The organism is Flavobacterium sp. (assembly GCF_036782315.1).
Lineage (GTDB): Bacteria > Bacteroidota > Bacteroidia > Flavobacteriales > Flavobacteriaceae > Flavobacterium.
This window is the reverse complement of sequence record NZ_DAIPZK010000003.1, coordinates 1-115343: the sequence shown is the minus strand read 5'-3', so window position 1 is coordinate 115343 and position 115343 is coordinate 1. Positions and strand designations below refer to the sequence as shown.

Genomic DNA, 115343 nt, shown 5'->3' with positions numbered 1-115343 from the left:
AGAGTGGTTTTTTTGTTTTATATTAGTTTGTAAAACAGCTTTATAAAATCATTTCTTCATACGAAAGTACTACTGTGTAGCCTTTGTCTTTAAAATAGTCTTTAGGATTGTCTTTAGAAATTGCCATTACAAAATCGCCTCCCCAAGCGCCTAAACTTTTGATTACACCTTTAAAATCAGGAAAAAGTTTTTCTTGAATTGTTTCAATTTCTAATACATCACTCATAATAACTTCATGTTTTTCCATTTGTTTGGCAAATGCTGCACCTTCTTTACAGTCGATGGCTTCGTAAGTAACGGTGTTAATTTTTGAAATTACTGTATTTACATGATGGTGTTTCGACATATAATTAGCAATCGCCAATTTGCTACTTTGTTTTTGATTCAAGTATACAAAATGAATGTTTTCTTTGAATGAAGGGTTAAAGTGAATCGGCTTAAAATGTGGTTTTTCATTTTCTAAATGATAAACTATGGGCGAATTTGATTTTGCACAAGCAATATCATAGCCACTTCCTCCAAAACTTTTTTGTAATAATTCAAATGCATCAATATCAAGCCAATCGCCAATACTATTTATAAGAGTAGAAGAAGTTCCTAATCCCCAAAGTCTTGGAAATGTCAAGTGAGTTTCAATTTCATAACCTTCTTTTTCTAAAAATGTGGGGTTTTGAATAAAAGCTTGATGTAAAATTTCAATCAAAGTGTTTTTTATAGCGGAATTTTTATCACTATTGATTTTATTTCTTATTTCTTCAAATGAAATTACAGCTTCAAACCAAATACTTTTATCAGCATCAAAACTCGTCCATTTGATTTGATGATTTATGCCTGATTTCACTACTAAACTTTGCCCAAATTTTGTAGGTAAAGCCAATGCTTTCGCACCGTCTAAAACAACGTATTCTCCTGTAATGAGTAATTTTCCGTTACTGTAAAAGGTGAGGGTTTCCATTAACTTCTAATTTTTTCCAAATAATCTACCACTAAACTATGCGAAACGGTTGTGTCTTTGAAATATTCTAAAACTTTTTGTTTTTCTTCTTTGTTAGCATGATGTTGGTTCAAAATATTCATTAAGTGCATTTTCATATGTCCTTGTTGAATTCCAGTTGTCGTAAGCGAACGAAGTGCTGCGAAGTTTTGCGCTAAACCAGCTGCGGCTACAATTTGCATTAATTCTTCTGCCGATGGTTTTCCTAATAATTCCATAGAGAATTTTACTAATGGATGTAATGAAGTCAATCCGCCAACAGTTCCTAGAGCTAACGGAATTTCCATCCAAAAAGTGAAAATATTGTTTTCAATTTTTACATGTGATAAACTCGAATACTGTCCTGATTTACTTGCATATGCATGAATTCCTGCTTCAACAGCTCTAAAGTCGTTTCCAGTTGCTAATACCACAGCGTCAATTCCGTTCATGATGCCTTTGTTGTGTGTTACGGCACGATAAGGTTCAACTTCAGCAATGCGAACTGCGGTTGCAAATTTTTGAGCAAATTCATTTGAGTCGATATTTTTATCATCTGAAAGTTGGTCTATCGGACAAGAAACTTCAACTTTTACAAGGCAATTTGGTACATAATTACTCAAAATACTCATTATAATTTGAATATTTTTTTCTTCCGAAGTAAAATTGGTATAATCTTGAGCTTGATTTTCTAAAGTTTTAGCAAATTGCTCTAAACACGTGTTGATGAAATTCGCACCCATACTATCTTTAGTGTTGAAAGTAGCATGTAGTTGATAGTAATTTGGAATTTCATTGGATTTGTTTCTTAACTCGATGTCCAAAATTCCGCCACCACGCTTTTGCATGTTTTTGGTAATTTCTTGTGTATCTTCAAAGAAAATGGGTTTTATCTTATTAAAAAAAGTAGTTAGTTTCTCTGTGCTTCCATTGAAAAGAAAGTGAACTTGTCCAATTTTTTCGGTATTGATAATTGTAGTTTTAAAACCACCACGTTCGCCCCAAAATTTTGCTGCTTTTGACGCGGCTGCCACAACTGAACTTTCTTCAATTGCCATAGGAACTGTATAGCTTTTTCCGTTAATGGTAAAATTAGGTGCAACACCATAAGGAAGATAAAAATTAGTTAAAGTATTCTCGATGAATTCGTCGTGTAATTTTTGTAAGTTTTCGTCCGAATTCCAATATTTTTTTAAATTGATTTTCGCTTCTTCTGAATCAGAAAAGTAAGTTGAAGTTATCCAATCTATTTTTTCTTCTTTTGAAAGTTTTGAGAAACCTTTTACATTTTGTGTCATAGCAAATCTTAAAATTTAAAACAAAGATACAAAAAGCAAGTTGATAGTTTTTTGTAAATTATTGGTTAAAAATTGCTTTAATTGTAAAAAAATCACTAAAATTGGAGGTTTTTTAAGAACATAAAATTATGAAAAAATACAGTTTAGCAGTATTGCTTTTTGTAGTGAGCTCATTATCAGTTGTAGCTCAACAAAAAATTACTTTAGAAGAAATTTGGGGCGGAGCCTTCAGAACAAAAGGAATGGATGCCTTGAGCGCCATGAAGAACACCAATCAGTACACCGTATTAAATTTTGACAGAGTTACAAGAAGTTATCAAATTGATTTGTATGACTTTGCCACTTTAGAAAAAGTAAGTACACTTTTTGATACTAAAAATCACTCAGAAGTAAAATCTATCGATAGTTATTCATTCGATAAAAATGAAAAAAAGATTTTAATTGCTACTAAATCAAACCCTATTTTCCGTCATTCTTTTACTGCAGAATATTTTATTTATGATATTCCTTCTAAAACGGTTAGTAGTTTTACGGCTAATGCTATTCAAGAACCAACATTTAGTGCTGATGGAACTAAAGTGGCGTATGCTTTTGAAAACAATTTATATGTTCACGATTTATCTTCAGGTGTAAAAATTCAAATTACACAAGACGGACAAAAAAATAAAATTATCAATGGTATTACGGATTGGGTGTATGAAGAAGAATTTGCATTCGTAAAAGCGTATGATTGGAATGTAACAGGAACTAAAATTGCTTACATCAAGTTTGATGAAACGGAAGTTCCAGAATTTTCAATGGATATGTACAACGAAGGATTATATCCAACACAAACCGTTTTTAAATATCCAAAAGCAGGTGAGAAAAACGCAATTGTTTCGTTACATATTTTCGATTTAAAATCGGGAACTACTAAAAAAATCAACTTAGGTGATTACAAAGATTTTTATATTCCTAGAATTAAATGGACAAATGATGCTGCGGTTTTAAGTGTTCAAGTAATGAATCGTCACCAAAATAATTTAGATTTACATTTTGTAGATGCTAATGCAGGAACTACAAAAATTGTTTTAAACGAAAAAGATGCGGCTTATGTTGATGTTACAGATAACTTAACTTTCTTGAAAGATAATAGTTTCATTTGGACATCAGAAAAAGACGGATTCAATCATATTTATCACTACGATAAATCAGGTAAATTAAAAAAACAAATTACCTCTGGAAAATGGGAAGTAACTAATTATTACGGATTCGATGAAAAATCAGGAATGATTTACTATCAATCGGTAGAAAATGGGTCAATCAACAGAGATGTTTATGCAATCAAAGTAGACGGAAAATCAAAAGTGAGATTGACTTCTAAAACGGGAACAAATTCCGCAACTTTTAGTCCTAATTTTCAATTCTTCATCAATACGTATTCAAGTGCAACTTCAGCACCAATGTATACTTTAAATGATTCAAAAACAGGGGCTGTAATTAAAACAATTGTTTCAAACGAAGCAGTTGAGCAAAAATTAGCAAAGTATGATGTAACTCCAAAAGAGTTCTTTGTATTAACTACAGAAAAAGGGCATCAATTAAATGCTTGGATGATTAAACCTAAAGATTTTAACCCAAATAAAAAATATCCTGTATTCATGTTTCAATATTCAGGACCAGGATCTCAACAAGTAGCAAACACTTGGAATGGGACTAATGATTATTGGTTTATGATGTTGGCACAACAAGGTTATATTGTAGCTTGTGTTGACGGAAGAGGAACAGGTTTTAAAGGAGCTGCTTTCAAAAAATGTACGCAAAAAGAATTAGGTAAATATGAAGTAGAAGATCAAATTGATGCTGCTAAAGTTATTGGAAAATATAACTACGTTGATGCTTCAAGAATCGGAATTTTTGGATGGAGTTATGGCGGTTTTATGTCGTCTAACTGTTTGTTCCAAGGAGCTGATGTGTTCAAAATGGCTATCGCAGTAGCCCCAGTAACTTCTTGGAGATATTACGACAGTATCTATACAGAACGTTATATGCAAACCCCACAAGAAAACGCTAGCGGTTATGATAATAACTCACCAATCAATCATGTAAGTAAATTAAAAGGAAACTTCTTATTAATTCACGGAACAGCTGATGATAACGTTCACGTTCAAAATACAATGAAAATGGTTGAAGCGTTAGTTCAAGCGAACAAACAATTTGATTGGGCAATTTATCCTGATAAAAATCACGGAATTTATGGTGGTAAAACGCGCTTACAATTGTACACCAAAATGACAAATTACATCAAAGAAAAACTATAATAAACCAATAAACTAAAACAAATTATATGAGTGAAGCAGTAAAAACAGGTCATCCAAAAGGACTATGGGTTTTATTTGGAACCGAAATGTGGGAGCGTTTCAATTTCTATGGAATGAGAGCCATCCTAACATTGTTCATGGTAAATTCATTATTAATTAAAGAGGCAGATGCTGCAATTATTTACGGTGGATTTTTAGCATTATGTTATTTAACACCATTGTTAGGAGGATTTATTTCGGATAAATATATTGGAAATAGATACAGTATTATGCTTGGAGGAACATTAATGGCAATTGGACAATTCTTATTGTTTATTAGTGCTTCAACTTTTGATTCTAGCCTAGGAAGTGCAAAATTATTCATGTGGATTGCCTTGTTTATTATCATTTTTGGTAACGGATTTTTCAAACCAAACATTTCGTCTATGGTGGGGAGTTTGTATCCAAAACAAGAGAAGAGCAAACTAGACTCAGCATTTACAATTTTCTACATGGGTATTAACATCGGAGCTTTTTTAGGACAATTTATTTGTCCATGGGTTGGAGATGTTAAAGACGAAGTAACTGGAGTTAGAGATATTTTCGCCTTTAAATGGGGATTCTTAGCGGCTTCTATTGCTATGATTATTGGAACAATAACTTTCTTTTTATTAAAAAATAAATATGTTGTTACTCCAGAAGGAAGACCAATTGGGGGTTTACCTAAACATAATGGAGCAGAGGATTTTGAAGAAGGTGAAACACAAACGGCTAAATTTTCAGGTACTGCAATTGGTACTGCAATCGGAATTTTTGCAGCTTTATTCTTTGTGTTTAGATATTTATTAGTGGGTGAATTTGGCTTTTCAGATGTTGCCATGGGACAATTAATAAAAGGAATTATTTACCCTTTTATTTATTCTGCTGGTATTTCTTTAGCTTACTTAATTATGAGTTCAGCTGAAAACAAAGTAGAAAGACAAAGAATTTGGGTAATCTACATTGTTTCGTTCTTTATTATCTTTTTCTGGGCTGCGTTTGAGCAAGCGGGTTCTTCGTTAACCTTTATTGCGGATAATCAAACAGATAGAAGTATCTTTGGTTGGAACATGCCACCTTCAATGGTGCAAATTTTTAATGGTATTTTCGTTGTAATGTTGGCATTACCATTCAGTTTACTTTGGGATAAACTAAGAGCAAATGGAAAAGAACCCGTTTCGCCTTTAAAACAAGCAATGGGATTGGCTTTAATTGCGCTAAGTTATTTCATCATCGCACACAATGTTAAAGATTTAGGCAACTCAGGGTTGTTAGCTATCAAATGGTTAATGTTGCTATACTTAATCCAAACAATGGGTGAATTATGTTTGTCTCCAATCGGATTATCATTGGTTGGTAAATTAGCACCTAAACGTTTTGCTTCTTTATTGTATGGTGTTTTCTTTATCTCAAATGCTGCAGGTTATGCTTTAGCGGGATCTTTAGGAGCAATTTTACCTGCAACAGGTGACAAACATATGATTGCGCAAGAACAAGGCATTAACTTGCAAGAAGTTTTAGACAAAAAACATGATCCTTCAAGTAAAGAATTATTTATTTTAGCTCAATATAATATAGCGGATGTTGATAAAGAAATATTAGATGCTAACAAAATTAAATTAGAAGATATTATTGCTCAAAATAATAAAAAAATCAGTGAAATAAAGAAAGCAGATAAAACTGCAAAAATTTTACCAAGTGATTTAGTATATCCTTCAGATGCAGATTTACAAAAATTGAAATCGAAAAAAATTATAACAATTGAACATAAAACTTTTGCAGGTTTTCAAATTCGAAACTTATATGAATTTTTCATGGTATTCGTTGTTTTATGTGGAATTGCAGCAGTTATTTTAGCAGTTTTATCACCAAGATTGAAAAAAATGATGAACGGTATTACCTAATTGTCAATAAAAATATTTTTTATATCTTTCAAACCTACAAGAAACCCTTGTAGGTTTGTTTTTTTAATACAATAAATTATGTGGAAAAGTCATCCTAAGGCATTGCCTTACTTGTTTTTATCTGAAATGTGGGAACGTTTTGGTTACTATTTAATGATTGGTATTTTTACCTTATATCTTAAAGATGTTGAAGCCGGATTCGCTATGACCGAGAAAGAAGCTTCCGATTTATACGGAACTTTTATTGCTTTGGTCTTCTTAACTCCTTTTATAGGTGGTTTAGTTGCCGACAGATATTGGGGCTATAAAAAATCTATCATCATTGGAGGAATTATGATGGGAGCGGGTTATTTCATGATGGGAATTCATGATATAACTATGTTGTATATAGCAATGACATTAGTTATCGTGGGTAACGGTTTCTTCAAACCAAATATTTCAACACTTTTAGGTAATTTCTATACCGAAGATAAATACAAAGACAAAAAAGACGAAGGTTACAACATTTTCTATATGGGAATTAACGTTGGGGCTTTCATTTGTAATTTTTTTGGTGCTGCATTACAAATTCTATTAGGTTGGCAATATGCTTTTATGGCAGCTGGAGTTGGAATGTTTATTGGCGTTATCGTTTTCATTTTAGGAACGAAACACTACGGAGATAAGACGGAGAAAAAAGGAGTGCAACCAGGCGATATGCCGTTCTGGAAAATTGTGATGTTTATCTTAGTACCATCAGCTGTTTTTGGAGTTATTGGTTGGTTAATTAAAGGAATAACAACTGAAGCAAATCCAAACGGATATATTTTTGGTTCTGACAGTACGGATGCCTTTATTTTCGCTTGTATTCCAGTGATTTTCTTCTATGGAAGTTTATACTTTAAAGCCAAAACCGAAGACAAAAGACCAATTGGAGCTTTACTAACGATTTTTGCAGTAGTAATTTTATTCTGGGGTGTTTTCAAATTGAATGGCTCTGCATTAAACACTTGGGCAGACCGTTACACCGATAGAGAAATTACAGGAACAACTCAAACGGTTTTCAATGGTTTAAAATTAGCCAAAGAAGTGGAATACAAAAAAGATACAGTAGAATTATACGATTCTAGTTTCCGTATTCAAAAAGTAAATGGAGAAGTTCAAAAAACAGTGGATTATCCGGTTTATTTTAGAAACGTAGCGAAAGATAAATTACCAGAAGAAGGTTCAAAAGTTTCGCTTTGGGCAACCAATTTAAGTCAGTCGATTAATCCGGGTTGGGTAATTATTTTAACGCCGTTAGTGGTAGCATTCTTCACCTTCTTAAGAAGCAGAAAGAAAGAACCATCAACTCCAACAAAAATAGCTTTCGGATTATTAATTTCAGCTTTATCGGTTTTAGTTATGATTGCTGCTGTAAATATGGGTGCTAATGGTTCTGAAAAAGTGAGCGTTTGGTGGTTAGTTGCAAATTATGGAGTTATCACCATTGGAGAATTATTCTTAAGCCCAATGGGATTATCAGTGGTTTCTAAATTAAGTCCTACTAATATTACTTCATTAATGATGGGAGGTTGGTTTTTATCAACATCTATTGGAAATAAATTGAGTGGTGTGTTAGCAAGTATGTGGGATACTTATGATAACAAGCAAGATTTCTTTTGGATTAACTTTGGATTATTGATGTTTGCCACTATGTTGATGTTTATTTTATTGAAACAATTGAATAAAGTAATGCAAGAAAAAGGAATTCACTAAGATGCAAACAATAGAACAAATTCAAGATTTTAAAGGAAAATATCCAAAACAACTTTGGTATTTATTCTTCAGCGAAATGTGGGAACGTTTTTGTTTCTACGGAATGCGTGGAATGTTATATTTCTATATGGTTCATCATTTATTGATGGATAAAGAAACTGCTAATCTTCAATACGGAGCAACTCAAGCATGGGTGTATGCTTTTACTTTTATTGGAGGATTATTTGCAGACAAAATTTTTGGATTTCGAAAATCTCTATTTTGGGGTGGAATATTAATGATTGTTGGAAGTTTAATTTTGGCAATAGACCCAAAATCAATGTTTTTTGTTGGAGTGAGTTTTACCATTGTGGGAACAGGTTTTTTTAAGCCTAATATTTCGTCGATGGTTGGAAAGCTTTACAGAGAAGGTGATTCTAGAACTGACGCTGGATTTTCATTGTTTTATGCGGGTGTTAATCTAGGAGCTTTAATAGGAGGTTATGTTTGTATAGCAGTTGGAAAAAGAGAAATGTTATCTTCTATCATACCTGAAGGATTAGAATGGAATATTGCTTTTGGATTGGCAGCTGTAGTTATGGTAATTAGTTTATTGACTTTTACTCAAACTCAAAAAAGTTTAGGAAATATTGGTTTGTCACCATTACAACATATTGCATCGGGTAAAAGAAAAATTTATGAGTGGTCCACTTATTTAGGTTCTATTTTGATTATTCCAATTATAATTGTAATGGTTTCTAATACAGAATATACAGATTACTTTATGTATACCATTGGACCATTTTCATTACTATATTTAGCTTATGAAATGCGAGGTTTCTCAATTGCTGAAAACAAAAAATTAATTGCAGCAGTTATTTTTATGTTGTTTTCAATTGTTTTTTGGGCATTTTTTGAACAAAGTGGCGGTTCTTTAAGTGATTTTGCTGCTGAAAATTTAAACAATACAGTTTTAGGAATTCCTTTAGATCCTAATGGTGTAAACAACTCAGCAAACTCTTTTTTTGTAATTGCTTTCGCAGCATTAGTAGGTATGGTTTGGCTTTGGATGGCAAAGAAAAAGTTTGAACCTAATACAATTATTAAATTTGGTTTAGCATTCTTATTCCTAGCAGGAGGTTTTTGGGTGTTTTATTATACTAAGTTTTTTGCAGGACCAGATGGGAAAACTTCTTTAGATTTATTTACATTTGGATGGTTTGTTATTACATTTGGAGAGTTGTGTTTGTCGCCAATTGGCATGAGCGCCATGACTAAATTATCACCTCAAAAAACTCAAGCGGTTATTATGGGAATGTGGTTTTTGGCAAGTGCCTATGGTCAATATTTTGCGGGTTTGTTAGGAGCAAACATTGCAAGTGCTTCTAAAAATATGACCAACTTAGAAAAGTTAAATACTTATGCAGATGGTTACCAGCAATTAGCAATATATGCTTTAATTGCCGGAGTGATTTTAATAGCTTTCTCACCATTAGTTAAAAAATTAATGCAAGAAGTTAAGTAACAATTATTTTTGGCATCTAATTTGTTATTTTTGTATTGAAAATTTAGTATATGAAAAAGATTTTAGTAATAGCGTTTATCATTTTGACAAGTTTGTCATCTCAAGCGCAAGAAGAACTAACATGGCATACTGATATGTCAAAAGCAACAGATATTGCGATAAAGCAAAATAAACCTTTATTCTTGTTTTTTACTGGTTCAGATTGGTGTGGATGGTGTATTCGTTTGCAAAAAGAAGTTTTTAAGACACCTGAATTTGTAAAATGGGCTAAAGAAAATGTAGTTTTAGTAGAGTTAGATTTTCCGAGAAATAACAATCAAACAGATGCTGTGAAAATGCAAAATGCTCAAATACAGCAACAACTACAAGTTAGAGGATATCCAACGGTTTGGTTTGTAAGTGCTGCTAAAGCTGAAGAAGCCAAAATAAATTTAACAGCATTAGGTAGCACTGGGTATGTAGCAGGTGGTCCAAAAGTTTGGATTGATGGTGCTAACCAAATTATCAAAAAGAAATAGTTTTATTTCAATCTATAGAATCCCTTTTCTGCAATGGCATGAAAAGGGATTTTTTCTTTTTCACAAGTAGTTTCCCAACGTTTAATAGTGTTTTTGTAGTTGCTTTTATCGGCTATAATCTCTTGAGGTTTAATTTCTCGTATCAATCGCGCTAAATTGATTTTTGGATTTTGAGTTAAAACTATAACTTCAGCAGAAATAGAGGTTTTATAAATTCCCATACTATCCACTATTAAAATTCTTTTATTTTGAAATGAAATCGCATTTTGCATCGGAAAAATTCGCAATGAATCAGAAAATGTTCCTCGTAAATAATGATTTAAAGTGATGTTATGATTTTCAGGGAAATCGCTAAAAGCTAAAACACTATTTTGATTTTTGATGGTAATTAAAGTTGATTTTTCATTAAAAATAACCAATTCACTTCCTTGATTTTCATTCCATTTAACATTGATGTAGCTCAATTGGAAAAGTAAAATACTTGCTAAAATATATTTTACATTTTTAATTTTCTTATGATATATCCAATAAATAAAAGCAACGATGATTAAATACATCGAAAAAGTAAGCCAACTTGAAAACGAAATATTCGTAATAATGCCACTTTTAAATTGGGCAATCCAATGAATATAAACATTCATCAAATGGATTATAAAATTTAATAGTTTCCCCAAAAGAATGGCAACATCAGGTAAAACAAAATTGAAAAATAAAGTTATAATCCCACCTATTAATACAGCTGTAGATAGAGGAATAATGACCAAATTTGCAAGTAGAAACAATAAAGGTAATTGATTGAAATAATACAAACTTAATGGCAAAACACCTATTTGCGCTGCCAATGAAACTAAAACAATATCAGTAAAGTAAATAGCAATTTTATTTTCAGAAAAATAGAATTTTCTGTAAAAAGGCTGAAATAATACAATCGACAAAACAGCTACATAACTCAATTGAAAACCAATATCAAAAATAGCATTTGGTTTTACCAATAAAATTAAAAATGCGGAAATCGCTAATGCATTATAAATCGCTTTCGGATGATTGAAATAGTTTCCAATACTAATGAAACTAAATAATGTTACGGCTCTTGTTACTGAAGCAGGCAAACCTGTAAGCAAAGCAAACAACCATAAAATTGATAAGACAATTAGTAATTGAATTTCAGCTCCAAACTTTACTCTTTTAAGTGGCTTCAACAATAACACAATAAAGAAGTAAATGATGGAAATGTGTAATCCTGAAATTGCTAAAATGTGAATCACACCCGCATTGGAATAATCTGCAATTGTTTCTTTATCTAATTCTAATCGCTGGCCTAAAATTAAGGCATCAATTATAGCTTTTGTTTTGGAATCAAAATGATGGATTTCGAAACTTTGGCTGAGATTATTTCTTAAATTTTCAATATAATAATCAATAGTTTTATGTTTTTGAATGATTTTAATTTGATTTTCCCGGGTGTAAATTTGATGGAATACATTTTGCTTTTCGAGGTATTTCGAATAATCAAATTGGTACGGATTAAAAGCTTTTGGAACGGGATAAACAGATGCATTTAACCAAATTTCATCACCAGCATGTAAAGTTTCTTTATTTGTTCTCGGAACATAAAGCAACATTTTTCCGGAAGCTGTGGAATCATTAAAATATGATAGTGTAATGAAATATTTGTTATACTTTGTATTTGGTTTTAATGTAGCGGTAACAATAGCTCGAATAGAATTGGTTTCTTCAAATGATTTTTTTGTGTAATGATTTTTTGAATTTACATCTGAATGAATATGAAAATTCATTATTCCTAATATAAAGGCGAGTAGGTAAGTGGTGATACCAAAAAGTGTGTTTTGAACTAAGATTTTTTGCTTCTCCAAAATAGAAAACCAAAAATTCCCAAACTTATTAATAATGAAATTATTAAATTCGAAAAATTCCATTGCAAGTGATATGCTGCAATAATTCCAATCGCAAAACTAATAGTAATGGTGAGTAAAGGAAACTTAAATACTTTCAAAATATTATTCTTTTTTGAAGTAATTTTAGTTTTAAGTAAGTAGGGGACTTCCTTGTATCAAAAATATTAAAAAATAAGTTTATTCCTAATAAATCAAAAAGAAATCTTTATTGTTTTTTTAATGAATTCACAATAAAATCAGCAGTCTTTTTACTCGCGCCTTCTCCGCCCAATTTTTGTTTTAAATCGGCATAATTTTGCAATAAAGCTGCACGACTTTCTGTATTCAAGATTTTATTAAGTTCTAATTTTAAATTCTTCGTGTTCAACTCATCTTGAATTAATTCTTTCACTACTTCTTTATCCATTATCAAATTTACCAATGAAATATATTTTAAAGTGATGATTCTTTTGGCAATTTGGTACGAAATATAGCTTCCCTTATAACAAACCACTTCAGGAACATTAAATAGAGCGGTTTCTAAAGTTGCTGTTCCAGAAGTTACTAAAGCAGCGTATGAATGACTTAATAGATCGTAGGTTTTATTCGAAATAAATTTTACATTTTCATTGGTTAAAAATGTTTTGTAAAATTCATATTCCTGACTTGGAGCACCAGCAATTACAAATTGATAATCAGGAAAATCTTTTACAACAGAGAGCATAATCGAAAGCATTTTAGAGATTTCTTGCTTGCGACTTCCAGGTAAAAGAGCAATTATTGGTTTTTCAGATAAATGATTTTCTTGTCTAAACGCTTCATCTGAAATTTCTGTTCTGTTTGCAATAGCATCAATTAACGGATGCCCTACAAAATGCACAGGGAAATGGTGTTTTTTTTCATAAAAATCTTTTTCAAACGGAAGAATTACATACATATAATCCACATCGCGTTTGATGGCTTTAATACGGTTTTCTTTCCAAGCCCAAATTTGAGGCGAAATGTAATAATGAGTTGGAATGTTTCGTTCTTTTGCCCAAGTAGCAATGCGCATGTTAAATCCTGGATAATCAATGAAAATAATAGCATCTGGTTGGAAAGCTTCGATGTCTTTTTTACAAATCTTAATGTTATTCAAAATTGTTTTTAGGTTCAAAATGACTTCAATAAAACCCATAAAAGCCAATTCGCGATAGTGTTTTACTAAAGTTCCACCAACATTTTGCATTAAATCGCCACCCCAAAAACGAATTTCGGCTGATGGATCTTTTTCATACAAAGCTTTCATTAGGTTTGAACCATGTAAATCGCCTGATGCTTCTCCTGCTATGATGTAATATTTCATTTATTTATCTCTTTATAATTCCCAAGAATTCAATTGTTGCATTGCATGATGTGCTGTTAAATCAAACTGTACTGGTACAATTGAAATGTAGCCATTTTCTAATGCCCATTCATCGGTATCAGTTCCTTTGTCCAAATTGACAAATTTTCCTGTTAACCAATAATAATCTTTTCCTTGAGGATTTGTTCTTTTATCGAATTCTTCTTGCCACATAGCTTTTGCTTGACGACAAATTTTTACCCCTTTTATTTCTTCTTTACTTAATTTAGGAAAGTTTACATTCAGTATTACACCTTCGGGTAAACCATTTTTTAAAACTTCAGAAGCAATTTGTTTTACATATTTTTTTATGGGGTTAAAATCGGCTTCCCAACTGTAATCTAATAATGAAAATCCTATAGCGGGAATTCCTTCTATGCCTGCTTCTACCGCAGCACTCATAGTTCCAGAATATATTACATTTATAGAAGAATTGGAACCATGATTAATGCCAGAAACACACAAGTCGGGCTTTCTTTTTAAAATTTCATTTACGGCAATTTTTACACAATCTACAGGTGTACCACTGCAACTATATTCTTGTTCAAGTTCTTTGTCAATATGAACTTTTTCTAATTTTAAAGTATTGTTTATGGTAATGGCATGTCCCATTGCGCTTTGTGGGCTATCAGGTGCTACAACTATTACATCGCCTAATTCTTTCATCACTTCAATTAAAGTGCGAATTCCAGGAGCAACAATACTATCGTCGTTAGTTACTAATATAAGTGGTTTTGCCATTTTTCGTACATTTTTTGCTAAATTAAATAATTTATACCGAAACCTTTTTTTTGAATGCTAAATTTTATTGGTTTAACAAAAAATTATAGTATTTTGCATGGTTGTGGCATGATTTTTTATGTATTTTAGTTGAAAATTTTTCGATGAAACGAATAGTGGAATTTATGAAAAGAAATTATAAGGTTATATTGCTGGTAACTGCTTTATCAGCAATACTATGGAGTTTTATTCCAAGTGAAAAAAAAGACGATCCTGAAAAAGACAAACTTTTAATTGAATTGTTAACTTTTGTCTTAGAAAAAGGGCATTATAGTCCTGTGGATATTAATGACGATTTTTCTAAGAAAGTTTACAAGAAATATTTAGACAATATCGATCCTACAAAACGATTTTTCCTTCAAGGAGATATAGATGATTTTAGTAAATATGAAACGTCTATTGATGATATGATTAAAAATAAAGACTTAACATTCTTTAATTTGACCAATTCTCGTTTGTTAAAAAGAATGAAAGAGTCAAGAGCCATTTATGAAGAAATTTTGTCTCAACCTTTTGATTTTACAACAAAAGAAAACATCAATGTTGATTACGAAAAGTTACCTTACAGCAAAAATCAATCAGAATTAGTCGACAGATGGAGAAAGCAGTTGAAATTATCTGCACTTTCTTCAATTACTGATAAACAAAAGCTTGAAGAAGATAAAAAGAAGAAAGAACCTAGTTACACAGTAAAATCATTTGAAGAAATTGAAAAAGATGTTCGCAAAAATTCTTTAAAATCATTAAACGAATATTTCGATTTTATTGAAAAAGAACTAGATAGAGACGATTGGTTCGCTATGTTTTTAAATTCAATCGTAGAGCGTTACGATCCCCATACGTTTTATTTTTCTCCAGATGACAAAGAAAAATTTGATGTTAGTATGAGCGGAACTTTTCAAGGTATTGGTGCTCGTTTACAAAAGAAAAATGATGCGGTTGAAGTTTCTGAACTAATTTCGGGCGGACCTGCGTGGAGAGGAAAAGAATTAGAAGCAGGAGATTTAATTTTAAAAGTAGGTCAAGGAAAAGAAGAGCCACTTGATATTGCAGGAATGCGTTTAGACGATGTAGTTAAGAAAATCAAAGGTCCAAAAGGAACCGAGGTAAGATTAACGGTAAAAAAAGTAGATGGATCTATTAAGGTGATTTCTATTATTCGTGATGAAGTAGAAACAGAAGAAACTTTTGCTAAATCGAGCATAGTTGAAAAAGAGGGAAAACGTTTTGGAATTATTTATCTACCAAAGTTTTATATTAGTTTCGAAAACAAGCAAAACAGAGATGCTTTCAAAGATGTTGCTTCTGAAATTGAGAAATTAAAAGCGCAAAATATCGACGGACTAATAATGGATTTGCGTGATAATGGAGGAGGTTCATTAGAAACAGTTGTTAAAATGGTAGGTTTGTTTATTCCAGAAGGTCCAGTGGTACAAGTAAAAGCTCCAGGAAGAAATCCAGAAATTTTACCTGATCCAGACAAAAGGGTGCAATATGATGGTCCGCTTGTGGTAATGATTAATAATTTTTCTGCATCGGCTTCAGAAATTTTTGCGGCTGCAATACAAGATTACAAACGTGGAATTGTTGTAGGTAGTAAGCACTCTTACGGTAAAGGAACGGTTCAAAATGTAATTGATTTAAATCAATTTATTAGAGGAAATTCTTATGGCGACTTAGGTGCTTTAAAAACAACCATTCAGAAATTTTATAGAATTAATGGAGGTTCTACGCAACGCGAAGGTGTTAAAAGTGATATTGTATTCCCAGACCGTTTTTCTTATTTAGATATGGGAGAGCGCGATGAAGAAAGTGCTTTGCCTTGGGACAAAATTGAACCTGCAAAATACCAACCGCTAAACATAAATTATGATAATGTAATTGCAAATAGCAAGAAGCGAATTGCATCCAATCCAACTTTTAATCTAATTGATGAAAATGCTAAATGGATTTATCAACGTAAAGATGAAAATGTTTTTAGTTTAAATTTGAATGATTTCAAAAGAGAACTTGATGCAACTGATGTGAAAATTAAGAAATTTAAAGCCATTTCAGATTATAAAAACAACTTCGTGTTTACATCATTACCGGATGAAGTTGCTTTGTTTGAGAAGGATACTTTGTTAAAACAAAAAAGAGAGCGTTGGCATGAAGACATGCAAAAAGATATTTATATTGAAGAAACATTAAATGTTATATCTGATATGAAAATGCTAACAAAAGGTAAAAGCATTCCGCAGAAGTTTAGTATGAATTAATTTTATAGGCATAAAAAATCCCGATTTCATTACAAAATCGGGATTTTTTTATTCTAGTTTTTTTAATTTATTTTCAGCTTTTTCTAAATCTATTTGTAATTCCAAAGTTTTATTTTCCTTTTTTAGAATTTTTTCTCGCCATTTTAATTCTTCTTCAGAAGTTAGCTTTCCTTTTTTTCTTAGTTTTTCAAATTTTTCTTTATCTTTTTCTAAGTCTTTTTGGTTGCTGAGTATTCTATTTTTTGATTTTTCAACATTTTTTTTAGCTTTTTCTCTTTCGGCAACTTTTTTTTCAACTTTTTTTAATTCTTTTTCAGCTCTTTTTTGAGCTTTTTCAGCTTCTTTTTTTGCTTTTTCTGCATCGTTTAAAGCTCTTTGACGTTCTTTTTCTGCTTTTTGTTGCTCTTTAATTATTTTCTCTTCTGATTTAATTCTTTCTTTTTCATTTTTTTGTTGTTCTTTAAGTAAATTTTCTTGCTTAATTTTTATGCTATCAATAACTATTTCTTGAGCAAATGTTAATTGTAAACTTAAAAATGTTAGGAGGAATAAAAATTTAATTTTCATGATTTTGGATTTTAAAATTACCTTTACAAAGGTAACAAAAACTAAGCCAAACCATGAAAAGATTATATTTCTTACTCATTATCGTTTTATTTTATTCGTGTAAAGAATCAAGAATTTATGAAGATTTTTTGATTAAAAGTGATGGGGTTTCTGCTTCTGATAACAAATTAGAAATAGATTTCGATTTTTATCCCACTTCGACAACACATGACATTTATAATCGAGATACCTATTCATTTTCCTATTCTGAAGAACATGAACAAAGTGAATGGGTGGCATATTATTTAGATAGTGATGATATTACGGCTGCTAATTTTGACAGACCTTTTTTTGAACAAGATCCTTTAGTGAAAACAGAATCGGCTGATTGGAGGAATTATAAAAAGTCGGGTTATGACAAAGGGCATTTGTGTCCGGCAGGAGATAGAAAAAGAACTTTAGAGGATTTTGTAGAAACTTTTTTTACTTCAAACATTAGTCCTCAGCAACATGATTTTAATTCAGGTATTTGGAATCGTTTAGAAGAAAAAGTGAGATATTGGGCAGTAAAACATGATGGATTATATGTTGTTACAGGAGGTGTTTTGAGCGATAATTTGAAGACAATTGGTAAGGAGCGTGTTTCTGTTCCAAATTATTTTTACAAAGTACTTTTGTCAAAAGATTGGAATAAAATGATTGGTTTTTTAGTTCCCCATCAAGATTCTAATAAACCTTTATATGAATTTGTGGTTTCGGTTGATGAAATTGAAAAATTAACAGGGATTGATTTTTATCCTAACTTACCAGATAAGATAGAAACTCAATTAGAATCAAAATCAGATTATAAAGGATGGAGTTTTTAATTACCACTCATTAACTTTATTTGCATCTAGCTTAATAAAGATAAAAAGTAAAATAGTAAATGCCCATAAACTCGAACCTCCATAGGAGAAAAAAGGAAGTGGTACTCCAATAGTAGGGAATAGCTTAATTAACATGGCAATATTCACAAAGAAGTGGGTAAATAAATATGTGGCTACACAATATCCATATACCCTACTAAATTTGGTTTTCTGGTTTTCTGCCAAATAAATAATTCTTAAAAATAAGGCAACAAATAATGCAATTACAGTAATGCTGCCTACAAAACCCCATTCTTCACCTACAGTAGTAAAAATATAGTCGGTATGTTGTTCTGGTACGAATCCTCCTTTAGTTTGTGTGCCTTCTAAATAACCTTTTCCAATTAATCCTCCTGAACCAATCGCAATCATTGATTGATTTAGATTATAACCTTCACGTTTCATATCAACATCATCTCCAATAAGTACATTAATACGATCTTTTTGATGTGGTTCTAGTACTTTGTCATAAACATAACTTACAGAGAAAGCAAAACCTGCCATTAGTAAGTACAATAATCCATAAACTATTGGATTTCTTGATATTTTTCTATTAAATATGTAATGAATTACCATTACAATAAAAACGATTCCAATTAAATAAGTAGGTTCAATTACTAGAGATAAAAAGAATAATGCGATAGCAATAATACCAGAGAAAAAATACCAACTTGGTAAGCCTTCACGATTTAAAACAAAAATCAGCGAAATGAAAATCATGGCACTACCCGCATCAGGTTGCATTAAAATTAACAAAACGGGTATTCCAACAATTGCTAATCCTATGATTTGATGCTTTGTGTATTTTAAATTGATTTGAGAATAACTCAAATATTTTGCCAATAACAAAGCGGTTGCAGTTTTAACAAATTCAGAAGGTTGGAATCCAAAACCTCCAAACTGATACCAGTTGGTTTGTCCTTTTTTAGTAACTCCGAATACAAATAACCCTAATAATAGCAATATACCTATACCATAAAATATAAAAGAAAACCGTTCAAAAATTTTGGCGTCAGCAAATAAAATAATAAGTATTAAGGGTATGCTTAAACCAATAAAAAGCATTTGACGGCCATAAATTTGGGAAAGATCAAAAATTGAGGTTTCTTCTAATGGTAAAGATGCAGAATAAATAGTCATCCAACCCATAATTACTAAAACAATGTAAAGTAATATGCTGATATAATCAATTCTATTTCCTACGCTTTGATTTTTCATTTAGTTTTCTTCCTCTTCTTTTTTAGCGTCTCCTATGGTAATATTCCCTTGTATAATGTCTTCGTTTAGTTTAGTGTCTACTGAACGTTGATAAATGATGTTTTCAATTTTTCGGTATTCATCTTCTATGCTTCCGTTTAGCATTCGAGTTTCTAAGTCTTTACGACTAATTTTCCCATTTAAATATTTTTCAATCATTAAAGTTGCAATAGGACCAGCCCATCTGCTACCCCAATAACCATTTTCAATAAAAACAGCTAATGCTATTTTAGGATTTTCTCTAGGTGCAAAAGCAACAAAAATAGAGTGATCTTTTAATTGATAAGTTTTGCCAGCTACTCTAATTTTATTTTCAGCAGTTCCTGTTTTTCCACAAATTTTTATTCCTTCTACTTTAAGTCCCGATGCTGTTCCGAAATTATAAACATCTTCCATTCCTTGGATAATTGGTGGGAAGTATTGTTTATCAATCGTAGTATAATGTTTTGTAGTAAATTTTTTATCTAAATTTTGTCCTTTTATCTTTTTAACAATATGAGGCGTGTAATAATAACCTTCATTTGCCACAGCTGCCATCATATTAGCCAATTGTATAGGCGACGTAAGCACTTCACCTTGTCCAATAGCATTAGAGATTATATAAGAGCTTCTAATTTTGGCTCCTTTATATGCTCTCTTGTACAGTTTTGAATCGGGAACTAATCCTTTTGCGCCAATGGGCATATCTGTACCCAGAAATTGACCTAGTCCAAAACTTTTAACGTGGTTAGCCCAATTGTCAACGCTGTAGTAAGAATCCTTATATTTCTCAATAGTTCTTTTGTAAGTATTTCCAAAATAACTATTACATGATTTATAGGTTCCGTTGTTTAATTGCAAAGTATGCAAACCACAATGACATTTCATAAAACGCCCAAAATTGAAACCATGATTGCAATAAAAAGTAGTTTGTTCATCAATAACTTCTTCTTGTAATCCAATTAAGCCAGTGATGATTTTAAATGGAGAACCAGGAGGATAAGCTGCTTGAAGACCTCTGTCGTACAAAGGTTTTGCAATCGAATCATTGTATAATGCGGTATAGTTTTTTGAACGTTGTCTTCCTACCAATAAAGCCGGATCATATGTAGGAGCTGAAACTAAAGCTAAAATTTCACCTGTTTTTGGTTCAATAGCAACGATTCCACCACGCTTATTAACCATTAATTCTGTACCGTATTTTTGAAGCTCATAATCTATGGTTAGCGTTAAATCTTTTCCTTGTTGAGCAATAGTATCAAATTTTCCTTCTTTGTATGGGCCAATGATTTTGTTATGCTTATCACGAAGTAAATATTTCACTCCTTTTACGCCTCTCAAAATTTCTTCGTATTGTTGTTCTACGCCTTGCTTTCCAATCAAATCACCACTATTGTAATATTTGTTTTTCTTTAATATAGCTTCATTAACTTGAGTAATAAAGCCAAAAATATTAGCGCCAAAATTTACTTGATAATCTCTTAAGGAACGTTTCTGAGTATAAAATCCTTCAAATTTTCGTTCTTTTTCTTGAAAAGCAGCATATTCTGCTTTGTTTAATTGTGAGAGGAAAACGGAAGGTAGCATTGGACTATATACCTTAGCTTTTTCAATTTTTTTTATGAAGAAGTCTTTCGAAATATGAAGTAGGTTGCAAAATTCTGTAGTGTCAATATTTTTGATTTCTCTGGGCACAACCATAATATCATACGATGGTTGATTGGCTACTAATAACTTACCATTTCTATCATAAATATAGCCTCGCTCCGGAAAATCAAATACTTTTTTTATGGCATTGTTTTCGGATTTTAATTTTAAAGTTTCATCAATTACTTGGAGGTAGAAAATTCGAGCAATTAGAATAATTGATGTGATAATGATTACGGCGGGCAATATTACTTTTCTCATCGTTTACTCGGCTTAATAATATAAATTGTTAGTAAACAAATAATAAACGTAAACAACGTGCTAAATAGTGTGCGCGTCAGAATGGTGAAAATCAAATCAAATCGGTAATATTCAAAAAAGAACAAAACAAAATGATGTATAAAAATGGCTAATAACAATAAGGTAATTCGTTCAGGTGAAATTTTGTCAGCAATTTTAACCGTCTGATATTCGTAACTCAATCCAAATGAAAATTTAAAAAGAGTAGGGCGAACATACGCTAAAACTAAAGAAGACATAGTGTGAATCCCGCCTGAATTACAAAACATATCTAAAAGAATTCCCATGCCAAAACTTGCTAGTAACAAGACATTTTTGTTGCTATTCACAGGATATAATAAAATGAATAAAATATATGGATATGGATTTAGATATCCAAACAAGTTAATATTATTGAATATTAAAACCTGTAAGAATAAAAAAACGACAAATCGAATACTATTTAAAATGCTATTGTTCACTTACTGTTTTGGTGCTGTGGTTGCTGCTTCTAATTGTTGTTTCTCTTTTTTTCTTTTGTTTTCGATAACATAAACATACCCTAGCGATGTCATGTCATTAAACAAACGAACATTAATAGTGTAATAATTTGTTTTCTTATCGATGTAAATTTTGTCAATTTTACCAATAGGAATATTTTCTGGAAAAATATCAGAATTTCCTCCTGTTACAATTGAATCACCATGTCTCAAAGAGGCCAATCTGGGTACATCTATAAGTTGTACAAATCCTACATTATCGCCATCCCAGATTAAAGATCCAAAGTGATTGGAATTTTTAATTTTAGCATTAATCTTTGATTTCGTATTTAAAACACTTTGAATGGTTGCAAAATTAGCGGATGTTTTTTCAATTAAACCTACAATTCCTTTATCGTTAACAACTCCCATGTCTACTTCAATACCTGCATTCTTTCCTGAATTGATAGTTATGTAGTTTTCTCTAGAGTTAAATGAGTTCTTTACCACTTTTGCTACTACAACATTATAATTGTTGAGATCGTTTCGAAAAAGTGTTTTGGAAACTAAAACTGTGTCTTTTTTATTGAAAAGTAATTCTTTTAACAGTGCATTTTCTGATGCTAAATCTTTATTTTTTTCTTTTAAACTGAAGTATTCATTTATCTCATTTACTTTTTCATAGTAAGCACCAGTTACAGCATTGGCCGAATTTACATACTCACTTCTGTGATACGAATGCGATTTTATGATAAGCGAAAATGAGATGCCCAAAAGCAGCAAAAACAGCAATCGATAGCTGTTTTTTATGATAAAGTTAATTATTTGCTGCATGGACTATTTTTTATTTAATCAGGATTCCTTTGTATTTGTTGATGTTCTTTAAGGTCATTCCCGTTCCTCTAACAACGGCTCTTAAAGGATCTTCTGCGATATAAACTGGTAAATCGGTTTTCATTGAAATTCGTTTGTCTAAACCTCTTAGCATTGAACCTCCACCTGCAAGATAAATACCCGTATTATAAATATCGGCAGATAATTCGGGTGGTGTTTGAGATAGGGTTTCCATAACAGCATCTTCAATACGTTGAATCGATTTGTCTAATGCTTTTGCAATTTCACGGTACGATACATCAACACGTTTTGGTTTTCCAGTTAACAAGTCTCTTCCGTCTACTGCCATATCTTCTGGTGGACTATCTAAATCTTCAGTAGCTGCACCAATTTGAATTTTAACTTTTTCAGCGGTGGTTTCTCCAACGAATAAATTGTGTTGCGTTCTCATGTAGTACACGATGTCGTTTGTGAAAACGTCTCCGGCAATTTTAACCGATTTATCACAAACAATTCCGCCTAAAGCAATAACGGCAATTTCTGTTGTTCCTCCACCTATATCCACAATCATGTTTCCTTTAGGTTGCATGATATCTAAACCGATACCAATTGCAGCAGCCATAGGTTCATGAATTAAGTATACTTCTTTACCATTTACACGCTCAGCTGATTCTTTTACCGCTCGCATCTCCACTTCAGTAATTCCTGAAGGAATACAAATTACCATACGAAGCGCTGGCGTAAATAATTTCTTCTTTAAAGCAGGAATACTTTTGATAAACATTTTTATCATCTGCTCTGAAGCATCAAAGTCAGCGATAACCCCATCTTTCAACGGACGAATGGTTTTAATGTTTTCATGAGTCTTACCCTGCATCATATTGGCTTCTTTTCCTACAGCAATAATTTTTCCTGTAATTCGGTCACGAGCAACAATAGAAGGGCTATCCACTACGACTTTGTCGTTATGAATAATTAGTGTATTTGCGGTACCAAGGTCGATTGCGATATCCTCGGTCATGAAATCAAAAAATCCCATAAGTTTGAGAAGGGTTTAGCGTTTTTTGTAAAATTGTATTCAACTCGCAAAATTATAAAAATAATCTGGAATAAATACAAATAAAAAGCGCATTAAAAGATTTTTTTTAATGCGCCTAGAAAATATTTTTTGTAAGTGAAATTTTAATGTTTAAAATGACGGATTCCAGTGAACACCATTGCCATATTATTATCATTACAATAATTGATACTCAATTCGTCTTTTATTGAGCCTCCTGGCTGAATTACCGCTGTAATTCCAGCTTTGTTAGCTATTTCTACACAGTCAGGGAAAGGGAAGAAGGCATCACTTGCCATAACTGCTCCAGTTAAATCAAATTCAAAAGAAGTAGCTTTTTCAATAGCTTGTCTTAAAGCATCAACTCTTGAAGTTTGTCCGGTTCCAGAAGCACATAATTGTTTGTTCTTTGCAAAAACGATTGTGTTGGATTTCGTGTGTTTACAAATTTTTGAAGCAAACAATAAATCTTCAATTTCTTCTTCTGTTGGAACTGCAGTTGTAACCGTTTTTAAATGGTCTTTTGAATCGGTAACGTTATCTTTATCTTGAACTAAAATACCGTTTAAACAAGTTCTTACAGTAGTTTGTGGTAACTCAACGTCATTTAAGACTAAGATAATTCTGTTTTTCTTTTCTTCTAAAATGTCAATTGCTTCTTGATCATACGCTGGAGCAATTACCACTTCACAGAACAATTGGTTGATTTCGTTAGCTGTAGCCACATCAATTTTTCCATTCGCAATTAAAACTCCGCCAAAAGCTGAAGTTGGGTCACCTGCTAAAGCATCTAAATACGCTTCTTTCATCGTATTTCTAGTTGCTAAACCACAAGCGTTGTTGTGCTTTAAAATGGCGAAAGTTGGATTGTCATTTTTGAATTCGTTCATTAAATTTACCGCAGCATCAACGTCTAATAAATTGTTGTATGATAATTCTTTTCCGTGAACTTTGGTGAACATTTTATCGAAATCGCCATAGAAAAATCCTTTTTGATGTGGATTTTCACCATAACGTAATACATTTCCGTTTTGCTCGCTGATTTTTAAAACAGGTTCTTCAAAAACTTGATTGAAGTAGTTGAAAATCGCCGAATCATAGTGTGAAGAAACATTAAAAGCTCTTGAAGCTAATAATTTTCTGTTTTCTAAAGTTGTAGCGCCGTTATTTTCGGTATAGAAATTCAAAAATGGTGCATATTGCTCAACCGAAGCTACAATTACCGTGTCTTTGAAATTTTTTGCAGCGGCTCTAATTAACGAAATACCACCAATGTCAATTTTCTCGATAATATCTTGTTCGCTAGCTCCAGAAGCAACCGTTTTTTCAAACGGGTACAAATCTACAATCACTAAATCGATTTGCGGAATGTTGAATTCTTTCATTTGTTCCACATCACCTGCGTGGTCTTGACGGTTTAAAATTCCACCGAAGATTTTAGGATGCAACGTTTTTACTCTTCCGCCTAAAATTTCAGGGAAAGCCGTAATATCTTCTACAGCAACTACTGGAATGCCTAAATCTTTAATAAAAGTTTCGGTTCCGCCAGTAGAATAAATGGTTACATTGTTTTGGTGAAGGGCTTTAACAATAGGTTCTAAACCGTTTTTGTCAAATACAGAAATCAATGCCGAAGCAATTTTTTTTGTTGTGTTCATGGTGTTGTGTTGTTGAATCTGAATAGTCTCAGATAAATGTTGTTGTTTTCGTGGTGCAAAAGTAGTTATACTTCTTAAAATAGTCAAACTTTATTCGAAGGGATTTTTGTTGTTAAAAATAAATTATTTCAGATAACATTCTTTTGAAATACCTTTTTTAGTTATTAAGAATAATTTCTTTCTTTTGATTAAGTATTTTTCTTGTTCATTGAATTCTGTATATTTTGTGTTCTTTACAATTGAATCTTTTTCAATATCAAAAGAAGATGCCTCTATAAAATAATCTGAACCTAGTATTAATGTGTCTTTTGATAAAGTCCAGTTTCCATTAATAGTATCATCTAAGAAAGATCTAAAATGGAAATTTCCATTTTCATTGATTTTTAAAACATATTCAGGTTTTCCATAAAGGAAACAATTTGATTGATATGATGACTTTAAGGTTGATTTACAGCTAAGTAATATTAATACGATAATAAAGAATAATATCTTTTTTTTCATGAATAATAATGTTTAAATAAAAGTTTTCTAATCGCTAGTTCTAGTTTTAAGAAGATTTAATTTCATTTCTCAAATATAAATAAATTCCCTCTAACTGTAACATTTTCACTCATTGCTCTACTTATTAGTAATAGCTCAGTATTATGCTTTTATATTTACGATTACTTTCAGAAAGTTTCAGTTTTGCCATCAATGCGTTGCGCAACAATAAATTGCGTACGCTTTTGTCGTTGTTAGGTGTTACTATTGGAATTTTTTCCATTATTGCGGTGTTGGCTGCGGTTGATTCTATGGATAAAAAAATCAAAGAAGACTTGAGTGATATGGACATGAATACGATTTATTTAATGCGTTTTTCATTTGGTCCATCTGAAGTGCCGCGTTGGAAAAGACAACAATTTCCTGATGTAACCTATGAAGAATATGAATATTTAAAGCGTAACGTAAATGGAATTGATAAAATGTCATTCAATTTGTTTACTCGTAATGAAAGTATAAAATACGAATCCAAGACGGTGAATTCTATTCGAGTGAAACCTTCCACAGAAGATTTTTTTGATATTGAACCTATTAAAATTGATAAAGGACGTTTGTTTAATGAGTCAGAATCGAATTCAGGAAGTCCAGTTATTGTAATTGGTAATGAGGTAGCAACGGGTTTGTTTGAAAATAGTGACCCTATCGGTAAAAAAGTGCGTTTGTATGGTCAACGTTTTACTGTAATTGGTGTTTTGAAAAAGCAAGGGCAAGGCATGTTTGGCGATAGTAATGATGTGGCAGTTTTTTTTCCTGTGAATTTCTTACGAAAAATGTATGGCGATAACAGTAAAGCGTTGACACCTGCCATGTTAATTAAACCTGAAAAAGGGATTGATATTGAAGAATTCAAAGCAGAATTACGCCAGAAACTAAGAAATTTCAGAGGTTTAAAAACAGGCGATATTGATAATTTCTTCATGAATGTATTATCAGGTTTTACCGATTTTATTGATAATATTGTAGGGCAAATGAATATGATTGGTTGGATTATCAGTGCGTTTTCACTTTTGGTGGGCGGATTTGGTATTGCCAATATTATGTTCGTATCGGTAAAAGAACGAACGAATTTAATTGGAATTCAAAAAGCATTAGGAGCTAAAAATAAATTTATCTTGTTTCAATTCTTATTTGAAGCCGTTATCTTATCTTTAATTGGTGGAATTGTGGGGATGTTTTTAGTTTGGATAATTGCTTTAATATTGTCATCTGCATTGGATTTTGAATTTGTATTAAGTGCTGCCAACATGTTGATAGGTTCTGGTTTAGCTGCGTTTATTGGATTGATTTCTGGAATTATTCCTGCGATTTCGGCTTCAAAATTAGATCCTGTGGAAGCTATCAGAAGCGGAATGTAATTTTCACTATATTTGGCGATTAATATCCCAAATTGAAAAAGCAAATCATTAGTATTTTTTTGCTATTTATGTTAATAGCACCTGCAGTTGTAACTTACACTTGGTTGCAACAAAGAAAGCGTGCGGTTAAAAAAGAAGTAAAGTGGAAAATGATTGCGGGTATTGATAAAAAAGAATTGGTGCATTTAAAATTTTCCAAAGCTGAAATTACTACTAAACTAAATTGGAAACATTCAAAAGAGTTTGAGTTCAATAATCAAATGTATGATGTTGTGGATAAGGTAGTTATTAGAGATTCAATTCAGTATTGGTGCTGGTGGGATTTTAAAGAAACGAAATTAAACAAACAATTAGAAGAACTCTTGGTTGGTGTGTATCAGCACGATTCTAAATCTAAAGAAAAGCAAGATTTACTGTATAAGTTTTACAAATCGATTTATTTTCAACCTGTTTTTTCATGGTTTCCTTTTATAGATAAAAATAGCACTATTGACATTAATAGATATGGTAGTTTTTATCAGTCAAAAGTATTATTGGTAGATTCGCCTCCGCCCAATATTTATTCTTAATTTATTTGATTCACTGAATGCTTAAATAGTATCAGTGTTAAATATGTTTTTAGATGAGAATAAATAATCCATAAAAATGAAAAAAAATATTTTTTATGCTGTTGTGTTATTACCTTTTTTAGGGTTTTCGCAAACAGCAAAAGATACCGCTACAACCGAATTGAGCGAAGTGGTAATTTCTAATAAAGTTCCAAAAAAATATACGCAATTACCCAATCAAGTTGAGGTAATTACTGCCAAACAAATTGATTTTCAAAACTTTCAAAGTACGGCTGAGATGCTTTCTAACTCAGGAGCATTATTTGTACAAAAATCACAACAAGGTGGCGGAAGTCCAGTAATTAGAGGCTTTGAAGCAAGTAGAGTTTTAATCACTGTTGATGGTGTTAGAATGAATAACTTAATTTTCAGAGCGGGTCACTTACAAAATGTAATTACGGTTGATGAGAATATGTTAGAAAATGTGGGAGTTTTTTACGGTCCGTCGTCTACATTATTTGGTAGTGATGCCCTTGGAGGAGCTGTTGCAATGACCACAAAAAATGCTAAGTTTTTAGATGAGGTTAACAACAAATTTACCGGAGGTGTTAATACACGTTATAGTAGTGTAAATGAAGAAAAATCGGTGGCTATGCATTTGAATTACGCCACTTCAAAATTTGCTTCAATGTCTTTCTTTTCATTTAATGATTTTGGTGATTTAAAAATGGGTAGAAAGAAAAATCACAATGGAGATTTTTTTGGAGAAAGATTAAATTATGTTTCCACAGTTGGTGGAGTTGATCAATTGAATGTAAACGATGATAAATATACGCAAGTAGGTTCGGCTTACAAGCAATATAATTTCATGCAGAAATTTGGTTATAAAACAAATTCAGGATATTTACATGGTTTGAATTTCCAATATTCTACAACATCAGATATTAATCGTTATGATAGATTAACCGAAACTACTGGTTCTGGATTAAAATTTGCGGAATGGTATTATGGTCCACAAGTACGATTATTAGCTATTTATTCATTACAAAAAGAAAAAGCATTTTTAAATAGTGACTTAAAAGTAAATGTAGCCTATCAAAACGTAAAGGAAAGTCGCCATAACAGAAGATTTGGAAACTATAATTTACAGCACAATGAAGAAAATGTGGATATGTTTTCAGTTTCGTTAGATTTGGATAAGAAATTCACAAAAGGAGAATTATTTTATGGTTTTGAATCATACTATGAAACTTTAAAATCTACAGCGTATGCACAAAACATTAATACTGGAGCTATAAGTAATATCAATACGCGCTATCCAAATGGAGATAATAATATGATGCGTAATGATTTTTATGTTTCGTATAACGAAAAAATGTCTGAAAAAACATTTTGGAATGTAGGAGCAAGAGCAGGTTATACTTCTTTGAAAAGTACTATAGCTGATAATTCTGTTTTTTCACTTCCTTTTGCATCTATTTCACAAGGGAATTTTACTTATAGCGGTACTTTAGGAATTACTCATAATACTTCGAAAAACTTTGCTTTAAAAGGAAATGTAGCCACTGGATTTAGAGCGCCTAACATTGATGATTTAGCAAAAGTTTTTGAATCACGAGCAGGTTCATCTTCTTCGTTAGGAATTTTAATTGTGCCAAATGAAGATTTAAAACCAGAAAAAACCATTACTGGAGATTTAGGAATTGTAATCCAATCTGATTCTAAAAAGATAAAATTAGAAAGCACCTATTTTTATACTAGAATGTATGATGCGATTGTTACTGATGATTTTACTTATAACGGACAAAGTATCGTAAACTATAACGGTTTTGATGCTCAGGTAAAAGCTAATCAAAATAAAGGGAAAGCCTTTGTAACAGGATTTTCAACTAACGTAAGTGCTTTTATTATTCCTGATTTATTATTTAACGCTAATTTTAATTATACACTTGGTAGAGTAGTAGAAGTAGGCTCTCAAAGACCTTTAGACCATATTGCACCTTATTTTGGAAAAGTAGGTTTATCATATACATATGATAAGCTTAATTTAGAAGGGTACATGTTGTATAATGGTAAAAAAGACAGTAAGGATTATTCAACAAGTGGTGAAGATAATGCACAGTATGCACCTGCTAATGGAATGCCAGCTTGGGAAACTTATAATTTTAAAGCTGGATTACAAATTATTGATGGCGGTACTCTTTTTGCTGGGGTAGAAAACATTTTAGACACACAATTTCGAGTGTTTGCATCAGGAATTAATGCGCCTGGTAGAAATATTTACGGTGGTATAAAATATACTTTCTAAGAGGAGTAAAAGCAAAATAAAATCCCGATAGTTTTGGAAGCTATCGGGATTTTTTATTTTATCTTATCGGTTGATTTTGAATCAAATCTAAGTATAAATTGATTTTGTTTTTCAATTCTTTTCTGTGAGCGATGAAATCTAGGAAACCATGCTCTAATAAGAATTCTGAAGTTTGGAAACCTTCTGGTAAATCTTTACCTGTTGTGTCTTTTACAACACGAGGTCCAGCGAAACCAATTAAAGCTCCAGGTTCACCAATGTTGATATCGCCAAGCATAGCATAAGAAGCTGTTGTTCCACCTGTAGTAGGATCGGTACATAATGAAATGTATGGAATTCTTTCTTCGGCTAACTGTGCTAATTTTGCTGAAGTTTTAGCTAACTGCATTAAAGAGAAAGCGGCTTCCATCATACGAGCACCGCCTGATTTTGAAATCAAAACAAAAGGAATTTTATTTTTGATAGAGTAATCAATTGCTCTAGCAATTTTTTCACCTACAACCGCCCCCATAGAACCTCCAATGAAAGCAAAGTCCATACAAGAAACCACTAAATCTTTTCCTTTTGATTTTCCAACACCTGTACGAATAGCATCTTTTAGTTTGGTTTTATCCATTACTTCTTTTAAACGCTCGCTGTATTTTTTAGTGTCTTCAAATTTCAATGGATCTTTTGAAGTTAAATTTGCATCTAACTCCGTAAATTCATTATTGTCGAATAAAATTTCGAAATATTCTTTACTACCAATTCGTACATGATAATCGTCTTCTGGGCTTACCCATAAGTTTCTTGCTAATTCATCTTGATCAACAATTTTTCCCGTAGGCGATTTATACCATAAACCTTTTGGTACGTCTTTTTTCGCTTCTGTGGGAGTTGTAATCCCTTTTTCTTTTCTTTTAAACCAAGCCATAATTTTGTTTCTTGTTTATTGTTAATGGTTTATAGCTTGTTGATAACAATAAACAACAAACTACAAACAACAAACTTATAAAGTATTCACGTTATTTAAATCGGCAAAAGCTTGTTCTAAACGTTTGTTGAACGTAACTTCTCCTTCACGAACCCATTTTCTTGGATCGTAATGTTTTTTATTTGGGCTATCGGCTCCGTCAGGACTTCCGATTTGTGTTTTTAGATAATCTATTTTAGACATCATATAATCACGAATACCTTCTGTAAAAGCGAATTGTAAATCGGTATCGATGTTCATTTTGATAACCCCGTAAGAAATAGCTTCTCTAATTTCTTCTAAAGTAGATCCAGAACCTCCGTGGAAAACAAAATCAACAGGATTATTTCCAGTATTGAATTTATTTTGAACGTATTCTTGCGAATTTTTAAGGATTTTTGGAGTCAATTTTACATTTCCAGGTTTGTAAACGCCATGTACATTTCCAAAAGAAGCCGCAATAGTAAATCTTGGACTTACTTTCATTAATTCCTCGTAAGCATAAGCTACTTCACTTGGCTGTGTATATAATTTTGAGCTATCTACATCCGAATTATCTACTCCATCTTCTTCGCCACCTGTAATCCCTAATTCGATTTCTAAGGTCATCCCCATTTTGCTCATTCTTTCTAAATATTTTTTAGAAATCTCGATGTTCTCTTCGATTGGTTCTTCTGATAAATCAATCATATGCGAACTGTATAATGGTTTTCCAGTTTCTGCAAAATGTTTTTCAGACGCATCTAATAAACCATCAATCCAAGGTAAAAGATTTTTAGCGCAATGATCTGTATGCAAAATTACTGTTGCACCATAGGCTTCAGCTAAAGTATGAATGTGTTTAGCACCTGCAACTGCTCCTAAAATAGCCGATTGTTGATTTTCGTTTGATAACCCTTTTCCGGCGTTAAATTGTGCTCCACCATTTGAAAATTGAATAATAACAGGAGCTTTTAATTTAGCTGCTGTTTCTAAAACTCCATTAATGGTACTTGAACCTACAACATTAACAGCAGGTAATGCAAATCCTTTTTGTTTTGCATAAGCAAAGATTTCTTGTACTTGATCTCCGGTAGCAACACCAGGTTTAATATTGTGACTCATAGTTGTATGTTTTTAGTATAGTTGTGCAAAAATAATAATTTAAAAAATTAGAACGGATAATTAATACCAAAATTTAGCACCGTTTTGCTAAAGTTGATTCCTTTCATCCATCTGTCGCCCACTTCTCTTCCTGGGTCGTAGGCTTTGTAACCTAAATCTAAACGTAAAACGAAGAAGTTGAAATCATAGCGTAATCCTATCCCCGATCCAAAAGCCAGGTCTTCAAAAGAGCTTAAGCCATTAAAAGTATAATTTTTATCTGTAACATTATCGAATACATTCCAAATGTTGCCTATGTCAGCAAAGAAAGCACTATAGAAATTTCCACCAACTCTAAAACGATATTCTAAACTGTAGGCCAATTTAAAGTTAGCTTCATTAAAATCGTTGATTCCTCCGCTTCGCCCTGGTCCTAAAGTATAGGCTTGCCAACCTCTATTGTCGTTAGATCCACCCGAAAAATAACTTCGAGAGAAAGGAATGGATTGCGCGTTTCCATACGGAACGGCTAAGCCAGCAAAAGCGCGCATAGCTAAAGTGTTTTTCTTACCAAAATCCCAATGTTTTATAAAATCAACTTCCCCTTTTATGTATTGTGAATATTCGATTCCAAACATGGTTTTATTACCGTTGGTACTTAAAGGTTCGTTTTTTGTATCGGCTAATAATGAAAGTACATTTCCTGCCGATTCAATTTTTGTTCGTATTGAATAGAAATTGTTGTCTAATAAATTAGCTTTTGTGTTTCTGAAAAAAGTTAAAGATGATGAAACAATAAGGTTGTTTTCAATTAAACGTTCTCTTCTTTCTCCAATACTTCTAATGATTTTATATTCGTTGTCATTTGGAGTTAAAGAAGTAATTCCGTTTTGAACATCTTGTATAAAATTTATAGCACCTTGTGTTGTTAAATTATTATTTACAATATTATCTGGATTAACATTATAAATTTGGGCAAAATTATTTAAAGTGTTGTACGAAGAAGAGTAAACATTAAAATAGTTTTCAGGATTTAAGTTTTTGATAAATTGAACACTCAGCAAGTCAAATCGGAGCGTGTGTTTTGGTTTTGGAATCCAATTGTAGCTAAAAACTCCCGTTAAATTTTCTTTATCTAGTCCTATGTTTCGCTGACTGGTTAAACCAATATTAGCGTTGGTTGTAGGTAGCATTTCTTTTTTAATGATATTTCGAGTATTCAAAGGAAATACGATTCTTGGAAAACTTAACTTTCCTTCCAAACCATATTCAGAAATATTAAAAAAAACATCGTTTGGATTTGCTAAATCTTTAGATGAACCAATGTTCCCTTTTGCAGATAGTTCAAATATTTCAGCTCTTTTAAATAAATTTCGCCACGTAAAAGACATTCTTCCGCTAATTCCAAATTGTTGAATGTCAGAAGTCGTTACATCAAATGAAGGTGACCAAATATATTTTGGCTTACTCATTAAATAAATATTTGCAATTAGTGATGTTTTTGTACTGTCGTTTGGATCTTCAACGTATTCAATATTGGGATAATTGAATACTTTTAAGTTGCTTAACGATTTTGAAGTTAAAGTTCTGTCGTTATCGCTAAATAGTTTTCCTTTTTCAATAAAAATAGCATTAGTAATTGCTTTTGGTTTGTATTTTAGTTTACCTGCACTATAAATATTAAAATTTTTGTAGGTTGCACTATCATTAAACTGATTGCGTTCTTTTTTAGAAGTGTTATTAGTGAAAATGTTTACACGACTTATTTTATATATCGTAAATGGACGTTTAATTAAGCTATCACCATTTTTTACATAACGATCTTCGATTTTTAAATTCACATTGATTTTTTGTAATGAATCATCATAAATGGCGTCATATTTTACGTTACTTTCTTGAAAATGATAAACTCCGTTATTACGTAAATGTTGGGTAATTCTTTTTCTTTCGTTATTAAATTTTTCAAAATTATAACGATCGCCTTTTTTTATGAGGGTTTTTGATTCTTGAAGGGTATACAAACTATCAATAACTGGTGTTTCAATAGTTTTGCGAATGGTATCTATATAGTATGGTTTTCCTGTGGTAACTTTATATACTACTTTCCCTTTTTTCTTACCTACAGAATCAATTTGCATAGTTACTTTATTTCTAATGTAACCATCGTTATAATAAAAACCACTAAGACGATCTCTTGATTTTATAGCTTTTCTTTCGTCAATTAATACAGGAGCTTCTCCTGTTTCTTTCATAAATTTGTGAATTCCACTCACAAAAAACGATTCGCCTAAACGCTTAACTTGTTTGGCAGATAAAAAACTATTTAATCTTTTAACTCTATTTGGTTTTCGATTTAACCATGCTTGATATGAAGAATCTGGATTTGGTTTTGCAGCATTGTATAACAATAAACCAAAAGTGTAATTAAGAAATTTAGTATTTGGCTGTTGTAAAACTAAATTATTAACGCGGTCTTCCTTAATTAATTTGTCATTAACAAAGATCTCATTTTTAGTCAATAATTTTTTGCTTTCGGGAACTCGCTTTACTTGCGAACACGAATAAATTATTGTTCCGATTACAAATAATAATGTTATTTTTGATAAATTATTTCTCAAAGCACTTTTTAAAAGTTAGTCAAAAATACAATTTTTATGGTTAGTAAAAACCAAATTAAACTAATAACGAGTTTACAACAAAAAAAATATAGAAAACAAGAACAACTTTTCTTTGCCGAAGGCGTAAAGGTAGTTCAAGAATTGTTAAATTCTAACTTTGAATTGCAAGATTTGTTTACAACTAAGCAAGATTTTCTTACGGTTCCTAAAAACAAAGTTCATGCCATTTCGGATACTGAATTAAAAAAAATCAGTGCTTTGACTACTCCCAATACTTGTTTAGCTGTTTTTAAAATTCCAAAAGCTAAAGATATAGTAGAAAAAGGATTAATAGTGGCTTTAGATGATGTTCGCGATCCTGGAAATTTGGGTACAATTATTCGATTATGCGATTGGTTTGGTATTGAAACGTTGTTTTGCTCTGAAGAATCAGTAGATATTTATAATCCAAAAGTGGTTCAAGCTACAATGGGCTCTATTAGTAGGGTAAATGTGGTTTATGGAAATTTAGAAACGTTTTTAACCCAAACAAAGTTACCTGTTTTTGGTACTTTTATGGATGGAAAAAATATGTATCAAGAAGAATTGCCGAAAGAAGGAATTATAATTATGGGTAATGAAGCCAACGGTATTTCATCTTCAGTTGAAAAATTAGTTTCTAAGCGTATTGCTATCCCAAGATTTGGGAATTTACAAATTACCGAAAGTCTCAACGTAGCAACAGCAACGGCAATTATTCTAAGCGAATTTAAAAGAAGATAACTTTTTTAATGGAAGGCAAAATTGATGAAAAAACCTCGCGTTTTCATTTCTTGCACGTTTCCTGTCCATGGACTGTTTGGGTCGTTATCTCGAATTAACTCATCGTTCATGCTAAACACACCTCTAATTGATGGTGAGAACACAAAATATTCAAAATACAAATCAATTCCAAAACCAACTTCGTAGAAATTTGTCCATTTGGTCATTCTAAATCTATCGTTGAAATTGTCATCTGGAGCATCCGCATTACTGCCTAAGTTTAAGGCTGTGGAAACTCCTCCTACTAAATAAGGTCTAACATTTCCAGTTCGTAAAGCCGAATATTTCAACAAGAAAGGGAAGAAAATATAAGTTGATTTTACTTCTCGCAATCGATCAACTGGATCAGTAATATTTGGATAAACTAGATTTCTTTGTGTGATATATAGTCCAGGTTCAAATCGAAAATCTAAATATTCTGTTAGTCTTAAATTACCAATTAATCCTACATTGAAACCTGTGGAAGTCTTTACTTCAATATCTTCGGTAACCGATAAATAATCGAATTTAAAATCTAAACTGTTAAATCCTAAAAAATAGCCCCAATGAATACGTTGTTTATTCCAATTTTCTTTATTGATAATTGGATCTTTACTAAACATGCCTTCTTGTGCAAAAAGTAATGGAGAAAAAAGTAATAAAAACAAAAACTTCTTCATGTTATTTTTTAGATGCTTGATAAATTGTAGCTACTCCAAATGTTTGAGGTAGATGTTTCACCTCTATAAACCCAATTTTTCTCAAAATATTGTTTAAAGCTTCTCCAAATGGGAAATTTTGTGCCGAAGTTGACAAGTATTGATAGGCTTTTTTGTCTTTTGAAAACAATTTTCCAATGGTTGGCATGATGAAATTCGTATAGATATAATATCCTTGTTTAAAAGGAAATTTTGTAGGAACAGAAGTTTCTAAAATAATCAATTGTCCGCCTGGTTTTAAAGTTCTCAGAATATCATCTAAGCCTTTTTCCAAATTTTCAAAATTACGAACTCCATAAGCAACTGTAATAATGTCAAAATAATTATCAGGATAAGGAATGTTTTCTCCATCGCCTAAAACCATTTGAATTCTGGAATCCAAGTTTTGTGCTGCTATTTTTTTCTTCCCTATGTCTAACATGCCTTGTGAAATATCTAATCCAATGATTTCGGTAGCCGAAGTATTGGCAAATAAAATGGCTAAATCACCAGTTCCAGTAGCAATATCTAAGATTGTTTTTGGCTCACGTGCTGCAACCATTTTCAAGATTTTCTTTTTCCATTTGGCATCCGTTCCAAAAGAAATAACTCGGTTTAACCCATCATAATTTTCAGAAATGGTGTCAAACATTTGAGCAACCTGCTCTTTTTTTCCTAATTCAGAATCTTGATATGGCGTAATATTTTTTGACATCTTGCAATTTTTTGGAACACAAAAGTACTGATAAAAAATCAAATACAACTTCAAAATTCAATTTCAACTTCAAAATTCAAATTAAAGAAATATTTTTTGAAACACAGATTTAATAAATTTGAAAACTCTGTGAAAATCCCCCAAATCTGTGTCATCTGTGTTCTCGAACAACGAAAATTTATTTTCTAACGTAAGTTAAAAAAGTAAAATCATAATCGTGCTTTTCGTCTTTTGTATGAAATTCTTCGAAGATTAATTCCCATTTGTCAGTATCGATTTCTGGAAAAAAAGTATCGGCTTCAATGGTCGTGTGCACGCGAGTTAAATCGATTTTATCGGCAATTTCGATAGATTGCTGGTAGATTTCGCCTCCACCAATGATGAAAACTTCTTCATTTTTTGGACACAAATCAATTGCTTTTTGCAAACTACTTGCAATCAAACAGCCTTCCGGAGCTTCGTAATCTTTTTGTCTAGTAATAATTACATGAGTACGATTTGGTAATGGTTTCGGGAAACTTTCAAAAGTTTTTCTTCCCATTACAATATAATGACCAGAAGTGATGGCTTTAAAACGTTTAAAGTCATCTGGTAAATGCCAAACTAATTGATTGTCTTTTCCTAAAGCATTGTTTTCGGATGCAGCTGCGATTATGGTAAGCATGTTATTTTTCTTTTGGGTGTAAATAAAATGAAGTTGTCATTAAAGCATCTCGAGGTTTTCCGTTTTCAGTTATGGGTTCAACTTTTGGAAATTTTTTGAATAGTTCAATGATTTTATGTTTGAAATTTTCAATTTTCCCATCAATAGATTCAATTACCATATTGCCTTCTTTGGTAACTTTATACTTTATTCTCAAAAGTTGTAAATCATATAAAATCGATGCTTCTTCTCTGTATTTTTCATATTCTGATTGAACTTCAGTTCTAATTAATTCCATAATGCAAGAATTAGGAGAGGAAGTTTTTTTACAGTCATCAAAGATTCTATCGTAATTTTTTTCTTGACTGAATGTTATGAGATGAAATGTAATAAACAAGAAAATGGTTGTTTTTTTCATGTTATTGTAATCTAAAGTTTATAGGAAGAGCGTATTTTACATTAACAGGTTTTCCTTTTTGCATTCCAGGTTTCATTTTAGGCAAAAGTCTAACTATTCGTAATGCTTCGGTTTGTAAAATGGGATCACCTCCTTTTGTTTCGATATTAGTAATGTCACCTTCTTTGTTTATTACGAACATTACAAGCACCCTTCCTTCAATATTCTTTCTTCTTGCTTTTGATGGATATTTTAAGTTAGTATTGATATGTTCAGAAACTTTTGTGTTGAAACAAGATAATTTTTTTCCTTTTTCGATTTCTTCACAACCTGGGAATGTAGGAGCCTCTTCAATTACAGCAAAGGGAACAGACGATTCCCCTTTTTTAACTTCATCGTCAATCACGATGATGTCTTGAGAGTAAGTAATAGTAGCTTGTAAAATCAAAGCAAGTGCAAATAGTGTTTTTTTAATCATCGTAGTATTATTTATTAAATCCAATATTCAAATCGGAGTGGGAATAGATTTTTTTTAGTTCGTTGTGTTTGGCTTCAAATTCTTCTTTGGTTATGGCTTTGATGGCTTTTAACCATTTGAAATTATTCAATTGACTTTCGTAATCTAGATTTTCATCGATAGTTGCAAAGTTTTCTCTTAAATACACATTTCGCGCTTTGATGATTTCCTCGATAAAATGATCTACGGTTTTAGCATCTGGAACGTCTTTTACGACTAAAATGCTGTTGCCGTCCATGAGTTTTATTTGCCAAAAATCACCAATACTTAGCCAATAAATCACAAACAAAATCGTTGCGATAACAAAGCCAAGAAGCGAAATCCATTTACCAAAATCTAAAAACAAATTGATAATACTCAATAGATTTAGCCCCATGGAAACCAAAAGCAACACATTGTTTGAAGATTTAAACGACACTTTCTCGCCATCAATATTTTCAAACGGCATATCAATTTCATTTGTATTGCCAAACTTGGATACTTTACAGAACAATTTTGCTTCGGAAATACGCAATTCTCGAGTGACAAAGTTTTTTTTCTGTATCAATGTTTTCATGATAGAAAGTTTAGGAAACGAATGAAAACGCTAAGGTAAGTATTTTGTAGGGAATTATTTTTATTGCGAATATTTAAAATATGCCAAAAAGTATGAAATAAAATTACTCCATTAACTTTCCTAATATTTCTTGATCGTATAAATAATCAGGTTCATTTGGGAATTTGCTATTTGTGTCAGGATAAATTAGTTGCACACATTTGTAATTTCCATTTCCATAAAAACGTTGACTTGCGTAATCGTAATCTTTTAAATTTTCTTTTTCAACTTCAATGAAATAAACAGGAAAATCAAAATCCTCAGAGAATGAATTTATTTTTTTGTTAGTTTCTAAAACTGTTTCCTTGAATTTTTTAGCATAATCAGTAACCAATGTAAACGAAAGATTTTGTGGTAAGCCCGACAAAAAAACCTCTGGAATATTATAACTTTTGTATAAGCCAGTTGAATAACAAAACGACGGACCATTTTCATCTTCCATAACAAACGTAATGTGGAAACCAAACTTGGCTATATTTTCATCAACTTTTGAATGGTAATCTTCTGTCATGGGTTTTCAAAATATATTGTATTATTACTTTGTGAAGTATAATCATATTTTTGGTAAATCAAATTTCAAGAGAATAATATTTTATTGCTACTATTAGTAGTTTATGAATTTAAAACTCTTTTTGTTTGTCTTACTAAGTTTACATATAATTCTTCTTTTTCGGCATAATCCATTTTAATTACTGGCTTACTAGGTGAATTCATTGCTTGAAATTGATTTATGCTTTCAAATTCCTCAAATAAACATGGTTTTAATATAACAGTTAATATAACAGCACCGTTTAGTTCCGCAGCTTCCAAAAGAGGAGGGAGTTCGTTAGTTGCAATAAACTCTGAGCCTAGAAAATCGGTGCTAACCAAAAGTACTGCAACTTTACATTCATTTATTGCATTTTTAATTTCATCCTTCCATTTCTGACCAGGCTTGATTTTAGAATCGTCCCAAAAATCAATTTCTTTTAAAAAAGGTTTAAAATGCCTTTTTATATCCTCTAAAAATTCTTTATCTTGATGGCTATAACTTACAAATACTTTATTTCTTTTTTCAGTTGTTATACTTTCGTTTTTTTGATGTACAACAATTGGAAGATTTTCAAATTCTTGTTTAATGTAAAATAAAAGCCCTACAGGTTTTTCTTCGTGAGAACAATTCATTCCAGGTTTCCCTCCATGTGCTTTATCTCGATGCTGTTGCAGTTCTTCTTTTATTAGTTTTTCTACTTCATCTAAAAAGATTGCTTTATGTTCAGGAGAATAAAAATCTAAAAGACGTCTTTGTAATTTGTGAATGTCGTCAATAGCTCTGTAACTGCCTGACATTACTATTTCATCTTCGTGAAATTCTTGGGCTTCCTTTCTTATTACATCTTCATCATTCATAGATTATATTTTAAATTACAACTGGCTTTTATAAATGTGTCAAAAAAACTTGGTGAGATTGATTTAATTCTTAAACCGCCACAACCCCTTTAATATGCGGATGTGGGTCATAACCTTCTAACGTAAAATCTTCAAATTTGAAATCGAAAATATTTTTAATTTCTGGGTTTAATTTCATCGTTGGTAAAGGTCGGCACTCGCGTGATAGTTGCAATTGTAGTTGCTCGATATGGTTGTTGTAAATGTGCGCATCGCCAAAGGTGTGGATGAATTCGCCTACTTGTAAATCGCAAACTTGGGCAATCATCATCGTAAACAAAGCATAAGACGCAATATTAAACGGAACGCCTAAGAAAATATCAGCACTGCGTTGGTACAACTGGCAACTTAATTTTCCATCTGCTACATAAAATTGAAAAAACGCATGACACGGAGGTAAAGCGGCTTTTCCATTGGCAACATTTTCCGCAAACGAAACCGAAGTATCCGGCAAAACACTAGGATTCCAAGCGGAAACTAACATTCTTCTACTGTTAGGATTGGTTTTTAGCGTTTCAATTAATTCGGTAATTTGGTCAATTTCTTCGCTGTTCCAATTGCGCCATTGGTGTCCGTAAACCGGACCTAAATCGCCATTTTCATCCGCCCATTCGTCCCAAATTTTTACGCCATTTTCTTGTAAATATTTGATATTGGTATCGCCTTTTAAAAACCACAACAATTCGTAAATAATCGATTTTAAGTGTAATTTCTTAGTGGTTACCATTGGGAAACCTTCGCTTAAATCAAAACGCATTTGGTATCCAAAAACACTAAGTGTTCCAGTTCCGGTACGGTCGCCTTTTTGGTTGCCGTTTTCTAATACGTGTTTTACTAAATCGTGATATTGTTTCATATTTAAGTCAGAAGTTAGAAGTTAGAAGTCAGAAGTCAGAAGTTACAAATTAGCCTATAATCATTCCTGCAATAGTTGCTGATAGTAATGAAGCTAAACTTCCTCCTAAAACGGCTTTCAAACCGAATTCTGATAATGTTTTTCTTTGGTTTGGAGCTAATGAACCAATTCCGCCAATTTGAATTCCGATAGAAGCAAAGTTCGCAAATCCACACAACATATAAGTTGCCATAATTACCGATTTGTTGAAAGTGAAATGTACTTCGTTAGCTACATTTTTCAATTCTGCTAATTGGATATAACCTACAAATTCTGATGCCGCTAATTTGATTCCTAACAATTGTCCCATTAACATCATGTCTTCTTTAGCAATTCCAATTAACCACATTAATGGTGAGAAAATGATTCCTAAAATAGTTTCTAATGAGAATGATTTATAAGGTGTATTTGCTGCAATAACATCATTTAAGCCTGTCCAAAGTCCGATTTTCCCAAAAGTGTAGTTAATCATCGCAATGAAAGCAATGAAAACTAATAACATTGCGGCTACGTTTGCTGCTAATTTTAAACCTTCGGTAGTTCCAGTAGCAATGGCATCTAAGATGTTAGAACCAATTTTTTCTTTGGTAACTTCAACATCTGTGTTTACAGACTCCGTTTGTGGACATAATATTTTTGAAATAATAATCGCACCAGGAGCCGCCATTACAGAGGCAGCTAATAAGTGTTTCGCAAATTCTAATCGCAATACAGGATCGTTTCCGCCTAAAAAGCTGATGTAAGCCGCTAAAACTCCTCCAGCCACTGTTGCCATTCCTCCCGTCATTACTAAGAAGATTTCGCTTCGGTTCATTTTTTCTAAATAGGCTTTAATCATCAAAGGTGCTTCGGTTTGTCCTAAGAAAATATTTCCAGCTGTTGATAAACCTTCTGCTCCTGAAATGTTCATTAATTTGGTTAACACTGTCGCCATTCCTTTTACGACAATCTGAATGATTCCCAAATAGAATAATAAAGAAGTCAATGCAGAAAAGAAAATAATAGTGGGTAATACTTGAAATAAGAAAATGAATCCGAAATTATCCACATTCATCATGCCTCCAAGTAAGAATTCGCTTCCTGCTCTAGTGAAATCTAACACTTTTACGAACAAACTTCCTACAAATTCAAATGCCGTTTTTACAAATCCTACTTTTAAAACACCAATTGCTAAGATTAACTGTACGCCTAATCCAATTCCAATGGTTTTCCAGTTGATGGCTTTTCTGTTAGAACTAAAAATGTAAGCGATTCCTAATAAGGCTAACATTCCTAATATTCCTCTAAACAAACTGTTTAGTGAAAAACCTTCGTTTGGTTTGATTTCGCCATTGATTACTTCGGCTTTGGTAGCTTTGTTTGATGCGAAAAAAGAATAGGCTTTACCTCTGTTTTTTAAAGTAAGGGTAGAATCGGTTTTGGTTTCAATTACGAAACGTTTTGTTGGAGAATCCGAACCATTTTCAAATAAGAAAATAAAATTATCTTGAACTAAATAGTCTCCTTTTTGTTTTAAGCTGTCTGACGAAATGTGAAGTTCGTAGCTGCCACCTTTTAACTCTAAATAATCTTTATTTGAAGATGAAAGTTGCCATTTTTTCTCAATTTCTTGAGCTGAAGTTGTAAAGCTTAAAAATAAAGCCAATACATAAAAAATATATTTATACATATATACGTCTGAAGTTTATGATTCTTTTTTTGAAATTTCGTCTCTGATTTTTGCGGCTCTTTCGTAGTCTTCGTTTTGAACCGCTTCGTCTAATTTTTGATACAATTCTTTTAATGAATAACCCGAATAGTTATCCGCAGGAACCACAACATCTTCCTCGTAAGCGTCTGTTGGAGTTAAAATATTGTCACTATCCTGATTTTCATTTGTAGTTTCCGACGGATTGATGCTTAAATAAATTCCGGCTTTATCTAAAATGTTTTTGTAGGTAAAAATAGGTGCATTAAAACGTAAAGCTAATGCAATAGCATCAGAAGTACGAGCGTCTATAATTTCTTCGATTTTATCTCTTTCGCAAATAACACTCGAGTAGAAAACACCATCTACTAATTTATGAATGATTACTTGCTTTACTACAATGTCAAATCGGTCGGCAAAGTTTTTGAATAAATCATGCGTAAGTGGTCTTGGAGGTTTAATTTCTTTCTCTAAAGCAATAGCAATAGATTGCGCTTCAAAAGCACCAATTACAATAGGAAGTTTTCGCTCACCATCCACTTCATTTAAGATTAAGGCATATGCTCCATTTTGTGTTTGACTATAGGAAATGCCTTTTATGGTTAATTTTACTAAACTCATTTTAATGTGTTAATTATCATTTCTTTGATATCCTGATTTCAATTTTTGAATGAATTGCAAAGTCAGAAAATGGCTAACTGAAAAACGGTTAGCCATTTGCCCCAAAAATAAAAAAAAGAGCTATCTAAACAAAGATAACTCTAATTTTAATATAATATATTTTTAAACAACTATTTTATTAAGAGTTGCTTGCTTTAAATGCTTTTAATTTTTCAATTAATTGAGGTACTACAGTGAAAGCATCACCTACCACTCCGTAATCAGCAACTTTAAAGAAAGGCGCTTCAGGATCTGAGTTGATAACAACTTTTACTTTTGATGAGTTAATACCTGCAATATGTTGGATTGCTCCCGAGATTCCAACAGCAATATAAAGGTTAGAAGCTACTGGTTTTCCTGTTTGTCCTACGTGCTCACTATGAGGTCTCCATCCAATATCAGAAACTGGTTTAGAACATGCTGTAGCGGCACCTAAAACTGAAGCTAATTCTTCAATCATTCCCCAGTTTTCTGGACCTTTCATTCCACGACCTGCAGAAACTACGATTTCAGCGTCAGCGATAGTTACTTTTCCAGTTACTTTTTCTACATTTTCAACTTTGATTCCGAAATCCGCATCATTTAATGATGGTGCGAAAGCTTCTTCTGTCATTGCAACTGCATCTTCCACTAAACCAAAAGAGTTTTTAGCAATTCCTAAAACTTTTACTGGAGTTGAAATTTCAGTAATATTGAAGGCTTTGTTTGAGAAAGCGGTTCTTTTCACTTGGAAAGGAGAAGTGCTAATTGGTAAGGCTACAACATTTGATGCATAACCTGCTTCTAAAGCAACCGCAACAAGTGGCGCTAAATATAAACTATCTGTTGATGAAGAAACTAAAACAATTTGAGTTCCTTCTTTTTTAGCCGCTTGAGCAATTACATCAGCGTAAGCTTTAGCACTAAAGTTGTTTAGTTTATCGTTAGAAACGTTTAATACTTTGTCTACTCCGTAAGCAGCTAAAGCGCTGTTGTCAGAGTTGTTGATAGTTACTGCTGTAACTGTTGTTCCCATAGAAGCAGCTACTTTTTTTGCATATGAAGCTAATTCTAAAGCTACTTTTTTAATTTTTCCTTCTGCTGATTCAGCATATATTAATATCGACATGATTTTATAAGTTTAAAAGTTTAATAAAGTTTATGAGTTTAAAAGGTTTGAGTCTTATTTTAACTGGAAACGAAGACTGAAACCGAAAACTAAATAACCTTAGCTTCGTTGTGTAACAAACTGATTAATTCATCTAAATTATCAGCACTTACTAATTTAACTGCTGATTTTGCAGCTGGTTTTTCAAATTTAACCGCTTTAGTTGCTGTTGCATCTCCTGTTGGCTCTACTAAAGTTAAAGCTTTAGTTCTTGCCATCATGATACCTCTCATGTTAGGAATACGTAAATCTTTTTCTTCTACTAGACCTTTTTGACCGCCAATAATTAATGGTAAACCTGCAGAAACGATTTCTTTTCCACCGTCGATTTCTCTTGTTACTTTGGCTTCGTTTCCGTTTACATCAATACCCACACAAGCGTTTACGAAATTGTAACCTAACATAGCGGCCATCATTCCTGGAACCATTCCTCCATTGTAGTCTAAAGATTCTTTCCCAGCGATGATTAAATCGTAACCTCCATTTTTAACAACTTCTGCTAATTGTTTTGCAACAAACATTCCGTCTGTTGGGTTTGCGTTGATACGAATTGCTTCATCAGCACCAATAGCTAATGCTTTTCTTAAAGTTGCTTCAGCGTCAGCACCACCAACGTTTACTACGGTAACAGTTGCTCCTTGTTGTTCTTTAAACCAAATGGCTCTAGTTAAACCAAATTCATCATTAGGATTAATTACAAATTGAACACCATTCGTGTCAAATTCGCTGTCACCATTGACAAAATTAATCTTTGAAGTAGTATCAGGTACGTGACTGATGCAAACTAATATTTTCATTTTTATATGTTTTGTTAGTGAATATTTTCAGTTCCAAAAATACAAATTAATTTCGAAATAAAAACTATGCACGCATAATAAATATGTTTTTCTTATATAAATTAGCTTTTTTTTATGAATAGTTTAATTGTTAATACAACTTTAGAGTTTTGGTTGAAGATTTTTAACGCTAAAACGTTTTAGTAGAAAGTGATGCCATTTTTTTTGTAATCGAATTGGAATAATTTTATTTTTCTTACTTTTGCCAATCATAATTCAAAGAAATTACTTTCATGAGAACGATACAATTTAGAGAAGCAGTATGTGAGGCGATGAGCGAAGAAATGCGTCGCGATGAATCGATTTATTTAATTGGAGAAGAAGTAGCAGAATATAATGGAGCTTACAAAGCTTCAAAAGGAATGCTTGATGAATTTGGACCAAAACGTGTAATTGATGCTCCTATTGCTGAATTAGGATTTGCAGGAATCGCCGTTGGTTCGGCTATGAATGGAAATCGTCCTATTGTAGAGTTCATGACATTCAACTTCTCATTAGTAGGAATTGATCAAATTATCAATAATGCAGCAAAAATGCGTCAAATGTCTGGTGGACAATTCCCAATGCCAATGGTATTTAGAGGTCCAACAGCTTCTGCAGGTCAGTTAGGAGCTACACACTCACAAGCTTTTGAAAATTGGTTTGCCAATACTCCAGGTCTTAAAGTGGTTGTGCCTTCAACTCCTTACGATGCTAAAGGTTTGTTAAAAGCAGCAATTCGTGATAATGACCCTGTTATTTTCATGGAATCAGAGCAAATGTATGGTGATAAAGGTGAAGTTCCAGAAGGAGAATACACAATTCCGTTAGGAGTTGCTGATGTTAAAAGAGAAGGTTCTGATGTGACAATTGTTTCATTTGGTAAAATTATTAAAGAAGCACTTGCTGCAGCTGAAGAATTAGCTAAAGAAGGTATTTCTTGTGAAATTATCGATTTAAGAACCGTTCGTCCAATGGATTATGATGCCATTATTAATTCAGTTAAGAAAACAAATAGATTAGTAGTTTTAGAAGAAGCTTGGCCATTTGCTTCGGTTGCTTCTGAGATTACTTATATGGTTCAAGAAAGAGCGTTTGATTATTTAGATGCTCCAGTTCAAAGAATTACAACTGCTGATGCTCCGGCTCCTTATTCTCCAACTTTATTAAAAGAATGGTTGCCTAATTCTGAAGATGTAATTAAGGCTGTAAAAAAAGTTATGTACAAATAAGAAATAACTTATTATATTTGAAACTTCATCAGTACATTTCTGATGAAGTTTTTTTTTCCCTATGAAGACAAAAATTGTAGTATTCTTTTTATTCCTAAACGCTGTTCTTTTCGCACAAACAAAAGTAGGCGGTAAAGTTACAGATGAGTTTGGTGAACCAATTGCATTTGCAAACGTTATTTTTAAAAATTCAAAAGAAGGAGTTATTACGGATGAAAATGGGAATTTTTATTTCGAATCCAAAGAAAACTATTCTGTATTAGTGGTTTCTTACATTGGATTTGAGAAAAAAGAGATTTCTTTAAAACCAGGTTTAAATACAGGACTTAAAATACAATTAAAATCCGGAACGGAACTTAAAGAAGTTGTAATTTATACCGGAAAAACCTCAAAAAAGAACAATCCTGCCATCGATATTTTGCGTAAAATTTGGGAACGCCGCAGGAAGAATGGTCTCAAAATGTTCAAACAATACGAGTATGATAAATACGAAAAAGTAGAGTTTGATTTAAATACTATTGATTCTGCTTTCATGAACAGCAAGGTTTTTAAAGGAATGGAATTTATTTTTGATCAAATTGATACTTCAAGTATTTCAGGAAAAACATACTTGCCTATTTTTATAAACGAAACCTTAAGTGAAGTTTATGGCGATAATGAAGATAAAAAGTACAAAGAGATAACAAAAGCGAATAAAAATTCAGGATTTGGATCGGGTGATGGCGTTAATACATTTATTAAAGATTTATATGCTGAATTTGATATTTACGATAATTATCTAAAGTTTTTTGATAAGGATTTCGTAAGTCCACTTTCAAGAACTGGAATTAATGTGTACAATTATGTTTTAAACGATAGTATGTTTATTGATAACAAATGGTGTTACAACATTGTGTATTATCCAAGACGTAAAAATGAATTAACCTTTAAAGGAGATTTTTGGGTAAACGATACCACTTTTGCTATCAAGAAAATTAATTTGGAAGCGAGTAAAAGCGCTAATATTAACTGGGTAAAAGAAATTTATATTGAGCAAGAGTATGAAGTATTAAACGATTCTGTTTTCTTATTAACTCGCGATTATATGATGTCTGATTTTAGTTTTTCTAAAAAGGAAGAATCAAAAGGAGTATATGGAAAACGAACTACATTAGCCAAAAATCATAAGTTTAACATTAAGAAAGATAATAAGTTTTATAAAAAAGAGGTTAATTTTTATGACAATACCATTTTTAATAAAACAGAAGAATTTTGGCAAGCCAATCGATTTGAAGCTCTGAACAAAAATGAAGAGGGTATTTATAAAATGCTTGATACTTTGAAAGAAGTACCACGTTTTAAACGTATTTATAATCTTGCTTCTATCTTAGGAAGTGGTTACATTGAAATTCCAAAGCTCAAATTAGATTACGGACCGATATTTTCAACATTTGGATATAATGATGTAGAAGGACAACGTATTCGTGTAGGGGGAAGAACTTATTTTGGACCTAATGATAAATGGCGAATTCAAGGTTACACGGCTTATGGATTTAGAGATAATCAATTCAAATATGGAATTTCAGGAAGATGGATGGTAAACCCAAATAATCGTTTAATTCTATCTATAGGAAATCGTCGTGATGTGGAACAAATGGGAGTTAGTTTAACTACTTCAAACGATGTTTTAGGTAGAAGTTTTGCTTCATCAGCACTTTTTGCTAGTGGGGTAAATAATCAGTTGACATCAGTAAATTTAACTACGTTAGGATTTGAAATTGAGCCATTTAAAAATTTTACTTTTCAAACTAATTTCACTTATCGAACACTTAAATCGGCTTCAAATGAATTTAGCTTAGATTACTATACCGATGTAACACAAACTCAAATAAAAAACCAAGTTAAACAATCTGAAATTAATTTAGTTGCTGAATTTACGCCAAAGAGAAAAACGGTGGGTTATGGAGTTGATCGTTTAGATGTCGATTTTAATTACCCTAGAGTTTTTCTAAGTTATAGTAATGGTTTTAAAGGTGTTTTAGAGAGTGATTTTAATTATCAAAAATTACAATTTTACTATCGTCAACCAACATTAATTGGTGGTTTTGGTAGGTTGTTTACCACATTTGAAACAGGGAAGATTTTTGGAGAAGTACCGTTAGGTTTAATGGGTGTAATTCCAGGAAATCAATCTTGGTTTGTAATTGAAAACACATATAATTTATTAGATTATTACGATTTTGTGGCAGATGAATATGCTTCTCTTCATTTAGAGCACCATTTTAATGGAAGATTATTTTCTAGAATTCCTTATTTAAGAAAATTGAACTTACGAGAAATTATTGGGATTAAAGGTGTTTATGGAAGAGTTTCAGATAATAATATAAGACTAAATGCATCAGGATTAAATTATGTTGCACCAGAAGATATCTATTGGGAATATCACGCTGGAGTTGGGAATATTTTTAAAGTACTTCGAATCGATTGTGCTTGGAGAGGTAGTTATTTAGATATGCCCGATGCAAGAAAATTTGCGGTTAGAGCTTCATTTGGCTTTTATTTTTAAGAATGGAAAAAGCTATAGCCTATTTGCGTAAACAAGATGTTATTTTTGAGAAAATCATCCAGCAATTTGGTTTTCCCACTCAGCCAAAAAGGCCTCAAGGTTTTGAAACATTAGTGTTACTAATTTTAGAACAACAGGTTTCCGTTGATTCCGCAAAAGCTACTTTTAATAAATTAAAAAAGGCAATTCCTGATTTTTCGGTTGAAAATCTATTTACTTTTTCGGTTGAAAATTTTCGCACTTGTGGTGTAAGTCGACAAAAAACACAGTACATCAAAGCTCTTGCTCAAGCTATTTTATCAAAGGAGTTAGATTTAGAAAGTTTAGCTTCAAAAGAACCAGAAATTGTTCGTCAGGAGCTCATCAAAATAAAAGGTATTGGTAATTGGACTATTGATATTTACTTAATGTTTTGTCTAGAGTCATTGGATATAATTCCCCTTGGTGATATTGCAGTTGTGAATACCATGAAAGAACTTTTAGATATTTATACAAAAGAAGAAATGGAAATCTATGCTCAAAAATGGAAACCGTATCGTTCAGTAGCAACTTATTTTCTTTGGCATTATTATCTGGAAAAAAGAGGAAGGAAAATTTCATATTAAATCTTTGTAAAATCTATACTTTTTTTGCAAAACTCTTTTGCTTCTCATGTTTTATAGTGATACCTTTGCACCCGCTTTAAAAATATAAGATAAAATGACAGCAGATAAAATTACTACATTTGATGTATTGATTGAGATTCCAAGAGGAAGTAGAAACAAATACGAATACGATTTTGAATTAAAAAGAATGCGTTTTGACAGAATGTTATTTTCGTCAATGATGTATCCTGCAGATTATGGATTTATTCCTGAAACGTTAGCTTTAGATGGCGATCCATTAGATGTTTTAGTTTTAGTAAACGAGCCAACTTTCCCAGGTTGTGTTATGGAAGTAAAGCCAATTGGTGTTTTCCACATGGCAGATGATAAAGGTCCAGATGAAAAAGTAATTTGTGTACCAGTTTCAGATCCAATTTGGAATAAATTAAACGATTTGAGTGATGTAAATCCGCATTTAATTAAAGAAATTGAGCATTTTTTCCAAGTTTACAAAGATTTGGAAAACAAAAAAGTAGATGTAGAAGGTTGGGGCGATGTTAATGAAGCAAAAGAAATTTTAGCAAAGTGTACAAGACGCTTCGAAGAGTTAGAAAATAAACCAGAAGGATTATTTAGCATTAAATAATTTCTTTACGAAATAAATAAAAGGCAGTATTTTTTGAAAAATATTGCCTTTTTTGTTTTAATTTCTTAATATTACCATAAAATTAACAAACACCAAAACTAAATTATATTTTATGGAATCAATGATGATTTATGTTCCTATAGTCATGGCACTATTAGGATTGGCATTTATGGCTGCCAAACGCGCTTGGGTTCTTAAGCAAGACGCCGGAGATGGAAAAATGAAAGAAATTTCAGATTACATTTACGAAGGAGCCTTGGCATTTTTAAAAGCAGAATACAAATTATTAACGTTTTTCGTTCTTGGAGCGAGTGTGGTTCTTGCGGGAATTTCATTTATTGTTCCAACAACACATTGGTTAATCGTAATTGCATTTATTTTCGGAGCAATTTTCTCGGCTTATGCTGGAAATATTGGAATGAAAATCGCAACAAAAACAAATGTTAGAACTACGCAAGCCGCTCGTACGAGTTTACCACAAGCTTTAAAAGTTTCTTTTGGTGGTGGAACCGTAATGGGATTAGGAGTTGCTGGTTTAGCTGTTTTAGGATTAACTGGATTTTTCATCATATTTTTTAGATTTTTCATGAACGGAGCATGGACATCAACAGATGACATGACTATCGTTCTTGAAACTTTAGCTGGATTCTCTCTTGGTGCTGAGTCAATCGCATTATTCGCACGTGTAGGTGGAGGAATTTACACAAAAGCGGCCGATGTTGGAGCAGACTTAGTAGGAAAAGTAGAAGCAGGAATTCCAGAAGATGATCCTCGTAATCCTGCTACAATTGCAGATAACGTTGGTGATAACGTTGGTGACGTTGCTGGAATGGGTGCCGATTTATTTGGTTCGTATGTAGCAACTGTTTTAGCGGCAATGGTTTTAGGAAATTATGTAATTAAAGATATGGGTGGTAAAATCGATGATGCTTTTGGCGGAATTGGACCTATTTTATTACCAATGGCAATCGCTGGTTTTGGAATTTTATTCTCTATCATTGGAACCATGTTAGTAAAAATTTCAAGCGACGATGCTAAAGAAGCGCAAGTACAAAAAGCATTAAACATCGGAAACTGGGTTTCTATCGTTTTAACTTTAATTTCTTGTTACTTCTTGGTTGACTTTATGTTGCCTGAAGTATTAACCTTAAACTTCTACGGTGAAGGTGAAAAAGAAATAGCTTCTATTAGAGTTTTCTATGCTACGATTGTTGGATTATTCGTAGGTGGAGCAATTTCATCTGTAACGGAATATTACACAGGATTAGGTACAAAACCAGTTTTAGCAATCGTACAAAAATCATCAACTGGAGCTGGAACTAATGTAATCGCTGGTTTAGCTACAGGTATGATTTCTACTTTCCCAACAGTTTTATTATTTGGAGGTGCAATTTGGGCTTCTTATGCTTTAGCTGGATTCTACGGTGTTGCTTTGGCAGCGTCTGCAATGATGGCTACAACTGCAATGCAATTAGCAATCGACGCTTTCGGACCAATTTCTGATAACGCTGGTGGAATCGCTGAAATGAGTGAATTACCAAAAGAAGTTCGTACAAGAACAGATATTTTGGATTCAGTTGGTAACACAACGGCTGCAACTGGAAAAGGTTTCGCAATTGCATCTGCTGCTTTAACTTCGTTAGCTTTATTCGCTGCTTATGTAACATTTACAGGAATTGATGGAATTAACATCTTCAAAGCGCCAGTATTAGCTATGTTGTTTATTGGAGGTATGATTCCTGTAGTTTTCTCTGCATTAGCAATGAACTCTGTTGGTAAAGCTGCAATGGATATGGTATATGAAGTACGTCGTCAGTTTAAAGAAATTCCAGGAATCATGGAAGGAACTGGAAAACCAGAATACGGAAAATGTGTTGAAATTTCTACAAAAGCCGCTTTACGCGAAATGATGTTACCAGGAATCTTAACGATTGGTTTCCCAATTGCAATTGTATTATTAGGTAAATTAGTTTATGGAGATAACAATCAATTAATCGCTGAAATGTTAGGTGGTTATATGGCAGGAGTTACCGTTTCAGGTGTGCTTTGGGCAGTATTCCAAAACAATGCTGGTGGAGCTTGGGATAATGCTAAAAAATCATTTGAAGCTGGAGTTGAAATCAACGGAGAAATGACGTACAAAGGTTCTGATGCTCACAAAGCTGCGGTAACTGGAGATACGGTTGGAGATCCATTTAAAGATACTTCTGGGCCATCAATGAACATCTTAATCAAATTAACGTGTTTAATTGGTTTAGTAATCGCTCCTATATTAGGAGGTCATGGCGCTACAACTGAAAACGGTTCTTGTTGTGCAAAAACAGAAATGATGTGTTGCGATACAGGAAAATGTGATATGTCTAAGTGTGCTGACATGACAAAAGAAGAATGTGCTAAAATGTGTGAAGACAATGGCTGTTCTGAAGAATGTAAAGAAAAATGTATGGCAATGTATGATGAAAACGGAAAATTCATTGGCAAAGAAAAACACGTTCACGGACCAAATTGCAACCACGATGATCACCAAGAAATCATCAACATGGAAGTTAAAAAAGTAAAAGACGCTAACGGAAAAGTAAAAGCAACCGTTACTTTAACTAAAATGGTTGATGGTAAAGAGGTAAAAGAAGAAAAAGTTTTTGAAGGAGACGATTTAGAAGTAGAAGCAAAAATTGCTGAACTAGGAAAATAATCTTTTTCGACACAAATAATGAAAACCGCGCAGCAATGTGCGGTTTTTTTATTTAATTTTATCCAAACAAACACAACTCCAATGAAATACAAAATACTGACTTTGTTGTTGCTTATTTCCACAATTAGCATTGCACAGCAAAATCTAAATATTATTCCGAAACCAAATTCAGTCGAAATCAAAAAAGGACATTTTGTTTTAAATAAAGAAACAGTAATCGTAGCGGATGAAAATTCTTTTGAGGCTATATTTTTGAAAGAAAGTATAAAAAGTCAAACGGGTTTGGAATTAAAAATCACCAATAAATTTACCAACAAAAACGTAATACAATTAGGAATTAAAATTCCCGACACAACAAATTTTGATAGAGAATATTACAATTTAAATATTTGGAAAAGCAAAATTCATATTTCTGCCTTTTCAAATAAAGGAGTATTTTATGGGATTCAGACTTTATTACAAATGATTCCTTATTCAAAATCAGGAGAGATTAGATTAAATAAAGTTTCTATTTCCGACCAACCCAAATTCCAATGGCGCGGTATACATTTAGATGTTTCTCGTCATTTCTTTCCAAAGGATTTCATCAAAAAATACATTGATTATTTAGCGATGTATAAAATGAATACTTTTCATTGGCATTTGACCGATGATCAAGGTTGGCGTATTGAAATCAAAAAATATCCTAAACTAACCGAAGTCGGAGCATGGCGAAACGGTTCCATGATTGGACATTACACCGACCAAACTTTCGACAACATTCGCTACGGAGGATTTTACACACAAGAAGAAATCAAAGAAATCGTTGCTTATGCCAAAGAACGCCACATCACAATTGTTCCCGAAATCGAAATGCCAGGTCATGCTTTAGCAGCATTAGCTTCTTATCCTGAATTTTCTTGTACAGGCGGACCTTTTGAAGTGGGAAAAACTTGGGGTGTTTTAGAAGATGTTTTTTGTCCAAAATACGAAACATTTACGTTTTTAGAAAATATTTTGACAGAAGTTATCGCGTTATTTCCATCTGAATATATTCACATTGGTGGTGATGAATGCCCAAAAGTGCGTTGGAAAAGTTGTCCGCATTGTCAAAAGAGAATCAAAGATGAAAACTTGAAAGACGAACACGAATTACAAAGTTATTTCATGCAACGAATCGAAAAATTTGTCAACAGTAAAGGGCGAAAAATCATCGGTTGGGACGAAATTTTAGAAGGTGGATTAGCACTAAACGCAGCCGTAATGAGTTGGCGCGGCACCGAAGGCGGAATTGCAGCTGCCAAACAAAAACATTTTGTAGTCATGTCGCCAGGTTCACATTGTTATTTCGACCACTATCAAGGCGAACCTAAAAATGAGCCAATTGCTTTTGGTGGTTATACGAATGTCGAAAAAGTGTATTCTTTTAATCCTATTCCAAAAGAACTTTCCGCAGAAGAATCGAAATATATTTTAGGAGCACAAGCCAATGTTTGGACGGAATACATCAACACACCACAACATGTTGAATATATGCTTTTTCCAAGAATAGCAGCGCTTTCTGAAGTCATTTGGGGAACTTCAAATTCAAAAGAATATAAAGAGTTTGAAAAGCGATTGATTTCACATTTTGAAATCTATGATAAAAAAGGAATCAATTACAGCAAAGCCATTTTTGAAGTAACTTCTAAAGTACAACCTGACGAAAACGGAGTAGCTTTCGAATTAAAATCTGTCAATCCAAACGGAATTAAATACACAACTGATGGTTCGGAACCAAATTGGAATTCAATTTCTTACGAAAAACCATTTCTAGTTACGAAAAACCAAACCATAAAAGCGGCTTATTTTGAAAACGGAAAAGTCAAAAGTGCTACTATCGAGCAACCATTTTTCATCACAAAGTCAACTGGAAAAAAGATTGAATTGGCACATCAACCACATGAAAATTATGGCATCGGTGGAAGTTTCACTTTGGTTGATGGTATGAAAGGAAATCCTTCAAAATTCGGTAGAGATTGGTTAGGCTTCTGGGGAAAAGATATGAATGCCACTATCGATTTAGGTAAAACAGAAACGATTTCAAAAATTAGTATCAACACACTTTTGTCAGAGGGAAGCTGGATATATCATCCAAAAGAAATTCAATTTTTAGTTTCTAATGATGGAGTAAACTTTCAATCGATTCAAATAATTTCACAAAAAGAAATTGAACTCAAAAAAGGAAAAGTAGTTGTTGAATTTCCCAAAACAAAAGCAAAATTCATTAAAATTGTTGCTAAAAACAACGGAATCATTGTAGATGGAAAACCTGGTGCTGGTTCGAATAGTTGGTTATTTGTAGACGAAATAAGTGTAGAATAATGACAAACAGAAGAAATTTTTTAAAAACAACCGCATTAGCAACAGCTGGCGTAGCGTTTCAGGCTTTCAACGGAAAATCTGAGGAAACTGAAATAGATATTAATTCAGGAAAAGTGAATAAACCTATTGTGCTTTCTACTTGGCGTTTTGGTATTGAAGCTAACGAAGCCGCTTGGGAAATTCTGAAAAACAAAGGTCGCGCTTTAGATGCAGTGGAAGCTGGTGTAAAAATCCCAGAAGGCGATCCAAATGAAAGAAGTGTGGGTTATGGCGGTCGTCCTGATAGAGATGGTCGTGTAACATTAGACGCTTGTATCATGGATGAATTTTCAAATATTGGTTCGGTGGCTTGTTTGGAACACATCAAACATCCTATTTCCGTAGCAAGAATGGTGATGGAGAAAACGCCTCATGTAATGTTGGTTGGTGATGGCGCTTTGCAGTTTGCCTTATCTAAAGGATTTCAAAAGGAAAATTTATTGTTAGAAGCTTCCGAAAAAGAATGGAAGGAATGGCTAAAAACCAGTGAATATTTGCCAAAAGCCAACATTGAAAATCACGACACCATCGGAATGATTGCTTTAGATGCGCAAGGCAATTTATCGGGCGCGTGCACTACAAGTGGTATGGCATTCAAAATGCATGGAAGAGTAGGTGATTCTCCTATTATCGGTGCTGGTTTGTATGTGGATAATGAAATTGGAGCCGCAACAGCAACAGGCCATGGTGAAGAAGTAATCCGAATTACAGGCTGTCATTTGGTAGTGGAATTAATGCGTCAAGGAAAATCACCTCAAAAAGCCTGTGAAGAAGCGGTAATGCGAATCGTAAAACTGACACAAAATCGTGGGAAAAACTTAAAAGATATCCAAGTTGGGTTCATTGCTTTGAACAAAAAAGGTGAATATGGTTCGTATTGTGTACAAGGAGGTTTCAATTATGCCGTTCACGATGCAACTGGAAATAAATTAATCGATGCGAATTATTATTTAAAAACTTAATATTATTAACCACATAGAAACATAGATAAAAAAGGCTAATAGAGTCCATTTATGGATTCACAAAGTATATGTTTCCTATGTTAGTGAAACGACCTTATTCTTTTTAAAATAAACTATGTTTCTATGTGGTTTAAAGTATTTTTATGAATTTGAAGAAACTTGAAATTGCTTGTTTTAACCTTGAATCTGCTCTCATCGCGCAAAAGGCGGGAGCCGATAGAGTAGAATTATGCGCTGATATGTCGGTTGGAGGGACAACTCCAACTATCGAAATGATACAAAAAGCTCGTGAACATTTGACAATCGATATTAATATAATGATTCGTTCTAGAGGTGGAAATTTTGTGTATTCGGATTCAGAATTTGAACAAATGAAATCGGAAATCGAGACCATCAAAAAACTTGGAGTTAATGGATTTGTTTTTGGGATTTTGAAAGAGGATAATACGATTAATATAGAACAAAATAAAGCCTTAGTTGAATTAGCGAAACCATTCCCTTGTACTTTTCATAGAGCTTTTGATGAGGTCTTGGATTATAAACAAGCATTGGAAGATGTTATCTCGTGCGGATTTTCAACAATTCTAACTTCGGGAATTTTTCCAAACGTCATGGAAGGAAAAGAAGTTTTGAAACAATTAGTCATTCAAGCGAATAATCGCATAGAAATAATGCCCGGTGGAGGATTGCGTTCGACCAATATTTTAGAATTAGACGAAATGGTTAATGCAAATTGGTATCATTCATCAGCGATTACCGATGGAAGTGAAATTACTAATCCAGAAGAAATAATGCAACTAAAGAATAAACTCCAATCTTAAATGAACTTCTTAATTTGATGCTTTCACTTTCAAAACCTATGTGACTTATATGTTTAAAAAAATAACATTATTTCTAATTTTCATTTGCTATTCCATTTTTGGACAAACTTCCTATCGCAATTTGTCAACAGAAAATTGGACATTCAACAAGCAAAACGAAACAAAAAAACATAAGGCAACCATTCCTGGAACTATTCACACGGATTTATTCCAAAACCAATTAATTCTTGAACCGTTTTTTGGAGCTAATGAAAAGCAATTGCAATGGATTGAAAATGAAAATTGGGAATACGAAACACATTTTACATTATCAGAATCGGAATTCAAAACTCAAAATATCGATTTGGAATTTGAGGGTTTGGACACCTATGCAACCGTTTTTTTGAACGGAAACGTAGTTTTAGAAGCTGATAATATGTTCCGAAAATGGACTATTTCTGTTAAATCACATTTGAAAATCGGAATCAATCATTTAAAAGTGGTTTTTCATTCGGCAGTTCAAAAAGGGAAAGAAGAAGCGAAAAGATTATCTTATACTTTACCTGAAAAAGAACGTGTTTTTGTTCGAAAAGCACAATATCAATTCGGTTGGGATTGGGGACCACGATTTGTAACTGCTGGAATTTGGAAACCAGTCCAATTGAAATTTTGGAATTCAGCTAAAATCGAGCACATAAAATACAGTCAAATCGAATTGAATAACAAAAAAGCGATTTTAGAATTTACAACCGAAATTTATGTTTCCAAAGTCAAAACAATTCAGCTAAAAATCAATGAAAAATCGCAAACATTTAACCTGAAAAAAGGCAAGAACAAAATCAAAATGCAATATGAAATTGCCAATCCAAAATTGTGGTGGTGTAACGGATTAGGGGATGCGAATTTGTATCCTTTTAATGTTGAAATCAATCAGAAAAAGCAGCTATTGGATTCAAAAAAACTACATATAGGCTTGCGAACTATCGAATTAATCCAAGAAAAAGATCAAGTTGGAAGCAGTTTTTACTTCAAATTAAACGGAAAGTCCGTGTTTATGAAAGGTGCCAATGTGGTTCCGCCTGACAGTTTTTTACCACGAGTTTCGGATGCTACTTATTTTTCTTTAGTTGAAAATGCTAAAAAAGCGAATATGAACATGCTTCGCGTTTGGGGCGGTGGCGTTTATTTTGATGATGCGTTTTATGAAGCTTGCGATGCTAACGGAATTTTAGTTTGGCAAGATTTTATGTTTGCTTGTTCGATGTATCCTGGCGATGAAAAATTTGTGCAAAATGTAAAACAAGAAGTAATTGATAACGTAAATCGTTTACAAAATCATCCGAGTATTGCGATTTGGTGTGGTAATAATGAAAATGATGAAGGCTGGCATAATTGGGGTTGGCAAAAACAATTCAATTATTCCAAAGCCGATTCGACTCAAATTTGGAACGATTACAAAAAAGTGTTTCATGAAATGATTCCGCAAACATTAGATAGTTTACTTCCGAAAGAAAAGAATATTTATTGGTCGTCATCGCCTTCGATTGGTTGGGGAAGAAAAGAAAGTTTGTTGCAAGGCGATTCTCATTATTGGGGCGTTTGGTGGGGAAAAGAACCATTTGAAATTTATGAGAAAAAAGTAGGGCGTTTTATGAGCGAATATGGTTTTCAAGGGATGCCAAATTTGGGAACTTTGAAAAAAGTGATACCTAAACAAGACTTAAATTTCACTTCCGAAGCCTTCAAAAATCATCAAAAACATCCAACAGGTTATGAAACCATCAACGAATATATGGAACGTGATTATGTGGTGCCAAAAGATTTTGAAGATTATTTATATGTTTCTCAATTGTTGCAAGCTCGTGGAATGCAAATAGCTATTGAAGCCCACCGAAGAGCTAAACCCTATTGCATGGGAACTTTGTATTGGCAGTTGAATGATTGTTGGCCCGTTACGTCATGGAGTTCGTTGGATTATTTTGGCAATTGGAAAGCGTTTCATTATCAAGCCAAAAGAAGTTTTGAGAATGTATTGCTTTCGGTTGCAGATGAAAATAACAAATATGAAGTGTATTTAGTGAATGATACTTTTGAAAAACAATTTGGAAAACTAGAATTAGAATTGTTTTCTTTTGATGGAAAATCGCTTTGGAAGACTTCGAAAGAAATAAAAGTTGAGGAGAATTCGAGTGCAGTATGGTTTGAAATACCGAAAGTTATTTTAGAAAAATTCGATTTGCAGCAATCTGTTTTTAAAATTCAATTTAATGAAGTAAAAACCAACTACTTTTTTGCAAAACCTAAAGAATTGAAACTATCCGAACCAAACATACAAATCAAAACTATTGATGATGTAACTATTGAAATTTCTTCGGATGTTTTAGCTAAGGATGTTTTTCTGTATTCGGATAATAATGTATTTTTTGAAGACAATTATTTCGACTTGTTACCTAATGAAAAACGAATCATCAAGTTGTCGAAACTAGTGCAAAACATAAAAGTAAAATCGTTGTTTGATGCAATGAAATAAAAAAAACGCCTCAATTGAGGCGTTTCGTATATCTAAAATAATCCATTAATTTCAGCATCAATTCTATTGATAATCATTCCTAAATCTTCGGGATTGTTTACAAAATCCACATTGTCAACATCAATAATCACTAATTTTCCTTTATTGTAGGTTTGAATCCAAGCTTCGTATCTTTCGTTCAAACGACTTAAATAGTCAATCGAAATGGAATTTTCGTAGTCTCTACCTCTTTTGTGAATTTGGCTCACTAAATTTGGAATTGAACTTCTTAAATAAATCAATAAATCTGGCGATCCCACTAAACTTTCCATCAATTCGAAAAGCGAAGTATAGTTGTTGTAATCTCTATTCGACATTAATCCCATTGCATGAAGATTGGGTGCGAAAATATGCGCATCTTCATAAATGGTTCGATCTTGAATAATGTTTTTACCACTTTTACGAATTTGCAATACTTGACGAAAACGACTGTTTAAGAAATAAATTTGAAGATTAAAACTCCAGCGTTCCATTTGATGATAAAAATCATCCAAATACGGATTATCCACAACATCTTCAAAGTGTGGTTCCCATTTAAAATGTTTGGCTAATAATCGCGTTAATGTAGTTTTTCCGGCTCCAATATTTCCTGCTACTGCTATGTGCATTATGGTAAAATTATTTTATAATTAGTAATTTCATTTTGGGTAAAAATAGACAAAATTCCATCTCTAAAGAAAAATTTTGAAATGATTTTTTCATCAATTGCTATTTTACTACTACTCTTCGATTTTGCTTCATAGTAATATAATTCTTCATCAGATTCATAGATGTAATTACCGTTTTTGGTTAACTGAATAGCATCGAATTTTTTTAAAAGACCTAATTTTTCGATAGTCCCATAGATAGAAATACGATATAGATTCAAATTTTTATCGATCCAATAAAAATGCGTGTAATCCGACTCGTAATATGTTACAGGATTTTCAAGCATAGTAGAAATCCATTTTACAGTCTCAGTATTTACATTATATAATCCAATTTTTGAGGAAATGCTATCAAAAATCCAAATTTGATTTTGTGAAGATAATGCCACCGCTTCTAAAGTAACAGGAGTTGATTTTAAATTGAAGTCTATCTTTTTGATTTCGTTCAACTGATTATCCAAAAGCACAACTGTGTTGAAATTTTTATAAAAAACTACAATTTGCAACGGATTTTGGAAGTCAACTTTTGTGATTTTTCCTAAACTTAAATTGGTATATTGAAATAATTTGGAGCTTTTTTTAAGTAAAACATTATTTTTTATACTATAGCTATTTTGTTGATTATCAAATCCTAAAAAGGTATCACATTCGCATTCTATGGTTTCAATCTTTTTTACAGAAAGCACTTCCTGACTCTCCATAGAAAGACAGTTGAGGTTTAAAATGAGTATAAATAGAATTTTTTTTAGTGACACTTCTTAAACTATTTCTTGAAATTAGGGTCTAATATACTACTTTAACATAAAAATAGCATTTAAAATATGTAACAAAATACATTTTTTAGAGTCTATTACATAGCTAAAACATCTGATAACAATGAAAAAAATTATTATTGCTTCGATTTTTATGATTTCTGGGTTTTTAAATGCTCAGAATTTTCAAGGCATGGCCGTTTATGAATCTAAAACAAGTACCGCAGATTTTATGAAAGGTATGAGTGGAAACAGAGACATGACGCCTGAAATGCATAAACAAATAGAAGAGCGTATGAAAAAAATGTTTGAAAGAACATTTGTTTTAAACTTCGATAAATCAGCTTCAATTTACAAAGAAGAAGAAAAACTAGATGCACCAGGACAACAAGGTGGAGGAAGAATGATGATGTCTATGATGGGCGGAGGTGGAACGCATTATAAAAATGCAAAAGACAAGCAGTACATTGTGGATAAAGAGTTTTTTGGGAAAGAGTTTTTAATTAAAGATTCATTGCCAAAATACAATTGGAAATTAGAAGGTGAGTCAAAACAAATTGGTAATTACACTTGTTTTAAAGCTACTGCAGTAGTTAAAGTAAGTGAATCAGATTTTAGAAATTTCAGATTTAGAAATAATAATAATGCAGCTAAAGAAGGTGAGAAAAAAGCTGAAACAGTGAAAGATACGACTAAAGCAAAAAAAACCAATTTTACAGATGATTGGGAAATGCCTAAAGAAAATGTAATTACAGCTTGGTATTGTCCTGAAATTCCGGTAAATCAAGGTCCAGAAAATTATTGGGGTTTACCAGGTTTAATTTTAGAGGTTAACGATGGTAAAACAGTTATTTTATGTTCTAAATTAGTTTTAAATTCTAAAGATAAAGTAGAAATTAAGCCTGTTTCTAAAGGGAAAGTGGTTACTCAAAAAGAGTTTGACGAAACCGTAAAAAAGAAAATGGAAGAAATGCGAGAAATGAATTCAGGTCCAGGAAGTGGAAATCGTATGCAATTTAGAATGGGTAGATAATTTTAGTACAACGATGAAAAAAATAATATTATTTTTTATAATGGCACTTACTACAAGTGCCTTTTCTCAAAACATACGTTTCGAAGGGACAGTTAAAGATACAACTGGAGTTGGTTTAGAAATGGCAAATATCATGGCAATTAATCAACAAACAAAAGCCATGGATGCATACGCTATTACTAATGAGGCAGGAAAATATATTTTAAGCTTAAAATCAAATACAACTTATACAATTAAGGTGAGTTACATTGGTTTTCAAACGTTTGAAAAATCTGTTACAACAGGAACTACAACAATGAATTATCCTGTAGTTTTAAAAGAAGGAACTCAATTAAAAGAAGTTGAAGTGGTTCATGTGATGCCCGTTACAGTTTCTGGTGATACAATTATTTACAATTCCGATTCTTTTACCAATGGTACAGAGCGAAAGTTAGAAGATGTTTTGAAAAAACTTCCTGGAGTAGAAGTTAATAAAGACGGTGAGATTGAAGTAGAGGGCAAAAAAGTTCAAAAAGTAATGGTCGAAGGGAAAGATTTCTTCGATGGTGATACTAAATTAGCTACTAAAAATATACCAGCGGATGCTTTAGATAAAATTCAAGTTCTTAGAAATTATAATGAAGTTTCTAATTTAAAAGGATTAGAAAATAATGAGGAAAGTATTGCGTTAAACATCAAACTGAAAGAAGGCAAAAAGAATTTTTGGTTTGGAGATATGACCGCCGGTATTGGTGTTGGAATGGAAGATACACGTTATATAGTGAATCCCAAATTGTTTTATTACAATCCAAAATATAGTTTGAATGTAATTACTAATATGAATAATATTGGCGAGTTGCCATTAACAGCTCAAGATTATTTCAAATTTACTGGTGGTTTCAAAAATATGATGCGTAAAGGAGGTTCTTCTTTTAATGTAGTTTCCAATGATTTAGGAATTATGGGGCTTCGTAACAATCAAGCAGCAAATATAGAATCAACTTTTGGTGCGGCTAACTTTAGTTTTAATCCTTCAAAAGCTTGGACTTTAAGTGGTTTTGGTATTCTATTAGGGAATAAAACGGAAATTGAAAACAAAACCGTTTCTAATCGTGTAGATAATTTACCAGATGGTTCTTCTCAAACTATAACAGAAACGCGAGAAGATTTTACAAGACAAAAAAGTAATCAAGTTTTGTTAAAGTTGAGTTCAAGTTATGTGCCATCAGAAAAATTACATTTTGATTATGATGCTTTGATTAAGATTTCTGATCAAAAAGAAAATACAAGTGTTTTTTCAAGTTTACTTTCTGATATTTACACCGCTAAAAAACAAAATCCATTTTCGGTAAACCAAAATCTTAACTATTATTATACTTTAAATGATAAACATGTTTTTGGTTTTGAAATGCAACATTTGTATCAAAATGAAGATCCATTTTACAATGCAAATTTAGAAACGTTGCCTTTTGCGCCTTTATTAACTGGCTATATTAATGAAGGTCCAGGGGTTAGAGATGATGTTACTCAAAAACGTTTTGTTCAAACAAATAAAGTAGATACCAAGTTTGATTATTATTATATGTTAACTCCAAAAAGTAATATTAATTTGACTTTAGGAAATACTTATTCGTACCAAAATTTTGATTCTTCTATTTTCCAGGTTTTAAACAATGGTACTCTAAATAATCTAACAGATCCAACTACAGTTAATAATGTAAATTATGCATTTAATGATGTATTTTTAGGAGTTCATTATAAATTCATGAAAGGTAAGTTTACGTTTAATCCAGGATTTAGTGTACACCAATTTAATACAAATGACCAACAATTGGGTTCATCAAATAAACAATCTTTTAATAGAATTTTGCCTGATGTTTATGCGCTTTGGCAAATTAAAAAATCGGAAACATTAACATATAATTATTCATTTACAAATAACTTCACAGATATTAATAAGTTAGCGCAAGGATATGTGTTTTCAAATTATAACAGTTTATTTAGCGGGAATAGATTCTTAGAAAACTCAACTTCTCAAGTTCACTCTTTGCGTTATTTTAAATATAACATGTTCAATTTTGAGAATATTTTTGCTAATCTTACTTATACAAAACAAGTTGAGGCAATAAAAAACAGAGCATTATTAGTAGGCGTGAATCAAATATCTTCATCGGTTAATATTAATTCAAATTTTCCAGATGAAACATTATCTGCAAGCGGAAACTACGGTCGCTCATTTGCAAGGTATTATAAAGCCAATGTAAGAGCGTCTTTTAACTGGTCAAAATTTAACAACATACGTGTGTATCCTGATGCGGATTCAGATCCTAATAATAATCCATCAGCTATTCAAAGTGTTGAATCTTATTCACAAAATTACAATGTTAGTTTTTCAACTAATTACAAGAAGTTGCCAAATTTAACGCTAGGATATAATTTTACAATTAATGATAACTTCTCTGACATTATTTATATTGATAGTCCTACACTTACATTAGAATATTATTTCTTGGATGCTTTTTCTTTTGTTTCAGAATACTCTTATTTTCATAATAGAAATAAAGCTAAAACAATTGATAGCGAATATGATTTCTTAACAGCGAGTTTGATGTATCAAAAGAAAAATAGTAAATGGGAATGGAAACTTTCAGGAACAAACCTGTTAGATACAAAGTCTTTAGATACTAATAGTTTTAGTCAATTAGGAGGGACAAGTAGTTTTTCAAGTTATAGAGTCCAACCAAGATTTGTGATTTTAAGTTTAAAATATACTTTGTAAACAAAAAAGCCTGACAATTATGTCAGGCTTTTTTTTGAATAATTCCTTATAATTTAAAAACAGTTTTTACTTTGTCTACGAAATCTAATTTTTCCCATGTAAATAATTCAACAGTTACTGTTTTAGATTCACCACCTGGAGCAGTAAACGTTTTTGTTACAGTTTCTGGAGTTCTTCCCATGTGTCCGTAAGCAGCAGTTTCGCTGTAGATTGGATTTCTTAATTTCAAACGTTGTTCGATGAAGTATGGACGCATATCAAAAATGCTTTCTACTACTTTACTAATTTCTCCATCAGTTAAGTTTACTTTCGATGTTCCGTAAGTGTTTACATTGATTGATGTTGGTTCAGCAACTCCGATAGCGTAAGAAACTTGAACTAAAATTTCATCAGCAACTCCAGCAGCTACTAAATTTTTAGCAATATGACGTGTTGCATAAGCAGCAGAACGGTCTACTTTAGATGGATCTTTTCCTGAGAATGCACCCCCACCGTGAGCTCCTTTTCCTCCATAAGTATCAACGATGATTTTTCTTCCAGTTAAACCAGTATCTCCATGAGGTCCTCCAATTACAAATTTTCCTGTTGGGTTAATATGGTATTTAATGGCATCATTGAATAAGTGAGCATATTGAGGATTTTTAGCAATCACTCTTGGAATCAAAATTTCGATAATATCTTTTTTGATTTTCGCTAACATTGTTGGTTCGTCAGCAAAATCATCATGTTGTGTTGAAACTACAATAGCATCAATTCTAACAGGTTTGTTATCGTCAGAATATTCTAAAGTAACCTGAGATTTAGCATCCGGACGTAAGTAAGTAATTTCTTTGTTTTCTCTTCTTAAATCCGCTAATTCTTGAAGAATTTGGTGAGATAATTTCAAAGCTAACGGCATGAACTCAGCAGTTTCGTTTGTGGCATAACCAAACATCATTCCTTGGTCACCAGCACCTTGCTCTTCTTTACTAGCTCTGTCAACACCTTGGTTAATATCGGCTGACTGTTCGTGAATTGCTGATAAAACACCACAAGAATTCGCTTCAAACATATATTCGCTTTTTGTATAACCAATTTTCTTGATTACATCTCTTGCGATAGTTTGTACATCTAAATACGTATTTGATTTTACTTCTCCAGCTAAAATTACTTGACCAGTAGTAACTAACGTTTCACAAGCTACTTTTGACTCAGGGTCAAATGCTAAAAAGTTATCAATTAATGCGTCTGAAATTTGATCCGCAACTTTGTCAGGATGTCCTTCACTCACTGATTCTGACGTAAATAAATAAGCCATAATAAAATATTTTTAAATTTTAGCGAGGAAAAATAATTGCAGATGCTGCCTAAAGGAGTAGTAATTACTGCTTTAGCATTTTTTAATGAGGTTGCAATCAGTTCAAATTTTTCCTCTTAGTTTTCTGATGCAAATTTATAAAATGTATTTTGAATTATAATAAATATTTTTCTTTTTCTTAAAATTAACTATTTGTCGATTATACATGCTCTATAACGATGATAATTAAAATATAAAGTTACACTATGTAGCTTTGTATCGTAACATTAAAATTATTATTATGAAGAAAACATTACTTTATTTTTTATTGATTCCAGTTTTTGGATTTTCGCAAAACCTTTTCAATTATGGTTTTAATGGTGATACTGCCGCTTTAACAGCAGCAGGTTGGGTTAGAACAAATCAGAGCGGTCAAGCGTCAACAACGTTGTGGACAGTTGCGTCTTATACTCAAGTTACAGTTAGTTCTACTGTGAATCCTACCCCTTTTCAGAATCAAGTTTATAACATTGGCGAAGTTTGTCCAATTCCAAATGGTCAAGATGGTACTCCTAATACATTTGCATTAGTAAATTTTTCTAGCACTACAAATACTTCAACTAATGGTGCGACTATCAGCAATTGGTTAATAACGCCAGAGATAACAGTACAAAATGGTGATATTGTTTCTTTTTATACTAGAAAAGGGACAAGTGGAACGACAGATTATCCAGATCGTTTAGAATTGAGAATGAGTCCAAATAACTCACCTGCGTTGCCTAACAATGCAAATAGTGTTGGCGGATTTACTACACTGGGAGTGTCCGTTAATCCAAATTTATTAGGAGGATTTGTATATCCAAAAGTTTGGACACAATATTCTTATGTGGTTGACGGGCTTTCAGGTCCAACAGCTGTTAAGTTTGCTTTTAGATATTTCGTTACTAATGGTGGGTCAAATGCAACAAATTCTGATATTATAGGAATTGATACATTTTCAGTTGATAGACCGCTAAGTTCTGATACATTTTTCAAAAATAACTTTTCAATTTATCCTAATCCGGTTAATAATGTGTTAAATATTTCTTTGAAAAATGAAATGACAATCAATAGTTTGTCAATTACTGATTTAAATGGAAGAGTGGTTGTGTCAATAAATTCTTCAAGCACTTCAATTGATGTATCAAATTTATCTTCAGGAGTTTATTTTGTTTCAATAGAAACAAATGAAGGAAAAGGGACTTCTAAGTTTGTGAAAAATTAATTTTTATTTCAAATAATAGATTTTTAAAAGAGGCTTTTGCCTCTTTTTTCTTTTTATAGATTTTATTTTTATTGCTATGCATATGTTTAGATTAAAAATCTATTTTTTATAAAATAAATAAAAAAATTTAGAAAAATAATCTATTTATTTTTTTATTATAGAAAATAAATCTAATTTTGCCCTGTCAAACTAAAAGAAATAGAAAATGAACTTTACAATGTGCAATATGTGTATGATGATGTGGAACAATCCGCAGAGGAAGACTATTGTATAATTTTGAAAGTAAATTAATTCAATATAACCTCTGTCGAAAGCAGAGGTTTTTTTATTCCTAAAACACAACAATATGAAAATAGCCATTTACAATCCAAGACGATGTTGTCGAATGTGTATCTGAAAAGCAAACTTCGAACAAAAAAATCTTAATACTTAATACAAATATCTTAATACTTAAAATAGCATGAGCACAAATAAATTTTCAACAAACGCTTTACACGCAGGACACGATACAACTAAAAACGCAGGAACAAGAGCTGTTCCGATTTACCAAACCACATCATATGTTTTCAATAACTCAGATCACGCTGCTAATCTTTTTGGTTTGGCCGAAGCTGGTTTTATTTATACAAGATTAAACAACCCAACAAATGATATTCTAGAACAACGATTAGCCAAATTAGAAGGCGGAATTGGAGCTGTCGTAACCGCTTCAGGAACAGCAGCTATCTCTACAGCTTTGTTAACGTTGCTAAAAGCTGGCGACCATATCGTGGCTTCTAACAGTTTATATGGTGGAACTTATAATTTATTAAATGTGACTTTGCCAAGATTAGGCATCACCACAACATTTGTAGATCCATCAAATCCTGAAAATTTCTTAAACGCTGCTCAAGAAAATACACGTGTTTTCTTCGCGGAAAGTTTAGGAAATCCAAAATTAGACGTACTCGATTTAAAAGCTATTTCAAAAGCCGCACAAACCTACAAAGTGCCTTTTATTGTAGATAATACAGTGGCAACCCCTTTTTTACTTAACCCAATCGAACACGGAGCTAACATCGTAATTCATTCGTTAACCAAATACATCGGTGGAAACGGAACTTCGCTTGGAGGTGTCATCATCGATGCAGGAAATTTTGATTGGAGTAACGGAAAATTCCCAGAATTCACAGAACCTTCAGCAGGTTATCACGGATTAAAATATTATGAAGTTTTAGGCGCTGCATCATTCATCGCAAAAGTTAGAATCGAAGGTTTACGTGATTTAGGCGCTGCTTTAAGTCCGTTCAATGCATTTCAAATTATTCAAGGTTTAGAAACATTGGCTATTCGAATCAAAAAGCACAGTGAAAACGCTTTGGAATTAGCCAAATGGTTGCAAAAACGTCCAGAAGTAGCTTGGGTAAATTATCCTGGATTGATTTCTTCAAAATATTATGAATTAGCACAACAATATTTGCCAGAAGGACAAAGCGGTATTGTAACTTTTGGATTAAAAGGGGGTTACGAAGCTGCTAAAAAAGTAGCCGATGAAACCCAATTCTTCTCTTTATTGGCGAACATTGGTGATACAAAATCATTGATTATTCATCCAGCAAGTACAACGCACCAACAATTGTCAGAAGAACAACAAATCACAACCGGAGTAACGAAAGATTTAATTCGTTTATCTGTTGGATTAGAAGATATTGAAGACTTGAAAGCCGATTTACAAAGTGTTTTCGAAAAATTGCCAGTTCAAAATTTAGTTTAGGTTTTTGTTTGTTTGAAGGCTGCCGATAGACCTACCTAAAGGCAGTCTTTTTTAAAAAGAAAGATGAGTACAATTCAAAATATAGTGTTTCAAAATGTTCCGTTGCAAAATGGAGTAGTGCAATCCAAAGTGGTTTTGTCCTATCAATTGTTTGGGCAACCTGTTGGTTCAGCTCCTTTGGTAGTGGTGAATCATGCTTTGACCGGAAATTCGCAAGTTATTGGAGAAAACGGTTGGTGGCAATCGTTAATTGGTGAGGATAAAATTATTGACACCAAAAAATATGCGGTTTTAGCTTTCAATATTCCCGGGAACGGTTATCAAGATAAAGAAAATTTGATTGAAAATTACCAAGATTTCACAACCTCTGACATTGCGAATTTATTCTGGAAAGGAATCGATTCGTTTAAAGTAAATCAAGTTTTTGCTGTTATTGGTGGAAGTTTAGGCGGAGCAATTGCTTGGGAAATGGCAGCGATTCGACCAAAAGCGATTGCGAATTTAATTCCGGTTGCAACAAATTGGAAAGCTTCTGATTGGTTGATTGGAAATGTGTTGATTCAAGATTTGATTCTGAATAATTCCAAAGATCCAATTCACGATGCAAGAATTCACGCCATGTTATTATACCGAACACCTGAATCACTACAAGAAAAATTTCACGCCAAATTACAAAATTCGGAAGGATTGTTTCAAGTGGAAAGTTGGTTGTTACATCACGGTGAAAAATTGCAAAATCGATTCCAACTTTCGGCATACAAGCTCATGAATCATTTATTGAGAACAACAGATATTTTTAAAAACAAAAATCGAATAGAGATCATAAAAAGCATTAATTCTAACATTCATTTAATAAGTGTGGATACTGATTACTTTTTTACGGCAAACGAAATCAAAACAGCTTTTCAAGAAGTTAAAAACTACAAAAACAATGCATTTTATCACGAAATCAAATCCATTCACGGGCACGATGCTTTCTTGATAGAATTTGAACAACTAAACAACATACTAAAACCTATATTTAATTAAAACACGATGAAAATATTAAAATTTGGAGGAAAATCATTAGCAAACGGAGAAGGATTGCAAAAAGTAATTCAAACAATTGCTCAAAAATATTTCAATAACGAACCTATTGCAGTCGTAGTTTCGGCGAGAGGAAATGCAACGGACGAATTGGTAATTCTATTAAAAAAAGCACAAGCCAACATCAATTTTCAAGCGGATTTTGAGCAATTTAAAAAATACCAATTGGAAGGCTTGAAAGAAAATATCTTCGAAGAAGAATTTTCTGTTTTACAAAAATTGTTAGAAGGCGTTTCACTTTTAGGAGATTACAGCGAGAAAATCAAAGATCAAGTCATTGCGTATGGCGAAATTTTATCCGCAAAATATGTTGCTTATGTTCTTAACGAAAACAGTATCAAAGCACAATTCACCGATTCACGTCAACTAATAAAAACTGATACTAATTTTGGAAATGCGCAACCAATAGACGCGGTTTCAAAGCGAAATGTCTTGGATTATTTCGAAAAAAACACAGATAAAGTCAATATTGTAACGGGTTTTATTGGTTCAACGTTACACAACGAGACAACAACTTTAGGAAGAAATGGAAGTAATTACACAGCTTCCTTATTAGCGAATTATCTAAACGCTGAAGAATTTCAAAATTACACACACGTTGACGGAATTTTTACCGCAAACCCTGATTTAGTTGCTGATGCGAAAAAAATTGAGCGATTATCTTTTAACGAAGCGAATGAGTTAGCGAATTTTGGAGCTCAAATTTTACATGCCAAAACCATTATTCCATTGGTGGAAAAAAATATTCCATTACGTATTTTAAACACGTTCAATCCTGAAAATGACGGAACGTTAATTACTTCGGAACAAACCAATGAAGGTATCAAATCGCTTTCGGTTTTAACCAATGTTTCGCTGATTAATTTAGAAGGAAGAGGTTTGTTAGGAAAAACAGGGGTTGATGCAAGAATTTTCCGTGTCATGGCTGAAAATGATATTAGTGTAAGCATTATTTCGCAAGGTTCTTCAGAGAGAGGAATTGGTTTGGTTGTGAGTTCTGATAAGGCTTCCAAAGCTTTAGTGGGTTTGGAAAAAGAATTTGAAACTGATTTTTACACGAAAGATGTAAATAAAATTTCGGTAAACGATAACATTGCTGTGATTTCGATTATTGGGCAAGATTTAACGAATTTTCATAAACCTTACACGGCTTTAATTCGAAATAAAATTACGCCAATTTTGTTGAATAATACGGTTACGGGAAGAAATATCAGTTTGGTAATTAGTGAAGATGAATTCAAACGTGCTTTAAATGTAATTCACGGCGAAATTTTTGGAGTAGCTAAAAAAATCAACATTGCCATTTTCGGACACGGAACGGTTGGAGGAACTCTGATTTCCCAAATTTTAGAATCGGCAAAAAACATCGAAAAACGAAAAGGAGTTAAGTTGAATGTATTTGCGATTGCGAATTCAAAGAAAGTTTTGTTGAATAAATTTGGAATTAGCGAAAATTGGAAAGCTACTTTAGAAGATAAAGGGCAAGATTATAAAGTTGAGGATATTATCGCTTATGCGAAAGAACATCATTTGGAAAATTTAATCGCCATTGACAACACAGCAAGTTCAACTTTCATTGAAAATTATATTTCATTAGCTGAAAATAGTTTCGATTTAATTTCGTCAAACAAAGTAGCAAATACAGTAAGTTATGATTTCTATAAAAAACTACGAAAAGTATTGAAAGACAATCAAAAAGAATATCTGTACGAAACCAATGTTGGTGCAGGATTACCTTTAATTGATACAATAAAATTATTGCATTTGTCAGGTGAAAATATCACCAAAATAAAAGGTGTTTTCTCCGGTACATTGAGTTATTTGTTCAATAATTTTTCAATTGAAAACAAAAAAATTAGTGAAGTTTTACAAGAAGCTATCGATAAAGGTTTTACAGAACCTGATCCAAGAGAAGATTTAAATGGAAACGATGTGGGTCGAAAATTATTAATCTTAGCCCGTGAATTAGATTTACAAAACGAATTCGAAGAAATCCAAATTCAAAACTTAATTCCAGAAGCTTTACGAGAAGGAAGTGCAACTGATTTTCTAAAACGTTTATCAGAATTAGACGGAATTTACCAAAACATCAAAGACGCTCAAGGTCCAAATGAAGTGTTGCGTTACATCGGCGAATTATCAGGCGATTTACAACAAGACAAAGGAAAATTAGAAGTAAAATTAATTTCCGTTCCAGCCAATTCTGCTTTAGGTTCCTTAAAAGGTTCTGATTCTATTTTTGAAATTTATACCGAATCATATGGCGAACAACCTATCGTAATTCAAGGTGCTGGAGCAGGAGCATCTGTAACCGCAAGAGGCGTTTTTGGTGACATTTTACGCTTGTCCGAGAAAAAATTATAACCACCCAAACTCAAAACCTGCAAGAGGTAAAAGTCTTGTGGGTTTTACACTTTAACGATTAAACAATTCAACAAACAAAACCATGAGTAACCAAAATTTAGGATTAGAAACCCAAGCCATCAGAATGCAATTAGAACGAACTCAATATTTAGAACATTCCGTTCCCTTATATCTAACTTCGAGTTTTATTTTTGAAGATACAGAAGACATGCGTGCTTCATTTGCTGAAGAGAAAGAACGCAATATTTACAGTCGATTTTCCAATCCCAACACATCCGAATTTGTAGAAAAAATTTGTTTAATGGAAGGGGCAGAAGACGGTTATGCTTTCGCAACAGGAATGGCAGCGGTATATTCTACTTTTGCTGCTTTATTGAATTCAGGAGATCATATCGTTTCAGCAAGTAGTGTTTTTGGTTCCACGCATACGTTGTTTACTAAATATTTTCCAAAATGGAATATTACAACAAGTTATTTCGATGTCAATAAACCAGAAACAATTGAAAATTTTATCCAACCGAATACGAAAATTCTTTATGCCGAATCACCAACAAATCCAGCGGTTGATATTTTAGATTTGGAATTATTGGGAAAAATAGCCCAAAATCATAATTTGATTTTAATCATTGATAATTGTTTTGCAACGCCATACATTCAAAATCCAATTCAATTTGGTGCCGATTTAGTGATTCATTCTGCAACCAAATTAATCGATGGTCAAGGTCGTGTTTTAGGTGGAGTAACCGTTGGGCGAGCGGATTTAATTAGAGAAATTTATTTGTTTTCTCGCAATACTGGACCTGCTTTGTCACCTTTCAATGCTTGGGTATTGTCCAAAAGTTTAGAAACCTTGCCAGTTCGTATCGAAAAACATTGCGAAAATGCAGTAAAAGTGGCTGAATTTTTAGAAAATCATCCCAATGTGGCTTCAGTGAAATATCCATTTTTGAAATCGCATCCGCAATATGAAGTCGCTAAAAAGCAAATGAAGTTGGGCGGAAATATTGTAGCTTTCGAAATTAAAGGCGGAATTGAATCTGGAAGAAAGTTTTTAGATAAAATCAAACTATGTTCGTTGTCTGCGAATTTAGGTGACACACGTTCGATTGTAACACATCCAGCTTCAACAACGCATAGTAAATTGACAGAAGAAGAACGTTTAGCGGTTAGTATTACGGATGGTTTGGTTCGCGTTTCTGTTGGTTTGGAAACCGTTCAAGACGTAATTAACGACTTAAAACAAGCGTTAGAATAAAAGTTTTTAAATTAGTTTGTAGATTTATATTCATTATTAAAATGAAAATTTAGAATAAAAATCTATAAAAAATCTTTATTTAATGAAATTTTAGAAAATATTTCATTATTTCGATTTTGTCACTACATTTGCAGTGTTCATAATTATAGTGTTTGTTATCACGAAAGCTGGAGGGAATAGACCCTGCGAAAGCTTAGCAACCCTACACTTGTAGAAGGTGCTACATTCTATTCCGATATTTATCGGAAAAAGATAACCTTAGGAAATTCTTTCCAATTTCTTGATAACATATTAATAATATAAACTTTGTGAAACTCTGTGAAAACTTAGTTTAACTCTGTGTAACAAAAAAATATGTCAAAAATTCAAGAAGAAATCAAAAAACGAATTCTCGTGCTCGATGGAGCTATGGGAACAATGTTGCAACGTTGTAAATTCGAAGAAGAAGATTTTAGAGGCGAACGCTTCAAAGATTTTCCGCATCCTTTAAAAGGAAACAACGATTTGCTTTCCATTACCCAACCCGAAGCTGTAAAGTCCGTACATCGCGCTTATTTTGAAGCCGGTGCTGATATTGTGGAAACCAATACTTTTTCAGGAACAACCATTGGAATGGCGGATTATCACATGGAAGATTTAGTTTACGAATTGAATTTTCAATCCGCAAAAATCGCTCGTGAAGTTGCTGATGAATTTAACGATAAACCAAGATTTGTAGCAGGTTCCATTGGTCCAACAAACCGAACAGCATCAATGTCGCCCGATGTAAACGACCCTGGATTTCGAGCTGTGAATTTCGACGACCTAAAAATTGCCTACAAACAACAAGTCGAAGCATTAATTGATGGCGGTTGCGATTTACTTTTGGTAGAAACAATTTTCGATACCTTAAATGCAAAAGCCGCTTTGTTTGCGATTGAGGAAGTGAAAGAGGAGCGCAATATCGATATTCCAGTAATGGTTTCAGGAACAATTACCGATGCTTCTGGAAGAACATTGTCGGGTCAAACAGTTGAAGCTTTTTTGATTTCGATTTCGCATATCCCTTTATTGAGTGTTGGGTTTAATTGCGCTTTAGGAGCAGATCAATTAAAGCCGTATTTGAAACGATTAGGAAATAACACCTCGTTAAATATTTCGGCACATCCCAATGCAGGTTTGCCCAATGCCTTCGGACAATACGATCAATCGCCAGAGGAAATGCAACAATTAATCCGTGAGTATTTACAAGAAAATTTAGTAAATATAATCGGGGGTTGTTGTGGAACAACGCCAGAACACATCAAATTAATAGCTGAGGTAGCAAAAGAATTCAAGCCTAGAACACAACAATTGAAATCCGTTTAATCGGTTAAATCCGTAGCAAAAATAAAACAATGAAAAATAATACCATAAAAATACAGTTCGAAACATTTTTACAGTCGCAACGATGTTGGGTTTGCCAATACGTTAGCAACAGTAAATCTTTTTGGAAAGATGTTGCGAAACATTATAAAAGAATAAGTAATGAGTTATAATTCCGATAAATATTTAAAATTATCAGGTTTAGAACCTTTGATTGTAACTCCAGAAACCAATTTTGTAAACGTTGGAGAACGAACAAACGTAACTGGTTCTAGAAAATTTCTTCGTTTAATCAAAGAAGAAAAATACGATGAAGCCTTAGATATCGCACGTGCTCAAGTAGAAGGTGGTGCGCAAATCATCGATGTCAACATGGATGAAGGAATGTTAGATGGCGTTTATGCCATGACTAAATTCCTAAATCTAATCGCAGCCGAGCCTGATATTGCGAGAGTTCCTGTTATGATTGACAGTTCTAAATGGGAAATTATTGAAGCAGGTCTAAAGGTGATTCAAGGAAAAGGTGTGGTAAATTCAATTTCTCTAAAAGAAGGAGAAGTAACTTTTATTCATCATGCCAAATTAATCAAACGATACGGAGCCGCAGTAATCGTAATGGCTTTTGACGAAAATGGTCAAGCTGATACGTATGAAAGACGTATTGAAATCTGCAAAAGAAGTTACGATATTTTGGTTAACCAAGTGGGTTTTCCAGCTGAAGATATCATTTTCGACCCTAATATTTTTCCTGTGGCAACCGGAATGGAAGAGCATAAATTAAATGCTTTAGATTTCTTCCAAGCGACAAAATGGATTCGTGAAAATCTTCCGTATGCTCATGTTTCGGGTGGCGTGAGTAATGTGTCTTTTTCTTTTCGTGGCAACGATAAAGTGCGTGAAGCTATGCATTCGGCATTCTTGTATCATGCGATTCAAAACGGGATGACGATGGGAATTGTAAATCCAGAAATGTTGGAGATTTATGATGAAATCGATAAAAATCTTTTAGAACATGTTGAAGATGTTTTATTAAACAGAAGAGAGGATGCCACAGAACGTTTATTAGATTTAGCCGAAAGTTTCAAAACTGAGGTAAAATCAAATGAAAAAGTTATTGCTGAATGGCGAAATGGCTCAGTTCAAGAAAGATTAACACATTCTTTAGTAAAAGGGATTGATGAATTTATCGAAATTGATGTGGAGGAAGCACGTCAGTTAGTTGAAAAACCTATTGAAGTCATCGAAAATCACCTTATGAACGGAATGAATGTGGTGGGTGATTTATTCGGAAGTGGAAAAATGTTCTTACCTCAAGTAGTGAAATCCGCTCGTGTGATGAAAAAAGCAGTGGCTTATTTACTTCCTTATGTTAGCCCCCCAACCCCCGAAGGGGGAGCTGAAAAGCAATCGTGGAATACGGCTAGCCCAATACTGTATAAATCTCTAAAAGAGAAAGCAAAAGAAATGAGAAACAAGCCAACTGAGGCAGAAAAATTACTTTGGAATGTTTTATCGAATAAAGGGATTGATGGTTATAAATTTAGAAGACAACATATTATTGGTGAATATATTGTAGACTTTGTTTGTTTGGAAAAAAAATTGGTTATTGAAGTTGATGGTTCCATTCATAATTTGAAAGAACAAATAGAACATGATAAACAGAGAACCGAATGGCTTGAATCTAAAGGATTTAAAATAGTAAGATTTAAAAATCAGGAGGTTTTAAATAATTTATTTGAAACTATTGAAAATATCAAAAAGGAATTATCCGTGAAGTTTGTAGCTCCCCCTTCGGGGGCGGGGGGGGCTGGTAAGATTCTGATGGCAACTGTAAAAGGTGATGTTCATGATATTGGAAAAAATATTGTTTCGGTAGTTTTAGCTTGTAATAATTTCGAAATCATCGATTTAGGTGTGATGGTTCCGCCAGAAAAAATCATTGAAACTGCTGTTAAAGAAAATGTAGATATTATCGGCTTGAGCGGTTTGATTACGCCTTCGTTGGACGAAATGGTGTATTTGGCTAAAGAAATGGATAAACTGAATATCAAAATTCCAGTAATGATTGGTGGTGCGACAACTTCTCGTGCACACACAGCGGTAAAAATTGCACCAGAATATAAGGAAACCGTGGTTCATGTAAACGATGCTTCTCGCGCGGTAACGGTTGCAACCAATTTATTACAACCCGATACCAAAGTTACCTATGCAAAATCACTTCGTGAAGAATATGATAAATTAAGAGAAGGGTACTTGAACAGAAGTCGAGAGAAAAATTTCTTATCGATTGAAGAAGCGCGTAAAAATAAATTCAAAATCGACTGGCATAATTACGAACCTGTAAAACCAAATTTCATTGGAACAAAAACTATTGAAGTTGAACTTTCCGAACTAGTAGATTTTATCGATTGGACACCATTTTTTCAATCTTGGGAATTGTATGGAAAATTTCCAGCGATTCTAACCGATGAAATTGTAGGCGAACAAGCGACTCATTTATTTGAAGATGCTCAAAAAATGCTTTCTCAAATTGTTTCTGAAAAATGGTTCACTGCAAAAGGGATTTTAGGAATTTTTCCAGCTAGTACAATCAATCACGATGATGTAGAGCTTGTCACTTCGAGTGGAGTCGAGAAGTTTTTAACATTGCGCCAACAATCTCAAAAAACTGCTGGAGCTCCAAATATCGCATTAGCTGATTTTATTGCACCGAAAGAAATTGGAAAACAAGATTATATTGGATGTTTCTGCGTCACAACTGGTTTTGGAGTAGATGAAAAAGCCTCGGAATTCGAAAAGCAATTAGATGATTACAATTCGATTTTAGTTAAAGCTTTGGGGGACAGATTAGCAGAAGCTTTCGCAGAATATTTGCATTTAAAAGTTAGAAAAGAAATTTGGGGTTATGCTTCTGATGAGATTTTAACAAATGAAGAATTAATCAAGGAACAATATAAAGGAATTCGTCCTGCACCAGGTTATCCTGCTTGTCCTGACCATTTAGAAAAACCAACGATTTGGAAATTATTAAATGTGGAGCAAGAAATAGGAGTAAAGTTAACCGAAAGCATGGCAATGTGGCCAGCAGCTTCGGTTTCAGGTTATTATTTTGCGAATCCAGAAAGTAAATATTTTGGTTTAGGAAAAATTAAAAAAGACCAATTAGAAGATTACGCCAAAAGAAGAAATATTAGTGTAGAATTAGCCGAAAAATGGCTGTCACCAAACTTAGCAGATTAAATATTTGTTTCAAGTTTCAAGTTTCATGTTGCGTAACTAACCTGAAACCTGAAACTTGAAACCTGAAACTAAAAAACATGAAAGTAACTGAACATATACAAAACGCCAACGGAAAACCATTGTTCTCCTTCGAAATTTTACCGCCGTTAAAAGGACAAAACATTCAATCAATTTTTGATAGTATTGATCCATTGATGGAATTCAATCCGCCGTTTATTGATGTAACCTATCACCGTGAGGAATATGAATTTAAAGAACTAGCAAACGGATTACTTCAGAAAAAAGTAGTTAAAAAGCGCCCGGGAACGGTTGGGATTTGTGCTGGAATTCAGAATAAATATCAAGTGGATGCTATTCCGCATATTTTATGTGGTGGTTTTACCAAAGAAGATACGGAGAATTTATTAATTGATTTAGATTTCTTAGGAATTGATAATGTGGTAGCACTTCGTGGCGATGCCGTTAAAAGCGAAATTTACTTCAAACCTGAAAAAGAAGGTCATGCTTATGCTTCGGAATTAGTAACCCAAATTAGTAATTTGAATAGCGGAATTTATTTAGATGAAGATTTGCAAAATTCTACAAAAACCGATTTTTGTATCGGAGTTGCTGGTTATCCAGAAAAACACATGGAAGCACCAAGTATGGATAGTGACATCTATTTTTTAAAACAAAAAATTAAAAATGGCGCAGATTATATCATTACCCAAATGTTTTTTGATAATCAAAAGTTCTTCGATTTTGTAACTAAATGCAGAGCAGCTGGAATTACGGTTCCAATTATCCCAGGATTAAAACCCATAGCAACAAAAAAACAGTTGAATTTAATTCCTCATCGATTCAAAGTCGATTTACCCGATGACTTGATTATGGAAGTGGTAAAGGCAAAAGATAATGAAGCGGTTAAGCAAATTGGAATTGAATGGTGTGTTGCGCAAAGTAAAGGTTTAGTGAAAGCGGGAATTCCTGTTTTGCATTATTATTCTATGGGTAAAGCAGAGAATGTAAAAGCAATTGCTAAAGAGATTTTTTAATAATTAATAGTCAGTTTTGAAATTATTTTTATTCAATTCATTTTTATGAAAACTAATGTTTTTTGTGAAAAACATTTTCTTTAAATTGTTTTATGATTGATTTTAATTGAATTTAATGATTAATTTTTAATGTTTTTGTTAAAATTTTAAATCAAATAAGGGTATTGTAGATTTTCATTACGAATAAAATTTGTGTATATGCTTTTTTTGTTGTAATTTCATAGAATTAAATACAGTTCTTATGAAAAAAATAATACTCTCTTTTGTGTTTTTGTTTGTAGTTCAATTCAGTTTTTCGGGTGAATTGGATTCTATTTTAACTAAAGCTAGGTTGTTAACTGAAAAAAAGAATTACACCGAAGCAATTAAAGAGTATGAAAATTATATTAAATTATCAAAAGGTGAAAATTTAAAAGATGTATATATAGAAGTAGCCAATTGTTATTTCTACCTAAATAAAAAAGAAGCTGCTGTAAATTATATTAAGGATGCCATTTCAAAATATGGCTTTACAGATGAGGATTTTATTTACAGTTCTGTTATAGATGAAAAATTGTCATCATATGCACTTTCGGTACTTTATGACGATTATTTTAAGCTTCGTAAAAAGTATTTGGCAACTTTAAAATAGTTTTGTCGGTACTTTTGAAATCTCCTTACAGTTAAATTGTAAGGAGATTTTTTTATTTTTTATTTGTTTTTTCTCTGAAAATCTGCTCTAGGTTTTTGCTTTTTAATACAATTTGCAAGGTTCTCAAATTGTTAGCTTGTGCAAAATCAAATAAAGATGGTCGCATATCTGTTGTCGAAGTAAATGTTAGTTCCCATATTAAATCATGAGTGTTTTTTGATGATTTTAAATTAGATAAAGAAGCAAAAATACTTTCATCTACTTTTTTATCGAACTCTACTTCAATAATTTGTTCCGCTTCTTCAGTAACTAGATTGTTAAGTTTTTTATCTGTTACAATTTTGCCTTTATCGATAATGATGATTCTATCACAGATAGCTTCCACTTCTTGCATAATGTGAGTTGATAGAAAAACTGTTTTATCTTTTCCAATGTTTTTAATTAAATCACGAATTTCTACTAACTGATTTGGGTCAAGACCCGTTGTTGGTTCGTCCAAGATCATGACATCCGGATTGTGTAATAAAGCTGTTGCTAATCCAACACGTTGACGATATCCTTTAGAAAGTTCGCCTATTTTTTTATGACTTTCAGGTGTTAATCCTGTTAAAGCAATTACTTCGTCAATTCTCGATTTGGTAACTTTATGCAAATCGGCATTGAAAGCCAAATATTCTCTCACATATAAATCCAAATACAACGGATTGTGTTCGGGTAAATACCCAACAGATTTTTGAACTTCTTTTTGAGATGAGGTTACATCATATTCGTTTACAACAGCAATTCCACTATCGGCTGTTAAATATGTTGTCAAAATTTTCATCAAAGTAGATTTTCCGGCGCCATTTGGACCTAAAAAACCTACGATTTCTCCTTTTTTTACTGAAAAACTAACGTTGTCTAACGCTTTTTGGTCTCCGTAATTTTTTGAAATATTTTGAACTTCTATCGACATACCTTGTAAATTTTAGCAAAAGTAACTTTTTTTAAAAGAACTCAAATTTATTTAAAAAAGTATTTCGTTTTCCTTTTTTTATTACTTTTACACAATCAAATAATAGATTAGCATAATGCTTACACATAGCACATTTTTTTATAACAATTCTTTTTATTTCTTCTGGAGACAGTTAAGGGATTGTTGTGCTATTATATAAATGAAAGAAATTTATTTTATAAACATACAATCCCGATGCAAATCGGGATTTTTTTTTGCTCAAAAAATATGGGAATTAAAGTCGCAATTCAGGGAATTCAAGGGTCGTTTCATCACCAAGTAGCACATCGTTATTTTGGTGAGGCAATTGGTTTGAATGAATGTGCCACATTTAGAGATGTAGTCAATAGTTTGAAAAACAACCAGTCAGACAAAGCTATTATGGCGATTGAAAATTCAATTGCTAGTGCGATTTTGCCGAATTATGCTTTAATCGATTCATACGATTTACACATTATAGGAGAGCATTTTTTAGACATTCACATGAATTTAATGGTGTTGCCAGGCCAAACGATTGAAGATATCAAAGAAGTACATTCGCATCCGATTGCTTTGTTGCAATGTGCTAATTTCTTTAGTCAATATCCGCATATTAAATTGGTCGAAAGCTCAGATACGGCGATTACAGCTAAACGAATTCAGGAAAACCAATTAAAAGAAATAGGTGCTCTTGCTGGCCCAGTAGCTTCCGAAATTTACAATCTGGAAATCATTGCTGATGGAATTCACACTGTAAAAAGCAATAAAACTCGATTTGTAGTTTTAAAAGCTTCGAATAAAGAAATTCCGAAAGAACTTATCAACAAGGCATCAATGAAATTTGAATTGGATGATACGCCGGGTTCATTGGCAACAGTTTTAAATGTGATGAATAATTGTAAATTAAATTTAACGAAAATACAATCGCTTCCTATTATCGAAACACCTTTTACTTATGCTTTTTTTGTGGATGTTGTTTTTGAAAAATACAAACATTTTGAAAAAGCTAAAAAAGTAATGGAAATTATGACGACGCATTTCAAGGTTTTGGGCGAATATGAAAAGAGTAAACAATAATAATTTAAGAATAAATAGTAATTTTACAGTGAAATAAAAGTTATGGAAAATAAAAAAGAATTACGCACTTGGTTAGATGATTTTAATTTGAATCATCCGCTAGTTATTGCAGGACCATGTAGTGCAGAAACGGAAGGCCAAGTTTTAAAAATAGCTCACGAATTAAAAGATTCTGATGTTTCTATTTTCCGTGCGGGAATTTGGAAACCTCGAACTCGTCCAGGTGGATTTGAAGGTGTGGGAGAAATCGGATTGAAATGGCTGCAAAAAGCCAAAGCAGAAACCGGTTTGTTGATGGCAACGGAAGTTGCTACAGCAGCTCATGTAAAATTAGCATTGGAACACGATATTGATGTTTTGTGGATTGGCGCCAGAACCACTGTAAATCCTTTCGCCGTTCAAGAAATTGCAGATGCATTAGAAGGAACAGATAAAATTGTTTTGTTGAAAAATCCAGTAAACCCTGATATTACTTTGTGGATTGGTGGTTTAGAAAGATTGTATAATGCAAACATTAAGAAATTAGGAGTAATTCACAGAGGATTTTCAACGTATGAAAAAACAAAGTACCGCAATAATCCAGAGTGGCAAATTGCAATCGATTTACAAAACCGTTTTCCAGATTTACCGTTGATTTGTGATCCTTCGCACATTACTGGAAGACGCGATATGATTCAAGAAGTAGCCCAACAAGCTCTCGACTTGAACTACGATGGTTTGATTATTGAAACTCATATCGATCCTGACCATGCTTGGAGTGATGCTGCACAGCAAGTAACTCCTGACACATTAAAACAAATGTTCATCGATTTACGTGTCAGAAAGGTAACGGATGATGAGGGAGAATACAACCAAAAAATGTCAAAATTGCGCATGCAAATAGATGAGTATGACGGGAAGCTCTTAGAGATTTTGGGAAATCGAATGAAAGTAGCAGAAAAAATCGGACTATTAAAAAAAGAAAAAAATGTAGCTATTTTACAAAATAAACGATGGAATGAAATCCTAGGGAAAATGATTTTAGAAGGCGAAGAAAAAGGTTTAAGTAATGAATTTGTAATGTTGTTGTTTAAGGCAATACATCAAGAGAGTATTAATCATCAAGAAAAAGTGATAAATAAATAATTATTTTTAAATAATGTTATTTAATTAAAATCTTTTTATAAATTCGCATCAGTTAATTTATTAAAATACTGACAAAATGAAAAATTTTTTACTATTAGCTGTAGCTTTTATTGGATTTGCAGCAAATGCTCAAGTTGACAAAATTTATAAACACAGCGGAGAAGTTGTTAATGGGAAAGTAGTTAAATTAGAAGAGTATACAATTGTCTTCAAATATGATGGAGAAGATGCTGAAAATACTGTAAGTAAATATGCTGTTGAAAAAATAGTTTATGGTAAAACAGGTCGTGTTGAAGAAGTTACAGAAAAAATCGTAGTGAATGGCGAGGCTGATTGGGAAAAGGTAGTAATTTTAGAAGATAAAGCTTATATAGCTGGTTTGAAAAAAGGAGATGAGGTTAGAGGTAAAACAGGATTAATTAATTATCATACTGGTAATACTGGAGATAAAAAGGCAGAAAAAAAGTTAAAAATGGCTGCAGCTGCAATGGGTTGTCCATTTATTTTACAAACTGCTGATAAAGCAACTGTAGGAGCATCTTCAAATTCTTTAGGAGGTTCTCAAGTAATCAAAAAAGGTATTGGATATAAATACTAAATATTTACAAATATTTATAAATTTAAGACCACTTATGTGGTCTTTTTTTATTTACAAATTTAACAAGAAACACTATCTTTGTTGAAATAATTATTTACTCATCTTTGAGCTTTTTGAAGGGCTAACTTTTAACTTCTAACTTTGAATGACAGGAATCGTTTATAAATCTACCGGAAGCTGGTACACCATTAAAACAGAAAATGGTGACTTTTTGGAGTGCCGTATAAAAGGTAAATTTAGAATGAAAGGTATTAAAAGTACTAATCCAATTGCGGTGGGTGATGTAGTAGACTTCGATATCGAAAATACTACAGATGAAATCACAGGGGTTATTACCGCTATTCATGATAGAAAAAATTACATTGTTAGAAAATCGGTGAATTTATCACATCAAATGCATATTATAGCAGCTAATATTGATGTGGTTTTTTTATTAGTAACTATTAATAATCCACCAACAACTACAAGTTTTATTGACCGATTTTTAGTTACTGCTGAAGCATATGGAATTGAAGCAATTATCGTGTTCAATAAAATTGATACGTTTGATGCTGCTGCTTTAGACGAACAATTATATTTGCAACATGTTTATTCGTCCATTGGTTACAAATGTTTGCGTGTTTCTGCTAAAGATGGTAAAGGAATTGACGAATTAAAAGCGTTAATGAAAGATAAAGTTTCTATGTTTTCAGGGCATTCTGGTGTAGGAAAATCAACTTTAGTTAATACATTAGAGCCTACTTTGAATCTAAAAACAAAGCAAATCTCAGAATCACACGCTCAAGGAAAGCATACGACAACTTTTGCTGAAATGTTTGATTTGTCTTTTGGAGCCAAAATTATCGATACACCTGGAATTCGAGGTTTTGGAATTGTTGATATGGATAAACAAGAAATTGGAGATTATTTTCCCGAATTTTTTGCTTTAAAAGATCAATGCAAATTCAACAACTGTTTGCATAAAGATGAACCGCATTGTGCTATAAAAAAAGCGTTGGAAAATGACGAAATTTCATGGTCACGCTATAAAAGTTATACCCAGATTTTAGAAGGTGATGAAGAACAATATCGTGCTGATATTTATGATGCAGAGCGAAGAGCAAGTGACGAATCAAGAAAATCTTAGAGATGCGATTGATCGCGTCTCAAAACTCAGTACAATTTAGATTTTTTTGTAAAATTGTTTTCTAAATACGGATTTCCGTAAAAAATTTCTGTTATTTTTTTTATTTTTGAGAAATGAAAGCAGTAATTCAACGAGTATCTCAATCTTCTGTAACTATTAGCAACAAAATTGTAGCTCAAATTCAACAAGGTCTATTGGTTTTAGTGGGAATTGAAGATACCGACAATCAGCAAGATATTAATTGGTTAACTTCAAAAATTGCAAATCTTAGAATTTTTGCAGATGAAAACGAAGTAATGAATTTGTCTCTAAAAGATATTGATGGAGAAATGATTGTCGTGAGTCAGTTCACTTTGCATGCCTTAACCAAAAAAGGGAATCGCCCTAGTTATATCAAAGCTTCAAAACCTGAAATTGCTATTCCACTTTACGAATCTTTCATAAAACAAATGGAAATTGAAGTAGGCAAAAAAGTACAAACTGGTCAATTTGGGGCTGATATGAAAGTAGGTTTAGTTAATTATGGACCAGTAACGATTATAATTGATACAAAAAATAAAGAATAAATTCGAATGAAAAAAATATTATCCCTAACCTTTTTTTTATTTTCAATTTCCATTTTTTCTCAAGAAAACCTTTTTGCAGTTTTTCCAGATAGTATTAAACAAAATGCAAATGCGGTTGTTAAAAATGAAAAAACAGAAATCATTATTTCAAGTTATAAGAACATGACAATTAAAAAGTATCGTGTTATTACTATTCTAAATGAATTAGGACTGAAGAATATGGATACTTTTGAATACTTTGATAAATCAACTTCTATAAAAGATTTAGAAGTTCAAATTTTTAATGCTTTTGGTAGTGAAATAAAAAAATTTAAAAAGAAAGATTTCAAAGAAAATTCTGTTAGTGAAGGGTCCATTATTACTGATAATAAAGTTCTTTACTTAGATTATACTCCAATTCAGTATCCTTTTACAGTGGTTTATAAAAGTGAAATTTCAACATCTAATACCGCTTTTATACCAAGTTGGTTTCCAATTCAAACTTATTTTTTAAGTGTTTTAAGTTCATCTGTAAAACTGAGTTTCACACCAGATGTAAATTTTAAATATAAAGAATTTAATTTTAATAATACTGTAGTTAAGGAAGAAAAACCAGGAAGTATTTCATATTCAGTACAAAATATAAAAGCGTTAAGGAGAGAAGAATTGGTTCCGTCCTTACAGAAGATAGTACCTTATGTAATGTTTGGTTTAAATAAATTTCAAATTGAAGGTGTGGAAGGAAATGCAGAGAGTTGGGGTTCTTTTGGAAAATGGATAAACGATAAATTACTCAGTGATACAGAAGAAATTCCACAAGAAACATTAATAGAATTAAAAAAAATAATAGGTAATGAAACTGATATTTTAAAAAAAGCTAAGATAATTTATGAATTTGTACAGAATAAAACTAGATATGTTAGTATTCAACTTGGAATAGGTGGTTGGAAGCCTATGTTAGCAAAAAATGTTGATAGATTAGGCTATGGAGACTGTAAAGGTCTAACTAACTACACTCGTTCGTTGTTGAAAGCATTTAATATCCCGTCTTATTATGCTATTGTTTACGGAGATGAGCAAAAAAGAGATATTGTTGAGGATTTTGTTTCAATGCAAGGTAATCACGCAATATTAGGAATTCCTGATTCGAATTCTATCATTTGGCTAGAATGTACAAGTCAAACACTTCCTTTTGGTTTTCAAGGTGATTTTACCGATGATAGAAAGGTGCTTATTGTGGATGGTGATAATTCAAAAATTGTTAAGACAAAATCTTATTTGAACGACTCCAATTATCAAAAAACAACATCAAAAGTTATTATTAATAATGATAATAGTATACAGTGTGAAGTTTTAATTAGTTCAAAAGGAATTATTTATGATAACAAGTATCGTTTAAAAAATGAAAGCTCAGCCAAAGTTAAAGAATATTACATTGACTTTTTTAATACTATCAACAATAAAGAGTTTACAAAAACAGAAATAACTGATGATAAGCAAAAATTAGAAGTAACAGAAGTGATAAATTTTGTTGCCAAGGATTTTATAAAAAACAGTGGAGGTAAAATAGTTTTTCCAGTTAATTGTATAAATCAGGTTTCTTTTGTTCCTAAAAAATATGAGGAAAGAAAAATCCCTTTTCAAGTAGATAGGGGCTATTGTTATGAAGATATATTATTTATACAAATTCCTGATAATTTAAAAGTTGATTCATTACCAAAAGACCAAAAAATAGGTAGTGAATTCGGAAATTATGATTCTAAATTTGAAATAATTAATAATGAACTTATTTTTAAAAGAAAAATTCAAATAAATGAAGGCTTTTATACAGCAGATAAGTATGAAAATTACAGAAAATTTAGAGAACAAATCGCTAGAAACGAAAACAGTAAAATATTATTAATTTCAAAATAAATAGTAAAGTGAAGAAAGTTATTATTATCTATTTCCTTCTTGTTTTTCAAATTGGTTTTAGTCAAAAAATAAAATTAGGAGCAGTAACAATTGAGGAACTAAAAGAAAAAACACATCCTAAAGATTCTTCATCTGCAGCAGCTTATATATTTAAAAAGGGTACTACAAATTTCCATTTAACAAGTGAAGGAAGTTGGGAAATTACTACAGAAGTTGATATAAAAATAAAAGTTTATAAGAAAGAAGGATTCGAATTTGCGAACCAATCAATACCTTACTATGTTGGATCAAATAAGGAAAGAGTAACTATTTATGAAGCTTATACCTATAATTTAGTAGATGGGAAAATAGAAAAAACTAAATTAAAATCAGAAGGTGAATTTAAAGAAGAGTTAAATGAAAGGTGGAATCTAAAAAAGATTACTTTCCCATCTGTAAAAGAGGGCTCAATAATTGAATACAGGTATAGAATAGTTTCTCCATATATTTCTAATTTTAGCGATTGGTATTTTCAATATAATATTCCAGTTAATTATGTTCAATATGAAGCATATATCCCTCAGTATTTTGTTTATAGAACAGTTATTACGGGATATGAAAATATAGTAACAGAAGAAAAGTATATGAATGGATCTGACTACAATTCCACAAAGTATACATACATTGGTAAAGATGTTATAGGATTAAAAGAAGAAGAATTTGTCAAGAATATTGATAATTATACTTCGAAGTTAAAGTTTGAATTAGCATCAATAAATTATCCAAATAAACCTACTAAAAATGTGTCACTTAATTGGGAGGATGTTTCAAAATCAATCTATGAAAATGATGATTTTGGTAAAGAACTAAATTATAAGTCGTATTTTGATACCGAGATAAATGCTTTGGTTAAAGAAAATATGAATGAAAACGAGAAGATGGATGTGGTTTTTAGTTATGTTCAAAAAATAATGAACTGGAATAAAAATAATGGTTATAATTGTGAATACGGAGTGAAGAGAGCTTTTAAAGAAAAAACAGGAAATGTTGCAGATATTAATTTAATGTTAGTTGCAATGCTCCGTTTTGTTGGTTTAAATGCAAATCCTATTATAATTAGTACTACATCTAATGGAATAGCTATTTTCCCGAGTAGATTGGCTTTTAATTATGTTATTGCAGGAGTTAAATTACAAGATGGGAATTTAATTTTATTAGATGCAACCTCAAAGAATACATATCCAAATATAATACCAATTAAAGCTATAAATTGGTTTGGAAGAATGCTATTAGCAAATGGCACATCTGTTGAAGTAGATTTAAATCCCAAAAAAGCATCTACCAAAAATATAACTATATTAGCAGAAATTAAAGATCATTTTACTATAGAAGGTAAAACACGAGAAGTGCTAACAGATTATAATGCTTTACAATACAGAGAAAAATTCGGGAATGTTAATAAAATTTCAATTAAGGAGAATCTTGAAAAAAAGTATAACGGTATAGAAATTGACGAGTTAGTTGTTAAAAATGAAATGTCAAAGCCTGTAACAATTAATTATTCATTTATAAGTAATAATTCTGCTGAAATAATAGGGGATAAATTATTTGTATCACCTCTTTTGTTTATGACAAATGAAGAGAATCCATTTAAATCCGAGAAAAGAAGCTATCCTGTTGAATTTGATTTTCCACAAAAGGTAAATTATAATATTTCATTAAAAATTTCTGAAAATTATGTTGTAGAATTTATTCCTTCATCAATTTTATATAAAACTCCAGGAGGTGAGTTAGTTTTTAATTTTAGTATTTCTAATACTAATAATGTACTCCAAATATCCTCGAGTTTAGAAATAAATAGCACATTAATTTCGGCACAAGATTACAGTGTTTTAAAATTATTTTTCAAAGAAATGATAAACAAGCAAACAGAGAAAATTATCTTAAAGAAGAATTAATTACTATGTATTTAAAAAACGCCCAACAAGAAGTTGATAATTGGATTAAAGAACATGGCGTTCGTTATTTCAATGAATTAACCAATATGGCTCAACTTACTGAAGAAGTAGGAGAAGTAGCCCGAATTATTGCTCGTAGATATGGCGAACAATCAGAAAAAGAAAGCGATAAAAATAAAGATTTAGGTGAAGAATTGGCCGATGTTGTTTTTGTAGTTTTATGCCTAGCCAATCAAACGGGAGTGGATTTACAAGCTGCTTTCGACAAAAAAATGGATTTAAAAACCAAACGCGATCACGATCGTCATCACAATAACGATAAACTTAAGTAGGTTTAATGGCAAAGGGTTAAAGGTCACTTGTTGATTTTAAACTTAACCTTTAACCCATCACCTTTTACCTTCAAAATATGAACTGGATTTTACTCATAATAGCAGGCTTATTCGAAGTAGGTTTTGCAACTTGTCTTGGAAAAGCAAAAGAAACTTCAGGAAATACTTCTTTACTCTGGTACGGAGGTTTTTTGGTATGCCTTTCTATCAGTATGATATTGTTAGTGAAAGCAACCAAAGAATTGCCTATCGGAACGGCTTATGCGGTTTGGACAGGAATTGGTGCGGTTGGAAGTGTTTTAGTAGGAATCATTGTTTTTAAAGAACCCGCAACTTTTTGGCGCGTGTTTTTCATCACAACATTAATTTTATCCATTGTCGGATTAAAAATGGTTACGAAATAATGAATTTGTTGCTTCAATCATCCAGCATCCAGCATCCATCATCCATCAAAATCACTGGTAGTAAATCAGAGACTAATAGATTATTGCTATTGCAAGCTTTATATTCTAATCTAAATATTGAAAATACTTCTAATTCAGATGATTCTGAAGTGATGTTGAAAGCATTAACCAACACCCATCACCCATCACCCATCACCCAAATAATAGATGTGCATCACGCAGGAACAGCCATGCGATTTTTAGCGGCTTATTTTTCTATTCAAGAAGGAAATGAAGTTGTTTTAACTGGTTCGTCTCGAATGAAAGAACGCCCAATTAAAATTTTGGTTGAAGCTTTAAATCAACTAGGAGCCGAAATTACGTATGAAGAAAATGAAGGTTTTCCACCAATTCGAATTAGAGGGAAAAAGTTGACTCAAAAAAAAGTATCACTTCCAGCAAATGTAAGTAGTCAATATATTTCAGCACTTTTGTTAATTGCACCCAAATTAGAAAATGGTTTGGAATTAACTTTGGAAGGCGAAATTACATCTGTGCCTTATATTAAAATGACGTTGGCTTTGTTAAATGAAATAGGAGTAAAGACTTCATTTGAAAACAATACAATCAAAGTCGCTCATCACCCATCACTTATAGCCCATCACCCAATAACAGTTGAATCCGATTGGTCATCAGCATCTTATTGGTATTCCATTGTTGCCCTGTCAGACATTGGTTTCCAAGTAACACTTTCAAGTTATAAGGAAAATAGCTTGCAAGGAGATAGCGCTTTAGTAAATATTTATCAAGATTTTGGAGTTGAAACTACTTTTAATCCAGATAATTCAATCTCGATTTCAAAAAAGAGAATTCATAACTCGAAACTCGCAAGTTGCAATTCACAACTCAACAACTTTCCCGATATTGCCCAAACTATTGCTGTAACTTGTTTTGGATTAGGAATGGGGTGTCATTTAACTGGTTTACATACTTTAAAAATAAAAGAAACCGATAGATTAGAAGCATTAAAAACTGAGTTAACAAAATTAGGAGCGAAAGTTTCAATTACTAATGACAGTTTGACTTTGGAAAATTCAAATAGCATCAACGATAATATTGCAATTGTTACCTATCAAGATCACAGAATGGCTATGGCTTTTGCTCCTTTAGCTTTGAAAGTTCCAATACAAATTAATGAAGCAGAGGTGGTTTCTAAATCTTATCCTGACTTTTGGGAAGATTTGAAAAAAGTAGGATTTTCTATTAAAGAAATTTAAATAAAGTCGGGATGACTGGATTCGAACCAGCGACCCCTAGCACCCCATGCTAGTACGCTACCAGGCTGCGCTACATCCCGAAACTGTTGCAAAAATAATAACTTTGATTAGATTTATAAAAATAAATCTCAATTTACTTGACAACCCCTATATGCAGATTGTATATTTGCAGGCTTGTTTTCAAGTTTAAATCCTTTTTTAAACTTTTAAACCTTAAACTTTTAAACTAAAAAAAATGAAATTATCTCATTTCAATTTCAATTTACCTGAAGAATTACTAGCCGAGTTTCCAACTGAAAACAGAGATGAGTCTCGTTTAATGGTAGTAAATAGAAAAACTGGCACTATTGAGCACAAATTATTCAAAGATGTTATCGATTATTTTGATGATGGCGATGTTATGGTGTTAAATAACACAAAAGTTTTCCCAGCACGTTTATACGGAAATAAAGAAAAAACCGGTGCTCGTATCGAAGTTTTTTTATTAAGAGAACTAAATGCTGAACAGCGCTTGTGGGATGTTTTAGTTGATCCAGCTCGTAAAATTCGTATTGGAAACAAATTATACTTTGGTGATGATGATTCGTTAGTAGCTGAGGTAATTGACAATACTACTTCTCGTGGTAGAACATTACGTTTCTTATACGATGGTTCTTATGAAGAATTCAGAGAAAAATTAGTAGAATTAGGAGAAACTCCGATTCCAAAATACATTAACCGCGAAGTTACACCCGAGGATGCAGAACGTTACCAAACAATTTATGCAAAAGAAGAAGGTGCTGTGGCAGCTCCAACTGCTGGTTTACACTTTTCGAAGCATTTATTAAAACGACTAGAAATTAAAGGGATAAATTTTGCTGAAGTAACACTACACGTAGGTCTTGGTACTTTTAATCCGGTTGAAGTTGAAGATTTATCAAAACACAAAATGGATTCAGAAGAAATGATTATTTCTCAGGAAGCTTGTGATATTGTGAATAATGCCAAGGCTAAAAAGAAAAAGGTATGTTGTGTAGGAACAACTTCTATGCGAGCTATGGAAAGTTCAGTTTCATCTCAAAAGACATTAAATCCTTATGTAGGTTGGACCAATAAATTCATTTATCCACCTTACGATTTTAGCATTGCAGATTGTATGATTACTAATTTTCATACACCAAAATCAACTTTATTAATGATGATATCTGCTTTTTGTGGTCATGATTTAATGATGAAAGCTTACAAGGAAGCAATTCAAGAAAAATATCGTTTTTATTCTTACGGAGACGCGATGTTAATTATATAATTTCTAAACCCCAATCGAAAGGTTGGGGTTTTTTATTTTATTCTGTCTTAATGCAATGCTACCGAATATTTAAAGTTGGACACCTGCTAACTTTTAATTACTTTTGCTAATCAAACAACCAAACAAATGATTTTTGAAAATACTCGCGAATTTGCAAAAAGTTTAGATGCTCAAGATGAATTGAGAAAATACAGAGATGAATTTTATTTTCCTCATGTAAACGGAAAACAAGTCATATATTTTACAGGAAATTCTCTTGGACTTCAACCCAAAAGAACAAAATCTTATGTGGATGAAGTAATGAACGATTGGGCAAATTTAGCAGTAGAAGGTCATTTTTATGCTGATAAACCTTGGTGGGATTATCAAGAACGTTTTGCTGTGCCTTTAAGTGAAATTGTTGGAGCAAAACCTACAGAGGTGGGTGTTATGAATACCTTAACTGTGAATCTACATTTGTTAATGGTTTCTTTTTACAATCCAACTGCAAAGAAATACAAAATAATTTGTGAAGAAAAAGCCTTTCCTAGCGATCAATACATGTTTCAAAGTCAAGTGAAATTTCATGGTTTTGATCCAAAAGATGCTATTGTTGAAATCAAACGTAGAGAAGGAGAAGCAAATATTCGTTTAGAAGATATATTAGCAAAAATTGATGAAGTTGGAAATGAATTAGCCTTAGTTTTAATTGGTGGAGTAAATTATTATACTGGTCAAGTGTTTGATATGAAAACCATCACGGCTGCCGGACAAAAGTATGGTGCTTATGTTGGTTGGGATTTAGCTCATGCTGCCGGAAATATTAAATTAGAATTGCACGATTGGAATGTAGATTTCGCCGCTTGGTGCAGTTATAAATATATGAACTCAGGACCAGGGAACGCTTCAGGATTTTTTGTTCATGAAAAGCATCATAACGATAAAGAATTAAAACGTTTTGCGGGTTGGTACGGTCATAATAAAGAAAGAAGGTTCAAAATGGAACCCGATTTTGATCCGGTTCATGGAGCGGATGGATGGCAAGTGAGTAATCTACCTATTTTATCTCTAGCTCCTTATTTAGCTTCTGTTGAAATGTTTGCTGAGGTTGGAATGGATAAATTAATTACCAAGCGAAATTTAATTACGGCATATTTAGAGTTTATTCTGCATGAAATTGATAAAGAATTGGAAGGGGCCGATTTCGAAATTTTAACACCATCAAATCAAGAAGAACGAGGCTGTCAGTTGTCAGTTTACCTTCACGGTCAAGGAAGAGAATTGTTTGAAAGGTTAATGAAAAATGGCGTTATAACAGATTGGAGAGAACCCAATGTTATTCGCTTAGCACCAGCACCTTTCTATTGTTCTTTTGAAGATATGTATGATTTTGGACAAATATTGAAACAACTAATCTTAGATAAAAAATAATTTTTTTAACATTTTTTTATGTTTTGTGATATTTTTTTGGTTTATTTGTAATAACCTTAAAATCAAAATCATAAAAAAATGAAAAAAACTTTACTTACTTTAACGTTATGCCTTACTGGAGCTTTTCAGTTAGTATTTGCGCAAGTTTCTGAAAAAGAAGCTGCTGCGAGGCAGTGGATTAAATCCAATCTAAAAGAATTAAAAATTAATTCGGATTCCGATATTAATTTACGTTTTGTTCGTAAAAGTATATCTGGAGAAACCTTGCGTTTTCAACAAATGGTTAATAATATTCCTGTTTTTGATACAGAAATTGTTATCCATTTTAATCCTTCAGGAGAAATCTCTTTCTCAGATCATAACATTACTAAAGAACTTGTTAGAATTAATACCACACCTCAAATTTCTAAAGAGAGAGCAATTGAAATTGCAGATAAAGAAATTGGAGTATCCGGAATGGTTACCTTACAAGAGTCTAAATTATTCGTATATAATAAATTAGAAGAAACAAAACTAGTATACAGAACATTAACAAGTTTTGAAGAAATGCCAGGAACTTGGGAAGTAATTGTAGACGCTATGAATGGGGCAATTTTGAGTGTTAAAGATATTGCTATTTACTGTGGTTCGGAGTGTGTTACTAATCATCAACATAAGTCTCAAACCACTGGAACTGCAAAATATTTTATGCCAAAAACAACTAATTCAACACTTGCATTTGAGTCGGGAACTGCAATGGTATTTTTATCAGATCCATTATCTTCTGCTAGAGTGGCATATGGCGGAAATTATGTGGATGGAAGTGGTCAAGGTGATACAGATACAGCTGAGTTAAATGCACAAAGAGTATTAGTAAATCTTCCACAAGTTGACAATACTGCGGGTACTTATTTACTTAAAAGTTCTTATGTAGAAATAAAAAATATAGAAAATCCTAACAAAGGACTATTTACTCAAGCTAATCCAAATTTCTTATTTACTAGAAATGCAGATGGTTTTGAGGCTGCTAATGTATTTTATCATACTGATAATAATTTAAGATATATCAATGAAACTTTGGGAGTAAATTGCCGTCCGTTGACTAATGGAGGGATTCTATGGTTTGATCCGTCTGGAGTAAATGGTGCAGATAATTCCTATTATTCAGCTGGAAGATTAGTTTTTGGAGAAGGTTGTGTTGATGATGGTGAAGATGGTGATGTAATTTGGCACGAACTTGGACATGGACTACATGATTGGGTAACTGGAGGTTCATTATCTCAAGTAAATGGACTAAGTGAAGGAAGTGGTGATTATTGGGCGCAGTCTAATAGTAGAGCACTACCAAATCAATGGACCACTGCTGATGCAGCTTATCATTGGATGTTTAATTGGGATGGACACAATCCTTGTTGGGGTGGAAGAACAACTAATTATGCTCCTATTTATCCTGGAGGTTTAGTAGGACAAATTCATACGGATGGGCAAATTTGGTCAACCGTAAATATGAAAATATGGGATGTTTTAGGAAGAACTAAAACCGATAAAGCTTTCTTAGAAGGATTAGCTTTAACTAACAGTTCAACAAATCAACAAAATGCAGCAATTGCTGTAAGACAAGCTGCAATTAATATGAATTATAGTTGTGCGGATATTAAAGTAATGACTGAAAAATATACGGCTGCAGGTTATGTTATGCCAGCAATTCCACTAAGAATAAACTGCCCAGGAACACAAACTGTAACAGCTGATGGTTTAGGAAATTATACAATACCAAGTTTTGCTACTTTAGCAAATGCTATTAATTCAAATTGTGATGCTGTTGTAACTCAAAGTCCGGCTGTTGGAACCGTTGTAGGAGTTGGAACACATGTAATTACTATGACTGCTACAAGCGGAACTTCAGTGAATTGTAATTTTAACTTGGTGGTTCAAGCAAGTTTAGGCGTTAATGATGTAGTGAGAAATAATTTCAGTATTTATCCAAATCCTGCATCAACTACAATTACAATCAAAGGAGATAATTTTGAAAATGAAGAAATTGAAGTTTATAATATGCTAGGTCAAAAAGTGATAGGTAAAAATCTTATTACAAATGAATCAACAATTGATATTTCAAATTTAGCAAATGGTGTTTATGTGGTTTATTTTATCAATGCAAAAGCATCTCATAAATTTGTGAAGCAATAATAAATTTCAAATAAATAACAAAAGCCGAGCATTCTTGTTCGGCTTTTTTTGTTAAAATGAATTATCTTTGTATTGTATAACCGAATTACATGAAATCATGACGAAAGAACAAATTTTAGAAAATTTTGATCCATCCCAACCCGGGTTGGCAGATGCTACTATTTTTGGTTTGCCATTTTCGGCAGAGCAAAGTGAAATTATTGTAATTCCAGTGCCTTGGGAAGTTACAGTGAGTTATGGTGCAGGAGCTTCAAAAGGTCCAGATGCTGTTTTAGACGCTTCTTTTCAAGTAGATTTGAATCATCAAGAATTTCCTGAATTATGGAAATTAGGAATTTATATAGACAAACCAGCAAAAGAGTTAAAAAAGAAGTCTAAAAAATTTAAAAAGCAAGCGGCTCCAATCATCAAAGCCTTAGAAAGTGGAATGATATTAGACCAACATCCTTCGTTAATGAAAGATTTGGAAGAAATTAATTATGCGTGTTCTGATATGGTGGAAGCTGTTCGTGAGCAAACGCTAAATTGGATGAATAAAGGAAAAAAAGTAGTGCTTTTAGGTGGCGATCACTCAACACCCTTAGGATATTACCAAGCTTTAGCAACCAAATACGATAACTTCGGAATCTTGCATTTAGATGCGCACATGGATTTACGAATTGCTTATGAAGGATTCACGTATTCGCATGCTTCTATTATGTATAATGCGTTACAAATTCCGCAAATTTCTAAAATTGTTCAAGTAGGAATTCGCGATTTTTGTGAGCAAGAAGTAGAAGTAGCTTTGAGAGATAGAGTATTAGTTCATACCGATAGTGATTTAAAACAAGAAGCTTTCGAAGGCAAAACTTGGCAACAACAATGCGATCAAATTATCGCATCGTTACCAGAAAAGGTTTGTATTTCTTTTGATATTGACGGTATGTATCCTTGGTATTGCCCAAATACAGGAACTCCAGTTCCGGGCGGATTTTCATTTGAGCAAGCCGCTTATTTGTTCAGTCGCTTAGCGGAAACCAATAAAGAAATCATCGGATTTGATTTAGTTGAAGTAGCACCAGGCGATGACGACTGGGATGGAAACGTAGGGGCAAGAATGTTGTTTCACATGTGTGGCGCTTTTGCCAAATCTCAAAAAATGAATGTAGGGAATAAGATTAAGTTTAATAAGTAAATTGCAAAAACCGAAGTTTCAAAAAGCTTCGGTTTTTTTATAAGTTATCGATATCCTCCAAAATCGAAATCGCTTTTTCTTTCGTAGCCGCTAATTCTTCTGGTTTCATTTTTCTTAGTAAGGCTAACATCATACTCATTCTTTGATTATTGGCAAAATGTTGTTTTTTCTCATCTAAAAAATGCCAGTACAAACTATTAAACGGACAGGCTTTTTCGCCCAATTTCTTTTTTACGTTGTAATGACAACTGCCGCAATAATTACTCATTTTATTGATGTAACTTCCCGAAGAAACATAAGGTTTTGTAGCCACAATACCGCCATCCGCATATTGACTCATGCCGCGTGTGTTGGGCATTTCAACCCATTCAATAGCATCAATGTAAACGCCTAAATACCAAGCGTCAACTTCATCAGGATGCAATTGGGCTAACAAAGAAAAATTGCCAATAACCATCAAACGTTGAATATGATGAGCATACGCTTCCGATAAACTTTGGGAAATCGAATGTTGTAGGCATTTCATCTTGGTTTTTCCAGTCCAAAAGAAATCAGGTAGCGGATTGTAGTTTTCTAAGGCGTTCATTTGGGCATAATTGGGCATTTCTTTCCAATAAATTCCTCTAACATATTCGCGCCAACCAATAATTTGTCGCACAAAACCCTCTACTTGTGCCAATTCAATCGTTTCTTGATTTTGATAATAATACGAAATAACCGCATCCACCACTTCTTTCGGACTTATCATTTTAGAATTCATCGCAAAAGACAAACGCGAGTGAAACAAAAATTTGTGTCCAGAAAATAAGGAATCTTGATATGTTCCAAAATGCGCCAACAAATGCGCACAGAAATAATCAATCAATTGCAAACTTTCGTTTCTGGAAGTCGGCCAATTGAAATTTTCTCTATCAATGCTTCCAAAAGTGATGATGTTTTGACTTTCAATTTCGGCAACAAGTTCACTTACATTTTGATGAAATTCCAAAGGAAACGGAATCGGAACTTCGTTTTTATATTGATTACGGTTGTTATGGTCAAAGTTCCATTTTCCATCTAACGGTTGATCACCGACCATCAAAACATCGTGTTTTTTTCGCATCATACGATAGAAACTTTCCATCAAAAGTTGCTTTTTCCCTTTGAAAAAATCCGATAATTCATTTCTGGAAGTATAAAAATGTTCGGAATCAACTGCTTTTGTTGGAATAACAAGTTTTTCGCAAATGGATTTTAGTTGTTCATCCAAACGATATTCATCAGATAATTGGTATTCAAATTGCTCGATTTTATGTTCTTCAACCAAAATAAAAATCAATTGTTCTAAATTATGAGGATTATTGGAATCCGAAATTTTATAATAAACCACTTGATGACCTCGTTTTGTCAATTTTTCCGAAAAATTTCGCATGGAAAGAAAAAATGCCACGACTTTTTGAATGTGATGTTTCACATAATTCGTTTCCTGACGCATTTCTGCCATTACATAAATCACATCCGAATTAACTTCTTGAAACCAAGAATGTTCCGAATTGAGTTGGTCGCCCAAAAGTAATCGAAGTGTTTTCATTTAAAATAATTCAGGAATTAACCACATTTTTTGAAATTTACCATCGCCATCGTACATTTCCGCTTGACGTTTGATGTTGAATTTTCTATCTCTTGGATCGTTTCCAACACCAGCATTATACATCCAATTGCCATAATTGCTGTGAACATCGTAATCAATCAACATGCTTTCAAAATACGCTGCGCCAATGCGCCAATCTTGTTCCCATTCTTTCGCCCAGTAACTTGCTACATTTTGACGACCGCGATTACTCATCCAACCCGTTTTCTGCAATTCAATCATATTAGCATTCACGAAATGTTCAGGTGTAGTTCCGTTTATCCATTGATTAAAAGCTTTGGTATTTTGGTTCCAATGGTATTCTTTTTGTAAAATACCGTTCAATTGAAAAATTTTGTTGCCGTGTTTTAGCGAAATGTATTTGAAATAATCGCGCCAAATCAACTCGAAAATCAACCAATAGGTATCTTCGTTTTTGACAATTTTCTTCTCAAATTGTTGTACTTCCCAATAAATCATTCGTGCCGAAATACTTCCATTTGCTAACCAAGCCGAAAGTTTTGAACTGTAATCTTTTCCCACCAAACCATTACGAGTTTTTTTGTAAACCGCAAGTTTTTTGGTATCCCAAAAGTATTCTTTGATTCTTTTTTTAGCTTGATTTTCGCCACCTTTAAAAGGAAAAGCGGTTTTATTGGGTTGCTTAAACTCATCAAATCCTAAATCTTCCAAAGTTGGAATATTAGTTTTTTCTTCAATTAGATTAGAAATTGGTTTTGCTGAGATGGAAACGGTTGGTCGCACTCGAATTTTCTTTTCCAATTGCTTTCTGAACTCCGTAAAAACTTCTGGAATTTTCTCCCAATCGTCGTACGGAACATCATCCGGATGAAATAAAAACTGATCGTAATACGTTTTCCAATTCACCGCTGGAATGAGATTTCGAACTTCAGTTTCAACATCTACTTCTTCCTGCGTCCATTCGTTTTGGATGTAAATCGTATCAATTTGATATTTTGCCGCTACTTCTGGTATTAATTGTTCGGGATAACCGTAATAAACTAATAATGTGATATTTTTCTCAGCTAAATTTTGTTGTAATTCGGTTAAAGTTTCCAGAAAAAATTGGGTTCTAAATTTTTCTGTTTTCTTAAAACCATATTGGGTTGTTTCGAAATGTCTTGGATCTAGGCAATAAATACCAATTACTTTTTCATTTTCTCTACACGCATTGTACAACGAATGATTGTCAATCGTGCGCAAATCATTTCTAAACCATAGTAATCCGTTCATAATTTTTTAGATTTTAGATTTTCAGATTTTGAATTTTCAAATGGTTTACGTTTCATTTTCTGAATATCCGATAGTCTGAACATCATTATTTTTTGCTCGCAAAGACGCTAAGTCGTGAAGGTTTAATTTTATTAATTCATAAAAGATTTTAAAGATTTCTCTTATTTCTTAAATCTGTGTTCCTTATTTAATTGTTTGATTTTGTCCCGAAACTTCGGGATTTCCCTTGAACTTGATTTTTGAAATTTTTATTCATTCTACATTTATCACTACAATACATAACTTCTTCCCAATTTTTCTCCCATTTTTTTCGCCAAGAAAATGGACGGTTACAGGTTTTACATATTTTTTTGGGAAGATTTACTTTTTTATGCGCCATTATAACATCGAAGTAGTTGGTTTATCTGGTCTTGCATAATGAAATCGATCTGTTAATTTTGGAACAGCATAACCATCTAAACCGTTAATCGCAATAACATTTCCTTTGTCTAATTGCATCCAATTGTCATCATGAAAAAGTTTTTCTTCGGCATAAATGGTTTCAACTGATGCAATAATGTGAATGCAATCGTTTTCTTCAATTTTGTACTCGTTTACATATTTGCACAATAATTTTACTGGACTTCCTTTTACGAAAGGAACCTTCAAATCATCAATAAATTCTGGGTCTAAATTGGTTTTGTCAAATTCTGAAATGTGCTCTTCATAACTTGAAGAGGTGTGATGTGCATCGGCAATCATTTCCTCTGTTATGTGATTTACAGTAAAATATCCTGTTTCCTTGAGGTTTTTATAAGTATCTCTTGGAACAGTTGTTGGTCTTAAAATAAATCCTAATAGTGGTGGTTCACTTCCTAAATGCGTAACACTACTGAAAATAGCAACATTTAAAACACCTTCTGTTGAAATGGTTCCAATTAAATTTGCTGATTTATAACCCGTAACACAGTTGACAAGGTTTAATCGAGGGACTTTTGACATTTGAGTTATGTCTTCTTTAGTAATTTTTTTCACGGCAATTTTTTTATTCAAAGATACTTTTGTTTAACTAAAAATAAAAATAATTAAACAAAAAATAATCTTCAACATGAAAAAACTGATAAAAGTCAGGGATTAAATTTTATAATTATGTATTTTTGCAGTCCAAATTTTTACAAAAATCTTCATGCAAACGCCACAAAAAATTGCTGTTGTAGGTTCTGGATTAGTAGGAACTTTATTGGCAATCTATTTAAAAAGAGCTGGTCATACTGTTCATGTTTATGATCGAAGTCCTGATATACGTACGATTCAATTTTCAGGTCGTTCCATTAATTTGGTAATGTCAGATCGTGGATGGAAAGCTTTGAAAGATGTTGGTTTAGATGAAGAAATTCGAAAAATTGGAATTCCAGTGGATAAAAGAGCCATTCATTTGCAAGATGGAAAGTTGAATTATCAATATTACGGGAAGGAAGGTGAAGCTATTTTTTCATTGTCAAGAGGCGTTTTAAATAGAAAAATGGTCGATTTGGCTGAAGCAGAGGGAGTAGAGTTCTTTTTTGAAAGAAAAATTTGGGATATCAATTTAGCAACAGCTACTTTGTATGAAGGTGAAACCGAACAAGGAGCATGGTCTGAATTAAAATACGATAAAGTTTTTGGAGCTGATGGTGCTTTTTCAAGAATTAGACACCGAATGCAACGTCAATCGATGTTTGATTATTCGCAAGAATTCATGGAAATTGGTTATAAAGAATTGCATATTCCAGCTAATGCAGATGGCTCGCATAAAATTGATAAAAATTCATTGCACATTTGGCCAAGGGGAAATTTCATGTTGATGGCATTAGCTAATTTAGATGGAACGTTTACTTGTACTTTATTCATGCCATTTGAAGGTGAAAATTCTTTCGAATCGTTAAATGATGAAACTTCTTTGGTTGATTTTTTTGCAAAATATTTTCCAGACACAAAAGAGGTAATTCCAGATTTAGTTCGTGATTTCTTTAAAAATCCTACGAGTTACCTGGCAATTATGAAATGTTTTCCTTGGACATTTGAAGATAAAGTGGCTTTAATTGGCGATTCGGCACATGCAATTGTACCGTTTTATGGTCACGGAATGAATGCCGGTTTTGAAGATATCACCATTTTAAATGAAATGATGGAACAATATGGTGATGATTGGAATCAAATTTTCAAAGCCTACGAAATTTCAAGAAAACCAAATGCAGATGCCATTGCAGAACTTTCGAGAAGAAATTTTGTAGAAATGAGTACTAAAACGGCCGATGAAAAATTTCTATTACAAAAGAAAATTGAAAAATGGTTTTCCGATAAACATCCTGAGAAATGGATGCCTTTATATAGTAGAGTAACGTTCAGCTTACAACCTTATTCAGAAGCTATGGCAATTGGTGATTTCCAAAATGAAATTATGCAAGAAGTTTTAAAAATGGAAAATATAGAAGAAATATGGGATTCAACCCAAGTTGAAAATAAAATATTAGAATTACTTCAATAAAAACACTATCCAAATCTCAAAAAAATGTGTTTTGGATTTTTTTCTTACAAAATAGCTTATCTTTGAGTTAGACAAAATATTCGCTCTCATGGATACTATTTTATTAATTGCCATTTTGGTTATTGTTATTGTACTATTAACTAGTTTTAATTCAAAATTTCAGCAACTTCAAGACACTGTTTATCGTTTACACGAAAAAATTAATGAATTGAAGAATGAATTGAATTCAAAATCAGTTCAAGATATTTCAAAAGTTGCTCCAGAAATTCGTAAAGAAACTGTTTCGGTTTCTAAGCCAGTTGCGGAAGAAAAAATAATTGAAAAACCTATTGAGGTTATTGAAAAAACACCTGAAATTGTTCCAGTTGCTGCACCTATTAAAACAGAAATCAAAGAAGAAATTAGACAACAAATACCCATTGTTGAGCCTATTCAAACAAAAGAGCCAGAGAAATCATGGTTTGAAACTTTCAAAGAAAATAATCCCGATTTAGAGAAATTCATTGGTGAAAACCTAATCAATAAAATTGGTATTTTAATTTTGGTTTTAGGAATTAGTTTCTTTGTAAAATATGCCATCGATAAAGATTGGATTAATGAAACGGCTCGTGTAGGAATCGGAATTTTAGCTGGTTCGTTGGTTATGGGAGTGGCTCACAAATTGAGAAAAAATTACAAAGCATTTAGTTCTGTAATGGTAGCAGGCGCAATTAGTATTTTTTATTTTACGATTGCGATAGCTTTTCATGATTATCATTTGTTTAGTCAAACGGTTGCGTTTGCTATAATGGTTGTAATTACCGCTTTTAGTTCGTTTGTTTCTGTAAATTATGATCGACAAGAATTAGCTATTTTGTCATTAATTGGTGGTTTTGCGGTTCCGTTTATGGTTAGTACTGGAGCAGGAAATTATATTGTTTTATTTACTTATATCGCTATTTTAAACATAGGAATTCTTGGAATTGCCTATTATAAAAAATGGAATATAGTTACTATCTTATCCTTTGTATTTACCTATTTATTGTTTTCTTCTTGGTATTACAAAGAATTGTATGCGGATAAATTACCACATCAAGGCGCTTTGACCTTTGCTTCGTTATATTATTTTATTTTCAGTATTGTAGTAGTATTGAATAATGTGAGAAGAAAAGGTGAATTTTCCACTTTAGACTATTTCATGGTTGTGGCTAATACTTTTGTGTATTTTGGTTTAGGTATGGGAATTTTACACAATTGGGGAATCGAATTTAAAGGATTGTTCACGTTATCATTAGCTATTTACAATTTAATCTACGCTACTATTTTATTCAAGAAATTTGGATTGGATAAAAATGCAGTGTACTTGTTAATTGGTTTGGTACTAACGTTTGTTACTTTAACCATTCCAATTCAATTTGAAGGCAATCAAATAACGTTATTCTGGGCTGCCGAAGCTGTTTTATTGTTTTGGTTATCGCAAAAATCAAAAATTAGTTTGTTTAAATTAGGCGGTATGGTAGTTCAGTTTTTATCGATTATTAGTTTGATTATCGATTGGGACAAGCAATATCGTTTTTCAAACACCGAACTATCAATTGTATTGAATCCAATATTCATTACCGGAATTGTAGTTTTGGCATCTTTGATAGGAACCTATTTCTTGCTAAAAAAAGAAAACGAATCGACAACCATTTTTAAAATTGATTTTGATTCTGTTTTTTATCGAAATGGTATTATTTGGGTTGCTTTAATCCTTGGTTATTTCGTTGGTATTTTTGAAATTATCCATCAATCAGGACAATATGTAGAGAATTCTTCATCAGCATTATCATTATCGGTTGGGTATCATTTCATTTTTAGTACGGTTTTTATTTTCTTCGGAATACAATCAAAAGAAGAATTGGTGCAAAAATTAGCAACCATTCTAGCGATGATTAATATTACTTTATATGTGGTTTGGTGGTATAATATTCCTTCAAAAGAAATACTTTGGAACATCACCAAAAACTGGAATTCATCAATAGCATTTTATTTCCATTACATTATTTTGGCTTGTTTAATTTATTATGTAACAATTTTAGCCAATCAGATTTTGAATAAAGCTCATGTTGATTTTTTGAAATCTAAAATTGCGTTATGGATGTTAGTTTTTTGTGGCGTTTATATTTTGAGCAACGAATTAATTGTACATAATTTATTTGCTGTTGATTCGGCAACCATTTTAAAACAAATTGATGAAGATTTCAAAGGTTCCGATTTACCAAAAGAAACGTTCCGAATGAATGAATACAATGTACAAGATAAATTAAACGTAATAAAAGTTCAAGTAATTAAAATTGGTTATCCTATTTTATGGGGAATTTTATCGTTTGCATTATTGATTTTCGGAATTAGAAAACAATGGAAACAATTGCGAATTATTGCGCTTTCCTTATTAGGATTAACCATTGTGAAATTATTCCTTTACGACATTAATAACGTTTCTGAAACTGGCAAAATTATTGCGTTTATATTGTTAGGAGTGCTAATTTTGATTATCTCGTTTGTGTATCAAAAGATCAAAAAATTAGTGGTGGATGAATCTCAAAATACTAGTTCAAATGAAGAAAGTAATTAGTTTAGTAGTACTTTTTTTAGTCCAATTCATAAATGCTCAAGAGGCTACAATTGGTGAAATTAATAACGTAAAAAAAACAGGTTTACAACTGGTTTTGCTTTCTCCTGAAGTTATTTCAGAAGCAGAAAATAACACCGATTACATTAGAATTGCTAATGTAAAGTCAAGAACTGAAGTTCCGTATGCGCTGTATTCGATTCCTGAAACAATAAAAAAATCATTTATTAGTTTTCCATTGGTTTCTAAAACTAAAAATGATTCTATAACTTCAATTGTAATTTCTAATGTAAATCAACAACAGTTGAACGAATTATTTATTACAATTTCTAATTCTTCAGTTTCAAAATCAGTTAATGTTTTTGGAAGTAACGATGGAAAAGAATGGTTTGGATTGGTTCAAAATCATTTATTAAATAATCTGGTTGATCCAAAATCACAACAAGTTGAAAAAGCAATTGTGTTGCCATTAAACAATTACAAGTTTTTGAAATTGGATTTTAACGATAAAGTTAGTTTACCTATTGAATGCAAGAATTTCGGAATTTATCAATCGAAAGTTAATTATGTGGCGCAATTAGAATTGAAAAATTTCAATCAAAAAAGCATAACAGATAATTCAAAAAAGAAATCGTTGATTTTAATTTCATTCGAAAAACCAAAGTTAATTTCAAGATTAGATTTAGATATTCGTTCTGATTTGTATTTTAGAACAGCTCGAATTTTAGTTAATCGAGAACGAAAAGTAAAAAATAAAACAGAAAAATATCAAGAGGAGCTCTTTACTTTTGTATTGAATTCGAAAATGAAAACTAGTTTTGAATTTCCTGAAATTTTCGAAAAACAAATTTTGATAGAAATAGATAACCAAGATAATCCTCCACTAGAAATTGAAAAAGTACAATTATTTCAAACACCAAAATACCTTTTAGCCAAACTTGAACAAGGCAAAAAATATGAAATTACAGTTTCCAATAAATTAGATAAACCCAATTACGATATTGTAAATTTCCTTCCTAAGGAAAATGAATTGTTAGAAGTAGTTGCTATTGAAAATTACAAGCCAATTGAGAAATTATCAAATGAACAGCAAATTCAAAATTTTTGGCAAACCAAATGGTTTTTGTGGATGGCAATAATTTTAGCAGGATTGATTATTGCTTATTTTGCTTTTGGATTATTGAAAGATGTAGAAAAGAAGGATTAATTTTCTTCTCTATGAACTTTGTCAAAATCAAAAGCTGGAGTACAAATCGCTAAATATTCACAAGCTTCATCAAAAGGATTAGAATATTGAACTCTTGTATTTTTCTCAATTTTAATCGATTGACCAGCTTCTAAAACTACTGTTTCATCTTCGATTATAAATTGCTTTTTTCCTTTGATGATATAAGTATATTCATCAAATTCTGGAGTTTGAAAAGGTTCGCTCCAACCTGGTGGCGCAATCATGTGCGCAATTGAAATGGCTGAATTATTTGTGGTTGCCAATCCGTGATGCTCTTCAATCAATTTACCATCAGTCGTTGGAACTACAAAAGGTGTTTTTTGAATAAAATATTTTTTCATGGATTAGTGTTTTTAAATTTTGGCCATTGATTATAACCAATTTCAGGATTGTTAGAGTTATATTTAATAATAAATTCAACCTCTTTTTCATTTACTTCTTTATCAGAAGCTATTTCAGATTTCCAAATAATTTGTCTTCTAATAGTAAAGTCATCTCGCTCTTCATCAGTAAAATCTTTTTCGATTAATCTACTATTTGCGCTTCCAAAATAGTTAATGCTGTTCGTTAAATCTTTTCCAATATAAATTTTCCCGTTTGGATAAGTGATTTTATATATAATTTTCATTACTTCTTAAAAATAAAATAAACCGCTAAAACTAAAAAACAAAAACCAACTGCGTGATTCCATCGGAATGTTTCGTTTTTAAAGAAAAGCAAAGAAAAAATCACAAAAATGACTAACGTAATCACTTCTTGAATCACTTTTAATTGCATTAATGAAAAGGGTCCGCCATTGCCTTCATAACCAATTTTATTAGCCGGAACTTGAAAAAAATATTCAAACAAAGCCAATCCCCAACTGATTAAAACAACAGTAATTAATCCTGCATTTTCGAACCATTTTAATTCTTTAAATTTTAAATGTCCATACCAAGCCAATGTCATGAAAACATTAGAAAGTATGAGTAATCCTATGGTAATAAATCCTTTCATTATTTTTTCAGCATTTTCATTAGTAAGCCAAATGCTCCTCGAATAAAACTAGCACTTGTTACTACTTTAGTTACAGATTTACCAATAACTTCAGCGGTACTTGGTTCTTCTTTTACTCTTCGGGTTGGTTTTTCGGCTTCTTGCTCGGCTGCGACTTCTTGTGCTTCGGCAATTTTTTTATTAAGCATTTCGTAAGCGCTATCACGGTCTAAAACCTCATTATATTTCTTCGCTAGTTTTGATTTTGCTATGCTGGCTTCAATTTCATTTTCTGTTAAAACATCCATTCTGCTCATGGGAGCTCGCATCATGGTAGCAACTAAAGGTGTTGGTGTTCCTTTTTCGCTTAATGCAGTTACGAAGGCTTCTCCAATTCCTAACGAAGTCAAAACTTCATCTGTTTCATAAAAAGCGGTATCAGGATAATTTTCAGCTGTCATTTTAATCGCTTTTCTGTCGTTTGCCGTGAAAGCTCTCAAAGCATGCTGAATTTTTAAACCTAATTGAGCCAATACTCCAGAAGGAACATCCATCGGATTTTGCGTTATGAAATACACTCCAATTCCTTTCGAACGAATTAATTTCACAATCGTTTCAATTTGATTCAATAATGTTTTGCTTGCTTCGTCAAAAATCAAATGCGCTTCGTCAATGAAAATCACTAATTCTGGTCGTCCAGCATCGCCTTGTTCAGGCATGGTATTATAAATTTCGGCTAATAAACTCAACATGAAAGTTGAGAATAATTTTGGTTTGTCTTGAATATCGGTTAAACGAATGATGTTTACATAACCATTTCCGTTTTCGTCAATTCGCATTAAATCTTGAATATCGAATGATTTTTCACCAAAAAACAAAGTGGCACCCTGCTGTTCTAACTCGATGATTTTTCTCAAGATCGAACCAGTTGAACTCGTCGAAATTCTTCCGTATTCCGCTTCAAATTCGGCTTTTCCTTCTTCGGTTGCGTATTGTAATACTTTTTTAAAGTCTTTTAAATCCAATAATGGCAAACTGTTATCATCACAATATTTAAAAATGATCGAAACAACACCAGATTGCGTGTCATTCAAATCTAAAATTCGAGAAAATAAAACCGGTCCAAATTCAGAAACCGTAGCTCTTAATCGAACTCCATTTTGCTCTGAAATTGTCATTAATTCTACTGGAAACCCTTTCGTTTCGTATGGAATCGAAATTTTAGCATGACGTTCTGTAATAAACGATTTTTCTTCGCCAGGCATAACAATTCCAGAAAAATCGCCTTTAATATCCATCATCAAAACTGGAATGCCATTTTGCGATAATTGTTCAGATAATACTTGGATGGTTTTGGTTTTTCCCGTTCCCGTTGCTCCTGCAATTAATCCGTGACGGTTTAAGGTTTTTAATGGAATATTAACATGGGTATTTGGAACGGCTTCACCATCTAAAATTCCACCACCTAATGTAATGAATTCACCTTTACAAGTATATCCGTCATTTATATGTTTAATAAAATCGTTAGTCTTACTCATTTTGATGTGTTTTGAATTTCAAATGTAGTTAAAATCGAAGGAAATTTCAAGGACAATGACAAGTACAATTTCAAAATTCTGACTTCTTATTTCAAAATTCTAACTTCCAAGTTGTATCTTTGCCCACTATTTTTATTTGAAATGTTACAGAAAGAAGTACAATTAGCGGTTGAAAAAGGCGAAATGTTGCCTTTAATGGAGGAGTTTTACACAATTCAAGGTGAAGGTTATCATACAGGTACGGCAGCTTATTTTATTAGAATTGGTGGTTGCGATGTAGGTTGTCATTGGTGCGATGTGAAAGAAAGTTGGAATGCAGAATTACATCCTCCAACCTATACCGATTTAATTGTTGCCAATGCCAAAAAATACGCTGACACCGTTGTAGTAACAGGTGGCGAACCTTTGACTTGGGATATGACGTTATTGACTTCAAAATTAAAAGATCAAAATTTAAAAGTACATATCGAAACTTCGGGAGCTTATGAAGTGACAGGAACTTGGGATTGGTTTTGTTTATCTCCAAAGAAAAATAAATTACCAGTTCAAAGCGCCTACGATATGGCTCATGAATTAAAAGTAATCATCTACAATAAACACGATTTCATTTTTGCCGAAGAACAAGCGGCTAAAGTAAATCCAAACGCGATTTTATTCTTACAACCTGAGTGGAGCAAAAAAGAAGAAATGACACCATTAATTGTTGATTATGTGATGAACAATCCGAAATGGAGAGTTTCGTTACAAACCCATAAATATTTAAATATTCCTTAATTATATGAAGAAGTTTATACTGCTAGCTGTTTTTGTTCTTTTTTCTAATTTAAGTTTTTCTCAATTAGGTGGAGAAGATGAAGTATATTTAGGTGGCGATTTTATTGACGCTAAATTTCAAAATGGTGGAGTTGAGAAGTTTTATGATTATATAGTTGCTAATTTTGATATTAAAACTGTAGAGAAGAAAGGACAATTGATATTTGAATTTACAGTCAACGAAAATGGAGAAGTGAAAAACATTAAGGTGTTACGAGATGTAGGAACAAATTCAGCAATTGAATTGATTCGGGTTTTACGAAAAGCTCCAAAATGGCAACCTGCAACACGAGGTGGAAAAGCAGTAAGTATAAACTTAAAAATGCCTTTGACATTTAAATAAATAAAAAATCCCAAATCGATAATTTTGGGATTTTTGTTTTTATAAAGATAGCTTCGCTAAATAATCAAAATGTTTACCTTCTAAAATCAATTCGCATTCCAAACCATTAGCAATTGCTGCATTTTGTAGTGTATTGTAATCCAAATATAACCAATCAAAAGTGTCTTCGGTTTCACCTTTATATCGAATAGTAAAAGTTAATTCGCCATAATAACCATTCGCTGGAACTTCATAAGCACCATCTTCGTCTTGGTCGTACATATAAATTAAGTCCGAACTATCAATTAAAATTTCTCCGCCATCATTTAAAAGTGATTTCAATTTTTGTAAGAACTTCGAAATCTGATTCATTTTCCCGAAAATTCCGGTTCCGTTCATCAAAAGTAGAATGGTGTCGAATTTTTCAGAAGTATCTAAATCCAATACATTCGAAACTTTACAGTTTTTCACACCTCTTAACTCACAAGCTTTAATCGCATTTTCTGAAATATCAATTGCCGTAACATCAAAACCTTTTTCTTGTAAATACAAAGCATGACTTCCTGCCCCGCAACCAACGTCTAAGATTTTTCCTTTTGCTAATTGTAACGCTTTTTGTTCCAATTTTGGCATGTCTTTATAATCACGAAACAAATAGGCAACGCTCATTTCATCTGCTTCCGAAATAGAAGTTTCGGTGATTAAATCTTCGGGAGAATTATTGGTTTGATAGTCTAAAATGGCTTTTCCGAAAAGGTCTTTCATAAAAAAGTTTAAAAGTTTAAAGGTTTAGGAGTTTAAAAGTTGTTTAACTTTGCAGAAGAAAATCTATAAAATGCTAAAGCCAAATTTAAACGAACTCGGAAAACTTGCCAAAGATACGCATAACGAAACCAAAAAGTATTTTGACAAGCTAAAAAAGAAAACACCTAAGAATTTGGATTATGTAATGCAAGATTTACACGATGCCGAATTCAAAAAAACGGATTGTTTAGAGTGTGCCAATTGTTGCAAAACAACTGGACCGTTATTTACGTCGGCCGATATTGAACGAATTTCAAAGAGTTTCCGTCAAAAACCACAGCAGTTTATTGACCAGTATCTTCGCATTGATGAAGACAACGATTATGTGTTAAAAAGTGTTCCGTGTACGTTTTTAGATAGCGATAACAAATGTTTCATCTATGATGTCCGTCCAAAAGCCTGCCGAGAATTCCCACATACCGACAGAAAGAAATTCCAACAAATCTCAGATTTAACTCTGAAAAATGTAGCGATTTGTCCAGCAGCTTATAATATTGTGGAGAAAATGAAGGAGAAGTTGCCTCTTTAAAAAGTGTTCAGTTTTCACAATCTTGTCATTCCGTTAGGAATCTCATCTTTTGATTCGTACTAATTTGTGAAACTTTAGTTCGACGGAGTCAAATTTGTGTTTTTAACTTCCAGCTTCCAGCTTCCATCATCCATCACCCATCATCAAACACCCATCATCACTCATAAATTAAATACTTCTTTCTCACTTCCTTAAACTGTTCCAAACCTTCTTGCCAAGTTTTTCTAATTTCTTTTTCGGTCATTCCGGCTTCAATTTGTTCACGGAGTTTTTTGGTTCCGGCTAACTTGGTGAAGAAATCATTGAAGAAAACGGTTTTGTCCGATGTGTTTTCGTAAGCTTTCAATAACCATTTTAATTCTAATCGGTGTACTTTTCTAATTTCGGTTAAATCTTCGCCAAAACATAACTTTCCATTATGAACTGGGTCTTTTGCGCCAAAATTTGGTTTAGGAGTAAAGCTAAAATCAAATTCACTTTCAGGTAAAAATGGCGAACCGTAAATTTGGAATTGTTTTTCGGTACCGCGACCTAAACTTACATTTGTACCTTCAAAAAAGCACAAACTCGCATACAAATTAATCGATTGATCGTTTGGTAAATTTGGCGAAGGCTTCACAGGTAAGCTATATTTCATATCATGCGAATAGTTCAAACAAGGCGCTACTTTCAAATCGCATTGTAAACCATCTTTCAGCCATTTTTCTCCGTTAATCATCTTTGCATATTCGCCAATTGTCATCCCATGCAAAACCGGAATTTCATGCATCCCAACAAAACTCTTGTGCTCTTTTTCTAAAATTGGACCATCAATAATAGTTCCATTCGGGTTTGGTCGGTCTAAAACCAAAAGCTGAATATTGTTTTCAGCACAAGCTTCCATTACATAATGCAATGACGATATATAAGTGTAAAATCGCGCGCCCACATCTTGTAAATCAAAAACCAAGATATCAATTCCTTCTAATTGCTCAGGTTTTGGTTTTTTGTTGTTTCCGTAAAGAGAAATAATCGGTAAATTTGTTTTGGTGTCTTTTCCGTCAATGATTAATTCGCCAGCATCAGCGGTTCCTCTAAAACCGTGTTCAGGTGCATAAATTTTCTGAAGATTGATATTTTGTTCGATTAAAAAATCAACCAAATGCTTCTCTTTCGAAAGAATTCCGGTCTGATTCGTAACTATTCCAACACGCTTTTCTTTCAACAGAGGCAAATAACTTTCAAAATTTTCGGCTCCGGTTTTGAATTTCCCCTCTTTTAGAGGGGTGCCCGAAGGGTGGGGTGTTTTGTGTGTATTTGAAACTACATTGTTTTTTGTTGTTGAACATCCAACTAAAATTAATAGTATAGAAATAAATAAAAACGTATTTTTGAACTCAATTTTCATATTAGAATATCTTGAATTTAGAATATTTCATAGCCAAAAGACTAATTGCTGCTAAAAGTTATAAAAGTAGTATTTCTTCGCCAATTATAAAAATTGCGATTACGGCAATTGCCATCGGAATTATTATGATGATTATGGCAGTGGCCACAGGTGTTGGACTTCAAGATAAAATTCGTGAGAAAGTTTCGGCTTTCAACGGACACATTATTATTTCAAATTTCGACGATAATCAATCGCAAGTCACCACTGAACCGATTTCCATCAAGCAAAGTTTTTATCCAAAATTCAAAAATGTAGAAGGAATAAATCATGTGCAAGCTGTAGCAAGTAAAGCCGGAATCATTCGCACAGAGAAAGCTTTCGAAGGAATCATATATAAAGGTGTTGGAAAAGATTATAATTTTACCAATTTAGAAGAATATTTGATCGACGGTAAAATTCCAAATCTAAAATCCGAATTAAATACCGAAGTTTTGATTTCGGAATACTTAGCAAAGCGTCTTCATTTAAAAGTAGGTGATAAGTTCTTAACTTTCTTCATGAAAGACAACGGAAAACTTCCTAACAAAAGAAACTTCTTAATTACCGGAATTTTCAACTCAGGTTTTCAAGAATTTGATGCTACTTATATAATAGGTGATATTCGCCACGTGCAACTCATTAATAAATGGCAACCAACAGATGTCGGTGCGTTCGAGGTTTTCGTAGACGATTTTTCAAAAATCAAAGAGAAAGGCGAGGAAGTGTACAAAGAAATTCCGCCTACCTATAATAGTATCACCATCGAAGAAAAGTACTACAGCATTTTCGAATGGCTAAAATTGTTCGATTTTAACATCTTGGTTATTCTAATCGTAATGATTGTCGTAGCAACCATCAACATGGTAGTCGCATTATTAGTTCTAATTTTAGAACGCACCCAAATGATCGGAATTCTAAAAGCTATGGGTGCTAACAACTGGAATGTCCGAAAAATATTCCTCTATAACGCTTTCTATTTAATCGCCCGCGGTTTGTTTTGGGGAAATCTAATCGCAATTTCTCTATTGTTAATTCAAAAATTCTTCGGAGTAATCCAACTCAATCCCGAAAACTACTACGTAAACGAAGCGCCAGTAAGCATCAATTTACTCCACATCACATTATTAAATATTGGAACTGTAATCGTTTGTTTATTGGTACTATTAATTCCATCCTATATTATCACCAAAATTTCACCAGTAAAAGCAATACGTTTCGATTAGTTTTTTTTAGAAGCAGCCATTTCGCATTCCATAAAGACTAATAGTCCCGCTGTCCGCTATATCTTTTATAAACCTGACAGGTTTTCAAAAACCTGTCAGGTTTATAAAAGGATGCCGCTCCCATCGGGGCTAGACAAGGTGTATAGTATTCCATATAACCATCCCACTGGCTCGCACCGCGAGCCATCCTCCCTCGCCCCTGCGAGCTGTCATTCCGCCGAAGTAGGAATCTCCTGCGCAGCAGGCTATGGCTTAACGTAGTTAAGCCTGCAACTGAAAACCGATTACATTATTATATATAGTAAAGTAATTCCCCCTTCGAAGGGGGTTAGGGGGATGTTGCATCTAATTTATCTACCCGCCAACCCACTTTTATATAAGTAAAGAATTTTTCTCGCACCTGCGAGTTGTCATTCCGCCGAAGTAGGAATCTCCTGCACAGCAGGCTATGGCTTAACGCAGTTAAGCCCACAGCTGAATACTGAATTACACTATTATATTTGTAGAAAGAATTCCCCCTTTGAAGGGGGCTAGGGGGATGTAACCACAATATTTGAAAACTTCCCCATTCAAAATTCGTTAATCCTCATTCAACATTCAAAGACCCTTCTTTTGTGCGCTTAGTGCTTCCCTTGTGTCCTTAGTGGTTAAATCCTAAAAAAACTTTCCTATATTAAATCCTTATTATCAGAACGTTAAGAAAAACATGAAAAAAAACACAAAAAAAAGATTGCAAAAGGCTTGCGATTAGCGAAAAGATTTCTACTTTTGCACCC

General features: G+C 32.4%; 93 protein-coding genes, 1 tRNA gene, 1 pseudogene and 1 riboswitch. Of the genes and pseudogenes, 52 read left to right on the top strand and 43 right to left on the bottom strand.

Translation table 11 applies throughout. From position 1 onward, the window contains the following. Positions 1-40: 40 nt before the first annotated feature. Together V7P59_RS04185 and V7P59_RS04180 are read right to left on the bottom strand one after the other, a co-directional pair. Positions 41-955 (bottom strand): GYDIA family GHMP kinase, encoded by a 915-nt coding sequence (locus V7P59_RS04185; RefSeq protein ID WP_333808911.1) that lies wholly within the window; start codon positions 953-955, stop codon positions 41-43. Then, positions 955-2271 carry a hydroxymethylglutaryl-CoA reductase, degradative gene (locus V7P59_RS04180; protein WP_333808910.1) on the bottom strand — a complete coding sequence of 439 codons (1317 nt, stop codon included), beginning with the start codon at positions 2269-2271 and terminating at the stop codon, positions 955-957. Before V7P59_RS04180 ends, V7P59_RS04185 begins: the two co-directional genes overlap by 1 nt. A gap of 128 nt (positions 2272-2399) precedes the next feature. On the opposite strand from V7P59_RS04180, the gene V7P59_RS04175 reads away from it, so the two are divergent. The 5 genes from V7P59_RS04175 to V7P59_RS04155 all read left to right on the top strand — a co-directional run bounded on the left by V7P59_RS04175 (position 2400) and on the right by V7P59_RS04155 (position 10252). Further along, on the top strand, positions 2400-4571 hold the full coding sequence (locus tag V7P59_RS04175) for a S9 family peptidase (RefSeq protein ID WP_333808909.1): 2172 nt from the start codon (positions 2400-2402) through the stop codon (positions 4569-4571). 26 nt (positions 4572-4597) lie between these two features. After that, positions 4598-6493: a peptide MFS transporter gene (locus V7P59_RS04170; RefSeq protein ID WP_333808908.1), complete on the top strand. Its 1896-nt coding sequence runs from the start codon at positions 4598-4600 to the stop codon at positions 6491-6493. Positions 6494-6571: 78 nt separating this feature from the next. After that, positions 6572-8230: a peptide MFS transporter gene (locus tag V7P59_RS04165; RefSeq protein WP_333808907.1), complete on the top strand. Its 1659-nt coding sequence runs from the start codon at positions 6572-6574 to the stop codon at positions 8228-8230. A gap of 1 nt (position 8231) precedes the next feature. After that, complete coding sequence (locus V7P59_RS04160; protein ID WP_333808906.1) at positions 8232-9734, top strand: peptide MFS transporter; 1503 nt, start codon at positions 8232-8234, stop codon at positions 9732-9734. 50 nt (positions 9735-9784) lie between these two features. Then, on the top strand, positions 9785-10252 hold the full coding sequence (locus V7P59_RS04155) for a thioredoxin family protein (RefSeq protein WP_333808905.1): 468 nt from the start codon (positions 9785-9787) through the stop codon (positions 10250-10252). A gap of 2 nt (positions 10253-10254) precedes the next feature. Here the strand turns inward: V7P59_RS04155 and V7P59_RS04150 are convergent, their stop codons facing one another. The 3 genes from V7P59_RS04150 to surE all read right to left on the bottom strand — a co-directional run bounded on the left by V7P59_RS04150 (position 10255) and on the right by surE (position 14272). Beyond that, positions 10255-12189: a ComEC/Rec2 family competence protein gene (locus tag V7P59_RS04150; RefSeq protein WP_333808904.1), complete on the bottom strand. Its 1935-nt coding sequence runs from the start codon at positions 12187-12189 to the stop codon at positions 10255-10257. Between the two features lie 184 nt (positions 12190-12373). Then, positions 12374-13492: a lipid-A-disaccharide synthase gene (gene lpxB / locus V7P59_RS04145; RefSeq protein ID WP_333808903.1), complete on the bottom strand. Its 1119-nt coding sequence runs from the start codon at positions 13490-13492 to the stop codon at positions 12374-12376. A 12-nt stretch (positions 13493-13504) separates the two neighbouring features. After that, positions 13505-14272 carry a 5'/3'-nucleotidase SurE gene (gene surE / locus V7P59_RS04140; protein ID WP_333808902.1) on the bottom strand — a complete coding sequence of 256 codons (768 nt, stop codon included), beginning with the start codon at positions 14270-14272 and terminating at the stop codon, positions 13505-13507. Between the two features lie 143 nt (positions 14273-14415). Between surE and V7P59_RS04135 the strand changes: the two genes are divergently transcribed. Next, entirely contained in the window at positions 14416-16569 is a 2154-nt protein-coding gene (locus tag V7P59_RS04135) for a carboxy terminal-processing peptidase (protein WP_333808901.1), read from the top strand. 48 nt (positions 16570-16617) lie between these two features. On the opposite strand, the gene V7P59_RS04130 is transcribed toward V7P59_RS04135, so the two are convergent. Further along, the gene (locus V7P59_RS04130; RefSeq protein ID WP_333808900.1) at positions 16618-17136 is read right to left on the bottom strand and encodes a hypothetical protein; all 519 of its coding nucleotides are present in this window, start codon (positions 17134-17136) and stop codon (positions 16618-16620) included. A 53-nt stretch (positions 17137-17189) separates the two neighbouring features. On the opposite strand from V7P59_RS04130, the gene V7P59_RS04125 reads away from it, so the two are divergent. After that, positions 17190-17981: a DNA/RNA non-specific endonuclease gene (locus V7P59_RS04125; RefSeq protein WP_333808899.1), complete on the top strand. Its 792-nt coding sequence runs from the start codon at positions 17190-17192 to the stop codon at positions 17979-17981. Here the strand turns inward: V7P59_RS04125 and rodA are convergent, their stop codons facing one another. From rodA to V7P59_RS04095, 6 genes are all read right to left on the bottom strand, one after another. After that, positions 17982-19238, bottom strand: a complete 1257-nt coding sequence (gene rodA / locus V7P59_RS04120; protein ID WP_333808898.1) for a rod shape-determining protein RodA — start codon at positions 19236-19238, stop codon at positions 17982-17984. It abuts the gene before it with no gap. Next, positions 19239-21164 carry a penicillin-binding protein 2 gene (gene mrdA, locus V7P59_RS04115; protein WP_333808897.1) on the bottom strand — a complete coding sequence of 642 codons (1926 nt, stop codon included), beginning with the start codon at positions 21162-21164 and terminating at the stop codon, positions 19239-19241. Between the two features lie 500 nt (positions 21165-21664). Then, entirely contained in the window at positions 21665-22495 is an 831-nt protein-coding gene (mreC, locus tag V7P59_RS04110; protein WP_333808896.1) for a rod shape-determining protein MreC, read from the bottom strand. Between the two features lie 10 nt (positions 22496-22505). Then, positions 22506-23534, bottom strand: coding sequence for a rod shape-determining protein (locus V7P59_RS04105; RefSeq protein WP_231835976.1), 1029 nt, complete (start codon positions 23532-23534; stop codon positions 22506-22508). Positions 23535-23677: 143 nt separating this feature from the next. Further along, on the bottom strand, positions 23678-25210 hold the full coding sequence (gene purH, locus V7P59_RS04100) for a bifunctional phosphoribosylaminoimidazolecarboxamide formyltransferase/IMP cyclohydrolase (protein WP_333808895.1): 1533 nt from the start codon (positions 25208-25210) through the stop codon (positions 23678-23680). A gap of 123 nt (positions 25211-25333) precedes the next feature. Continuing rightward, positions 25334-25711: a hypothetical protein gene (locus V7P59_RS04095; protein ID WP_333808894.1), complete on the bottom strand. Its 378-nt coding sequence runs from the start codon at positions 25709-25711 to the stop codon at positions 25334-25336. A gap of 143 nt (positions 25712-25854) precedes the next feature. On the opposite strand from V7P59_RS04095, the gene V7P59_RS04090 reads away from it, so the two are divergent. From V7P59_RS04090 to V7P59_RS04080, 3 genes are all read left to right on the top strand, one after another. Continuing rightward, positions 25855-27105: an ABC transporter permease gene (locus V7P59_RS04090; RefSeq protein WP_333808893.1), complete on the top strand. Its 1251-nt coding sequence runs from the start codon at positions 25855-25857 to the stop codon at positions 27103-27105. A 32-nt stretch (positions 27106-27137) separates the two neighbouring features. Further along, positions 27138-27674 carry a hypothetical protein gene (locus V7P59_RS04085; RefSeq protein WP_333808892.1) on the top strand — a complete coding sequence of 179 codons (537 nt, stop codon included), beginning with the start codon at positions 27138-27140 and terminating at the stop codon, positions 27672-27674. Positions 27675-27750: 76 nt separating this feature from the next. Then, positions 27751-29961, top strand: coding sequence for a TonB-dependent receptor plug domain-containing protein (locus V7P59_RS04080; RefSeq protein ID WP_333808891.1), 2211 nt, complete (start codon positions 27751-27753; stop codon positions 29959-29961). A gap of 58 nt (positions 29962-30019) precedes the next feature. On the opposite strand, the gene accD is transcribed toward V7P59_RS04080, so the two are convergent. The 3 genes from accD to tamL form a co-directional block, all read right to left on the bottom strand. Next, positions 30020-30874, bottom strand: coding sequence for an acetyl-CoA carboxylase, carboxyltransferase subunit beta (gene accD, locus V7P59_RS04075; RefSeq protein ID WP_333808890.1), 855 nt, complete (start codon positions 30872-30874; stop codon positions 30020-30022). 75 nt (positions 30875-30949) lie between these two features. Continuing rightward, a complete protein-coding gene (fbaA, locus tag V7P59_RS04070; RefSeq protein WP_333808889.1) occupies positions 30950-32017 on the bottom strand; it encodes a class II fructose-bisphosphate aldolase in 1068 nt (355 codons plus the stop codon). A gap of 47 nt (positions 32018-32064) precedes the next feature. Then, positions 32065-34614 carry a translocation and assembly module lipoprotein TamL gene (gene tamL, locus V7P59_RS04065; RefSeq protein ID WP_333808888.1) on the bottom strand — a complete coding sequence of 850 codons (2550 nt, stop codon included), beginning with the start codon at positions 34612-34614 and terminating at the stop codon, positions 32065-32067. Positions 34615-34650: 36 nt separating this feature from the next. Here tamL and V7P59_RS04060 point away from each other — a divergent pair, with 36 nt between their 5' ends. After that, entirely contained in the window at positions 34651-35376 is a 726-nt protein-coding gene (locus V7P59_RS04060; RefSeq protein ID WP_333808887.1) for a TrmH family RNA methyltransferase, read from the top strand. A gap of 5 nt (positions 35377-35381) precedes the next feature. Here the strand turns inward: V7P59_RS04060 and porT are convergent, their stop codons facing one another. From porT to V7P59_RS03995, 13 genes are all read right to left on the bottom strand, one after another. After that, positions 35382-36074: a type IX secretion/gliding motility protein PorT/SprT gene (gene porT / locus V7P59_RS04055; RefSeq protein ID WP_333808886.1), complete on the bottom strand. Its 693-nt coding sequence runs from the start codon at positions 36072-36074 to the stop codon at positions 35382-35384. A 1-nt stretch (position 36075) separates the two neighbouring features. Beyond that, positions 36076-36807, bottom strand: a complete 732-nt coding sequence (ubiE, locus tag V7P59_RS04050; RefSeq protein ID WP_333808885.1) for a bifunctional demethylmenaquinone methyltransferase/2-methoxy-6-polyprenyl-1,4-benzoquinol methylase UbiE — start codon at positions 36805-36807, stop codon at positions 36076-36078. A gap of 178 nt (positions 36808-36985) precedes the next feature. Further along, positions 36986-37471, bottom strand: coding sequence for a dihydrofolate reductase (locus tag V7P59_RS04045; RefSeq protein WP_333808884.1), 486 nt, complete (start codon positions 37469-37471; stop codon positions 36986-36988). A 1-nt stretch (position 37472) separates the two neighbouring features. Further along, the gene (locus V7P59_RS04040) at positions 37473-37748 is read right to left on the bottom strand and encodes a hypothetical protein (protein ID WP_333808883.1); all 276 of its coding nucleotides are present in this window, start codon (positions 37746-37748) and stop codon (positions 37473-37475) included. A gap of 121 nt (positions 37749-37869) precedes the next feature. Continuing rightward, positions 37870-38325 (bottom strand): energy transducer TonB, encoded by a 456-nt coding sequence (locus tag V7P59_RS04035; protein ID WP_333808882.1) that lies wholly within the window; start codon positions 38323-38325, stop codon positions 37870-37872. 7 nt (positions 38326-38332) lie between these two features. Next, positions 38333-38920, bottom strand: a complete 588-nt coding sequence (locus V7P59_RS04030; protein ID WP_333808881.1) for a hypothetical protein — start codon at positions 38918-38920, stop codon at positions 38333-38335. Positions 38921-39023: 103 nt separating this feature from the next. Then, positions 39024-39470 carry a DUF4262 domain-containing protein gene (locus V7P59_RS04025; RefSeq protein ID WP_333808880.1) on the bottom strand — a complete coding sequence of 149 codons (447 nt, stop codon included), beginning with the start codon at positions 39468-39470 and terminating at the stop codon, positions 39024-39026. A gap of 101 nt (positions 39471-39571) precedes the next feature. Continuing rightward, positions 39572-40348 carry a toll/interleukin-1 receptor domain-containing protein gene (locus V7P59_RS04020; RefSeq protein ID WP_333808879.1) on the bottom strand — a complete coding sequence of 259 codons (777 nt, stop codon included), beginning with the start codon at positions 40346-40348 and terminating at the stop codon, positions 39572-39574. A gap of 70 nt (positions 40349-40418) precedes the next feature. Next, positions 40419-41243: a thymidylate synthase gene (locus tag V7P59_RS04015; RefSeq protein ID WP_333808878.1), complete on the bottom strand. Its 825-nt coding sequence runs from the start codon at positions 41241-41243 to the stop codon at positions 40419-40421. A gap of 49 nt (positions 41244-41292) precedes the next feature. After that, positions 41293-42951, bottom strand: coding sequence for a NupC/NupG family nucleoside CNT transporter (locus V7P59_RS04010; RefSeq protein WP_231835991.1), 1659 nt, complete (start codon positions 42949-42951; stop codon positions 41293-41295). A 15-nt stretch (positions 42952-42966) separates the two neighbouring features. Beyond that, positions 42967-43590 carry a bifunctional nuclease family protein gene (locus V7P59_RS04005; RefSeq protein ID WP_231835992.1) on the bottom strand — a complete coding sequence of 208 codons (624 nt, stop codon included), beginning with the start codon at positions 43588-43590 and terminating at the stop codon, positions 42967-42969. Between the two features lie 178 nt (positions 43591-43768). Continuing rightward, entirely contained in the window at positions 43769-44737 is a 969-nt protein-coding gene (locus tag V7P59_RS04000) for an electron transfer flavoprotein subunit alpha/FixB family protein (protein WP_333808877.1), read from the bottom strand. 89 nt (positions 44738-44826) lie between these two features. Next, positions 44827-45573 (bottom strand): electron transfer flavoprotein subunit beta/FixA family protein, encoded by a 747-nt coding sequence (locus V7P59_RS03995; RefSeq protein ID WP_231835994.1) that lies wholly within the window; start codon positions 45571-45573, stop codon positions 44827-44829. A 263-nt stretch (positions 45574-45836) separates the two neighbouring features. Here V7P59_RS03995 and V7P59_RS03990 point away from each other — a divergent pair, with 263 nt between their 5' ends. The 9 genes from V7P59_RS03990 (at position 45837) to V7P59_RS03950 (ending at position 59964) form a co-directional block, all read left to right on the top strand. Beyond that, positions 45837-46823 carry a pyruvate dehydrogenase complex E1 component subunit beta gene (locus V7P59_RS03990; RefSeq protein ID WP_309508570.1) on the top strand — a complete coding sequence of 329 codons (987 nt, stop codon included), beginning with the start codon at positions 45837-45839 and terminating at the stop codon, positions 46821-46823. 61 nt (positions 46824-46884) lie between these two features. Beyond that, positions 46885-49368, top strand: a complete 2484-nt coding sequence (locus tag V7P59_RS03985) for a DUF5686 and carboxypeptidase-like regulatory domain-containing protein (protein ID WP_333808876.1) — start codon at positions 46885-46887, stop codon at positions 49366-49368. A gap of 2 nt (positions 49369-49370) precedes the next feature. Continuing rightward, complete coding sequence (locus V7P59_RS03980; protein WP_333808875.1) at positions 49371-49973, top strand: DNA-3-methyladenine glycosylase family protein; 603 nt, start codon at positions 49371-49373, stop codon at positions 49971-49973. A 94-nt stretch (positions 49974-50067) separates the two neighbouring features. Continuing rightward, complete coding sequence (locus V7P59_RS03975; protein WP_333808874.1) at positions 50068-50598, top strand: inorganic diphosphatase; 531 nt, start codon at positions 50068-50070, stop codon at positions 50596-50598. 112 nt (positions 50599-50710) lie between these two features. Further along, the gene (locus tag V7P59_RS03970) at positions 50711-53290 is read left to right on the top strand and encodes a sodium-translocating pyrophosphatase (RefSeq protein ID WP_333808873.1); all 2580 of its coding nucleotides are present in this window, start codon (positions 50711-50713) and stop codon (positions 53288-53290) included. Positions 53291-53371: 81 nt separating this feature from the next. Continuing rightward, positions 53372-55633: a glycoside hydrolase family 20 protein gene (locus tag V7P59_RS03965; protein ID WP_333808872.1), complete on the top strand. Its 2262-nt coding sequence runs from the start codon at positions 53372-53374 to the stop codon at positions 55631-55633. After that, positions 55633-56634 (top strand): isoaspartyl peptidase/L-asparaginase, encoded by a 1002-nt coding sequence (locus tag V7P59_RS03960; protein WP_333808871.1) that lies wholly within the window; start codon positions 55633-55635, stop codon positions 56632-56634. Before V7P59_RS03965 ends, V7P59_RS03960 begins: the two co-directional genes overlap by 1 nt. 143 nt (positions 56635-56777) lie before the next feature. Further along, on the top strand, positions 56778-57455 hold the full coding sequence (locus V7P59_RS03955; protein ID WP_333808870.1) for a copper homeostasis protein CutC: 678 nt from the start codon (positions 56778-56780) through the stop codon (positions 57453-57455). A gap of 49 nt (positions 57456-57504) precedes the next feature. Further along, the gene (locus V7P59_RS03950; protein WP_333808869.1) at positions 57505-59964 is read left to right on the top strand and encodes a beta-mannosidase; all 2460 of its coding nucleotides are present in this window, start codon (positions 57505-57507) and stop codon (positions 59962-59964) included. Between the two features lie 32 nt (positions 59965-59996). Here the strand turns inward: V7P59_RS03950 and V7P59_RS03945 are convergent, their stop codons facing one another. Both V7P59_RS03945 and V7P59_RS03940 read right to left on the bottom strand, forming a co-directional pair. Then, positions 59997-60611 (bottom strand): deoxynucleoside kinase, encoded by a 615-nt coding sequence (locus V7P59_RS03945; protein WP_333808868.1) that lies wholly within the window; start codon positions 60609-60611, stop codon positions 59997-59999. Next, entirely contained in the window at positions 60611-61351 is a 741-nt protein-coding gene (locus V7P59_RS03940; RefSeq protein ID WP_333808867.1) for a hypothetical protein, read from the bottom strand. The genes V7P59_RS03945 and V7P59_RS03940 overlap by 1 nt, the downstream gene beginning before the upstream one ends. A gap of 175 nt (positions 61352-61526) precedes the next feature. Between V7P59_RS03940 and V7P59_RS03935 the strand changes: the two genes are divergently transcribed. After that, positions 61527-62435 (top strand): GLPGLI family protein, encoded by a 909-nt coding sequence (locus tag V7P59_RS03935; RefSeq protein ID WP_333808866.1) that lies wholly within the window; start codon positions 61527-61529, stop codon positions 62433-62435. Positions 62436-62448: 13 nt separating this feature from the next. After that, positions 62449-65193, top strand: coding sequence for a carboxypeptidase-like regulatory domain-containing protein (locus tag V7P59_RS03930; protein ID WP_333808865.1), 2745 nt, complete (start codon positions 62449-62451; stop codon positions 65191-65193). Between the two features lie 46 nt (positions 65194-65239). Here the strand turns inward: V7P59_RS03930 and metK are convergent, their stop codons facing one another. Then, positions 65240-66490 carry a methionine adenosyltransferase gene (gene metK, locus V7P59_RS03925; protein WP_333808864.1) on the bottom strand — a complete coding sequence of 417 codons (1251 nt, stop codon included), beginning with the start codon at positions 66488-66490 and terminating at the stop codon, positions 65240-65242. Positions 66491-66770: 280 nt separating this feature from the next. Between metK and V7P59_RS03920 the strand changes: the two genes are divergently transcribed. The 9 genes from V7P59_RS03920 (at position 66771) to V7P59_RS03880 (ending at position 80440) form a co-directional block, all read left to right on the top strand. Next, positions 66771-67733: a T9SS-dependent choice-of-anchor J family protein gene (locus V7P59_RS03920; protein WP_333808863.1), complete on the top strand. Its 963-nt coding sequence runs from the start codon at positions 66771-66773 to the stop codon at positions 67731-67733. A gap of 460 nt (positions 67734-68193) precedes the next feature. Next, entirely contained in the window at positions 68194-69486 is a 1293-nt protein-coding gene (locus tag V7P59_RS03915) for an O-acetylhomoserine aminocarboxypropyltransferase/cysteine synthase family protein (protein ID WP_333808862.1), read from the top strand. A gap of 63 nt (positions 69487-69549) precedes the next feature. After that, complete coding sequence (locus V7P59_RS03910) at positions 69550-70515, top strand: alpha/beta fold hydrolase (RefSeq protein ID WP_333808861.1); 966 nt, start codon at positions 69550-69552, stop codon at positions 70513-70515. A gap of 6 nt (positions 70516-70521) precedes the next feature. Further along, on the top strand, positions 70522-72936 hold the full coding sequence (thrA, locus tag V7P59_RS03905) for a bifunctional aspartate kinase/homoserine dehydrogenase I (protein ID WP_333808860.1): 2415 nt from the start codon (positions 70522-70524) through the stop codon (positions 72934-72936). An 82-nt stretch (positions 72937-73018) separates the two neighbouring features. After that, positions 73019-74191, top strand: coding sequence for a trans-sulfuration enzyme family protein (locus V7P59_RS03900; RefSeq protein WP_333808859.1), 1173 nt, complete (start codon positions 73019-73021; stop codon positions 74189-74191). A 152-nt stretch (positions 74192-74343) separates the two neighbouring features. Then, positions 74344-74450: riboswitch (SAM riboswitch) on the top strand. Between the two features lie 95 nt (positions 74451-74545). Next, on the top strand, positions 74546-75538 hold the full coding sequence (locus V7P59_RS03895; protein ID WP_333808858.1) for a homocysteine S-methyltransferase family protein: 993 nt from the start codon (positions 74546-74548) through the stop codon (positions 75536-75538). Positions 75539-75697: 159 nt separating this feature from the next. After that, positions 75698-78775: a vitamin B12 dependent-methionine synthase activation domain-containing protein gene (locus V7P59_RS03890; RefSeq protein ID WP_333808857.1), complete on the top strand. Its 3078-nt coding sequence runs from the start codon at positions 75698-75700 to the stop codon at positions 78773-78775. A gap of 77 nt (positions 78776-78852) precedes the next feature. Continuing rightward, positions 78853-79809, top strand: a complete 957-nt coding sequence (gene metF, locus V7P59_RS03885; RefSeq protein ID WP_333808856.1) for a methylenetetrahydrofolate reductase [NAD(P)H] — start codon at positions 78853-78855, stop codon at positions 79807-79809. 241 nt (positions 79810-80050) lie between these two features. Further along, entirely contained in the window at positions 80051-80440 is a 390-nt protein-coding gene (locus tag V7P59_RS03880; protein WP_333808855.1) for a hypothetical protein, read from the top strand. Between the two features lie 52 nt (positions 80441-80492). On the opposite strand, the gene gldA is transcribed toward V7P59_RS03880, so the two are convergent. Next, positions 80493-81395, bottom strand: a complete 903-nt coding sequence (gene gldA, locus V7P59_RS03875) for a gliding motility-associated ABC transporter ATP-binding subunit GldA (protein WP_333808854.1) — start codon at positions 81393-81395, stop codon at positions 80493-80495. Positions 81396-81662: 267 nt separating this feature from the next. Between gldA and V7P59_RS03870 the strand changes: the two genes are divergently transcribed. The 10 genes from V7P59_RS03870 to aroA all read left to right on the top strand — a co-directional run bounded on the left by V7P59_RS03870 (position 81663) and on the right by aroA (position 91727). Beyond that, positions 81663-82490, top strand: a complete 828-nt coding sequence (locus V7P59_RS03870; protein ID WP_333808853.1) for a prephenate dehydratase — start codon at positions 81663-81665, stop codon at positions 82488-82490. A 42-nt stretch (positions 82491-82532) separates the two neighbouring features. After that, a complete protein-coding gene (locus V7P59_RS03865; protein ID WP_333808852.1) occupies positions 82533-83615 on the top strand; it encodes a bifunctional 3-deoxy-7-phosphoheptulonate synthase/chorismate mutase type II in 1083 nt (360 codons plus the stop codon). A 76-nt stretch (positions 83616-83691) separates the two neighbouring features. Further along, a complete protein-coding gene (locus V7P59_RS03860) occupies positions 83692-84213 on the top strand; it encodes a hypothetical protein (protein ID WP_333808851.1) in 522 nt (173 codons plus the stop codon). 145 nt (positions 84214-84358) lie between these two features. Continuing rightward, positions 84359-85339 (top strand): ribosome small subunit-dependent GTPase A, encoded by a 981-nt coding sequence (gene rsgA / locus V7P59_RS03855; protein WP_333808850.1) that lies wholly within the window; start codon positions 84359-84361, stop codon positions 85337-85339. Positions 85340-85452: 113 nt separating this feature from the next. Next, positions 85453-85905: a D-aminoacyl-tRNA deacylase gene (dtd, locus tag V7P59_RS03850; protein WP_333808849.1), complete on the top strand. Its 453-nt coding sequence runs from the start codon at positions 85453-85455 to the stop codon at positions 85903-85905. Between the two features lie 6 nt (positions 85906-85911). Then, on the top strand, positions 85912-87798 hold the full coding sequence (locus V7P59_RS03845; protein WP_333808848.1) for a DUF3857 domain-containing protein: 1887 nt from the start codon (positions 85912-85914) through the stop codon (positions 87796-87798). An 8-nt stretch (positions 87799-87806) separates the two neighbouring features. After that, positions 87807-89735 carry a DUF3857 domain-containing protein gene (locus V7P59_RS03840; RefSeq protein ID WP_333808847.1) on the top strand — a complete coding sequence of 643 codons (1929 nt, stop codon included), beginning with the start codon at positions 87807-87809 and terminating at the stop codon, positions 89733-89735. A gap of 5 nt (positions 89736-89740) precedes the next feature. Next, positions 89741-90067 (top strand): nucleotide pyrophosphohydrolase, encoded by a 327-nt coding sequence (locus V7P59_RS03835; RefSeq protein WP_333808846.1) that lies wholly within the window; start codon positions 89741-89743, stop codon positions 90065-90067. A 77-nt stretch (positions 90068-90144) separates the two neighbouring features. Continuing rightward, the gene (locus tag V7P59_RS03830) at positions 90145-90471 is read left to right on the top strand and encodes a DMT family transporter (RefSeq protein WP_333808845.1); all 327 of its coding nucleotides are present in this window, start codon (positions 90145-90147) and stop codon (positions 90469-90471) included. Then, positions 90471-91727 carry a 3-phosphoshikimate 1-carboxyvinyltransferase gene (gene aroA / locus V7P59_RS03825; RefSeq protein ID WP_333808844.1) on the top strand — a complete coding sequence of 419 codons (1257 nt, stop codon included), beginning with the start codon at positions 90471-90473 and terminating at the stop codon, positions 91725-91727. Before V7P59_RS03830 ends, aroA begins: the two co-directional genes overlap by 1 nt. 6 nt (positions 91728-91733) lie before the next feature. On the opposite strand, the gene V7P59_RS03820 is transcribed toward aroA, so the two are convergent. Beyond that, positions 91734-91807 (bottom strand) — tRNA-Pro (locus V7P59_RS03820). Positions 91808-91962: 155 nt separating this feature from the next. Here V7P59_RS03820 and queA point away from each other — a divergent pair. The 4 genes from queA (at position 91963) to V7P59_RS03800 (ending at position 97765) form a co-directional block, all read left to right on the top strand. Continuing rightward, the gene (gene queA, locus V7P59_RS03815; RefSeq protein WP_333808843.1) at positions 91963-93012 is read left to right on the top strand and encodes a tRNA preQ1(34) S-adenosylmethionine ribosyltransferase-isomerase QueA; all 1050 of its coding nucleotides are present in this window, start codon (positions 91963-91965) and stop codon (positions 93010-93012) included. A 126-nt stretch (positions 93013-93138) separates the two neighbouring features. Next, positions 93139-94422 carry a kynureninase gene (kynU, locus tag V7P59_RS03810; protein WP_333808842.1) on the top strand — a complete coding sequence of 428 codons (1284 nt, stop codon included), beginning with the start codon at positions 93139-93141 and terminating at the stop codon, positions 94420-94422. Positions 94423-94500: 78 nt separating this feature from the next. After that, the gene (locus tag V7P59_RS03805) at positions 94501-96591 is read left to right on the top strand and encodes a T9SS type A sorting domain-containing protein (protein ID WP_333808841.1); all 2091 of its coding nucleotides are present in this window, start codon (positions 94501-94503) and stop codon (positions 96589-96591) included. Positions 96592-96688: 97 nt separating this feature from the next. After that, a complete protein-coding gene (locus V7P59_RS03800; RefSeq protein WP_333808840.1) occupies positions 96689-97765 on the top strand; it encodes an agmatinase family protein in 1077 nt (358 codons plus the stop codon). Between the two features lie 37 nt (positions 97766-97802). On the opposite strand, the gene V7P59_RS03795 is transcribed toward V7P59_RS03800, so the two are convergent. The 4 genes and pseudogenes from V7P59_RS03795 to V7P59_RS03780 form a co-directional block, all read right to left on the bottom strand. Then, positions 97803-99335, bottom strand: coding sequence for a cryptochrome/photolyase family protein (locus tag V7P59_RS03795; RefSeq protein ID WP_333808839.1), 1533 nt, complete (start codon positions 99333-99335; stop codon positions 97803-97805). Beyond that, on the bottom strand, positions 99336-100628 hold the full coding sequence (locus V7P59_RS03790) for a DASH family cryptochrome (RefSeq protein WP_333808838.1): 1293 nt from the start codon (positions 100626-100628) through the stop codon (positions 99336-99338). Positions 100629-100875: 247 nt separating this feature from the next. Beyond that, positions 100876-101007, bottom strand: a pseudogene (locus V7P59_RS03785) (DUF2256 domain-containing protein); the annotation flags it as partial. After that, positions 101007-101642, bottom strand: coding sequence for a flavin reductase family protein (locus V7P59_RS03780; RefSeq protein ID WP_333808837.1), 636 nt, complete (start codon positions 101640-101642; stop codon positions 101007-101009). The gene V7P59_RS03780 and the pseudogene V7P59_RS03785, both read right to left, overlap by 1 nt. A gap of 151 nt (positions 101643-101793) precedes the next feature. Between V7P59_RS03780 and V7P59_RS03775 the strand changes: the two genes are divergently transcribed. The 3 genes from V7P59_RS03775 (at position 101794) to V7P59_RS03765 (ending at position 106934) form a co-directional block, all read left to right on the top strand. Beyond that, entirely contained in the window at positions 101794-103134 is a 1341-nt protein-coding gene (locus tag V7P59_RS03775; protein ID WP_333808836.1) for an FAD-dependent oxidoreductase, read from the top strand. A gap of 88 nt (positions 103135-103222) precedes the next feature. Continuing rightward, on the top strand, positions 103223-105730 hold the full coding sequence (locus V7P59_RS03770) for a DUF2339 domain-containing protein (RefSeq protein WP_333808835.1): 2508 nt from the start codon (positions 103223-103225) through the stop codon (positions 105728-105730). Continuing rightward, positions 105714-106934 (top strand): hypothetical protein, encoded by a 1221-nt coding sequence (locus V7P59_RS03765; RefSeq protein WP_333808834.1) that lies wholly within the window; start codon positions 105714-105716, stop codon positions 106932-106934. Before V7P59_RS03770 ends, V7P59_RS03765 begins: the two co-directional genes overlap by 17 nt. Here the strand turns inward: V7P59_RS03765 and V7P59_RS03760 are convergent. Genes V7P59_RS03760 through V7P59_RS03745 form a run of 4 tightly spaced genes read right to left on the bottom strand, consistent with a single transcriptional unit; the run spans position 106931 to position 109468 of the window. Continuing rightward, positions 106931-107296 carry a cupin domain-containing protein gene (locus V7P59_RS03760; protein WP_333808833.1) on the bottom strand — a complete coding sequence of 122 codons (366 nt, stop codon included), beginning with the start codon at positions 107294-107296 and terminating at the stop codon, positions 106931-106933. The two genes, V7P59_RS03765 and V7P59_RS03760, sit on opposite strands and share 4 nt — an antisense overlap. After that, complete coding sequence (locus tag V7P59_RS03755; RefSeq protein ID WP_133610448.1) at positions 107293-107583, bottom strand: GIY-YIG nuclease family protein; 291 nt, start codon at positions 107581-107583, stop codon at positions 107293-107295. Before V7P59_RS03755 ends, V7P59_RS03760 begins: the two co-directional genes overlap by 4 nt. After that, a complete protein-coding gene (locus V7P59_RS03750) occupies positions 107583-107951 on the bottom strand; it encodes a DMT family protein (RefSeq protein ID WP_333808832.1) in 369 nt (122 codons plus the stop codon). Before V7P59_RS03750 ends, V7P59_RS03755 begins: the two co-directional genes overlap by 1 nt. Further along, positions 107951-109468 (bottom strand): helicase HerA-like domain-containing protein, encoded by a 1518-nt coding sequence (locus V7P59_RS03745; RefSeq protein ID WP_333808831.1) that lies wholly within the window; start codon positions 109466-109468, stop codon positions 107951-107953. The genes V7P59_RS03750 and V7P59_RS03745 overlap by 1 nt, the downstream gene beginning before the upstream one ends. 141 nt (positions 109469-109609) lie before the next feature. Here V7P59_RS03745 and V7P59_RS03740 point away from each other — a divergent pair, with 141 nt between their 5' ends. Together V7P59_RS03740 and V7P59_RS03735 are read left to right on the top strand one after the other, a co-directional pair. Then, on the top strand, positions 109610-110242 hold the full coding sequence (locus V7P59_RS03740) for a 7-carboxy-7-deazaguanine synthase QueE (protein ID WP_333808830.1): 633 nt from the start codon (positions 109610-109612) through the stop codon (positions 110240-110242). Between the two features lie 4 nt (positions 110243-110246). Next, positions 110247-110624 carry an energy transducer TonB gene (locus V7P59_RS03735; protein WP_333808829.1) on the top strand — a complete coding sequence of 126 codons (378 nt, stop codon included), beginning with the start codon at positions 110247-110249 and terminating at the stop codon, positions 110622-110624. Positions 110625-110663: 39 nt separating this feature from the next. Here V7P59_RS03735 and V7P59_RS03730 read toward each other — a convergent pair whose 3' ends face one another. After that, a complete protein-coding gene (locus V7P59_RS03730) occupies positions 110664-111368 on the bottom strand; it encodes a class I SAM-dependent methyltransferase (protein WP_333808828.1) in 705 nt (234 codons plus the stop codon). A gap of 70 nt (positions 111369-111438) precedes the next feature. Between V7P59_RS03730 and V7P59_RS03725 the strand changes: the two genes are divergently transcribed. Continuing rightward, positions 111439-111936 carry a YkgJ family cysteine cluster protein gene (locus tag V7P59_RS03725; protein WP_213242419.1) on the top strand — a complete coding sequence of 166 codons (498 nt, stop codon included), beginning with the start codon at positions 111439-111441 and terminating at the stop codon, positions 111934-111936. A gap of 157 nt (positions 111937-112093) precedes the next feature. Here the strand turns inward: V7P59_RS03725 and V7P59_RS03720 are convergent, their stop codons facing one another. Further along, positions 112094-113323, bottom strand: a complete 1230-nt coding sequence (locus V7P59_RS03720) for an exo-beta-N-acetylmuramidase NamZ family protein (protein WP_333808827.1) — start codon at positions 113321-113323, stop codon at positions 112094-112096. 11 nt (positions 113324-113334) lie between these two features. Between V7P59_RS03720 and V7P59_RS03715 the strand changes: the two genes are divergently transcribed. Continuing rightward, entirely contained in the window at positions 113335-114567 is a 1233-nt protein-coding gene (locus tag V7P59_RS03715; protein ID WP_333808826.1) for an ABC transporter permease, read from the top strand. Positions 114568-115343: the final 776 nt, after the last annotated feature.

What these genes read in the sequence shown, in the direction of transcription:
- V7P59_RS03775 (WP_333808836.1), top strand. Translation starts at nt 101,794, where the DNA reads ATGCAAACGCCACAAAAAATTGCTGTTGTAGGTTCTGGATTAGTAGGA.
- queA (WP_333808843.1), top strand. Translation starts at nt 91,963, where the DNA reads ATGAAATTATCTCATTTCAATTTCAATTTACCTGAAGAATTACTAGCC.
- V7P59_RS04090 (WP_333808893.1), top strand. Translation starts at nt 25,855, where the DNA reads ATGCTTTTATATTTACGATTACTTTCAGAAAGTTTCAGTTTTGCCATC.
- V7P59_RS03900 (WP_333808859.1), top strand. Translation starts at nt 73,019, where the DNA reads ATGAGTAACCAAAATTTAGGATTAGAAACCCAAGCCATCAGAATGCAA.
- V7P59_RS03770 (WP_333808835.1), top strand. Translation starts at nt 103,223, where the DNA reads ATGGATACTATTTTATTAATTGCCATTTTGGTTATTGTTATTGTACTA.
- V7P59_RS04040 (WP_333808883.1), bottom strand. Translation starts at nt 37,748, where the DNA reads ATGGAATTAATTAGAACTGAAGTTCAATCAGAATATGAAAAATACAGA.
- aroA (WP_333808844.1), top strand. Translation starts at nt 90,471, where the DNA reads ATGAATTTGTTGCTTCAATCATCCAGCATCCAGCATCCATCATCCATC.
- rsgA (WP_333808850.1), top strand. Translation starts at nt 84,359, where the DNA reads ATGACAGGAATCGTTTATAAATCTACCGGAAGCTGGTACACCATTAAA.
- V7P59_RS04045 (WP_333808884.1), bottom strand. Translation starts at nt 37,471, where the DNA reads ATGCTTACCATAATCGCAGCTGCATCCGAAAACAATGCTTTAGGAAAA.
- V7P59_RS03935 (WP_333808866.1), top strand. Translation starts at nt 61,527, where the DNA reads ATGAAAAAAATTATTATTGCTTCGATTTTTATGATTTCTGGGTTTTTA.
- V7P59_RS04105 (WP_231835976.1), bottom strand. Translation starts at nt 23,534, where the DNA reads ATGGGATTTTTTGATTTCATGACCGAGGATATCGCAATCGACCTTGGT.
- V7P59_RS03835 (WP_333808846.1), top strand. Translation starts at nt 89,741, where the DNA reads ATGTATTTAAAAAACGCCCAACAAGAAGTTGATAATTGGATTAAAGAA.
- V7P59_RS03975 (WP_333808874.1), top strand. Translation starts at nt 50,068, where the DNA reads ATGACAGCAGATAAAATTACTACATTTGATGTATTGATTGAGATTCCA.
- V7P59_RS03970 (WP_333808873.1), top strand. Translation starts at nt 50,711, where the DNA reads ATGGAATCAATGATGATTTATGTTCCTATAGTCATGGCACTATTAGGA.
- V7P59_RS03730 (WP_333808828.1), bottom strand. Translation starts at nt 111,368, where the DNA reads ATGAAAGACCTTTTCGGAAAAGCCATTTTAGACTATCAAACCAATAAT.
- V7P59_RS03860 (WP_333808851.1), top strand. Translation starts at nt 83,692, where the DNA reads ATGAAAAATTTTTTACTATTAGCTGTAGCTTTTATTGGATTTGCAGCA.
- V7P59_RS03760 (WP_333808833.1), bottom strand. Translation starts at nt 107,296, where the DNA reads ATGAAAAAATATTTTATTCAAAAAACACCTTTTGTAGTTCCAACGACT.
- V7P59_RS03750 (WP_333808832.1), bottom strand. Translation starts at nt 107,951, where the DNA reads ATGAAAGGATTTATTACCATAGGATTACTCATACTTTCTAATGTTTTC.
- thrA (WP_333808860.1), top strand. Translation starts at nt 70,522, where the DNA reads ATGAAAATATTAAAATTTGGAGGAAAATCATTAGCAAACGGAGAAGGA.
- V7P59_RS03870 (WP_333808853.1), top strand. Translation starts at nt 81,663, where the DNA reads ATGGGAATTAAAGTCGCAATTCAGGGAATTCAAGGGTCGTTTCATCAC.
- V7P59_RS04150 (WP_333808904.1), bottom strand. Translation starts at nt 12,189, where the DNA reads ATGGAATTTTTCGAATTTAATAATTTCATTATTAATAAGTTTGGGAAT.
- V7P59_RS04035 (WP_333808882.1), bottom strand. Translation starts at nt 38,325, where the DNA reads ATGATTAAAAAAACACTATTTGCACTTGCTTTGATTTTACAAGCTACT.
- V7P59_RS03720 (WP_333808827.1), bottom strand. Translation starts at nt 113,323, where the DNA reads ATGAAAATTGAGTTCAAAAATACGTTTTTATTTATTTCTATACTATTA.
- ubiE (WP_333808885.1), bottom strand. Translation starts at nt 36,807, where the DNA reads ATGTCAAAAAATATTACGCCATATCAAGATTCTGAATTAGGAAAAAAA.
- V7P59_RS03980 (WP_333808875.1), top strand. Translation starts at nt 49,371, where the DNA reads ATGGAAAAAGCTATAGCCTATTTGCGTAAACAAGATGTTATTTTTGAG.
- V7P59_RS03795 (WP_333808839.1), bottom strand. Translation starts at nt 99,335, where the DNA reads ATGAAAACACTTCGATTACTTTTGGGCGACCAACTCAATTCGGAACAT.
- fbaA (WP_333808889.1), bottom strand. Translation starts at nt 32,017, where the DNA reads ATGAGTCACAATATTAAACCTGGTGTTGCTACCGGAGATCAAGTACAA.
- V7P59_RS04175 (WP_333808909.1), top strand. Translation starts at nt 2,400, where the DNA reads ATGAAAAAATACAGTTTAGCAGTATTGCTTTTTGTAGTGAGCTCATTA.
- V7P59_RS03920 (WP_333808863.1), top strand. Translation starts at nt 66,771, where the DNA reads ATGAAGAAAACATTACTTTATTTTTTATTGATTCCAGTTTTTGGATTT.
- V7P59_RS03725 (WP_213242419.1), top strand. Translation starts at nt 111,439, where the DNA reads ATGCTAAAGCCAAATTTAAACGAACTCGGAAAACTTGCCAAAGATACG.
- mrdA (WP_333808897.1), bottom strand. Translation starts at nt 21,164, where the DNA reads ATGAGAAAAGTAATATTGCCCGCCGTAATCATTATCACATCAATTATT.
- V7P59_RS03950 (WP_333808869.1), top strand. Translation starts at nt 57,505, where the DNA reads ATGTTTAAAAAAATAACATTATTTCTAATTTTCATTTGCTATTCCATT.
- kynU (WP_333808842.1), top strand. Translation starts at nt 93,139, where the DNA reads ATGATTTTTGAAAATACTCGCGAATTTGCAAAAAGTTTAGATGCTCAA.
- V7P59_RS04155 (WP_333808905.1), top strand. Translation starts at nt 9,785, where the DNA reads ATGAAAAAGATTTTAGTAATAGCGTTTATCATTTTGACAAGTTTGTCA.
- V7P59_RS03845 (WP_333808848.1), top strand. Translation starts at nt 85,912, where the DNA reads ATGAAAAAAATATTATCCCTAACCTTTTTTTTATTTTCAATTTCCATT.
- V7P59_RS03735 (WP_333808829.1), top strand. Translation starts at nt 110,247, where the DNA reads ATGAAGAAGTTTATACTGCTAGCTGTTTTTGTTCTTTTTTCTAATTTA.
- V7P59_RS04170 (WP_333808908.1), top strand. Translation starts at nt 4,598, where the DNA reads ATGAGTGAAGCAGTAAAAACAGGTCATCCAAAAGGACTATGGGTTTTA.
- V7P59_RS03995 (WP_231835994.1), bottom strand. Translation starts at nt 45,573, where the DNA reads ATGAAAATATTAGTTTGCATCAGTCACGTACCTGATACTACTTCAAAG.
- V7P59_RS04160 (WP_333808906.1), top strand. Translation starts at nt 8,232, where the DNA reads ATGCAAACAATAGAACAAATTCAAGATTTTAAAGGAAAATATCCAAAA.
- metK (WP_333808864.1), bottom strand. Translation starts at nt 66,490, where the DNA reads ATGGCTTATTTATTTACGTCAGAATCAGTGAGTGAAGGACATCCTGAC.
- V7P59_RS03755 (WP_133610448.1), bottom strand. Translation starts at nt 107,583, where the DNA reads ATGAAAATTATATATAAAATCACTTATCCAAACGGGAAAATTTATATT.
- lpxB (WP_333808903.1), bottom strand. Translation starts at nt 13,492, where the DNA reads ATGAAATATTACATCATAGCAGGAGAAGCATCAGGCGATTTACATGGT.
- dtd (WP_333808849.1), top strand. Translation starts at nt 85,453, where the DNA reads ATGAAAGCAGTAATTCAACGAGTATCTCAATCTTCTGTAACTATTAGC.
- V7P59_RS04025 (WP_333808880.1), bottom strand. Translation starts at nt 39,470, where the DNA reads ATGACAGAAGATTACCATTCAAAAGTTGATGAAAATATAGCCAAGTTT.
- V7P59_RS04005 (WP_231835992.1), bottom strand. Translation starts at nt 43,590, where the DNA reads ATGAGTTTAGTAAAATTAACCATAAAAGGCATTTCCTATAGTCAAACA.
- V7P59_RS04130 (WP_333808900.1), bottom strand. Translation starts at nt 17,136, where the DNA reads ATGAAAATTAAATTTTTATTCCTCCTAACATTTTTAAGTTTACAATTA.
- V7P59_RS04125 (WP_333808899.1), top strand. Translation starts at nt 17,190, where the DNA reads ATGAAAAGATTATATTTCTTACTCATTATCGTTTTATTTTATTCGTGT.
- V7P59_RS04010 (WP_231835991.1), bottom strand. Translation starts at nt 42,951, where the DNA reads ATGTATAAATATATTTTTTATGTATTGGCTTTATTTTTAAGCTTTACA.
- mreC (WP_333808896.1), bottom strand. Translation starts at nt 22,495, where the DNA reads ATGCAGCAAATAATTAACTTTATCATAAAAAACAGCTATCGATTGCTG.
- metF (WP_333808856.1), top strand. Translation starts at nt 78,853, where the DNA reads ATGAAAGTAACTGAACATATACAAAACGCCAACGGAAAACCATTGTTC.
- surE (WP_333808902.1), bottom strand. Translation starts at nt 14,272, where the DNA reads ATGGCAAAACCACTTATATTAGTAACTAACGACGATAGTATTGTTGCT.
- V7P59_RS04015 (WP_333808878.1), bottom strand. Translation starts at nt 41,243, where the DNA reads ATGAAACAATATCACGATTTAGTAAAACACGTATTAGAAAACGGCAAC.
- V7P59_RS03740 (WP_333808830.1), top strand. Translation starts at nt 109,610, where the DNA reads ATGTTACAGAAAGAAGTACAATTAGCGGTTGAAAAAGGCGAAATGTTG.
- V7P59_RS04135 (WP_333808901.1), top strand. Translation starts at nt 14,416, where the DNA reads ATGAAACGAATAGTGGAATTTATGAAAAGAAATTATAAGGTTATATTG.
- V7P59_RS03745 (WP_333808831.1), bottom strand. Translation starts at nt 109,468, where the DNA reads ATGAGTAAGACTAACGATTTTATTAAACATATAAATGACGGATATACT.
- V7P59_RS03940 (WP_333808867.1), bottom strand. Translation starts at nt 61,351, where the DNA reads ATGGAGAGTCAGGAAGTGCTTTCTGTAAAAAAGATTGAAACCATAGAA.
- V7P59_RS03880 (WP_333808855.1), top strand. Translation starts at nt 80,051, where the DNA reads ATGAAAAAAATAATACTCTCTTTTGTGTTTTTGTTTGTAGTTCAATTC.
- V7P59_RS04095 (WP_333808894.1), bottom strand. Translation starts at nt 25,711, where the DNA reads ATGAAAAAAAAGATATTATTCTTTATTATCGTATTAATATTACTTAGC.
- V7P59_RS04185 (WP_333808911.1), bottom strand. Translation starts at nt 955, where the DNA reads ATGGAAACCCTCACCTTTTACAGTAACGGAAAATTACTCATTACAGGA.
- V7P59_RS04060 (WP_333808887.1), top strand. Translation starts at nt 34,651, where the DNA reads ATGGTTAGTAAAAACCAAATTAAACTAATAACGAGTTTACAACAAAAA.
- V7P59_RS03830 (WP_333808845.1), top strand. Translation starts at nt 90,145, where the DNA reads ATGAACTGGATTTTACTCATAATAGCAGGCTTATTCGAAGTAGGTTTT.
- V7P59_RS03960 (WP_333808871.1), top strand. Translation starts at nt 55,633, where the DNA reads ATGACAAACAGAAGAAATTTTTTAAAAACAACCGCATTAGCAACAGCT.
- V7P59_RS03865 (WP_333808852.1), top strand. Translation starts at nt 82,533, where the DNA reads ATGGAAAATAAAAAAGAATTACGCACTTGGTTAGATGATTTTAATTTG.
- V7P59_RS03955 (WP_333808870.1), top strand. Translation starts at nt 56,778, where the DNA reads ATGAATTTGAAGAAACTTGAAATTGCTTGTTTTAACCTTGAATCTGCT.
- porT (WP_333808886.1), bottom strand. Translation starts at nt 36,074, where the DNA reads ATGAAGAAGTTTTTGTTTTTATTACTTTTTTCTCCATTACTTTTTGCA.
- rodA (WP_333808898.1), bottom strand. Translation starts at nt 19,238, where the DNA reads ATGAAAAATCAAAGCGTAGGAAATAGAATTGATTATATCAGCATATTA.
- V7P59_RS03890 (WP_333808857.1), top strand. Translation starts at nt 75,698, where the DNA reads ATGAGTTATAATTCCGATAAATATTTAAAATTATCAGGTTTAGAACCT.
- V7P59_RS03930 (WP_333808865.1), top strand. Translation starts at nt 62,449, where the DNA reads ATGAAAAAAATAATATTATTTTTTATAATGGCACTTACTACAAGTGCC.
- V7P59_RS04080 (WP_333808891.1), top strand. Translation starts at nt 27,751, where the DNA reads ATGAAAAAAAATATTTTTTATGCTGTTGTGTTATTACCTTTTTTAGGG.
- V7P59_RS03800 (WP_333808840.1), top strand. Translation starts at nt 96,689, where the DNA reads ATGACGAAAGAACAAATTTTAGAAAATTTTGATCCATCCCAACCCGGG.
- V7P59_RS03805 (WP_333808841.1), top strand. Translation starts at nt 94,501, where the DNA reads ATGAAAAAAACTTTACTTACTTTAACGTTATGCCTTACTGGAGCTTTT.
- V7P59_RS04000 (WP_333808877.1), bottom strand. Translation starts at nt 44,737, where the DNA reads ATGTCGATATTAATATATGCTGAATCAGCAGAAGGAAAAATTAAAAAA.
- V7P59_RS04020 (WP_333808879.1), bottom strand. Translation starts at nt 40,348, where the DNA reads ATGAATGATGAAGATGTAATAAGAAAGGAAGCCCAAGAATTTCACGAA.
- V7P59_RS03985 (WP_333808876.1), top strand. Translation starts at nt 46,885, where the DNA reads ATGAAGACAAAAATTGTAGTATTCTTTTTATTCCTAAACGCTGTTCTT.
- V7P59_RS03895 (WP_333808858.1), top strand. Translation starts at nt 74,546, where the DNA reads ATGTCAAAAATTCAAGAAGAAATCAAAAAACGAATTCTCGTGCTCGAT.
- V7P59_RS03765 (WP_333808834.1), top strand. Translation starts at nt 105,714, where the DNA reads ATGAAGAAAGTAATTAGTTTAGTAGTACTTTTTTTAGTCCAATTCATA.
- accD (WP_333808890.1), bottom strand. Translation starts at nt 30,874, where the DNA reads ATGGCTTGGTTTAAAAGAAAAGAAAAAGGGATTACAACTCCCACAGAA.
- V7P59_RS03965 (WP_333808872.1), top strand. Translation starts at nt 53,372, where the DNA reads ATGAAATACAAAATACTGACTTTGTTGTTGCTTATTTCCACAATTAGC.
- V7P59_RS04165 (WP_333808907.1), top strand. Translation starts at nt 6,572, where the DNA reads ATGTGGAAAAGTCATCCTAAGGCATTGCCTTACTTGTTTTTATCTGAA.
- V7P59_RS04030 (WP_333808881.1), bottom strand. Translation starts at nt 38,920, where the DNA reads ATGAAAACATTGATACAGAAAAAAAACTTTGTCACTCGAGAATTGCGT.
- V7P59_RS04180 (WP_333808910.1), bottom strand. Translation starts at nt 2,271, where the DNA reads ATGACACAAAATGTAAAAGGTTTCTCAAAACTTTCAAAAGAAGAAAAA.
- V7P59_RS03915 (WP_333808862.1), top strand. Translation starts at nt 68,194, where the DNA reads ATGAGCACAAATAAATTTTCAACAAACGCTTTACACGCAGGACACGAT.
- V7P59_RS03910 (WP_333808861.1), top strand. Translation starts at nt 69,550, where the DNA reads ATGAGTACAATTCAAAATATAGTGTTTCAAAATGTTCCGTTGCAAAAT.
- gldA (WP_333808854.1), bottom strand. Translation starts at nt 81,395, where the DNA reads ATGTCGATAGAAGTTCAAAATATTTCAAAAAATTACGGAGACCAAAAA.
- V7P59_RS03945 (WP_333808868.1), bottom strand. Translation starts at nt 60,611, where the DNA reads ATGCACATAGCAGTAGCAGGAAATATTGGAGCCGGAAAAACTACATTA.
- V7P59_RS03790 (WP_333808838.1), bottom strand. Translation starts at nt 100,628, where the DNA reads ATGAACGGATTACTATGGTTTAGAAATGATTTGCGCACGATTGACAAT.
- purH (WP_333808895.1), bottom strand. Translation starts at nt 25,210, where the DNA reads ATGAACACAACAAAAAAAATTGCTTCGGCATTGATTTCTGTATTTGAC.